Genomic DNA, 115343 nt, shown 5'->3' on the forward strand with positions numbered 1-115343 from the left:
TAGACGAGTACTTCCAGTTGGCGTAGGTTTTCGGAAGCGCTTGTTCTTTTCTTGTGCGATGAAGCCTCCTCCCCACCGCTTCGCCTAGGGCCCGCTTAGCGACTCCCCCCGGGAAGTAGCGTGGTTGGTAGGCTCCGTTGGAACTTCGTCACGCTGATTTCCCGAAGTGGTTTCAAGATTCGGCACGAAATAGGGCGCCCACCCTCTATGCTTGCCCCTTCGAGGAGATTGGTCGAATCTTCTCAGGCTTGGCGACCGTAACCGAACTCATATGGCGGGTGGACGTCGTAGGAGCAAGGTGAAGCGGACTCTGCGAGTCTACGGATTTCCGCTTGAGTTCTGTGCTTTGGGACTCATCACCGGTTCCCTTGGAGCGTTTTTGGTTGCAGTAATCATCGCCCTCTTTGTCGCCATGTTAGTCAAGGCTGGCTGGTACCGAGATGAATTAGAACCAGAGAGTTCCTGAACCTCTTGGTCTATGCGCAATAATATTCCGATGGCTCTTTCCGCTGGAACCAAGGCTCCTCTTTTCACCCTTCGACAGAAGACCGCTGATGGCATGAGGGATGTGAGTTTGGCCGACCATGCGGGCCAAGATGTTGTCGTTCTCCTTTTCGTGCCGGGGGCGTTTACGCATGTTTGCACGGGCCAATTTTGCGACCTCAGCAAGGGTGTGACGGCAATTCCGGGGGCGGTGACCTATGGCGTGTCGGTCGACTCTGCCTATTGCCAAGAAGCCTGGGGCAAGATGGATGGCATTACGCTTCCGATGATCAGCGACTTTACGCACCAAGTAACGAAGGACTACGATGTGGTTTTGGAGTCGTTGAGTGGCATGGGACCAGCCTCTAAGCGGGCGGCGTTTGTCATCGACCGTGATGGCATGATCGTCTATTCTGAGGAGACCCCTACCACGCTGGACATGGTCAACTATGAAGCCATCAACGCGGCGGTATCGGCCGCGAAATAAAATTAATTCGTAAGATTGGCACCAAAATTGACTTGGTCATGACTACCTCGGCTTAGACTGTAATGGTGAGCGAGCGATGGATATGAGAAATCGACCTCTTTTTTGGATTTTAGCTTTGGGGATTTCGGTGGCGGCAAACGCCCAGACGAAATTCAATTTTCAGACGATCGACGTCCTGCAGGACGCGAGGGTCGTGGCAGTCAACAATAAGGGCGCGATTCTCTGTCACTTTGTTGACCCGAGATATCAGATTTGGACTCCGCAAGGCGGACTATCCCACGTCACTTATAAGCCGTTCGACAATTACCGACCAGCAATCAGTGATTCGGGCAAGCTGTATGGCGAGTCGCGGGGAAGCATCATCCAGTTCGATATGGCGAGGGGGCAGAGCGTGCTCTTCTCACGAAGCGCCTATACCTATGCGATCGTGGATGCGAGCGAAGACAACCTTCTGATTAGCGCGAAACGTGGTTCGCAGACTCGATACTATACGGTCAAGTCGGGTGTGAAAGCGGGCCCACTTTCGATGCCTAGCGGATTTGTACCGGTAAGCATCGGCGGTGACGGAGTCATTCGAGGAACCGAAACTGCGGACGGTGGTACCTTCGCCTCTCAGGTCCGTAGAATTGTTCGCCTCAACAGCAACGGAACGACATCTCAAGACCCTTTGGCCGTTGACCAAGTCAGTTCATACGATGGATACAATTCCTCTTGGAACACGCAGACGATCCAATCCATGAGTGACGGCACGGTTGTTGTTCGACAGAGTTCCAATACTAGCGGCTACCACTCATCTGGAGGAACCGTGTGGGTCGATACCTATTTTCCTTCCGGCAAACACCTTCAAACCATTGCTGGCTATAGTCAGTCATTTGAGGGATCCGGCTACTATGGGTCGCTGTTTGGGTTGGCGTTGTCCGATGAACGCATCCTCATCCGTCCGATGACCAGTCCATTCGACTTTGTTCTCACCGATTGGGTGCTGCCAAATTACGTGGCAGATAGTCAAAGCTCGCTTCCCATCAGCGATCCAAGCATTCTTGAAAGCGGATCCGTGATTCCAGACCGCCTTGCGGCTGGTTCTCATGGTGGAGTGTTGGTTGGCGTGAACTACGGTAGTCATTGGACGATTTCGGTTTCAATACCGCCCAGTACGCCCGCGTCACGGCTTCTTAAGATTCTGCCTTAATCGCACGGTTTCATGACTTTCTGGTTCCGGCTTGGTTAAACTCAAGCCGGAATGAAGATTGGTTTGTTCATCGCTCTCTTTGGAGACAAGTCGCTCGATGATGCGCTCGACACCTGTGTTGCGGAGGGCATTCAAGCCGTTGAGATTGGCTGTGGCGCGTACCCGGGGGCGGCTCACCTCGACGTCGACGCTCTGCTGGAATCTAAGTCCAAGCGCGACGAACTAATGAAGAAGATCGAGAGCCGAGGGCTGATGCTTTCGGCGCTTTCGTGCCACGGCAATCCGATCCACCCGGTCAAGTCGATCGCCGAAGACCATCACAAGGCGTTTGTGAACGGCGTGAAGCTGGCGTCGGCGCTAGGTATTCCGGTCGTGAACGGCTTTAGCGGGTGTCCGGGCGATGGCCCCGAGGCGAAGAATCCGAACTGGGTGACCTGCGCGTGGCCGGACGAGTTCCGCGATATTTTAGAGTGGCAATGGAATTCAGTCGTGATTCCTTATTGGAAGGAGCAGGCGTCGTTCCTGAAGGCGCACAACGTGAAGTTTGCGATCGAGATGCACCCCGGTTTTGTGTGCTATTCGAACGATACGCTTTTGAAGCTGCGCGACGGTATTGGCGCGGACGGCGATGCGGTAGGTGCGAACTTTGACCCATCGCACCTTTGGTGGCAGGGTATCGACCCGATTGCGGCGGTTCGCCAGTTAGGTCAGGAAGGCGCTTTGTACCATGTGCATGCGAAGGACACGAAGATCAATCCGTATACGTCGTCGTTGAACGGCAATCTGGATGCGAAGTCGTACGGCAACATCGCGGGTCGGTCATGGGTGTTCCGCTCGGTTGGATACGGGCATGGTGTGGAGTGGTGGAAGGACTTCTGTTCAACCCTGCGCACGGTTGGCTACGACTATGTGCTGAGCATCGAGCATGAGGATGGCCTGATGAGCCCGATGGAAGGTCTGCGCAAGGCGCTGGACGTTCTGAAGCAGAGCGTGATCCAGGAGAGCGCGGGCGAGATGTTCTGGGCGCGCGACTAGGTTAGCTTTTAGTTGAGAGTTGGCCCCGATACATCGGGGTCTCCGCTTCGTTGCAGCAGTTGGCGGGAGTTTTTCACCGATCCCAGCAAAAGTGAGGGAGAATAAGTTGGGGTGGAACTCTTGGACGCTGGCGCGCCGGAGGACGGCGGATGATTTTGGCCCTCGTTGCCTTGCGGGTGGTGACGGCCTACGAATTCTTTTCGGCGCCGAACGTGACGTACGATAAGGAGCAGTCGAGAATCCTCACTGAGAGGAACTTCCGTCAGGTCGATTTTTACACGGTCAACTGGCCCTACAAGCGCGTCTTGGTGGGTGCTGAACAGGAGTTGAGCGACGACCAATGGACGAAAGTCGATCACTCGGTTGCGGGTGTCGATTCACTCTTCTTCGACAAAGGAGATTGGGAAATCTCGTACTACAAGCCGGAGAACGCGCCGTTGGCGAAGCTGAGCGTCTATCCGAGTACGCCTTGGGGGCGGGCGATGGCGGATGCGAGGCTGGAGTTTGTTTCGTGGCTGGAGGATCATGCTAGGGAGAACGGATTTCGGGTTCTCGGTCTCGATAAGGACGATAACACGATCCTCTTTCCGTTCGGAGTGTCGGACACGCTGTTCTACATCGGCGGCGGTCACGTGGCGCCGTTTCGGCTGTACCGGTTCGACAAAGGGCATTCGGAGCCGACTTGGTCAGTCGATTTGGGACCTTACAAGGGCGGAAAGAAGTCGGAATTGGTGGGTACCTTGCGTCGGTACTTGGCAAATGCGAACGGGGCGCACAATACGGGGCGAAAAGAGATGATCGTCTCGCCGGTTTCGGCGACGGCGAAGCGGGATTTGGATTCATCGTTTCGGTTGGTGCACGTGTATCACCACCACATGGGAGACACGATTCAGGGTGGTTACATCGAGCCGAATGGACTGGCGCACTACATCAATTTCTGGGTTGTAGGGCGGGAATATCAGTCGCCTTGGGAAGAAGAGAAGAAGTACGGGGGGCAGTAGGGTTCACAATCTTCCCCCCTCCGCTTCGCCTAAGGTCTGCTCAGCGACTTCCCGTGGGGCGTAGCGTGGCTGTCCGGCTCGGTCGTCATGTTGGACTTAGCCTTTTTAGGCAGATGGGCCTTGGATTTGTAAAGAAGTGTCAGCGCGACTGAACGGCATTGGGCAGGTTCCGTTCTTCCACACAACATGATTCTTGTTTCCCTCATCGCAACTACTCTTCTTCGCGCCGATGCGTCCGGTTTGAACCTGGACAAAGCGGCGCAATACGCTCAAGAGCATACGAGCCAGGCCTTGGTGGTAGCCCAGAATGGCAAGATCGTGTACGAACAGTATTGGGGTCGTGGGGCGGCGGATTCGCCGCACATGTTGGCGAGCGGATCGAAGACGTTTGTTGGTTTGGGGGCAGTGGCAGCGGCGGAGGACGGTCTTTTGAAGATCGACGATCTGGCGTGCAAGTACCTGACGGAGTGGAAGAACGATCCGGTGAAGTCGACGATCACGGTTCGCGAGCTGTTGACGATGAGCAGTGGCATCGATGCCGGGAAGTTCTTGGAGAACGGCAAGGGGCAGCCAGGGTGGGATGAGCTTTTGAATAAGCGAATGGAGGCCAAACCGAACACGCTGTACCATTACGGGCCGGTGCACATGAACCTGGGGGCGTACGTGGTCGAGCGGGCCCTACATGGCGAGAGCTTTGAGAAGTACCTCGATCGGCGGATTTTGCGGCCGCTGGGAATCACGGTTCGGTGGGAGATGCGGTACCAGGACGGGCATCCTCAAGTGGCGGGCGGCGCGTTTATGACGGCTCGGGACTGGCTCCAGTTGGGCGAGATGCTTCGGCAGAAGGGCGTTTACAAGGGTAAGCGGATTCTGCAGGAGCGATCGGTGGATGCGTTGGTCCAGCCGAGCAAGACGAACGCGAACTATGGTCTCACGTGTTGGCTCGTGCCGGATGGAGAGGGCGTGATGAAGAATACGGACACGCGGGCGTTGCCGGATTGGATGCCGAAGGATTTCTTCATGGCGGCGGGAATGGGCAAGCAGCGGTTGTACATTATTCCGTCGCAGGGGATCGTGGCGGTTCGGTTTGGGGCGGGTTTGTCGCGGGATTATCGCGATGTGGGGGTGTTGGAGCCGTTGTTACGGCGGTAGGCGGATTTGTTGAGCGAGGCGCTCACCGCTCCCAGTGGAGTCATCAGCTAAACTTTTCCTAATGAGAGCTATTGTTCAGCGGGTCCTTTCGGCTTCGGTTGCAGTGGAGGGAGAAACGATTGGGCAGTGTGGGCGAGGGCTTCTCTTGCTTGTCGGGGTGCACAAGGGCGACACGGAGGCGGAGGCGAAGAAGCTGGCCGATAAAATTGCCGGTTTACGCATTTTCAACGATCCCGAAGGGAAGATGAATCTCAGCCTTCAGGACTTCGATCCGAACCTCGAAATTCTGGCGATCTCCAACTTTACGGTCTATGGCGATGTGCGAAAACAACGCCGTCCGAGCTTCATGGACTCTGCCTCATTTGAACTTGGAAACGAGCTTTTTCACCGCTTCGTGGATGAAATGAAGGCGTTAGGAATTAAAATTGAAACGGGAGAGTTCGGCGCCGACATGCAGGTATCCCTTGTCAACGATGGACCGGTCACGCTCGTCGTAGATATCGAAGCCCCGAAAAACTCATGAGTTGCGAGTAACGCGGAGGCGGATTGTTCGTCCTATTTTCAGAGTCGACTGAACGGGACAGAACGAGGATGGTACGTGGATTAACGATGAGTTTGAAAGCAACGGTTGCGGCCAGATTGGACTTGGATTCCGATGAGTCTCTGGTGCGCCGTGCTCGCGAAGGCGATTTTGCCGCCTTTGAGGTGCTTTTCGACCGGCATCGGCTATTGGTGTACCGGTTTGCCTACCAAATGGTTCAGCGTCGAGACGATGCTGAAGACATGGTTCAGGAGGCTTTCGTCCGCGCGTATCAGAACCTGCACCGATACCGCGACGAAGCGAAATTTACGACTTGGCTGTTGAGGATCGTTTCGAACCTCTGCACCGACCAGGCGAGGATGTCTCAGCGACGTTCGAACCTGGAACAAAAGGAAGCGGTTGGCGCGCTCGACTGGATGACCATCGGCAATTTTGAGAATCCTATCGATAATCTCGAAGAGGATCGCCGAAGATTAGCATTGAGGAAAGCCATCGCCGCGTTGCCGGAGCATCACCGGCAAATGATTGTAATGAGAGACATCGAAGAAAGGGAATATAGCGAAATCGCCGAAGTGCTCGGTTGCACGATCGGCGGCGCAAAACTCCGCGTTCTTCGAGCCCGGCGCGCTCTGCGCGACCGTATTGCTCCGCTGTTAGGAGATGAAGCGAATGTTTGACAAGAAGGAAGATAAGTTGTTCGATTACGCCTTTGGCGAATTGGATGCGCACGATGCGCAGTTGTTTGAAGCCGACCTCCTGAACGATAAGGGTTTGAAGTCGGAAGTCGATTTTCTCAAGACGATGAAAGAGGATCTGGCTTCGTTCCGCGACGTGCCCGAAATGCAGTTTTCCAAGGAGCGTTTGCGCTCGGCCATCCTCGAGCAGGGATTGAAGCCCAAGAAGCCGGTTTCGTGGTTGAACTGGGTGCTGGCTCCGTCAGCGCTCGCGGGCGTTTTTGCGCTTGGCTTTGTGCTGATGAACGGGGTGAACCACCCTGAACCGAAGTTTATTTCTGGTCCTGAAACGCTGGCGACGAAGATCGATCCGCAGTTCGACATCAAGAATCCGAACCAGGTGGATACGAGTCTGCCGAAGAAGGAAGTGAAAACGACTCCTTCGAACCCGGCTCCGACGGTGGCCATGAAGAAGGCTGATCGGTCGGCTTCGTTTGGCGAAACTCACCCGATTATTCGATCTCATCGCTCCGATAGCGAGGGACATGGCCGACGCACGTTTGGCGGTGGAGGCAGATCGGCTCCGGCACCTACGACGAACGACGGCGGAGGCGTGGTTGTGGCTTCGGTCAACAGCGACGTGAAGCATGATGCAGAGGCTTTCAAGGCGACGATCCAAGATGCCGCCCAGATCGACAAGAACATCATGGCGCTCACTTCTGGTGAGATGAATAACGACGCGGTCCGGGTTGCTTTTGGCGATTCGCGACCGATGTTGGACAGCGAAACGGGCACGAAGTTGATCGTGATCGATAAGGAACAGGACTCAGGTGTTGGCGCACCGGTGGCAACCGAGGTAAATAATACGGCAAATGTTGTTATTGGCGGCTAGTTTAGTATTGGCGGGCGCGCAGAGCGGCGTCAAGTCGCTTCCTCCTTCGGAGTCGGCGCTTTGGGCGCGACTGCGGCCCTCTCTAGCGGTGATCTCACAGAACGGTCAAGCGTTAGGACCAGCCGTCTTTATCTCTCAGGACGGGTATGCCGTGGCCAACTCGCTGGTGGTCCAGCGGGGGGCGGAGGACATTATCACCTCCAACGGCCTCACCTACAAGTTTAAGGTCGAAGCGAACGACGGAGCTTCTCAGCTCTGCCTCGTGAAGACGACAACCCTACCGGCGGGTATTACAACGGTGAGTCCGGCGGATGCTTCAGATGGAGTATCGGGGCCTATCATCGCGGTCATGCCGTCAGGCGTGCTTCGGGCAGAGTTGACGGGCGGCGAGAAGATCGGCGTCGACCAGCAGACGAAGCGAACGTTTCCGATTTCCGAAGTTCGGGTCGAGCAATCGGCCCTGCAAATGGGCGGCGCGTTGCTGTTCAGTCAGAACGGACACCTGATCGGCGCTCTGTTTGCAGCTTTGGCGCAAGGCAACGCTCAGAAAGACGGTCCGAGCGCGCAGGGGCAGGTTTACCAAAACAATTCGCGAGGTCAGCAATTTCCCGTTACCAATCAAGCGGCCAACCGTAACGTCTTGGGCCCCCAGAGCATGGTGGTGGCCTATACGCCAACCTGGGAAGTGACGAGCAAGGCGATTTCGGGCTTTTTGAGTCCGGAGAAGAAGCCGCACTACGGCGTGCTGGGCGTGTTCGTTGTAGACAGCAAAACGACGGGTGTGGAGATTACGTCCGTTCAGAAGGGAACTGGCGCGGATGCCGCGGGCCTACAAGTGGGCGACGTGATCATCGGAATCGACGGGACACCGATCCGCAACCAGATCGACTTTTCGCGAGCCATCTATCGGCTCCAGCCGGGAAGCGTGGTGATCGTTTCGATCCAGCGCCAGGGATTGACGCAAACCAAGACGGTTACAGTAGGAGCTCAGCTTGCTGAAGAGGTCTTACGTCAGCAATCCGCCATTGGATCGTCCGATTCCCCTGATATTCATTGATCTGAGGCTCGAACACGAGGTCGGTCTTGGCACCTTGCTGGAGACCGCTGAACGTGTCGTACATGCCAAAGGCAACGCCGCGATAGGTTCGTTTGGAATCGGTCAGCAAGGTGAGGTTGGCATGGCTGCCATCTCCCATCGCGCGAACTGAATTGAGCGTGACCCCAGAAGCGTAGAACACCGGCTTTGGGTTGGCCATGCCGAATGGCTGAAGCTTTTCCAACTCTTCGAGGATGCCGAAGTCGATTTCTTCGTTGTCCACATCAGCGGTGAGCTCGATGGCGGGCACGAAATCTTCCGGCTTGAGGAGTTGAGCTACGTACTGATTGAAGGCCTGGCTGATGACATCGACATTGTTAAGGTCGAAGGCGATCCCTGCGGCCATGGCGTGGCCTCCACCGGAGACGATCGCCGGGTAGTTTTGGATCATCGCCGCGAGGTTGAGACCGGGAATAGAGCGGCCGGAGGCTTTGCCTTTGCCTGATTCGGGTTCGATGCAACCGACGAAGGCGGGGCGATTGAACTTCTCTTTGAGTTTGCCGGCGACTATGCCTACGACGCCGGGGTGCCAATCCTCCTTGAAGATGAGCAGGGCGTTGGGAAGGGAAGGCAGGGATTCGACGAGGGCGACGGCCTCTTCGATCATCTGGTCCTGGACCATTCGGCGATCGGTGTTGTGGCGGTCGAGTTCGAGGGCCAGATCGCGGGCGACTTTGTCGTCTTCGGCGAGGAGAAGCTGGAGGGCGAGGGCGGCGTCGTCGATTCGACCGGCGGCATTGAGGCGCGGGCCGAGCTTGAAGCCAACATCGTAGGATGCCACGCGCCCCTTGATCTCGGAAACCTCTTTGAGCGCCATGAGCCCTTTCTTTTTGGATTCGGATAGCCGTTCAAGGCCGAACTTGGCAATGATGCGGTTGTCGCCGATGAGAGGCATGACGTCGGCGATGGTGCCGAGGGCGGCGAGATCAAGATAGTTTCGGCGGTAGCTGTCCACCGACTTGGGGTCGAGTTCCCGCGCAATGCCCTCGCAGAGTCGGAAGACGACGCCGGCGCCGCTGAGGTCGCTGAAAGGATAGCGCGAATCGGATCGGTGGGGGTTGACGACGGCTTGAGCGTTGGGGAGGGTTTCTTTGAGTTCGTGGTGGTCGGTGACGACAACCCGCATGCCGTGGGCAAGGGCGGCTTCGACCTGGTCGTGGGCACCGATACCGCAGTCACACGTGAGGAAGACCTTCGCGCCGCGCTCTTTGGCTTCGTGGACCAGCGCCATGTTGATGCCGTAGCCTTCTTTGGTGCGGTGGGGGACGTGGGTGTGGGCATTGCAACCGATCTTCTTGAGGAATCGGTCGAATATGGCGGCGGAGGTGACCCCATCGACGTCGTAGTCGCCGTGGACGAAGATCAGATCGCCGGATTCCTTGGCGCGGAGGATTTCATCGACGGCCTTGCGGTAGTCGGGAAGGAGTTCGGGTTCGCCGAGGTCGTCGAGGGACGGATTCAGGAATCGCTCGGCCTGGGCGGGACTCGTGTAGCCACGCTGAACCAAGACTTTGGCGGTGAGGCGATGGATTCCGAGGTCCTTCACCAACTTTTCGACGGCAACCGGATCGATATCCGGGAGAACCCATCTTTTGCCAGTGGAGGAAGTCAACATTCAAATATGGAGTCTCCCTCGATGGCGAGGGAGACGAAACTAAAGTTTTTCGACTTGGTCGAAGTCGAGTTCGACGGGGGTGTCGCGTCCGAAGATGTTGATGAGAACCTTCAGCTTCTCCTTTTCGGTGCTGACTTCTTCGATCTTGCCGCTGAAATCGCTGAACGGTCCCGCTACGACGCGAATATTCTCGCCCTTGTTCCACGCAACCTTCGGCGCCTCTTGGCTGGCCTCAAGGTTGGACATGATGCGGGTGACTTCGTAGTTCTCCAGCGGGATCGGCTTGTTGCCGGACTGGACGAACCCAGTGACGCCGCTGGTAGATTTGACCAGCTTGAAAGCGTCGTCGGTGAGCATCATGTTGACGAGGATGTAGCCGGGGAAGACCTTTCGATCCTTTTCGACTCGCTTTCCGTTTCTCGTGTGAAGTTCCTTTTCCGTGGGGATCAGGATTTCGAAAATGTCATAGTCCCACAGCCCTTCGACCTGAGCTCGTCGCGTCAGAACGTCGCGAACCTTATTCTCATGTCCGGCAATGGTGTGAACTGCGTACCAAGATTTTGGCATGGTTATTTGCCCCCGGTTTTGATGATAAGGCCGATCAAGGTATCAAAGACGTAACCGAGTCCGGTCATCATCACGATAAGCAGAAGACAAACCACAACGACGACGCCAAACAGACGGTTGGTTTCCTGGTAGGTAGGCCACGTTACCTTCCGCATTTCGCGCTTGACACCCTCGAAAAAGGATTTCACGCCCCGCTTCGCCTTTGGAATGGGTAACGACCTAGAAGTTTGTTCCGACATATACAGTTTTGCCCGCTTCTTTTTAGGGGGAATTGATAGATTACCTTTAGTAGGACGCCAAAGGCTAGCGGGTTATCGCGTGGATTTTGAACTTCTTGATGCCGTCAGGAGCTTCGAAGCTGACGGTTTCGCCCGGTTGGCCGCCAAAGAGGGCAGTTCCCATGGGCGATTCGGAGCTGAGATAGTCCTTATCGGGGTCGGCTTCGATCGACGAAACGACCCGTACCTCGAAGGTGTCGCCATATTCGAGGTCTTCGATTTTGACGACGGATCCGATTCCGACGTGGTCGACGGGGATGTTATCCGGCACCAGTTCAGCCGCGTGGCTGAGAATGGACTTCAACTCCGCGATCCGATTTTCGACGAAAGCCTGCTCGGTCTTGACTTGGTCCAGCTCGGAGTTGTCCTCGCTGAACTCGCCGTGCTGCTGACTTTCTCGGATGCGCTCGGCAATTTCGGCTCGGGTCTCACCGGTCAAACGTGCTAGCTCCGTGCGCAAGGAGGCGTATCCTTCTGAGGTTAGAAAGATCGTTGAACCCTGGTCTAGAATTAGTTCCGCTTCACTCATATGTTTGTGTTCCGCACCCCGAGGGCGAGAGTATAGCCCAAATGCAGTTATGGTCTATACGAATTCTTTGTATCAGACGTTCAAAACTTGAGGAAAATTCCACCTTTTTCCCAAAGTAGTGTCATCATGACAGGAGTCTCTACGTAACTTCACGATGAAAAGACTCCAAATTATGAAGAAGATTGTGGCGGCCATGTTGGGTCTTTTTGCCTGCATCGCCTTTGGCCAACCGAAAGGACCCTCCAACTTCTTCAAAACCCTCAAAATCGAAGCGACCATCGTGGTGAAAAAGCACCCGATGGGATCCGACCTTGTCGAGCTGACGATCTTAGGGACGAAATTTCCAGCGGAAGGCGTGCAGGAGAAACTGGACGCACTGGCCAAGGAATTGGGAGACCAGCCGCGCGGGGTGCAGACCTCGATCGTGGACGGTCAATTCGTGAAGTCTTCGTTCGCGATCAACGGAATCATTCAGACGAACCCTTTGAGGTTCAACTTGGTGGCGTTGGCGCGGGCAATGGCGTTTGGGCAATATCCGATCAAATCCTTTAGCGTTCTCTTCGACGGTTGCAGCCCGGGCGGCAAGACGGTTGCGGCGTTCGACCCGGTCGATGGGTCGTGGAAATTCGAAGGGGTAGCGACGCGGAGTCCCCTAGCGATCGAGTACCGAGTGCAGGTCAATGCCGACAAGCCAGAGGCGATCACGCTACCGGATGAGAACACCCGGCCAAAGGCACCGGCCCCCGAACAGAAAAATCCTGCACAATTCTATATCTGGGCGGGGATTATTGTGGGTGCGTTGGCTATTGGGCTGTTGGTATACTCCGCGCTATTGCGACCACGCCCACGGGGCCGCTGATTTCGGGTAATTTTTTCGAGGAAAGGTTCACTAAATGTTTGACGCAAATTCTCTCACGCTAGTACAGCTCTGCGAAATGGGCTTCGAAAAGGGCTCATCGGACGTTATGGTTAAGGGCGAACGAAAACCAGCTATGAAGCTTCATAGCTCGGTCTACGAACTTCACCCTGATCTACCAGCTATCGACCCGGTTAATGCGAAGAGAATGATCTATGACGTGATGAACGAGCGTCAGAAGAAGATTTTCGAAGAATGCTTTGAAATGGACCTCGCGTTCGAAGTTCCGGGCAAGTGCCGCGTTCGCTGCAATATCTATATGGCGAAGGGTTGTCCGGCCGTCGTTATGCGAACGATTCCGTTTAAGATCCGAAGTCTCGAAGAATTGGGCATGCCGAGCGTTCTCGGCGAACTGACCCGCCACAAGATGGGCCTGATTCTCGTTACGGGTCCTACGGGTTCCGGTAAGACAACGACGCTGGCGGCGATGTTGGACATCGTCAACCGCGAGCGACCCTGCCACCTGGTCACCATCGAAGACCCGCTCGAGTACGTCCACTTCGACAAGCAGGCGTACGTCAGCCAGCGCGAAGTCGGCATCGATACCATGGACTTCCAGCCGGCGCTTCGTGCCGCTCTTCGTGAAGCTCCCGACGTCATCCTCGTTGGTGAAATGCGCGATACCACGACCATGGGCGCGGCCCTCCAGGCCGGTGAAACGGGCCACTTGGTTTTCTCCACGGTTCACACGTCCAGCGCCTATGAGACGATGGACCGAATCATCAACATGTTCCCGCCGCACGAAAAGCAGCACCTCTGCCAACGAATGGCGAACTCCCTCCGCGCAATCATTGCCCAGAAGCTGGTTCCGACGGCCGATGGAAACGGACGCGTTTGCGCGGCTGAAATTCTGATTTGTACTCCGACGGTTACGAAGGCTATTGAAGACGGCCACTTCAGCGACCTGTATCAGCACATGAACGAAGGCACCTATTGGGGCATGCAGACCATGAACCAAAGCCTTCTGAAGTATGTGCGTGCGGGCATCATTACTGAAGAAGTTGCTATCCATAATGCCGGTGTTGCTTCTGAATTGAAGCAAATGCTTCGAAGATAACTAGTAAGGTTGGGACATTGGTGTTATGCTAATTTCACCTGTCCCATGAGGAGGAATTTTGGCGTTACCCATCGATGATCTGTTGCGCGATCTGGTCGAGAAGGATGCTTCGGATCTGCATCTGAAGGCGGGGGCAGCCCCGTACATGCGGATACGAGGCAATCTCGTCCGTTTGGACGTGCCTCCGGTCAGCGCCGAAGAACATAATAACCGCCTCTACAGCATCCTTAATGAGGAACGACGGCACCGCCTTGAGACCATTAAGGAAGTTGATCTCAGCTACAACGTTCCGGGGCTGGCTCGGTTCCGCGTCAACATGTTTTGGCAGCGGGGCAACATCGGCGCGGTCTTCCGCGTGATCCCGTTCAACATTCGCACCATCGATGAGTTGGGTCTGCCGCAGATTTGTAAGCAGATCGCGCTCCTCCAACGCGGCTTGGTGTTGGTGACGGGCCCAACCGGCTCGGGTAAATCGACTTCTTTGGCGGCGATGATCAACCATGTGAACCACGCAAAGCGGTGCCACATCATGACCATCGAGGACCCAATCGAGTATGTCCACAAGGACAATATTTCGATCATCAACCAGCGAGAACTCTCAACCGACACCCATTCGTTCTCGCACGCGCTGAAGCACGTTTTGCGGCAGAATCCGGACATCATCCTCGTTGGTGAAATGCGCGATCTGGAGACGATTCAACTCGCAATTACGGCGGCGGAGACCGGTCACCTTGTGCTTTCAACACTCCACACGGTGGACGCGGCGCAGACCATCGACCGAATTGTGGATGTGTTTGAGCCGGACCAACAGTCCCAGGTACGCACTCAGCTTTCGGTTACACTTCAGGCGGTGATCTCGCAGACGCTGATACCGCATAAGAAGGGCGCGGGGCGGGTTGCCGCTTTCGAGGTGATGATCGCAACGCCATCGATCCGAAATATGATTCGGGACGGAAAGACACACCAGCTTCCGACCGATATTCAGACGGGCACACAATACGGGATGCAGTCCCTTGACGGGCACCTTCTCAAGCTTGTCGAACAAGGCGAAATCGAATATGAAGATGCGTTGGCGAAGTCTTCCAACGTCTTCGAATTCCAACATCGCGCCCAACAACACGGCTTGATCGGAGGTGGCTCGCTTGCAGTCCGTTGAGTTTTACTTACGGCGATGCGTCGAGATCGGCGGGTCCGACGTCCATTTCAAGACCGACTCCGGGCACGTTTACATTCGCGTGAACGGCGACTTGCAGTTGGTTGAAGCAGACCCTTTTCATAACCGCGAGTTTCGGAGCGAGCTTTTCAAGCTCCTGAAGCCGGAGCAGCGAGAGCTTTACGAAAACGATCTGGAGCTTGACTTTGCGATCGAGGTGGAAGGGGTTTCTCGCTTCCGCGGCAACGTGTACCAACAACGTGGTTATACGCAGGCGGCGTTCCGAGTGATTCCTTACGAAATCCAGACGATGGAGGACTTGCGACTGCCAGGGGCGGCGTACGACTTTATCGAACGGCCGCGAGGTCTGGTGTTGATGACGGGACCGGCGGGTTCGGGTAAATCGACTTCGTTGGCGGCGATGATCGACAAGATCAACCGTACTCACCAGCTTCACATCGTAACCGTCGAGGACCCGATCGAATTTGTCCACTCCGATATTCAGGCGCTCGTAAACCAGCGCGAACTGGGCAACGATACGAATTCGTTTGCGAATGCGCTGAAATACGTTCTGCGTCAGGACCCGGACGTGATCCTCGTTGGTGAGATGCGCGACCTTGAGACGATCCACCTGGCGATTACGGCGGCGGAAACCGGACACTTGGTGTTCGGCACCCTGCATACGGTCGATGCGGTTCAAACCGTCGATCGAATCGTCGATGTGTTCCCGACGCACCAGCAACAGCAGGTGCGAATGCAGCTTTCGGTCAACTTGGTCGGCGTGATTTCGCAGACGCTCTTGCGGCGGTCGGATGGCCGAGGCCGCGTGGCGGCGTTTGAGACGCTGGTGGCGACCGGTGCGGTGCGAAACCTTATCCGCGAAAACAAGACTTTCCAAATCAGCTCGCTGATCCAAACCGGTGGGCGAGCCAAAATGCAGTCGCTGGACCAGAACATGGCGAAGCTGGTCGAAATGGGCATCGTCACGTACGAAGAAGCGAAGTCCCGAGCGAAGGACCCAGCCGAGTTTGAGCGACTGGTGAACCTGGCGACCCCGGCAGGGCCGAGCACGACCCCAGCCAATAAAGATTCGCAACAAGTCAAGGCGCCGCCCGCGCCGCCCGGAGTCCGAGGCGCACAATTTCGGCCAGGTTATCAATCTAAATGATTGATCCAGCCCTCTTCCAAGAAAACGAACGTACCGCCCCATCCGCCGACGAAAGGATGTTTGCCGATGTTGGTGCGTTGGACTGCGAGTGCGGCCAACGCCTGGAGTCGGTGACCGTTGCCTACGAGACGTGGGGAAGCCTTAATGCCGACCGAAGCAATGCGGTGCTGATCTGCCACGCCTTGAGCGGGGACGCGCACGCGATCGGGTGGTGGGATCGGCTCATCGGGCCCGGGAAGGCGTTTGACACAGATCGGTATTTCGTCATAGGTACCAATGCGCTCGGCGGCTGCCAGGGCACGACCGGTCCGGCTTCATTGGCTCCCGACGGAAAGCCGTACGGCTCGCGATTTCCCATGATCACCATTGGCGACATGGTGGACGTGCAGGCGCGGCTCATGGACCAACTCGGCATTTCGCAACTGCTGTGTGTGGCGGGCGGGTCGATGGGTGGCATGCAGGCGCTGGAGTGGACGGTGCGCTATCCTGAGCGGGTTCGAAAGGCCTTTGTGACGGCGTCGTGTGCACGGCATTCGCCGATGCAGATCGCCATCAACGAGGTTGGGCGGCAGGCGATCCTGCGTGATCCTCACTATCGAGGCGGGGATTATTACGACGGAGAGCCTCCAGCGAATGGCCTGAGCGTGGCGCGGATGATCGGGCACATTTCGTTTTTAAGCAACGCGGCGTTCGAGTCCAAGTTTTCTCGGCGACTGCAGGACAAGGCGGCGTTCGACATGACGTTTGGTGTCGAGTTTCAGGTGGAGAGCTACCTCAGCTATCAGGGCGACAAGTTTACGAAGCGGTTCGACCCAAATTCACTCCTGCACCTGACGCGGGCGATCGATTATTACGACTGGACGGGTGTGGATCGGGCGAAGGCGGAGTTCCTGTTCGTTTCGTACACGTCGGACTGGTTGTATACACCGGAACAGTCGAGCGAACTGTATCGCATGACGAGGGGGGCGGGCAAGCGGGCTTCGTACTATGACATTGACCTTCCTTACGGGCATGATGCTTTCCTCTTGGACGGTGAGCTTCAAGCGGCGCACCTGCGGGAATTTCTGGCGAGCTAAGGGGTGTTTTCCATGCGATGCGGCTTGGGGGTGTAGTTCCGGCTTTCGAGAGCATCGATCACTCGGTCGACGATGGGGCTGATCCAATCGATGTGCGAGAGTGGGCGCAGGATGAGGATGACAAGGGAGACCAGCACAGTTGCGCCGAGAACGGTGCCAAGTCCGGTCCAGAGTCCGGCCGTCATGCGGCTTCGGAAAGAACTTTGATTTTTGAGGAAGGCGGCCAACAGTTGGTTTTGGCGTTCGATCCTTTCGCTCAGTGTGTCTAGCGATTTGATGAGGCTCTTTTCCTGTTCGTCGGTCACATTGGTGTTGACGGTCCCGAAGCCATATTCGGTTGCGCAAATCGTGATAGGATGCAGTTATGGCTGGAAAATCTATTGCTCCATATCTCGTCGTCGACGATGCCAATGCGGCCATTGCCTGGTACGAGAAAGCTCTCGGCGCGACGAAAATCGACGTATCGTATGTTCCCGACAGCGAGAAAGTTATGAACGCCCAACTCATGTTGGGTTCGACTTTGTTCATGCTCAATGATGAATTTCCTGACTACGGTTCGGTTGGGCCGAAGAAGATGGGTGGTTCTTGTGTGACCATGCACATCAATTCCGACGACGTGGACGTGGATTGGAATCGAATTGTCGATGCGGGCGGGGAAGTCGTGATGCCGCTGGACGACATGTTTTGGGGCATGCGCTACGGCATGTTCAAGGACCCGTTCGGACACAAATGGTCCATCGGCCAGCAAACATCGAATCCGACCAAAGAAGAGATGGTGGCAGCTATGAAGTCGATGTAGCGAGATCGATGAGGGCTTGTCCGGTGACACGTTGGACGGTCCATTCGTCCAACGGCACGGCTCCGATTTTTCGATAGAAGGCGATGGATGGTTCGTTCCAATCGAGGACGGACCATTCGAACCGGCCGCAGCCGCGGTCGAGAGCCAACTGGGCGAGGTGGCTCAGCATGACCTTTCCATAGCCGCGGTTGCGGTGCTCGGGCTTAATGTAAAGGTCCTCGAGGTATAGGCCGGGCTTGCCGAGGAAGGTCGAGAAGTTGTGGAAGAAGAGACAGAAGCCGACGGGGACGCCATCGGCGAACGCGAGAAGTGTTTCGGCGTAGGGGCGAGGACCGAAGAGCGCTTCGTCCAAAAGCTCCTCGGTGATGACGCACTCGTGGGCGAGCTTTTCGTATTCGGCCAGTTCGCGAATGAAGCCGGCGACGAGGTGAAGTTCGGCTTGGGTTGGTGAGCGAAGCTCAAGACTCATACTTTATTAGCCTCTCTTCCAAGCCAGCTTTGACGGCGGGCCACTCTTCTCGCAAGATGCCGTAATAGGCGGTGTCGCGCATCTCGCCGAATTGATTGAGACGGTGCTTGCGGAGGGTGCCTTCGTACACGGCGCCAAGCTTCTGTATCGCGGCTTTGGAGTGCTCGTTACGGTTGTCGCACTTGATCGTGACTTTGGCGCAACCCAACTGCTCGAAAGCGTAGCCCAGGAGCAAGAGTTTGCATTCGGGATTGACGAACGTGCCCCGCCATTCGGGGGCGTACCAGGTCATTCCGATTTCGACATGGTCGTCTTCGGGACGAATGTCGAGGTAGCAGGAGGAGCCGACGACTTGGCCGGTTTCGAGGAGTTCGCAAGCGAAGCCCAGCGTAATGGGCGAATTGAGCATGAACCCGACGAAGGGTTCGAACCCGGCTTCCGACTGTTCGGTCGGGATGGAAGTCACGTAGTAGCGAAACGTCTCGATCGGAGTGATCGACGCGAAGGTAGCGGCGTCCGACGCAACGACGGGTCGGAGCCGAACGTGCTTACCGATGAGCGTGGGCGGATTCGACTTGGGGTGCGCGATCATTTCAGGTCGTAGATCGCCGAGAATTTCTCGGTTGCATAGTTGAGCCACGGCTGGGCGTTCATCGGCTCGCCGACAACGTGTTCGATGAGTTCCTTCGGACGCATCATGCGCCCATAGCCGTAGACTCGTTCCACGAGCCAATCGAGAATGGCGCGGTACGAGCCGGATTGAATCTGCTGGTCAACATCGGGAATGTCTTCGCGCAGGCGGTTCCAGATTTGCACGCCAATCAGGTTGCCATAGCTGTAGGTTGGGAAGTAGCCAACCGAGCCGCGGCTCCAGTGGACGTCTTGCAGACACCCTTCGGCGTCGGTGGCGGGGCGAACGCCGATGTACTCTTCGTACTTGGAGTTCCAGGCCTCGGGGAGGTCTTTGACGTCCAACTGCTTGGTGACGAGGGCGACCTCCAACTCGAACCGGATGAGGATATGAAGGTTATAGTGCAGTTCGTCGGAGCCAACGCGGATGAGGCCGGGTTCGACCTTGTTGTAGGCACGCCAGAACTGGTCGGTGTCGACCTCCTTGAAGAACGCAAACTGTTCTCGGAACCAAATCCAGAAGAAGTCCCAAAATTCGCGGCTGCGGCCGACGACGTTCTCCCACGTTCGGCTTTGGGATTCATGAACGGCAAGGCTGACGCCGCCGCGAAGGGACGTGAATTCCCAGTCTGGACGTTGGTTCTGTTCATATAGGCCGTGCCCCATCTCGTGCAGAGTGGACGAGACGACACCTCGGAAGTGCTCGCTGGGCCGGGTGGTCATACGCACGTCGCGCGACGAAAGGTTGGTGCAAAAGGCGTTGGCGGCGATGTCCAGGCGGCCGCAGTCGAGGCTGAAGCCGATCTGGTTGATGATCCGCTCCATCGCCATACGGAGCTTGGTCTGATCCCAATCGCGGATGAGGAAGCTATCGTCGATGGGGCGGCCCTCTTCGCGGATGCGTCGAACGAGGTCGATGGTGGGAGCTTTCAGCGCTCCTAGCGTCTTGACAGCTTCGGCGTGGGTAGAGCCTTCCTCATAGATGTCGATGAGGGCGTCGTAGATGTGATCCTTGTATCCGAGCAGCGTGGCGGTTTCGCGGGCAATATCGAACAGCTCCCGGTAGTGAGGGATCATGGAGGGGAAGTCGTTGGCTTCCCGGCTCTTGCGCCACTGCTGGTAGGCGGCGCTGCTGGCCATGGCTTTGCGCTGGACGAGGGAGGTCGGCAGCTTTTTGGCCTTGGCGATGTCGTTTCGGAGTACCCGCAATTGAACGGCTTCGAAGTCCGATGCCTCGGTGAGGGCCTTCTCGACGAGTTCGGACAGGCGGTCTGAGGTCAGAATCTGGTGTTCGAGCTTTGTGAGGCGAAGGAGATGGTTGCCGCGGGCTCGCTGGCCGCCCGTCGGCATCAACACTTGTTGGTCCCAGTTGAGGAGGCTTAATGCCGCGCGAATGGACCTCGTGTCCTGATAGAGGCTCGCCACCTCGTCGTAAGACCGCATCCGGCTAGTTTATCCGACTGAGCTTAGATGTTAAAGCCCAAGTTGTCGAGGATTGTGCGGGTTGTGATCTGTTCCGTCTGCTCTTCGACGATATCGCTCGACTTGAGGGCGTCCAGACTGCAGTTGGTGGTTCGCTCGCGAACTCGACAGTCTTCGCATTCGGTTCGGTGTCGCTCAAGGAATTCGGTTTCCTCAACGGTTAGGTCTCGGTCTCGCTTCTCGCGAACGAGGTTCCCAAATACGTAGCAACGAAGTCTTAACATTCTAAACCTACCTCCTGTATCCAGACCTTTCGGAAGCGCTCTCGCGCAAAGTGTAACCTTGATCGTACCGTACCTACAGGGATTTTGAGCATATCCGCTATCTCGTTATAGTCAAAATCATGTATTTCTCTCAGGAGAAGAATGGTCCGCATCTGGGGATTTAGCATCTCCAGCGCCTTTTCGACACAAATCTTCGAATCGACATCGACGGGCAATTGGGCCTCTTCGCGAATCTCTGACACTAGGCATGACCGTCTTTTTCGTAACCGATCGAGGCACTGGCGCGTCGCTATCCTGTAGAGGTAGTTCTTGAAGGAACAATCAGATCGAATGTGATGTATTCTCTGGTAAGCGCGCAAAAATGAATCTTGAACGACATCTTCGGCCTCATTGCTATCGCGGAGGATGGTTGTCGCAACCGAAATGATGCCTGCTCGGTGGATTTCAATCAACCTGGACAGCGCCTCGACGTCACCTTTTTGGACTCGCTCGACAAGAGCGCTTTCGGTGGCTCGTAAATCTAGGGCTGGATTGACTACCGACATTTATCTCCTTTATACGCCATTGCCTGGAAGAATTACTAAAATTTTGGCAACATCTGCCTAGAAACTTATGCCTTTTCCTCTCTATATTCTGCCAGACCTCAGTCGATCGGGCTTGATGCATCAGGGGACACCTGGCGACGACCTGGTCATCGTGAACAGGGAGGCAGAGGCGGACCAGAAGGGCGGATACATCATCTATCGGGGTGGAGTGGAAGCCACTTACGGCGTGACGAAGTTGACGACGGACACTCTGATCGTTCGCCGTGGCAACAAGGGAGATCCCCCGATTGAAGTCAAAGATGGCGATAAGACCTATACATTACGCCCAATGGAGGCGGTGGCGGTCGGAAAGGTTTTGCTGGTGGACCCGGCAGGGACAATTCAGGCGAAGAACCTTTGGTTCACGTGGGATCCCGATCGTCGCGCGGCGATGGACGAGGTCGTGGGGCAGGGCGATTCGGTCGATGTCCACATCGCTAACTTCTCGATTCGGGCCGATAAAATGTCGCAATCGCTGAAGGGCATCGACTTCAGTCATGTGCAGGTTTCCACCAGCGGTTGGAAGCATCCTTATTTCAAATTCGATGCGAGATCGGTTTTCATCGAGCCCGGTAAAAGGGGGACAGCACGGTCGGTGCGACTCTCTCTGCTCGGGGCGACGCTGCCAGCGATTCCACTGTTCCGATTTACCCTCGACCCGAGAGCGAACGGCTCTCAGATTCCGCGGGTTGGATTGCGTCAGGGTTCGGGGATCGGTATGTCGTGGGGCGGGGACTTTGTCACCAGCGACTCGACCGATATTTCCACCGCGGTCAACGCGTATCCGAAGGTCCAGCCGACGTATCTGCTTTCGTACGGGAAGTCATTCGTTCCCGCCGAGCGCGCGGCGGAAAATCAATTTAGAGTGTACGATCCGTTCGGTGAGCGCTCCGACTACTCGTTCTTCGGAAACATCTACACGAATAGCATCGAGCGCGCGTACGAGGGATTACGGACAGAGAAGGACCTCTTCTCGGTCGGCACGTTCTACAACTACCACACACTAGGACGGCAGAGCGACGATAAGATCAGCTACTCGCGGCCGATCGAGATTGGTTATTCGCGAGGTGGCCCTTCCGGCGCTTGGGGCTATATGGTGCAGGCCAAGGCGATGCGCGTGCTGGAAGAAGGCGCTCATGCCGGCAATCGGCTTTCTTTGCAAGGAAACTTCTTTACCCCGCTGATGCGCAAGGGCAAACTCGTCGGAGGGGCACGGATCGACGGTCAGGCTCGGCTAGACGCCAGTTCGTCCGGGTATTTAGGCGGGGAGGGTGGCTTCACCTATGAAGCCTCGAAAGACTTCAATCTCAGTGCCGGTGCTTACGGTTATCGCAACTTTGGAACCCCGCTTTACGTGGGTGACCACTTCCTGACGGATCAAGGCTTTGTCGTTCGCGGCGACATTTTTGGGAATTCCACTAACTTCTCGATCATGTTCCGCTACGACCCGACGCAGGGGTGGTTTGATCGCGAGTATCGATTCTCGCAGGTGGTCGGCCCCATCGAGCCCGTCATCGTATACCGTGCGTCGCCGCACCAGTACCAACTCGGATTCCGCTTTAGGACGCAAGATCTTGCACGAATGCTCGAACGAAGGAAGCTGGAACGTGATAAAACTTCGAAGAGCGATCAAACGTCCGGCGGAGGATCCGAATGAGCTACACCTTTTCGAAAGAGAACTGTCGAAACTTCGAAGCGTCGAGCAGCCAAGAATGGCTGCTGACCAATGGCATCGGCGGTTTTGCCATGGGCACGATCTCCGGGGCGAATACGCGTCGGTACCACGGCCTGCTGGTCGCGGCTCTGAACCCTCCCACGGGACGGACCATGATCTTTGCCGCCTGCGATGCATTTGCAGTTTCGGGCAAGAAGAAGATTCCCTTGAGTTCGAACCAATATCCTGGAGCGATTTATCCGGGCGGATTCCAGCAGATGACTTCGGCCGAAGTGGACCAAGAGGTCCGGTGGACCTTTGCCGGAGAGGGCATGGAGGTGGAAAAGGTCATTTCGATCGAGCCCGGGCACAACCTGGTCCGGCTGGAGTTTCGGAACCTGGGCAAGAAAGGCGTGGTGATTCAACTTCAGCCGCTGATCTGCTTCCGCGACTTCCATGCGAACTTTTCCGAGCGAGACGACTTTCCGACTCAGGTGGAGTATCACGCCGAAGAGACGGTGATTGACGAAGGTGGGCACACGATCGTCTTGCAACACAAGGACGCTTTGCGGCGACCGGTTCACGGTTGGTACTACCGATTCGAACATGAGCGGGAAGTCGATCGGGGATTGGACCCTCGCGACGACCTTTACTGTCCCTGCGATCTGGAGTTCCAGGTTGCGCCGGGTGCATCGTGTTTTCTGACGGCCTACGTGGACACTACAGATGCGGTTGACTTTGGGCCTCGAACAGGAGACGCGGCCACGTTGGTTCAGAGGCTGGAGGAAGCGGCGGAAAAGTTCCTGGTTCAAACCAAGACGCGGTCATCGATTTTGGCTGGTTACCCGTGGTTTAGTGACTGGGGCCGCGACACGATGATTTCGATTCCGGGCGTGTGCCTCGCCACCGGGAAAGCGGACATAGCGCGGCAAATCTTGCGGGACTATGCTTCGCAGATGGAACACGGTCTGATTCCGAACCGGTTTGTGGAGCGCGGCGAGAAGGCGGACTACAACACAGTCGATGCGACCCTCTGGTTTGCCAACTGCGTGTATCTCACTCTCGATCAGGCATGGGACAAGGGTTTTGCCGAGGAGATGTACGCCAAGATTCAAGAGTCGATTCGGTACCACCGGCACGGCACGCTCTTCGGAATTCACGTTGACCCGGCCGACGGCCTTCTGGCGCAAGGCGAGCCGGGCGTTCAGCTCACGTGGATGGATGCCAAAATTGGCGACTGGGTGGTAACGCCCCGCCATGGTAAGCCGGTGGAGATCAATGGATTGTGGATCAACATGCTCCACGTCGCGGCTTGGCTTGCGGAGAAGCTCGGCGACGACACCAGCCAGTTTCTGACCCTCGCCAAGCTCGCCAAGAAGAACTTTGAGGAAAAGTTTTGGCATGACGGCGTGAAGTACTACCTCGACACGGTGGAACCGAACGACGCGTCGCTTCGCCCGAATCAGGTCATCGCGATGAGCCTGCCGTTCACGCCTTGCGATCCCAAACATATCAAGACGGCCCTGAAGGCGGTCGAACGAGAATTGCTGACGCCGGTTGGCTTGCGGACGCTTTCGCCAGAGGATCCTAGTTACCACGGCAAGTTCAAGGGGCCGATGCGGCAGTTGGATGAGGCGTACCACCAGGGCACGGTTTGGCCCTGGCTGTTTGGGCCCTACATCCGCGCCTTCGTGAAGGCGGGCGGGAGCGCGGCGGCGGCCAAGAAGCGGCTTGCCAATGTAACTCACATGTTGACGGAATACGGAATCGGCGGCATCGCAGAATGCTATGATGGAGATGCCCCCCACGCTCCGGGCGGGTGTCCTTGGCAGGCGTGGTCGGTAGCCGAAATCCTTTGGGTTCTCAAGAACGTCGCCCGCTGACAACCCGAAAAACGGCGATGCTAATGCGGGCGTAGAACCGTCTGTTCCTTGCCCCACAACTATGTCTAAGAACTTTGTCCATTTGCACAACCACACCGAGTATTCGCTACTCGACGGGGCGAATCGCATCTCGGACATGGTGAAGCGAGCCAAAGAGCTTGAGATGCCCGCGATGGCGATCTCTGATCATGGCGTCATGTTTGGCGTGATGGAGTTCTACATGGAGGCCAAGAAGGCGGGCATTAAGCCGGTCTTGGGCGTCGAAGCGTACGTGGCTCCGCGCGGCATCGATAAGCGCGACGGCCGGTCGGATCGTGAGAATTTCCATCTTCTGCTCTTGGCTAAGGACCTTGAAGGCTACCGAAACCTCTGTAAGCTATCGTCGGTCGCGGCGCTGAAAGGCTTTTACGGCAAGCCGCGGGTCGACCACGAACTGCTGAGGAAATACAGCAAGGGCATCATCGGCACGTCGGCGTGCTTAGGTTCGGAAGTGTGCCAGGAGCTGATGAAGGGCAATTACGACCAGGCCCAATACATTGCGGGTATGTACGCCGAAATCTTTGGCAAAGAGAACTATTTCATCGAGCTTCAGGACCACGGTCTGCAGGAGCAGAGGGCGATCTACGAGCCGCTCCTGAAGATTGCCAAGGACATCGGGGTGGATACGATCGTGACGAACGACGCCCACTACCTTTGCAAGGGCGACTCGCGCCCACACGACGTGCTGCTGTGCATCCAGACGGGCGAAATGGTGGCGAACACCAAGCGCATGAAGTTTGAAACTGAGGAGTTCTATGTGAAGTCCGCGGAGGAGATGGCGGCGCTGTTCCCCGACAACACGGATGCCTTGGAGAACACGTTCAAGATCGCAGAGATGTGCAACGTCGAACTCGATAAGTCTCGTGCACCGATGCCAAAGCCAGACGTACCGGACGGCAAGACGAGCTACGAGTACCTTCGCGAATTAGCTTTTGCGGGGTTACAAGACCGATCGAAGGATGCAGAAGAGAAGATCGAGCGGCTGGAATACGAGTTGGGTGTTATCCAGCAGACGGGATTTTCCGACTACTTCCTGCTGGTGCGCGAGTTTGCAGCGGAGACCCGAAACCGAAACATCTTCTTTGGCGTGCGCGGCTCGGCGGCAGGTTCGTTGGTTTCGTATACGGTTGGGATCACAGACGTAGACCCGGTCGATTACGATCTGACGTTTGAACGCTTCCTTAACCCCGAGCGAATCTCGATGCCCGATATCGACATGGACTTTGAGGACGCCCGACGGGATGAGATCATCCAATGGGTGACCGAGCGGTTCGGCCAGGACCATGTGGCGCAGATCGTGACGTTTGGAACGCTGGGTGCGAAGGCGGCCATCAAGGACTGCGGGCGGGTGCTGGGCTACACGCCGCAAGAGACCGACAAGATCACGAAGCTGATTCCGGGCGTTCCGGGCATGACGCTAGACAAGGCGTACTCGGAAGTGACCGAATTTCGGCAACTGATCGAAGGCGATGCGCGAATCAAGGACCTTTTCGACAATGCGAAATCGGTCGAGGGAATGTCGCGCAACTGCGGCGTCCATGCGGCGGGAATCGTCATCTCGAAGGACCCGTTGGTGGACTATGTGCCGCTGTACCGCGGTAACGACGGCCAGGCGGTCACGGCGTACGAAATGGGCATTCTGGAGAAGATCGGCCTGCTCAAGATGGACTTCCTTGGCCTTTCGAACCTGACGGTTTTGGCGAAGGCAGTCGAGCACATCAAGCGAACGACCGGCAAGACGATCGAGCCTCGCGACGCCCCAGAGGAAGACCAGAAGACGTGGGACATGCTGGCTCGGGGCGAGACGACAGGCGTCTTCCAGGTCGAAGGCGGCGGCATGACGCGCTGGCTGGTGCAACTGAAGCCGCAAAACGTACGGGAATTGGCGGCCATGATCGCGCTGTATCGGCCAGGACCGATGGGCGAAATTCCTGGCTTCATCGATACCAAGTTCGGCAAGAAACAGCCCAGCTATCTCGATGATCGGATGATCCCAATCCTCCAAGAAACGTATGGGGTTATCGTCTACCAGGACCAGGTTTTGAAGCTGGTGCAGGCGCTGGCGGGGTTCACGCTTGGCAAAGCGGACATCCTACGCCGTGCCATGGGTAAGAAGGACGCTAAGGCGATGGCCGACATGAAAGTCGAGTTCATTGCCGGAACCAACGCCAACAGCATTCCCGAATCGTCGGCGGAGAAGATTTGGGAGTTGCTTCTGCCGTTCGCAGGCTATGCCTTCAACAAAGCGCATGCGATTTGCTATGCGATTCTCAGCCACCAAACGGCGTGGCTGAAGGCCAATTACCCGGTCGAATACATGGCGGCGCTCCTCGCCGTGTACCGAACCAAGGAAGACCGCGTGACGGCGTTCATCGAGGAGTGCCGGCGCATGAAGATTCCGGTTCTGCCGCCAGACGTGAACAAGTCGGAAGCCGACTTCAGCATCGAGAAGAACGCAAAAGGCGACATGGCGATCCGGTTCGGTTTGGGTGCGATCAAGGGTGTGGGCGACGGCATCGTCCAAGCGATCATGACCGAGCGGGCCGAGAATGGGCCGTTTATTCACCTTTACGAGTTCTGCGAGCGGATTCGCCCGTCTGGCCTCAATAAGACGGCGACGGAAGCCCTGATCAAGTCCGGTGCATTAGACAGCATCGACGACAACCGCGCGACAAGCCTGGAGTTCATGGAAGCCGCCCTCATGTTTGCCAGCGATATGACGCGCGACAAGGCGATGGGGCAGGATTCGCTGTTTGGCGGCGACGACGATAGCTCGGTCGCGGTCTCGTATCCTTCCTTGCCCGCGGCGACGCCGCTTGAGCGGTCGGACAAGTTGGCGATGGAACGGGAAGTGATGGGCATTTACGTGTCCGATCACCCTCTGCGCGGCTTGGAGCGAGTGCTGGCCAAGCAGGCGTCGCACCAGTGTGGCGACCTCGCCGAGATGGACGAGGCGCAGTCGGTGAAGCTGGCGGGCGTTATCGCCTCGACGCGGTCGATCCTCACCAAATCTGGCAATCGAATGCTCTCGATGACACTGGAAGACTTCACTGGCATTGCGCCCTGCATCGTGTTTGCGTCGTCGTACGAAAAGTACCGCGACATTCTGGTGAAGGACAAGCTCGTCGTCATCAAAGGCGAGACGATGGTCAATGAGCGTCGAGGCGAGAAGCTGACCGAAATTCGAGTCTTCGAGGCGAAGGAGTTGGACGGCGTGCTGGACATGTCCAGCGACGAGTCGCCGCAGAGTGGCTCGATCATCGTGCGAATCTTGAAGGCGACGCAGACGGAATTGAACCGCCTGATGTTGCTCCTGAGGGACCACCCAGGCGACCACGAGGTCTTTATCCAGATCGAACCGAAGACCGAATATCCGCCGATGCCTCTGCAGATCATGTCGAAGGCGGGCGAGATACTGGAGAGGGAAGTGAATAGGCTTTTTGGTCCGGGATCGTTCCAGATCATGCCTCATAAGGAATTTCCCAACACGTTTTAGCGTTTCGAGTATCTTAAGGTTAGTGATGCGAATATTTATGATCGTTCCGATGCTTTGCCTTTCGATGGCGGCGCTTGCTGCGGATAGCTTCGATCTGCAGGTGGCCAATATCGAGTTGCTGCAGGATAAGAACATCCAAAAGGAAGTCAAAATCACGACAGCCCAGCACAGCAAACTGGAATCGCTGGCTCAGGCATACAACAACAAAACCAAGGCGAAAGTTGAGGAGTACCAGAAGGCTAAGAAGGGTATCGACGGCGACTTTCAGCGGTTTATGCTCCAACAGCACGATGAGCTTCGAACCAATGTTTTGAAGGAGCTTTCGGCCGCCCAGTTGAAGCGGTTGCGAGAGATCACTCTTCAGGCCGTCGGTCCGCGCGCCCTGCTTGATAAGGCGGTGGCGAAGAAGGTCGGCATGAGCGACGCGGAGTTTACGAAGTTCCGAGCCGCCATCGTCGAAGGCGATCAGAAGATCGCCAAGATCAAGAAGCAGGTTTCGGACAAAATTCGACCCAAGTACGCCAATGTGCAGAAGCCGAAGACCAAGGAAGAGGCCGAAAAGCTTCAGGCGAGCCTGAACAAAGATTTGGAAAGCGAGATGCACAAGCACGACGCCGAGATGAAGACGATCATCGCCGAGTCGGAAAAGAAGACGGCGGCGATTGTGAAGAAGGAGTATCTCCAGCGTCTGAAGGACTTGATGGGTACGCCGTTCCTGCCGCCGAAGTCGTCTGCTTTTGCTCCGAAGGGAAACGGTAAGGGTTGACGATCCACGATAAGTTTTCCGAGTTGCGCCAGAGGGGCGAGAAAGCCCTGGTGTGCTTCTTCACCGCTGGCGACCAGCCGCTTGAAGACCTACCGGCGATTGTCGCACTGCTGGAGTCCAGTGGGGCCGACGTGATCGAGATTGGCATTCCTTTTAGCGACCCTTTTGGCGAGGGGCCGACGATTCAGGCCTCGAGCCAGCGAGCGCTCGACCAAGGTGTGACGCTGACCGGAATTCTTGAGGCGATTGCGAAGTGCAATGCGAGCATTCCGCTCGTGACGATGGGCTACTACAATCCAATCCTTCGGTTCGGGTTAGACGATTTCGCCAAGAAGTCGAAGGAAGTCGGGAGCACGGGAACCATCGTGTCCGACTTGGTGCCGGACGAGGCGGGCGAATGGGATAAGGCGTGCGCCGCTAACGGCATTGAGACGATCTATCTCGTTGCGCCGACTTCGACCGATGAGCGCATCAACCAGGTTGCGGGTCAATCGACCGGCTTTGTTTACGTTGTGTCGCGAACGGGCGTGACGGGAGCCGAGTCGGCGGTTCCTCCGGAGATCAGCCAGCTAGTGCGGAAAGTCAAGGCTTTGACCGATAAGCCAGCCTGCGTCGGGTTCGGCATTTCGACACCGGACCATGTTCGGCTCGTGTGTCAGGAAGCGGACGGCGCGGTGGTTGGATCGGCGGTTGTCGCCAAACTTCATCAGCATTGGGGGCATCCCGACGAACGGTCGAAGATTGCGGAGTATATTCGCTCCCTGAAAGACGCAACCGCTTAGGCGACGTTCTTAAGGTTCGTGATGGCCTCGTCGAGGAGGCTGGCAACGCGCTTGGCGCGCATTCCCATTGCCTGAATGAGGGCGATCTGTTCGATGCGATCGGTCTTCACGATGTAGGGCCACGGTTCAAGGCTGACGGCCGCACTCTGGGCCGCCATGGTCGCGACCTCGGTCGCGCCGATGATGAGCTTTTCTTCTTTGGTTAAATCGAAGTCTTTCGGACCTTGGAGAGCGATGGTGAGCTCCCGCGTGAGGTTCCACGCCTTGGCGAGCTTGCCGGCGTCTTCGCGAATTGTCCGTCCGACGACGTTCTTATAGGCATCGGAAATGGGGACCTGTCGGAACTGCGCTACGGACGCCGCATTTTCAAACTCTTCCGAGTATTGGCGGGCGACTAGGCTGTAGGCGAGGGTCGAAAAGAGCGCAAATGCCGATGCGCGCACCTGCATTTCGGAGTTGACCGAAGTGAAATCCTGTTCGAGGGCCGAAGGCGTGAGAACGGCGATGACCATACTGCCCAGCGACATGTGGTTTGCCGAAACCGTTTTCGACTTAACTCGTGAACCCGAAATCCAAAGGTCGCAAGCAATGGCAAGCTGGGTGAGGGACCGAGCGCCGCACTGCTGAACGATGTGAATGAGCTGGCCTTCGAAGCCAATCATCTCGCAAACCATGCCAACGGTTTTAGTGACCAAAAGGTCGGACGCGAGCACCGTGAGGGTCGAGCGTGAATCCTGAATACCGCTGCTCTGCACGAGCAGAGTTGCCGCAGTCGGTGGCAGCGGGGCAACATTAGCTGTAGTCATTTGGTTTAGATTCCCTCAATCCTGTTATTGTTGTCGGGTATTCGGAACCGATTCTAAAGGGAGATTGTTTCAGGTATAATCTTCCCTCGCTGGAGCAACAATGAAAGAAGGCCTACATCCGACCCTTTATCCGATTTTGTACGTTGACGGAGAACACAAATTTACGGGCGTCTCGACCATGAAGTCGAATGCCACCGAAGTCGTGAATGGAGTTGAGCACTACGTGGTCAACTTGGAAATCAGTGCCTTCAGCCATCCGTTTTACACTGGTCAGAAGAAATTGGTCGACACCGCCGGACGCGTCGAGAAGTTTATGCGACGATACGGCCAGCAGACGGGCAACAAGTCGTAAGCGCGTTCGCCCAACTGTTGCTTTAGTACGACCCCACAGTCAGTTTTGGTACTATGCGCCTCTCCAAAACCGTTGGTGTAGCCCTAGCCGTTATTGCGGTAGGGTTACTTTTGTACGGGGTCGAAGCCGTCCGCGTGCGTGGTGAGGCGGGCGGACTATCCAAGTCGATCTCTCCAGCTTATTGGCTCGACCGCGCCGCTGGTCGCGACCTTTTTGATCCTGACAAGCGAATTTTCTATAAGGGTGTGCGCGAGCGCAACGAAGTGTGCATCACCTTCGACGACGGTCCCCACCCGCTTTCCTGTCTCTCCATTCTCTCCACTCTGAAGGAGAAAAAAGTCACGGCGACCTTTTTTGTGGTGGGTCGTCAGGTGGATGGCAACCCCGATTTGGTCAAGCTGATCGCCCAGGAAGGGCATGAGATTGGGAATCACACATACGACCATGTGCGGTTGGACAAGTTGACGCGCGAGCAGGTTTACGACCAGATCGACGAATGCGACAAGGCGGTCGAGCGCGCTACTGGCCTTCGGATGGTGCTTTTCCGTCCGCCCGGCATGCGCTACAGCGATACGGTTCTCTCGGTCGTCCACCAGAAGCAGGACTTGATGGTTCACTGGGTCATCGGTGCGAAGGACTTTATCGGCACGGTTCCGTCCGAGGAACTCACGTCTGAGCAACAAAAGATGCCGGACATCACGCCGGAGAAGATTATTCAGTACGTGGAGAAGCAGTTGCGCCCAGGCGCGATCATTCTTCTGCACGACAATCCGGTCACCGCGGCGGCTCTGCCAAAGCTGATAGACATGGTGCGCTCCAAGGGCTACGAGTTCAAGTCGTGCCAGGAAATGATGAGCGAGCTGCCCCAGCACGTGGTTTTCGATCCGAACCCACCGGCCAACGCCACCGCGACCGTCGTAAGCCATAATTAGGGAATGGCTTCGGCTCACCCTCATCGAGTTCCTCTTCAAGAAAGCGACCCAACGATCTTCAATCTGATCGAGCAGGAAGAGGCTCGGCAAGAGCGTAACCTCGAACTCATTGCCTCGGAAAACATTGCGTCGCTAGCTGTGCGCCAGGCGATGGGGAGCGTGCTGACGGATAAGTACGCCGAGGGGCTTCCCGGTAAGCGGTACTACGGCGGATGCGAGATTGTGGACCAGGTCGAGCAGTTGGCGATCGACCGGGTGAAAGAGCTTTATGGGGCGGAGCACGCTAATGTTCAGCCGCACTCTGGCGCATCGGCCAACATGGCCGTGTATTTGGCCATGCTGAAGCCTGGCGACACGCTGATGGGCATGAACCTGTCGCAAGGCGGCCACCTCACGCATGGCTCGCCGGTGACGTTCAGCGGGCAGTATTACAACATCGTGGCATACGGCGTATCGCCCGAGACCGAGCAGATCGACTACGACGAGTTCCGCAAGGCGGCGCTGGAGCACAAGCCAAAGTTGATCGTCAGCGGAGCGTCGGCGTACTCGCGAAAATTCGACTTCAAGCGCATTCGCGAGATTGCCGACGAGGTTGGAGCCCTCCACATGTGTGACATGGCCCACTATTCCGGCCTGATCGCCGCCGGTGAGTATCCAAACCCGGTTCCGTACGCCGACTTCGTCACCTCGACCACGCACAAGTCGATCCGTGGTCCGCGCGGCGGCATCATTCTGTGCCGCGAGCAGTACGCCAAGGATATCGATAAGTCGGTGTTTCCCGGCATTCAAGGTGGTCCGTTGATGCATGTGATCGCGGCGAAAGCGGTGGCGTTTGGCGAGGCTCTCCGACCGGAATTCAAGACGTATCAGCGACAGATTCGCCTCAATGCGGCGGCCCTTGCCGAGGCGCTGATTGAGAACGGATTCCGTATCGTGAGCGGCGGCACGGATTCGCACCTGATGCTGGTTGACCTTCGACCGTACGGCGTGACGGGCAAAACGGCGCAGATCGCGCTAGATGAAGCAGGCATCACCACCAACAAGAACTCGATTCCGTTCGACCCCGAGAAGATGTTCGTGACGAGCGGCATTCGGTTGGGCACACCAGCAGTAACCACGCGCGGCATGAAGGAGCCAGAGATGAAGGAAATCGCTGGCTTCATTGCAGCGGCGCTGAAGGTTCACGACCAGCCCGAAAAGCTTCACGAGGTCAAGCAACAGGTGATCGGGCTGACCAAGCGGTTCCCGATTCACATCTTCTAGTCGCTAGGGCACGAACTCGTAGATTCGCGCGTGGTCGTCTTCGTATCGGAGCTTCACGTGCGGGTCTTGCTTGAGTTCGGTTTGGATGGCTTCGCCCCAGTGTCGGCCGACGATCATCCATTTGGTTTTGAGGTCGCGCGGCCAGACGGTCGAAATCGGCTCTTCCTTGTCGGGCACGATCAGCGGATTGTATTTGCTGGTCTTGCCGAGATCGCGGCCCGAGGCGTTGATGGTCATCATCCAGTAGGTTTCAGGGCTGTAAGTGTATTGGAAAATCGGGTCGAAACCGCCAAAGAATCGGTTGTGTTTGTCCCAATAGAACAAGGGGCCGAAGTCGGACCAGACCGCTTGCCCGACCAATTCGCCGGGTTGGGTATGGTCGATCAGCCAGTTAGCAGCCCCGCGAAAGTCGGTGGCGTTCTTGGGATGAGTCCGCTCGGCGTTCTGCCAGCCCATCATGATCAGCACGTAGGTGAAATGGATGCCAAAGATAACGGCGGTGAACTTGCGGAGATCGGGGCAGAGGTGGAAGAGCAGCAGGGCAGTGAGGATCGTGAACGGCGCAAACTGGTCGATCCCCCGACGGGTGATGGCGAACGAGAGAACGAGGGCGGCGAGGACAACTCCGAAGGCGGCCCACATGGCGGCCGGGCTCTTTTCTTTGCTCCGGAATCGCAGAGCCGTCGCGGCTCCAACGGCAAGCACGATCAGCGGGCTCATGTAGGCGCGCAGGAAGTAGGGCCAATTGGTGCGGTCGAGCTCAACGCCGAAATTCTTGACCTCACCGGCTCGACGAACCTGCATGAGATCGAGAAGCTGAACCTTCATGAGATGAAGACCGTCGGGAATGCCGGGACGGATAATGGCGACGGACAGGGCGACGATTAGGCAGGAGAGTTCGGTCCAGAGGTTCCACTCTTTCTTGACAAAGCCTCGGTGCAGGAATGTGATTCCGCCGACCATGATGACCATGTAGCAGAGGGTCGGATGGAAGAGCCCCAGGAAGAAGGATGCGCCGACCGCGAGCCAGGGTGCTTCGGAAATGATAGCGGCGAAGACGAGCACCAGTAGGGCGGCGGAGAGGACCTGCGGGCGCACGGTTTCCATGCGCGTAAAGTAGCCTAGCGAGGCGGGAAGCATGACGAGGCCATACCAGTGGCTCATGCCAAGGCGAATCACCGCCCAGCGGCTGATGAGCAGGTTCAACAGCATCAGGTAGCCAGGCCCGGCTATGAGGATGAGCACTTTGTCGCCCAAGGCCGTCAGGGGCGCAAGGAGGACGTGGAAGCCCCACCAAAGATCGGAGTTGTACTGGCTAGCGACACTGTAGTGGACCCACGGAAATGGTCGGAAAAAGATGCCGTGGTTCCAGTAGACCGAGGCGTGGGCCAGGTGGTAGAAATTGTCTCCGTCGTAGACGAATTGGCAGTACCAGCAGGTCGCCACGACTAGTAGCAACGCTGCTCCGAGGTAGGAGAGAAAGGCCCTCAACTCACGCCCTTAACATTCCTGAGGAGAATGGCACCAAGACCAAAACAGATTGCGCAGAAGACAAAGATGAAGGTGTAGCCGAGGGGAAAATAGTGAACGATCGGCTCTCCGTGGGGATTGGGAGTTATTTTTGAGCCGGGCCATGCCAGCAGAACGCCAGCGATTGGTGCCGCGATCGTTTGCGGCAAGGTCATTGCGATATGCCATACCGCCATATCTTTGCCAGCCTTTTCCTTGTCGGGAAGGACGTCCGTACCAAGAGCGTAGTCCACACTGATGTAGGCCCCATAGCCCAATCCAAAGATGGCGGCCACTGCAAGCACGAGAGGTATTCCGTTGCACAGAACAAAGAATGGCGTCACGATCGAAATAATCGCATTCGAAATGTAAACGACTCGTTTCTTACCGATGCGGTCCGACAAGACGCCGCCGTAGATCCCAGTTATGCTCGAAACGACAAGGATGAGCCCGAAGACTTTTGGCACAACACCTCCTACGTCGTCGGGCGAGACGCCAACAATATCCACAAGGTATAAGCTGACATAGCCTAAAATTGCGTAAAAGCCGAGCATCACCAGGAAGCGGGTAATCCAAACCCAGGCGAAGTTAGGATATTTCTTCGGGCTTATCCAAAGTGAGCGAACGTAATTGGCGAAGTCGAATGGAGGCTTGGTCGTAATTGGGGTTTCTCGAATACAGAAGTATGAAATTCCTGCAAACAAGAGCAAGACGACCCCAATGACAGCGTATCGAGCCACTTCGAGATGCGGACGAATCACGATTCCGATCGTAACCATTCCAAAGAGGGTCCCTAATTGGGACATCAGAGCCATAAACCCCGACGCTTTCCCATGTTCGGACTTAGGTACCACATCAGGAATCACGCCCATGTAGGCACCCGAAGCGATGTTATTGCCAATCTGGACAACGGCGTAGCCGACCAAGTAAGCGTATACCGATTTGATCGACGTGGCAGCCACAGCCATAAAGAGAAGGCCAATGAAATTGATGATCGCCCCGACCGCGATGTATGGCTTTCGTCGTCCGGCTTTGCTGGTACATCGATCCGAAACTGGACCTGAGATCAACGGGACGATGAGGGCAGGCAGCGCCCCGAGGCCAATGACGATTCCTGTCAGGGTGGAGAGATTGCTTCCCGCCAACCGACGCATGTCTTCGGGTATGAGGATCGCGAGAATCGCCCCCCACTGGAAGTTCGTTGCAAACCAGAACCCCGAAATGATCAAATGCTCAAGAACGGTCAGAGGTCGATTTCCGTAAGGAGACGAATAATCTGAGCTTTCTGAGGGAGAGGAGTTCGAGTTGACTTCCAACGACGATTCCATAGATTGTTGAATGCCAGTTTACTTATTCCGCAGAGCGTATTCGTAGTCATTGATGTCGTCGATATCGTAGGCGAATTCGGCCGGACCGCCTCGGACCACGCCGACGCGGCATCCGAGAATGGTTTCGACCTTGCGAACGATGTCGTCGGTGGTCACGCTCCGGGTCAGCACCTTCCACAGGAAGCCAAAACCGAAGAGCTTCGCCATCGAGAAAATCTTCTTGCGGTTGGCGACGACCTTTTCGACCTCGGGAATGATCTTGAGGAAGACGTCGGGCTTGATGAGATAGATGCAGCCGAGGGTCCATTCGCCGTCGCGGAGCTTGGCAAAGGTGCCGGACGCGCTCGGGAAGCGATCAATGTACTCCTCCTTTGAAATAAGGGGCACACAGATATCGGCATCGTCGCGGCAAGCGTCGAGAAAAGCCTGGATATTCTTGCCCTCGACGTACGGTAGGTCGGTGGTGAGAATCACGACGCGCGAACTGCAGTCGCCCGAGTTCTTGAGCTCCCGAACAGCCATCGTGATGTTCTTGGTGAGGTCGCCCGAATCGTTGAGCTTGTTGGGAATGCGGATGCCGAAAGCATCCTGAACCTCTTTAGGTGCGACCAGGACGATTTTGTTCAAGCGGCCCGAGTCAATGATGGCTTCGAGGACCTTAAAGCCCACCATGTAGTCTTGGACTTTGATGAGCGACTTGTAGGGCGTTAGCGCAACGCGCGCGAAATGGTCGTCGATTTTTCCGCCCGATGGCAGCACTACGTCGTATTTTTCCAAGTTGTACAACCCGCCTTACCGGGTCGTACAACCCGGTAGCTATGACTTAAAGACGGTGACGCGGGTGATTTGGCTCCACAAATAGGTGTCAATTAGGCTGCCTTTTGTGAATTCGATCGTGTCGTCGTCGTATCCGGAAACGTCGGAGAGCTTGTACTCCATCGTGCCGAGTTGGATCGTGGCCTGGCGAGCGTTAACTGGCTGCTGAATGTGACCTTCCGTGTCGATCCATCCTCTCTTTAAGAAAACATCTTTCCAAGTATTGAGTGAATTGAGTGTCATCGTAACCCTACGAAAAATGATCGGCACCCAGGAAGGTCAACCTATAGGTAAAAGTGCGAAAGTTATGCACACGTCATGAATATCAGGTATTCGCCTAGTTGTTGATCAGTTGCCGATGACGCTCAATCTCTTCCATGCAGGCCTGAATGGCGCGGAACATCTCGTCGATGGTTTCGATGGGGGGAGTTGTGAAGGGCCAAATGAACGCTTCGCGGGTCAGGTAGGCGGCCTTGTTGTACTTGGTGATCATGGTAAACAGGCGTGGCGGAACGTCGGCGCTGGTCTTGAATTGACAGGCGATTCGACCCTGGCGAGCGTCAAGTTTTTCGATGCCGAGCGAGTGTCCGGTGATGCGTAGGGCCATGATGGCAAAGGCGTTACTGACGGTTTGCGGCGCGCGTCCGTACCGATCCTCGATCTCCTTTTGAACCTCGCCGAGCTTGCCGTGGTCGCGGGCCGACATCATTTGCTGGTAGTAGTACAGCCGTTGAGAATGGTTCTTGATATAGGTGTCAGGCAGGAGCGCGATGACCGGCACTTCGAACGGCGGGAGCGGCGTGAGGGATTCGAGCGGATCCTTCGAGGTTTCGGCCGTGACCGGCTCGCCATCGACCGAGTTCTTCAGCGCCGAGACGGCTTCGTTGATGAGTTGGGTGTACAGTTCGTAGCCGACCTGCACCATCGTGCCGCTTTGCTTTGCGCCGAGCAATTCGCCCGCGCCGCGAATCTGAAGGTCCCTGAAGGCGAGCGAATAGCCCGAGCCGAGCGAGGAGAACTCCTGCAGGGCGCGGAGACGGGCCAGCGCATTCTCGGACATCGTCTTTTTCTTCTTCTTGAGGCCGTAGGCTTCTTCCTGAACTTCCTTGCTCGATTTCACGGTTTCGTCGATGGCACGGTTGTAGAGGAAGAGGGCGTACGCCTGTCGGTCGGAACGTCCGACGCGACCACGAAGCTGGTAGAGCTGGGCCAGACCCAGGCGGTCGGCATTTTCGATGATGATCGTGTTGGCGTTGGGGATGTCCAGGCCGCTTTCGACGATGGTGGTGCATAGGAGGATGTCGATCTCGCCTTTGATGAAGCCGACCATGATCGGCTCCAGTTCTCGCTCGTTCATCTGGCCGTGACCGATGCCGATTCGGGCGGTGGGGACGAGCTTGCGCAACTTCTCGTAAACGTGGTTGATTGAGTCCACGCGGTTGTACACGTAAAAGACTTGACCGCCTCTTGCGAGCTCTCGGAGGATGGCTTCGCGGACGACTTCACCGGCGTAAGGGCGAACGAAAGTTCGAACGGGCAAGCGCCCGGGAGGCGGGTCGTTGATGAGCGACATCTGGCGGATGTCCATCAGGGCCATGCTGAGGGTTCGGGGGATCGGGGTGGCGGAAAGGGTCAGCACGTCCACTTCGGAGCGAAGCTGCTTGAGCATCTCCTTCTGCTTCACGCCGAACTTCTGCTCTTCGTCGATGATGACCAAGCCCAGGTGTCGGAATTCGATGCCGGTGCCGAGGAGGGCATGGGTGCCGATGACGATTTCGACATCGCCGTCCTTCAGTCCGTCGAGGATTTCGCGCCGATTGGAGGCGTGCGTGTAGCGGTTGATCAGCGCCAGTTTGGTACCAAACGAGCCAAGGCGCTCGTCGAAGTTGCGGAAGTGCTGTTCGCTGAGGATGGTGGTGGGGCAGAGCACTGCCACTTGTCGTCCGGATTGGATGGCCTTGAACGCCACGCGGATGGCGACTTCCGTCTTGCCAAAGCCGACGTCGCCGCAGACCAGGCGGTCCATCGGGTAGGGAAGTTCAAGGTCAGCTTTCGACTCCTGGATCGCCCTCAGTTGGCTCGGGGTCTCCACCCACGGGAACGTCTGCTCCATTTCCGACTGGAAAGGTGTGTCCTGGCCGTAGGGGGTTCGCTCCACCTTCTTCCGCACTGCGTAGAGCTTCACGAGGTCCCGAGCGAAGGCTCGGGCCTCTTCCTTGGCTTTTCCCAAGGTCCTCTGCCATTCACCTCCCGTAAGACGATTCAGTTTTGGAGGGACATCGCCCGGATTGAGGTATTTCTGGATTCGATCAAGCTGATCGGCTGGCACATAGAGCTTGTCCGGCGCTTGATATTCGACGTAGAGGAATTCCTTTTCCACGCCCTCGACTTCCTTCTTGATCAGGCCGCGAAAGATGCCGATGCCGAAGTTGATGTGGACCACGTAGTCGCCAGGCTTCAGGTCGAGGACGGTGGTGATCGGCGCGCCCTCTTGGAACCTTCTTTGCGGCAGTTTGAGGCGGGCGACGCCGAACAGTTCGGCGTCGGAGATGAAAGCGATCTTTTGATGGGGCAGAACGAATCCGCCGCCGATGTTGCCAAGGGAGAGGAAGTCGCGGTCGTCGCCGTCCTCGACCGGGTGGATGTCGATCTGACTGAGAACCGTCTTGGCGCGGTTGGGCTGGTCGGTGGTGAAGACGAGGGTGAAGCCTTGCTCGCGCCAGGTTTTGAGGGTTTGGGTGAAGGCGTCGGCGCGGCCACGGTAGGGTTCCAGCGAAGCGCCGCCGAGGTCGGACGTGGATTGCGCGGTGAGCCAACGTGGCAGGTCGTTCATTGAGGTCAGCGAGAGCTTATTTGGCGTGGAATCCAGGTGTTCGACCGGGAGGAAGAAGTCGTTGGCGGTGCTGTGGAGGATTTCTCCGCGCTTGACGCGGGCTTCGAGGGCTTGGCTGAGCTCGCTTTCGGCCCGATTGCCGATGGCCTCGATTTCGAGCGGTTCGTCGAGGACGAGCAGTCCGTTGTCGCCGACGAAGTCCACTGCGCATTCCGAGTCGGGGAAAAGCAGCGGGCGGTACAGCTCCAGGCGATCGAAGAATTGATGATGGGCGAGGGCTTGAGCGTCGCCTTCGATGATCTCCCGCAGGTTGGCGGCGACGTCGTCGTCCAGTTGGGCTTCTTCGCGGGCTAGGGTTTGCAGGATCATCTGCTGAAGTTCCTCCTCTTGCCCGGTGAAGAGCACCTCTCGACTGGGCGAAAGGCCGAGGGCGGGGATGACGCCGGTGGAACGTTGGGTGTTGCTATCGAAGGTGCGGATAGATTCGATTTCGGTGTCGAACCACTCGATGCGGATGGGCTGTTCGTAGCCGCTGGGCCAAACGTCGACGATGCCGCCGCGCTGGCTGTAGCCGCCGGGCTGACGCACCGGCTCTTGCTCCTCGTAGCCGAGTCGCTTCAGGCTCTCGGTGACCTTGAGCGGGTCGGCGGTCTCGTTGGGCTTTAGGGTGAGGAAGGATTCGAGCAGGAGGTCGCGCGGAAGGGTTCGCTCCAGCGCGGCTTGGGGGGAGGCGATGACGATCTTGGGACCTTCTTCGGCGAGGGCACGCAGGGCACCGAGGCGGTCAGAAAGGGCGGTGTGCTCCGGCGTCGCGTCCTCAAACAGGGCCGACGAACCGCTGGGAAGCTGGAAGATTTCGCCGTGGGGGACGCCGCACAGTTCGAGCTTGGCTTGCCAGGCGAGGGCGCGGTCGTAACTGCCGGTCACGACGAGCATCTTTTGCTTGAATTGCAGGTAGGCTGACGCGACGAACACCGCTCGAGCTTCGGGCGGAAGACTGCTCCAACAAGCGGCTCCAGACTGATTCTCGAACGGTTCGGGATTAAGTTCTGTTAGACGGCGAGCCCATTCGGCAACGCGCATTGGTTATAGAGTACCAGCCTTCTGTATTCAGCCTTCAGCCTTCTGCTTTCGCGAACTATCCAACGAACACGACTTTTCGCCGTTGAGCTTATTTATGAGCCCGGTCAACATTTTGGCTACCGTCTGAAGGTCTTCGATTGGCGCATCAGTTCGTCGCAAGAACGAAAGGCGAATAGCCACCTCAAGGATGGACTCCATTTCACGAACCGACCCAAGGGCCATGTAGAGGAATCGGCTGAAGTCGGCGTCCGTGCTTCTTCCATGCCCTTCGGCGATGTTGGAAGTTACGGAGATGGCGGCGCGCCGTAATTGTAGCGTCATGCCAAACTTCTCCCCACTGGGAAACTGATCGGTGACTCGGTAGATCAATACGCCCACCTCAGCGGCTTTTTCCCATACCTGTAAGTCGCGAAAGTCGGATCGTCTCACCCGTCGAGAATTCTACAGGAAAACTAGCATTTATAGCTGTAAGCGGCTGTTTGGTGACGAGTAACTAGTTCAAAGTTTTTGAGAAGAGTAGAAGACGTGGCGGGGCTCCCGCAGAAGGCTGAAGGCAGAAGACTGACAGCAAAAGGCAATCGTGGTACCATTTTCTTAACTTTGGGGAAACCGGCAGAGTGAAAGAAAAGGTGCTTACGGATAGAGCGGTCATCGAGGGGCGACCCTCCCACTTCACAGGCGCATACGAGGATTACACGACCGCCGACATTGTTTGGGTTGTCGAGCAATTCCAAGTTCAGGGCGATATTGAGGTCGCTCCCTTCCCCGGTCGAGGCAACATCAACCTTCACACTTACGAGGTGGTTGCCGGTGGCCGTGAGTACCTGCTTCAGAAGGTCAACACCGACGTTTTTGCCCTGCCATACCGCGTGATGGATGGCATGTCGGCGAGTATCCAGGCTCAGCGCGAGTCGCTCGATAAGGTTCGAATCGACGGATGGGTGCCGATCGACCTCGTGCCGACACACCACGGTAAGACTTTCCTCGACCTGACCGACGAGCACGGATGGTCGGTGTGGCGGATGATGGACCGCATTCCCGACTCCATCACTTACAAGAGCCTCAGCGAGGTCGATTGCCGCGAGGAACAGCTTCGACTGGCCTCCGAGGTCGGTCGCGGACTGGCGATCTACTCCGATCTGACGTCGTGCATCAAGCCGCACTCCATCGAAGGATCGTTGCCCGGCTACCGCGACACCGGACTTTACTATCGACAATTTCATTCCGTCATTGCGGGCAATCGCTCGCTGGGAGATGCCGCTGCGCTCCTTCCCGACGATCCGATTCTGCGGACCTCGATGGGCCCGCACTTCTTGGTCGCGATTCCCGAAGAGGAGTATCAGGCTCGCCTGAACGACCCCGAACTCGCGCCATACATCGCGCTGGTGCAAGAGCAGGAGCCGTTTGCGATGGCCCTATGGACTGCGGTCGCGCAAGGGCGAATCCGCCATACGCTGATCCATGGCGACACCAAGATCGAGAACTTCTTGTTCGACTCGAACACCGGCAACGTGAAGGCGCTGGTCGACCTCGATACCATCATGCCTTTCACGTGGCTGGCGGATTGGGGCGACATGCTTCGCTCGCTGGTGAATGTGGCGGGCGAAAAGGAGACCGACCTGAGCAAAGTGAAGGTCGACGAAGACGTGTACAAGGCCGTGGCCGAAGGATTCCTTTTGGCGGCGACCGAGATCACCGACCAGGAGGTTTCGATGATGGTTCCGGCGGTTCAGGCAATCGCGCTTGAGCTTGGCCTTCGCTTCCTGACGGACTATCTGAAGGGCGACACGTACTTCAAGCTGGGCGACGGCGATCCGAAGACCCTGAACAAGACCCGCGCGATGGTGCAGTTGACGCTGTACCGGCGGCTGGTGGAGTTTGGTCCCGAGGCGGAAGGCTTCATTCGCTCCCTTCGGTAAAATGAGTGGTCTCTACCGCGAAAGGTAGTAATATTACCTTGTGGACAAACATCCGCTAGAGCCATCCCTAAACAAAATTCAAGAGGGCTTAGCAGCTAAACTTTTAGAAAGTAAGTCTGTAGAGAAGCTTCTAGCAAAACTTGCACAGAAAACGCCAGGGCTTCGCTTCAACTCTCAAGTCTACGTAGAGAGAGCGATGCAACTGCACGCCAAATTTAAGAACATTATATCACCGGATAACCCGCTGGATATAAGGCGTCAATACGTCCCAATACAATTTGAAATCCGGTCCCGAGATAAGCGACATAATGTCGACCCTCAAACTGTGGCATTTTTCGACGGAAAGCTTATCTTAAAAGGGACTGGAGGCTGCGGCAAGACGACGCAATTAAAATGGCTGTATTTCAAGTATATAGAGGAAGGGGAACGCATGCCAATCCTCATTTACTTGAAGAGTTGGAGCCTTTCCGAGTTTCCGCAGCAGTCTAACTCTATTCTTGAGATGGTTCGAAAGGATCTAGCATTGAACGGCAGAGACGTAAGTATCTCGTTCGCCGAACTCGTTCTTCGCTCCTCTTGCGCATTGCTTTTAGACGGGTTTGATGAGCTGCCTACTTCTATCCAAAACCAAGTTATCAACGAAATTCGAGACATTTCCATCCGTTTTCCTTATTTACATATTGTCCTTACTTCGAGGCCTGAGAGTATCCTCTCAGGATTAGAAAAATTCTGCACATTGTACCCCGTAAAACTTCAACTTAAGCAAATAAGCAATATTCTGAGTAGGTTAGTACCCGAGACTGATCAAGAGCGCGTAACATCATTCATAGATTACGTTAGAAGGCATAGGTCTGTTGCGGTTTCAAGTTTTACATCAACACCGCTTCTTGGAATAATGTGTTTTATGGTTTACGTGTCTCAAGGAATGATTGAATCTGCGTATACCTCATTCTATAATCAGGTAGTTTATACTCTTTGGCTAACTCATGATCAAACAAAAGGCTTCGTAAGAAATCGGCCAAATGGTTGTGACTTTGCGACTATTACGTTAATTCTCGAATATGTTTGTCAGAAGCTTTATAGAACATCGAAACTTACATACGATTCATATCATGGCTATACCCGTAGTCAAGTATTGGAATTAATTGAGGAAGCCCTAAGGGGCTTTGGTCTGTCAGATGTGAAAGCTGATGATGTGTTTCACGTGATAACATCTTCAATGTGCATAATGCACACTGAAGGCAATTTAGTTGAGTATAGCCATCGAACTTTCGAGGAGTATTTTGTTGGGTTGTATGTGTCGAAAGTGCAACAGGATAGTGCTAAATGGAGCAAGTGGGTTGATGTACTTAGAGATCGTGCGTCGGACTCGATATTCCACGCTGTTGTATTTGAGTTGTGTCGTATTAAGTATATTCATGATTTACTTTTGCCGGAAATTGACGAGTTGCTTAGAAGATACAATAAAGCTGCAATGTCTCGGGATCAAAGTATTAAGTTAGCATTGAAAAACTGCCGAATAGCTCTGGTGGCAACGGATGCGATTAGAATAACCTATATTGATGGCGGAGATGATGATAGGACCCTGCGCTCAATATTTACCCATGTTGTTAACGGTGGACGTCTTGATCAGATCATGTTAGAGGTCAATGCCCTCAGTGAAATAACGATTCCTCAGTTCGTTCAGGAAATCATCGGATCTGACGTTGAGGAAGATTGTAGGATCTTTGGACAAGTTGAAGGACCGCTATCTTACTACGATAAGATTTTTCATTACTACATAAAGATATATTTTCCTGAGTCCCTTATCTTGGCGATTATGAACAAGATAAGCGAACGCACTGATAAAATTCTGGAGGAGTCAAACGATTCCTTGAGCTGGAGTCGGGCCATTGAAGCCTGCGCGTTTGGATTCTTTGGGGAGCTTCATGGATGGCTTGAGTCCCGCAAGAAAGAATACTTAGTTGTAATTGAAGAATTTGCGGATAGTGGCATGGCAACAGATAGCTTCTAGCTGCTTGTACCTATTGCTTTGACGTCTGAGGGATAGTCTGTGTTGAGTCACTACTGTTTTTGGTTGGTTGTTAGGTAACTTCATAGTCAATGGAAAGGCGGCAATTCGGCGAAACCGACATGCAGGTTTCGGTCCTCGGCTTTGGAGGATCGGAGATTGGATTTGGCGGCACAGCGCAAAGCGACGTCGAGGTGATCCTCAACGAAGCCCTCGACAACGGCATGAATGTGATTGACACCGGCGAGTGCTACGCCGACAGCGAAGAGAAGATCGGGAAGGCGGTGGGGCATCGCCGCGATGACTATTGGCTGTTCACCAAATGCGGACACACGTCGGGCCTGCCGGGCGAGGATTGGGAGCCGGACATGCTTCGAAAGTCCATCGATCGCAGTCTTCAGCGCCTTCAGACGGACCGTCTAGACTTGATCCAGCTTCACACTTGTAGCATCGAGGTTCTCGACCGGGGTGAGGCTATTCAGGTGATCCAGGAAGCCAAGGCGGCGGGCAAGGCGCGCTACATCGGGTACAGCGGCGATGGTCAGACGATGAAGCATGCGCTCGGTCTTGGCGTGTTCGACGCCATCCAGACAAGCGTGAACTTTGCCGATCAGGAGTGCATCGACCTGACGCTGCCGCTGGCCAAGGCGCAGGGTTTGGGCGTCATCGCCAAGCGCCCGGTGGCCAATGTCGCCTGGCGGCACAAAACCGGCGAGGAGGCGGGTTACGGACGAGTTTATTGGGAGCGACTGCAGGAGCTCAAGTACTTGTATCCCGAGATGTTCGACGCGTGTCTGCGGTTCACGATCTCGCAGGATATCCACGTCGCCATCGTTGGGGCGTCGAAGCCAGAGCGGTTTGCTGAGAATGAGGCGATCGTCTCCAAGGGGGCGCTCGACACCATGACATTGAATTGGATTCGCAATCGGTGGAAGGAAGTGGCGAAGCCGGATTGGGTGGGACAGACGTAGGGAGAGCTTCTAGCTTGGGGGCTTACGGAAAATTGTAAAGTCTCCGGTTTCGATCCTTAAGGATCGTAGAAGGTAGCCAGGTGGTCGAGCGAAGCGAAGACCCCTGGATAGACCGAAAGTTGCCGAGTCCGAGGTGTGCCGAGAATCGGTACGACCCGGTCGTTACGACCGCCTCTCATCGTCGCGGGGCCGTCAGCGATTCGCTGTAGCTAAATCTTCTGCGGCTGGCCCCCAGTTGGGAAATTCGAACGTAAAACCCGCCTCCAACAATCGAGTCGGGATGACGCGACGGCTCTTGAGCACCAATTCGCTTTCGGTTTGTCGAAGCCAGGTCCCGATTTCGACCATCCATTCGGTGGCGGGCAAGCCGAACGGCACATGCCACACCGCACGCAATAGGGAAGCGAACTCGGCTTGCGGCAAGGGATTTGGCGAGCAAAGATTGACGGCTCCATCCAAGTTCTCACGGTCGATGAGGAAGGAAACCGCGCGAGCAAAGTCGGTCTGATGAATCCAGGAAACGTACTGGCGGCCGTTGCCCAGCCTTCCGCCCAGGCCGAGGCGAGTCAGGTGAGATAGAACATCGAAGACACTCCCTGAATCCGGCGACATGGTCATCGCGCTTCGCATCAGCACCTTGCGGGTACTTGGCGTCTCAATTGCTAGCGTCTCGGCTTCCCAAGCCTTGGCGATAGCAATGCTGGCGTTCCAGGTGCGGGGTGCCCCGGGCTCATCGCCTCCCAGGATTCCTGTTGCCTCGTCGTTCGGCGCATCGTACCGATGAGCATAGATCGTGGCGGTGCTGGCCTGCAGCCACACGCGTGGAGGATTTTTGGCGGCGGCGATCGCTTGTCCAACGGCCCGAACCGAGCGCACGCGGCTATTCATCATCGCGTCGAGGTTGGCTTGGCGATACCGGCAGTTCACACTTCGACCCGCGAGGTTGACGACTACCTCGGTTCCATCGACGGTGCTTGCCCAATCACCAACCGTTTCGCCATCCCACGTTAAGACCGCCACGCCTGGAAGTTCGAAGGAATGGCGAGAGAGCACCGTCACCTCGTGCCCCTGAGCCAGAAAGTGTCGGATCAGAACCGCGCCCACGTGTCCAGAACCGCCGGGAATGAGTATTTTCACAAAATTCTGAAATCTCCGACATAATTATAGCGTAAGGTTGAAATATGGATGCCGCGATAGAGAAGAGATTTCGGGAATACGAGTCAGCGCCGCTCTCGTGGGACCCAACGACGGGTGGAAAGCGCGCGTTCGTCTGCTTCGAAGACTCCATCTGCGAAACGGTAGTCGAGCATGCCCAGCCGGGCCAATTCGAGCAGGCGGCACGCCAAATGCTGGCGGGCGACTACTATCCCACCGACGCCGTACAGTTTTTTGGTCGATTCCGCGACGAGAAGCGAAACCTGATGAAGGGCGAGCGGGTGCTTCAGCGAGCACGGTTTTTTCCGTTCTATGCCGGCCTCTATCTCTGGTCGATGGTCGAAATCTACGTCGCCGAGCAAACCGAGAACACCTGTCGCATTGGCTACGTGACGACCCAAAAGCACCACGGCCGAGGCATTTGGACGGCGACGCTGGAGCAAAAGGACGGCAAGCTGACGCTCACGGTTGAGAGCACCGCGTGCCCCAACAGTTGGGCGTTCTGGCTCGGCTTGCCAATCGCAAGATTTCTTCAGCTCCGCGCCCGAAGACGCGGAATCGAGAATATCAGAAGCCAGTTAAGCCGTTCGGAGAGCCCACGCCCGTCAGGAAGTCCCAACCCGTCGTAGCGGAAAGCGCACCCGACTTGCCAGCCTTCACGTCAAACAGCGCACCGGTCGTGATCTGGTTGTAGAGATTGGTATTGAACGCCTGACTGCTGGTCCAGTTGTTATCGGCGGCGTTGACGATGGCGGCGATGATCGGACAAGCAACGCTAGTTCCGCCAAAGGTAATCCACCCGCTAAGGCCGCCGTCAGGCGTGCTGTCGTAAACGGAAACGCCAGTTGCCGGATCGCCCACGGCCGAGACGTCGGCCGCCCCACGGTAGCGCTGAACGAAGTCTACGACGACGTTCTGGAACGTCGGTCGAGGCTCTAGGGTACTGAGTCCGCCACCCGTCTTAGTCCAAGCCGTTTCGGCCAAACGCGCATCGCCGGTGGTGAGGGTTAACCTTGTTCCGCCGACGGCGACGCAGTTCTTCGAGAGGCTGGGGAAGTCGAGTTCGCCGCTAGTGTCGCCCGCTGCGGCAAAGAAGGTGACGCCGGACTTGGTGAGGTTGGCGTTGTAGTGCACGTACAGACAACCGTCTTCGGTCGCGCCGAAGCTCATCGAAACTTGCTTGACCCCCACGATGTTCTTTGCCACATTGACGGCGGCCATCAGGTCGGCCAGCGAGTTCGAAGCCGCCTCCACAAGGTAGATCTTGGCGTGCGGCGCCATGGCGTGGGCCCATTGGGTGTCGATAGCGGACTCCTGAGACCAACTGGTATCGACGGTTGGCTGCGACCCCGAGGCGTACACGACTTGGAATACGGCATTCGAAGTGCCGTTTGGATCGGATGACGACTCGGTGGGAAGGCCGAACTCGGTGGAGAAGACGTTAAAGTCGTTAAGGGCGCTAGGGTAGTGGTACGCATCGACGATGGCGATAGCGCCGGAACCAAGATCAGCCGGGATGCTGTAAGCCGTTCGAAGCTGGTCTGGCGTTAAGCCCGTGGGACCCGTGCCACGTCCTACCGAACTGGCGTTGATCAGGTGGTTGGTGTGGGCTCGATAACCGATATCGGCAGCTCGGGCGACGGTCGAAGATGGGACGATCACGCCTGGTTCGGCCAAAAGGGAGGCGTTATCGCCTTGCGGTCGGGCAATAACATTGCTTGAACAGGTTGGGTCGTTGGCGGGGTCGATGATAGATGAGCCGCTGTTTCCGCCGCCTCCGCATCCAGCCAACAAAAACAACGCGACGAGTGAAAGAGTTGAAGTCCGAAGCATTTTGTTCCCTAACAAAATGAAGCCCAAGCATTCGGAGGAAAGCCGAAAGCTCTTTCTATAGTGAACTAAAAAGCCGCTCTTTGGTTCACCAAAAAGCGGCTATTGAAGTTAATTTAGGGGATTTAAGCCTTTCGCTTTCGTCGCAGAGCAATCAAACCGATGCTGAGCGCGGCAAATGCGGCTGGCTCAGGAACCACAGCGATATGGCCCGTGTTGCCCGTGGTGCCAGGGAACGTACCGTTGATGCGAACGTCGAAGCCGAGTTCATCGACCGTGCTTGTGTCGAGCGAGTCGTATACAAACGTGTAGGACTGACCAGGGGTCAAGCCAGAGTTCGGGTTCGTCTTCCAGCCTGCGATTCCGCCAGTACCTGAGTTCTTGATGTTGGCCGTCCAAACGCCTTGGTTGGAGGCTGTCGCGTTTACATCAACATCGTTCGAAAGGGCATAAAAGCCGATCAGATCGGTGATGGTGTAAACGACGCTATTATAGGTAAAGGTCGGGTTGGCACCCAAGACCACTTGGTAGGAAAGACCGTCTCCAAGCGAATTCACCGTAATGTCAGACACACCGTCGACATCCAGGAACGAGCCTCGAGTTTGAGAAAACGCCACTGCGGATAAGAAGGCCGACGCCACAAAAGCAAGAGCCTTCATTTTATTTGAAACCAGCATAAATCACCATGACTCGAATTTGCCCTCGAGCCAACACCAATAAGTCTAACACCGTTTGTGAGGGTTTCAGGCTAAAAGGCTGATGATTCCCGGTAATCCTACCGGGCAAGAACCGGCAGAAATACCTGGTGCACCGCCCGGGGTCCAAGTAGGACCACCGGGCGGAGACGGCTAGCCGATCGTGACGCCGAGCTTCTGAAGGGCGTCTTGTAGCCGGGTATCGCCCTGCTGGAATCCAGAGAACGCGGCGGCGACTTTGCCGTCCTTGTCGATGACGTACGTGGTCGGAAGATCCGTCACCTTATACAGTCCCTTGGCGATGTTCATATCGTCCTTGGGCGAAGGGTCCATACCGAACATCAGCGTGGGGTAGGCCGATATGTTGGCGTTCATGTAGGTCTCGTAACTGCTCTTGTCGTCCCAGGTGTCCACTTGGACGAAGTCGACGCCTTGCTCTTTGGTCGACTTGGCGAGTTTCTCGGTGTCGGCAAGACCGGTCGAGCTGGCAGGAACCGTGGTCGACCAGAAGGTCAACACGACGATCTTGCCCTTCGACGACGACAGTTTGATGTCGCCACCCGCCCATTTGCTGACGGTGAAGTCGGGGGCGTCGGTGCCAACGGTGAGGAGGGCTGCGGTTTGGGCCTTCTGATCCTGGATCTGTCCTTGTTTTTGACCTTGGATCGCTGGCATTAGTGGCGAGATGTTGGGGGTTTGCAGGCTGGTGATAAGCAGCCCCGCATAGACTGACAACATGTTCTGGTTTTCTCCTTTCAAACGAATGCGTAAAACCCCGGAACCGCACTGTCATTGTAGGAGGCAACCTGAGCCAGTTCGCTAAGGACCTGTTAAAATTGCTGGGAATTGGGCCGTTCGGCTAAGTTCGATGGCTCCAACCCAGTCGGTCGGAGCCATCAATGCGGCTACATCTTCACGCCGAGCTTCTTCAGCGCGTCTTCGAGGCGATGGTCGCCTTCGTCGTAGCCGACGATCGCGTCAGCCACGTTGCCGTTCTTGTCGATGATATAGGTGGTCGGAATGCCGGAGACATTGAAAAGCGAAGAAGCGATGCTCTTCGTTGTGTTGTCGGCGGCGGGGTCGAACGCAAACGGGAACGTGTACTTGCTCTGGTTCTGCGGAACCCACTTCTCGTAAGCGGCCTTGGTGTCCCAAACGCACAGGCCGAGGACGGCGACGTCTTGGCCCTTGATGGCTTCGTACACCGACTCAAGATGCGGCATCGACTTTTGGCATGGGCCGCACCAGGTGGCCCAGAAATCGAGGATCACGATCTTGCCCTTCAGGTTGGAGAGGTTGACGTCTCCGCCACCCCACATCTCAGCCGTGAACTGCGGCGCGGGCGTGCCTGGCTTCAGAAGAGGCTTGGACTCGGCGCGCTTGGGAGCCAGATCCAGCACCGGCTTGGTGGTGGACTTCACCGAAATGCTCGATCCGTCGGCGCTAATCTTCGCCTCATAGGCTTTATCCCCCATCGAGAAAGGAGCGCGGACGTCGAGCATGCCGCTGGCGTACTTTCCGTCGTCGTTGAGGTCGATCAGCATCCACACCGGTCGGGTCTTGGTGGCGTCTTCGACCTTGTCGACCGGCTTGTCGAACAGTCCGTTGGCATCGTTTTCGACGAGCAGAACCTTATGCTTTTTGCCGTCGAGGGTGACGTTGCCGGTTCGAGCCGACTCGCGATAGGAAAACACGGGGTTATTGCCCTCGCGGACGAATCGATAAAGTCCGATGGTGTATTCGGCCGAAGACTTCTCGCGCTTCGCGTCACCGTACGAAGCACGAAGCGTGACGTCCATAACGCCGTACATCGGTCGATCGCCGGTTCGCTTGGTGTTCCAAGCGCCATCGCCGTCGTCGGTCAGATCGCCGTTGTGGTTCTTATCGATGTAAATCTTGAAATCGGCGTCGGACGGCTCGTCGAGCGCAAATGCAAATTCACTCTTGGGGCCATCACCAACTTTGATGATGCCGTACTTGGGCGTGGCTCGGTAGGTCGGCTCCTTCTTGATAGAGGCAGGCTTCTGGTCAGAAACCTGGATCGGAACCGGATAGTAGCCGAGTTTCGCGGCAACCGCTCCCTTGGGGTCGATGGTGAGTTTGTCCGCCTTTTGGCCGGCCATGGCCATGGACGAAGCGAGAATAAGTGGGGTTAGCATGATGGCGTCTCCTTCTTAACAGCATTGTACTTCCCCGCATATTTGCGGAGGGGGTAAAAAAATTCCAACGGAAGGCAGCGACCTTGCGTGTTAGTTGTCAGAGGTTTGGCAACCCGCCAACGAGAAGCCATGACAGACGAAAATCAAGAACAAAACTCTTCGAATCGAACGCCCCGCGCCGGAGTCATCCGGGATATGGGGGTCGTCGATTTGCGATTCGCAAAGAGTCCCGAAGACCTGAACGATATCCAGATGATCCGCGACGTGGGAGTCGTGTTGATCCCCGAATGTGCCGCTGCTGCCCTCAACCGAATTCAGGTTTCGGACGTGGGTTCGATGGTGATTCTTCCGTCGAACGTGCCGGTCAATTGTATGACTGGTCAACTCAAGCTTGCCGGAGAAGCGCTGGCGGCTGGCGACCCCGACACCATTCTCGTGATCGTCGGGCAGTGCTTCGTCACGAGCACGGTGCCGAGCGTGGGCTACAAGGAAGTCCGGGTGGTTGGTCAGATATTAGTTCCTCGCGACAGTCAAGCGGCCTTCTCGTCGAAGCTCTCGCAGATCACTGGGCAAATTTTGTACGTGCCGGGCGGGTGCCGAACGGTGATGGGCAAAGAGACGATCGACCGTGAGTTCCTGGAATATCTGAAAGAGCCGGTGCCGCTCGTGATCATGGGCAAGGTGACGTTCGCGTCGGACGTCCCGAAGGAGCTTCTGCAGGCAAAGATTTCCGAAATCGTCCTGATGGGCAAAATTACGGCTCCGAAGGAGTTGATCTCGCTCCTCAACGTGATCACCTCGGAGAAGCTGGGCTCTATTGGAACCGACGATTGATCTTGCGGCGCGGCAAAGAGCCGATCATTTCGATCGGCTCTTTGCTGAGCACCAAAAGGTCCTTTTTTCGTACCTGCTTGGTCAATGCGGCCGACGAGACGAGGCCGAAGACCTGCTTCAACAGGTCTTTGTCCGTGTCTGGCGGCACATTGGTGAGGCGATCGAAAAGCCAGAAACGGCAATGCGACCATGGCTCTTTGCGATTGCATCGAACTTGGTGGTGGACCATCGTCGACGGAAGAGAACGAGAAAGGACCTGGAGTACGCCATGCCGTTCGAAGTGGTGGACGGTGCGTGTGGGCCGGACAAGGTGGTGGAAATGAACGATTCCATGCGACGACTGGATGAGGCCATTGGGCGACTGCCCGAAGAGTGGCGAACATCGTTTACAATGAACATAGTAGGCGGCATGAGCAGCGAAGAGATCGGGAAAGCTTTGGGAAAGCCGGCGGGCACCATTCGATACCACGTTTCGGAAGCCCGCCAACGTCTGGCGAAGGAGATGGAGCGATGAACGAACTCGATGTTCTGCTTTCTGCTTGGGCCAATGAAGTGCAGCCGAACCAGACTCGCCTGGACGAAATTCGCTTGGCCGCCCGTCTGGACGATTCCGATCTTGATGCCGAGTGGTGGCAGATGGTTCTGTCCATCCCTAAGACCGCATTCCTAACTTGGGCCGCTTAAGTCGGCTTGAGGATGACCAGCGTCGTGGGCCAACCGTAGGCTCTCGATTTGGCGGTGGCCAAGATTTCGCCCTTGGCGCTCACGCCGAGGGCACTGATGATCTCCAGGTTGGCATCGGCGGGAATCAGGTCGTTGAGGTCGTAGGCAATGCCCGCTCGCCACAGGAAGCCATGGACGACATTGGCGATGCCATTGGGAATTTTCTGTTGCCAGTCGCACCAGCCGACGCACTCGTTTCGGTCGTTGATTCCAACCACCTGACCAGTGGAGGAGTTGCCTGCAGGTACGGGCAGAGCGCGGAAGTAACCGTCGGCCCAGTCGAAGGGAAGCGACAAGACGCTTCCGGGCGTGGTGAACGTCCCGCCCACGCGGTGGGCACGGCTGATGCAGGTGGGAACCGCCTGTTGTTGGGCCGTCCCGATCGGCCTTTCTTTCACCCCTGCAACCCACAGCCATCCGAGTGGCCGATCGTGCAAGCGGAACTGCAGGCCGTAGCCATGCGTTCCGGCGATGCTTCCGTCCGGCGCGACCGCGCCGGGGCGGGGACGAACTTCGAACGAGTGAGCAACAGGGTTGGTCCTTGGCCAAACCGAAATGTTGTACATGCCTTCCGATCCGGTCGAGACGATTTCGGTGATTTGGCCGTCGTCGCTTATTCCGGCTGGTTGCCCGACCGTATCGCCCGGTGAATGCAAAGTGACAATTCCGTTATTCCAGAGACCGTAGCCCTTGTCGGACTGCACCGCCATTTGGCCACTGGCGTTGATCGCATAAATTTCCCGGATGGTTGGCAGCTTGGTCAGCTTGCCGTGCCTCCAAACGAAGGCTTCGGCCGAGCCCCGGTCGGCGGAATACATCTTCCCGGCGATGATTCCGGTTTCGCTCATGATGGCGGATTGAGCGGCAAAGTGCAGATCGGTGACCGTGTAGCTGGGAGCCAGAAGCGGAATCACAAGTACTTAGACGGATGAGCCCCAGGAAAGCAACAGCGAATGCTAAGTCGGAGTAGGGAAGCGATATGGAGCGAGAGGAGATGCTGCGGGAGTTGTACCGTCGATTCAACGATCGGGATATTGATGGCGTGCTTTCTGGGATGACAGAAAACGTCGATTGGCCGAACGGGTGGGAGGGCGGTCAGGTCCACGGTAAAACTGCCGTTCGCGAGTATTGGGAGCGCCAGTGGGAGGTCATCGATCCCACCGTGAAACCAATTGGCATGATCGAGCTTGGCGATGGCCGAGTGCAGGTGAGCGTTCACCAGGTCGTTCGAAACACGACCGGGGCAGTCATGGCCGACGCCGTCGTCGTGCACACCTACACGTTTGACGGCAGTCTCGTGTCGCGGATGGACATCGAAAGCTAGTTGTCCTGAGTCATGGAGGCAGAAGGGCCAAGGTACGACGCGACCTTTTTCATGTAGAGGTGCCAACCAAAGCAAAGAATGGATGCACCCAAGAGAGTCAGAACAAGTCGTCCACGCCACATTCCGAACCGCATTCCGAACCGCGGACCGTTCTCATATCCACGCTGAAGCGAGTCACGTTTGAGCCAAAGGACCCTCCTCGGGACGAGAAACATGGCCATCAGAATGGTGGCCGCCGTGAAGATATAGGCAAAGGTAAGCGGAACGTCTTGGAACACTTAATTCAAGCTACAGGACTCGCCACCAAAAGGTTTCACGATGCGCGGTGATAATGGCACTTGAAGACCGGCTCCCACTTACCGTCGCCCGCTTCGACCTCCCAAAGCCATTCGAAAGAGTCTTTCTTGACGTCTTGGTAGATCATTCGGTGGTGCTTGGCCCCTTGGGGCGGCTGGTCGTATAGCACCATCTTGTCGTCCTCCCATTTGCCGTTGAGCACGATGTAGCCCGAGCTGTTATCAACCCAGGTTTGACGCCAAGACTTGGTGGCCGGGCTGTACACCGACCAGCTTTTGCCGGTGAGGGCGCCGCCGGAAAAGTTTTCCTGGACCACTTTGCCGTCGAGGATTTTTTCGATGACATTCTTTCCTTTGGTCTTGGTCCACTCCTTGACGGAGGGATCGCGGCGGGTTTCGATGTCGAGGTTCCAAGTGCCGACCCAAAAATCGAACTGAGTTTCGGGCGGCGCCTGCACGGCACACAGGCATGCAAAAACGGGAATAAAGCTCATTCTGTCCTTAAGGACGAATTTAAGCTCTCAAGAAATGCACTTAGTGCGATCGCTCGTCGGTGAACTTGGCCATGAGACCCAGCGTTCCTTCGCCGACGTGATGTTCGATGCCTTCGGCCTCGATCTCGGCTGTGATCGGGTCGACGCCCAGGGCCAGCAGGAAAGCGACTACCGTTTGGTGGCGTTGGCGGCACCGCTTGGCCAGTTCCTCGCCCTCGTCCGTTAGCTTCAGGGCTCGGTACGGTTTGAGAACGACGAGACCTTCTTGCTCCAGCTTTTTCAGGGCTTTGGAAACCGTGGGATGCGCGACCCCGAGCCGCTTGGCGATATCCACCAGGCGAGCCTCGCCGTGTTCGTCGCTCAGGTCGAGAATGACTTCGACGTAGTCCTCGGCCAGCTCCGTGCGGTGCGCCTCTCGCGTCTGCGCAAAGTTCTGCGCGAGTTCGTTCTGCGGTTTCTCGATCGTCATTGTGAGCCCAGCCAACAAATTGTAGCATAGGCTTGACATTTTAGAGGAAACTAAGGCTATACTTTACAAATGTAGCCAAGGCTACATTTTGGAGAAGCGGTGGCGAACGAGTTAGAGGGCCGGTCCCTCCCCGAAGTAAACGAGACCGTCGAAGTTCCGAAAGGGGGCTCGTGGGTTCGTCGTTTCCTTGCGTTCGCGGGACCAGGATTCCTCGTCAGCGTAGGCTATATGGACCCCGGCAACTGGGGTACCGATCTCGCGGGGGGCTCTAAGTACGGCTACGCCCTGCTGTGGGTGATCTTCCTTTCGAACCTGATGGCCCAGTTCCTGCAGATTCTCTGCGCCCGCATGGGATTGGTAACGGGAAAAGACTTGGCGATGGCCTGCCGCGATTACTACAAGAGGCCGGCTGCGGTGGCGATGTGGATTCTCTGCGAGATCGCCATCATCGCTTGCGACCTGGCCGAAGTGATCGGCTCGGCTGTTGCCCTCAACCTCCTGTTCCATATCCCGCTCGAACTTGGCGTCGTGATTACGGGATTCGACGTCTTGCTCCTGCTGGGATTCATGAAATTTGGCTTCCGCAAGGTGGAAGCCATCGTCTTAACCCTGGTCGCGACGATCTTCCTCTGCTTCCTGTATGAGGTCGTCATGTCTCAGCCCGCTTGGGGCCAAGCATTACGGGGCACCTTCGTTCCCACCGTGCCCGACCGCGATGCCTTGCTGATTTCGCTTGGCATCCTCGGCGCGACGGTGATGCCTCACAACCTTTACCTGCACTCTAGCATCGTTCAGACGCGAAAGCGCGGAAAGGAGGCGGGCGATCTCGATCAGGCGATCAAGTACAACACGATCGACACGATCGTTGCCCTCAGTTTTGCCTTCTTCGTCAACGCCGCCATTCTCATTCTGGCTGCTGCCGTTTTTGGCAAAGCCGGAACCGTGGTCGAAGAGCTTCAGCAGGGTCACGGCCTGCTTCACGGCGCACTTGGGGCCGCCTCGGCGACCATCTTTGCGGTGGCGCTCCTGGCTTCAGGTCAATCATCCACGATCACGGGCACGCTAGCTGGCCAAATCGTGATGGAGGGCTTCATGAAGTGGAAGGTCGCTCCGTGGTTGCGGCGGCTGATCACCCGCCTGCTCGCCATCGTCCCTGCCATCATCCTCATCCACCTCAGTGGCGGCAAGGACACAGTTCAACTTCTTGTGATCTCGCAGGTCGTACTTTCGATGCAGTTGCCCTTTGCGATCTTCCCGCTGTTGATGGTCACAAGCGATCGGGCAAAGATGGGTAACTATGCCAATGCGCCATGGGCACAGGTAGTCGGCTACGTGGTGGTCGCCGCCATTACCGCGCTTAACGTGTACCTGTTATACGACACAATTGGCCCGATGTGGTTGGGAGCGGCTTTGGCGGCGGTGGTCGCGTTCATTCTTTACGTCCAGTACGTCTACCAGCCCGAAATCGCCGCCGAAAACAAGTAATTTGACGCGGCTTTTGAGCCTGGTCCTTGCTCTGTTGCCACGCCCTTGGTTCGGTCCTGAGAAAAAATCTCGGGTATACTTAAATCTCGTCGAGTCCGGACAACGTTCGGAACGGGGGACCCAGACTTTTGGGGTGAATCCAATCTTGGAAGAGCATCTTTCGGCTCTAACCCGGCAGCTAACCTCGTAGACACGTCGAAAGAGATAGTCGATCAGACGTCTCGTGGCCGTTCCTCAAAGGAGGTGTCATTTGCGGAACACATCGTCGCATCCGAGTTGGTGCGGCAAACGGGTTTTATCCTTGACCAAACAAGGTTTTAACGAGAACATATCGAGAAAGGGAAGCCAAGGGCGGATATTGAGCCCTGCCACCCACTTGTTCACACCGCTTCGATTTACGTCGGCAACGCCGAGGCACAATGCTGTGCCTCGGCCCAACTACCAAAAGGAGATCAAATGAACCAAATCATCACACTTGAAAAGCGCCTCGCCGAAACTTGGAAAAGCAATCTTGACCCGAAAGCCAAAGCAGAGACTCTGCTGAAGCTTCAATTGGGAATTCAGGCTTATACCGGTCGATGTCGAGAAAAGCTTTCCTCGTTGGGGTCGGAGAAAAAGTGGGAGCGCGGCTTCTTGAATCGGTCGATCGATCACCTCGAACACCTCGCGGCGGATTGCCGTCTCCTGCAGACGTGCCTGACGCAAGACCGGGGTGAATGATCTAGGTGAGTAGGCATATCGATGGCTCGGTGCCGGTCGTAGACCAGCCGCACATTCGCCTGGAATTTCAGCACGGAAATCCGAAAGAAGTGGGAATCAACGGCTGTACGATCGAAGAAGTGATCGATGTCCTTGTCGACAAATTGGCGGAGTTTCAGAAAAGAGGTTTGGCTTGCAAAGAGAACTCCGTCGCCCTATGGCATTTAACATCTGCTCGTGATGTCCTCATCCTTCGTGCGAAGGTTCGAGAGGCGCAAGGGGTTCGTGGTGAAGATATTCCCCACGAAAGCCCCCATTTGATTGCGGAACTTCCTCCGAAATTTTCTGAGGAAGGAACGCTGATTGAGGCCTAACTTCTGGGTCAGGGCCGCCTGGGACAGGTACCCGGGCGGCCTTTTTTCGTCAGGTCCTATGCGTTTTTGCCCACCCTGGTGCAAACTTGGAACATGTCGCCAACCGAGCTCACCGAAAACGGTCCTCTCTACAGTTATTACCACGACCATCCCGAGGTCAAAAATGTCAACGAAGTCCATGATTCCAAGATGACGGTTGGCCAAAAAGTTGCCGACCGGGTCGCGTCCCTCGTTGGCAGCTGGCCTTTCATCATCACGCAGTCGGTTGTTTTGTTTTTCTGGATCGTCGCCAACGTCTATTTCGCAATCCATCCCGGCGCACTCAAGGCGTTCGATCCCTATCCCTTCATCCTCCTGAATCTCGCCCTCAGCTTCCAGGCGGCGTACACCGGCCCGATCGTCATGATGAGCCAGAATCGGCAGTCGGAAAAGGACCGACTGGTGGCGCAGAGCGACTATCAGTGCAACCAGACGGCCGAAACTGAGATTCGCCTCCTGATGGACCACCTGATGCACCAGGACAAGATCATGGACTATATGATCGAGAAGATCGACAAGCTGGAGGCTCGGCTCTCGGAAGCCAAGTCCGGTCAGCCGTGAATTGTTAAGAAAGTGTTAATTCCCCCAACCCGAGCGATCGTGTTAAAGTAGCTCTTATTGAGATGGAAGCCAATTCTGCTCTCCGAAAGCGACTGGAGGAGTACAGCCTTGACGATCCCAACGCCAGTTTTCCGTTCTCGGCAAAGCTGGCCAAAGAGAATGGCTGGTCTGCGGCGTTTGCGCAGCGAGCCATCGACGAATACAAACGATTCTGCTTTCTGGCGATCGCGTCCGGGCATCCGGTTTCGCCCAGCGAGGTGGTGGACGAAGTCTGGCACCTTCACCTGACCTACTCCTTCGACTATTGGCAGAACTTCTGCCCGAACGTGCTCGGCAAGCCGTTCCACCACTATCCGTCCACCGGTGGGCCGGACGAGAGGGCCAAATTCGACGACTGGTTCGCCAAGACCCTCGCCAGCTACCGTGAGGCGTTTGGCGAAGAGCCCCCGGCCGATATCTGGGGTCCCGCGCCTAAGAAACAGAAGACTCCCAGTTACATCGTCCCAAAGGCCCTGGTGCGCGACCTCCTGCAAGGCGTCGGTTTGGTAGGGGCGCTGCTGGTGATTGCTGGATGTGCCGAGAATGCCGTCGGCAATCCCCTCGATTTTCGCGGACCCGACTTCCTACGCTTCTACGTTGTTATTTGGGTCGCCCTCTTCTCCGTCGCGCTCACTGCGAGGTGGTTGTTGAGTGTTCCGGCCACCGGTCGGATCGACCAATCGAACTACCCGAGCCCGTATGCCATCGCCTACCTGAACGGTGGCCCGGTCCTCGCCTTTAATGCGGCCCTCACTCACCTTTTGAATATTGGCGCGCTTGAGCTTGACCTTCGGCATATGGATGTCAAACGCACCGACATGCCGTACACCACGAATGATCGGTTGGAGAATGCGATCCTGGCGAGCGTGTACGGCGGTGAACCTCGAAAAGTTTTGTCCATCCGAAGGGCATGCGAGACGGCAACGTATGATCTGCTGGGAGACCTCGTGCGGGCCGGACTGGTGATGCGTCCTGACCAAGCAAGGGTAGCTTCGCTGGTTGCGTTCGCCATTTCGCTTGCCGCACCGATCTACGGCGCGATGAAAATCAGCGTTGGCATCAGTCGAGATAAGCCGGTGATGATTCTAGTTATTCTGTGTTGTCTGTCGCTGGCCGCCAGCATCTTACTAGTCTTCAAGCCGCCGGTGCGAAGCCGGAAGGGGCAAACGTTCCTCAGTTCGATCCGGCAGACGCACTCTTCGCTTCAGTCTCAGAACCACTATTCGGCAGCAGATCAGGCGGTGCTGGCCTGCGCCCTCTTCGGTTCGCTGACGATGTACGGCGCGTATCGAGAGCCGACCTACACCAACTCAAGTTCCAACTCGTACTACAACAATTGCAGCAGCAGTTCGAGTTGCGGCGGTGGGGGAGGTTGTGGTGGCGGAGGCGGATGCGGAGGGTGCGGCGGCTAAAGCCACCATGCCCGAAGGAAACCGTTCTTTTTCACCAAGAGCCCGCCGTTGGAAGGGCGTTTTGCTGTTGTTGGCCGGAATTCTTTCGGCGATCATCCCGATGGTCATCGCTTTTCCTTTCCGCGACACGCTTCGTTATTCGGGAGGGGATCCGAACAATCCACTTAGTCGATATACGTTCGGTACGAAATTCGGCCACTTTCATTGGTTCCTTTTCGGTGCGCTACTTTGCTATTCGTTTGTCGTGATCCTTGAGATTGGCCGAAAGCCTCTTTGGCGAACCTTTCCGTCAGCGATCGTCGCTTTTGTCCTGGGCGGCCTTGCCACGATGTCGGCCGATGCCCTTGGAGACCTGTCGGGTGTCCACGCCGAGAACATTTTGCATTTTCCGTCAACATTTGCTGATCAGATGGTTTGCAGTTTGGTTGCCACGTTAGGCATGTCGTTTGCCATCTCGATTGGGCTGGGAAGGCGTTCGACGTTTAGGTGGCGTCCAACCTATTGGGTGGTTGTTGGCTTGGTGACCGGGTTTGCCGTCGATATGATTGGGGCTTTGTTTAGCAGTATTTACACAACATGGTTTGACTACACCCATCGTCAGGCGACCTCAAACCTAGTGGATGCACACTTCTACAGGAACGCGCCTCGGTGGACGGTTTACGACATTGTCATCGGCATTGCCATGGCCCTCGCGATGTACGAAGAGTTCTTCGAACCGCGCAATCTTCGCGAAGACTTCGAGCGTCCTAGTAAAATTGAGGGCACGCGCCAAGAATTGAAATGACATGTCGTATCGGCTGAAGTATTTCCTGTTGCCCATCATGGGAGCCGTGGCGGCATTCTTGTCGTTCTTCTTCGCCCACCCGTACGAGAAGACGCTGATTCGTCCTTGGCTCAAGCCCAGCGATCCCGAATACCATTTCACGTTTGGGACTCTATGGACCAACGTTCAGCACGCGACCTTCGGGGCGATCTTGTGCGGATCGTTCTGCTTCATTCTAGAAATTGGTCGCCGAACGCCGAGACGGGTGCTTTTCTCGACGATCCTCGGCACGGTTTTGGGGGCGATTCTCAATAGCTGCGCCGACTCTGGTTCGGATTACATCGGTATCTTGGCTATGCGCGCCAGTGGTCCCTCGGGACAGTTTTTGGGTGAGATGGCGTGGTTTGTCCTCGTGCCCGCCTCTATGTCCTTGACCATTGCGCTTGCCGTCGGACCGACGCGCCAACGCATGGCTCGGGCCATCTTTTCGACCATCGTCGCTGCCATTTTTACTTTCATCGGGAGGGCTGTGGCCGATTTGATCGCGGCGGCCCGGATGATGACGTCGCTCGATGTCACCAAGTTGGCTCAGAGCGATTCGTACATGTTGGCATCAATTTCAATCTGGATGACGGAAGCGGTCGTCGTCGGTGTAGCCCTCGGCTTGACGGTTCTAATTGCTGACGTAACCTCGCGCCGCGCTTCGCTGCGCTTGGTGCACGGTCGCAACGAGTTCCGAGATTGGAGCCTAGACTATCAGGCCAACCGAATTGGCTCGGGCGAAGTCGAGATTCCCATTCGGGGTTACAAAGGCGTCGAGCCGGTCCACGCTTGCATCTTTCGGCAAGGCAACCAGTTCATTCTCGACTGCCAACATTTTCCTGGCTTGCTGAATGGCCAGCCCGTCACCCAAGCGTCACTCGGTCCCGGCGATACGATTCAAATCGGCGAGGCCACGCTGGTCTTCCACAGTGGTGGAGCGGTACGACCCGCCCGGCAAATGATGCCCCAGTACCCCCAGGGATACCCGCAATCTGGCTATCCGCACCCAGGCATTCCCCAACCCGGAATGCCTGCCGGCGCTTTTCCCCAGCCAGGTCCGCCCCAACCGGTAGCCACCGGCCCTGATCCGATGATGCAAAGTCAGCCCGTGCCCGCCGCGAGTCTAACCGCCGTCGTCGCACCCGAGCCAATCGCCGCCTACGCTCTGGTCGACCTCAGCGGGAAGCCGTATCCGCTGTCACCAGGCGTCAACACAGTCGGGCGAGACGCGGGGAATACCGTGTTTCTTCCTTCCAACACCACCGTCTCCCGGCGTCACGCCACCGTGACAGTCGAGAACGACCAGGTCGTCGTAGCCGATACCGGTAGCGCCAACGGAACAAGGGTCAATCGCCTGCCGATGACCGCCCCAACCGCCCTCAATCCCGGCGACGAAGTCGCCTTCGGAAGCGCGGTTTTTACTCTCCAAAAGCAAAGCTAAATCATGGCTTGTTAAAAAAATCGCAATTAACCTCACAATGCGGCCATTTGTGTGTTATAAAATTAACACCAACTATGAGAGGTCGAAAGAACTACTTGAGCAAGCGCGAACAGGAGATCATGGAATCCCTGTTCAGCCACGGGCCGATGACCGCGAACGAACTGATGTTGAAACTCGCGGGCAGCCCCAGCAATTCGTCGGTTCGCACCCAGCTTCGAATCCTGGAGCAGAAAGGTGTGGTCTCCCACGACGTCGTCGACGGAGCATTCGTCTTTCGCCCAACCGAGGCGAGAGAGCAGGCGGCGGAGTCGGCCTTATCGAACGTGGTCAAAACCTTCTTCCAAGGTTCCATCTCGCAAACGGTCGCATCGCTGATTTCCCAAAACGAGTCGTCGTTGACCGACGACGAACTGGCCGAAATCGAAGCCCTGATCGCCAAAGCCAAAGAGGAAGGGCGATGAACCTTTTCAATTTTTACCAAGTGATGATCCTGCCCGCGTTCCTATTGCTCGGGCTTGGCTGTCTGCTGGTGATGCTCGCTTGGCGAGCCTCGGCCGAGCGCAAGCAGTTCATCGCTTCGGCCAGCCTTTTGTTGGTGGTTCTGCTCAGTGCCGCGTCGTTCATCCCTCAGTCGGCGCGGCCAGACTTTCACGGGGCCACAATCCCCCGACTAGTGGTGTATTCAAACCCGACGCCGGCCATTGAGGTTGGATTCTCACCACAATCACCATTGAAGGCCGTCAGTTCGGATAGACGACCGAGTATCGGACAAGCAAATGCCGTGGCGAACATTTTTACGGGTCTATTGTCTGTAGTTTCGGGACTTCTGCTCCTGAGACTTGGCATAAGCTTCCTTTCCGTCGCTTTCTTGCGTCGGCGCGCGAAATTTGCCTCCACTCGCCTCTTGCAATCGAGTACACGATCCATTCGGGTCGTCGAAGGTCTGACATCGCCGATCGCGCTGGGTGGGTTCCGTCCATCGATCTTTCTCCCAGCCTCGGCCGAATCGTGGTCGGATGACGACCTCCGCTCAGTGATCGCTCACGAAGAAGCTCACCTTGAGAACGGCGACCCAAACTGGCAGATCGTCGCCGAAGTCGCATGCATCCTGTTCTGGTTCATCCCGTTCGCCTGGATTCTGCGCTCAGTGATGCGACAAGCCGCCGAGCGAGCCGCCGATAATGCTGTTCTGCGGCGGGGCGTCCAACCCAGTCGCTATGCCGAATACCTGATGGACTTCGCCAAACAGCAGGGCAAAGTGCGCCAGTCGCCCGTCTGGACGACCTTCGCCCGACGCTCCGGGATGAAGGAGCGCATCCGGTCGATTCTCAACAGCCGAACGGCGCGGAAGCCGATCGGACGGCCGATCAAAATCGTCGCCGTCGCGACGATCTCCGTGATGGCGTATCTCTCCTCGGCCTACATTCAGACCGGCAAAGCCGTTCCGACCTCGCATTACGACGACGTTCGGCGCGGGCTGTCTACTCCGGCGAGCGCCAGCAATGGTTATGTTGGAAAACTGATGGATGGTCGCCAAGTGGAAGTCCTGCAAATCAGCCGCCAGCTTGAAAATGGTCACATTGTCGCATGGAAACCGGATGGAACTCCCTTGGACGATGCGCATCGTCTGAAGCACCAATATCATCCTTTAACCGTTTTGGACAACCATATACGCTACATAGTGTTGCAATTTCCAGAAAACAGCGCAACCAAAATGGAGCCAAATGCGGGGCTTGGGAGCGCGAGTGAACGATCTTCAACACCGGGCCCAAGTGAAATGGAATTCGCGGGCGGTGGCATCCTCTCTCACAAAAGCGGCTACTACACCATCGTCAGCTACGTCGGTCTGCCAAAAGAAGACTGCGAAAAATTCCAAGTCGGATTTGGAATCTCTGATGGATACTTCGACGAACTCGGCACCCTGAGCCAGACAGACTCAAGTCTCCCGCGAGCGACCGTCAAGGAAGTGCCCCTGCCGCTGAAGGGTGACCTCGAAAAGAGTCCATGGTGGCCGCGCCACCCGGAACCTTACACGCTCGTTGAGTTCGATATCGCTAATCGTGGCATCGTTGGAGATCTTGATGTGGTACCTGTGTTCAAAGATTCCTCAAGGGTCTTCAGTGAGGATGATCGATTCGGTTCATTTGGCCAATACGTGAATAAAGGACCCGGCGAGCCAAATGATGCCCTACGGTGCCGTTACTACTTCGCGTACCGCCTTGCCGATGTCACTGGATACAAAGTCATGATTCGTTCGGCCCTCCAATGTGACGTGGATGACCTCGCGGCGAACCCGCGGTCCCATCCGTAGGACAATGCTCTTAAAGCAGGACCAACCGCCCTCGACCCGCGGACGGTCTTGCTTTAGGATTCGGTTCGCCAATGAGCCCAAATGTTCGGTTCTTCCCACTCTTCCGGCATGTCATCCCCATTGAGCCTAAGGGCCGCCATGATCGCCCCGACGTGCCATCCCTCGTGCCACATCATGTGTTGGAGATACAACACGGGGTGGTCATAGAAGCCCACCGGCTTGCCCTCATCGAGGAGTTCGTTCATCGCCGTTCGAATCTGCCTTGCGCTGATGGGAAGCTGTTCCTTGATCTTGTCGATATCCGTGCTCGGCGACCAACCGTCCGCCGCGACCTTTTCAATCCCGTCCATATGGTTCGGCGCGATGTTGCTAAGGAAGAACGAACGGACCTGGTGGATGTGGCCGAGATGGTTCACAATAGAAAGCTCACCATCAGCGATTTTGAAGCCGAGCCAATCCGGTTCGATCAGATTGACAACGTTCGTGAGAATGGCGTTCTGGCGATCCCAGGAATCCAGCAGGGCGTTCTTCAATTCAGACATGGCACCGAGAGTTTACGGCATCGCCAGGCAACCCGCTAGAACTTCAGTTCCATTTCGAACTGAGAAATCGGGTGATGTTCGAAGCCGAGGGCGGCGAAGAATTCGGGAAAGTGGTCGTCGGGCAATGCGACCGGCGTCATCAGTGAGGCACCAGGGCTGCGCCCGGCGATCGCCTCGACGATCGTGCGTCCGAGGCCCGCTCGTCGATGATCCCGCCGGGCAAAGACACTCCACAACACGACCCTCTCCGGCGTTTCGGTGATCAGAGCGTAGGCTTGATCAACAAGCGATATCCCGACCGTATTGGTCTTGAGCGTCAGCGTCTCCGGCCGAAAATCCCACGGCAAATCGGTTGAGCATTCGACCGACTGCAAGCGAACAACATCGGCCGGATCCATTTCTCGAAGATCGAACGGCGAGCCGCTTTGAGCCCCACGTCGATATCCGACCAACCGACGGGTTTTAGCAAATCCCACGCTTTCATAAAGGCCGATGGCGGGCGGATTCTGTTCGATCACTTCGAGGACCAAGCGCCGATCTTTCCGGTCCTTCGCCTCCTGAATCACCCTCTGCATCAGTCGTTTGCCCACGCCCTGCGAGCGGAAGTCAGGCGCGATCGCCATCGCTGCTACTCGTGAAGTCCAACCTTGCCGAGCGATCAGGCAGACCCCGGTCGGAGCGTCGCCGTCGAATAACAGAATGCTTGCCTGCGAGTCCAATCCCTCCGGTCGAAATCGCCGCTCAAAGGTCGGTGCATCAAGCCGAAAAGGCATGATATATCCCTCAAAGCACCGTGTCACGACGTCGGCCATGTCGGCCGCATTCAGTTCGATCGCACGTCTTTCCGTCAGCGAATCTGTCACGAAAGGAGAGTACTGTGAAAGGAACCCGCGCAGTTTCCAAAAGAAATAGAAAATGATCCGAACCAAACGAGGGCGAGATGGCGCAATGGATTCGTCTCCGGACAGAAGAGAAGGAATGAACGACGCAACCCTGGTGGAGAAGGTTCGGCAAGGAGATCGCGAAGCGGCGCGAGAGATGATTCGGCGGTATTACCCGTCGGTCCTGCGCTTCCTTAGCACCCTCTGCGCCAATCCCGCCGATGCCGAAGAATTGACGCAAGAAGCCTTTGTGAAAGCGATGGGCTCCCTGCGCCGATTCCGAGGTGAAAGCGGTCTCCGCACTTGGCTTCATCGCATCGCTTTTTACGAGTACACCCATCGACGCCGACGAGAGCGCCCGACGCTCCCGTTGCCAGAGGAGGCGACCTCTCAGCTTTTTGAAGCAAACAGCCTGCTGGCGATCGACCTAGAGCGCGCGCTGAGGTGCGTGCCCGAGGATCAGCGAGCCGCGTTCGTGCTGTGCGATATCCAAGAACTCACGATGGAAGAGGCGGCCGATGTGCTGTCGATTCCGGTGGGAACCGTCAAGTCTCGTCTTCACGCCGCCCGAAAGCGGCTCCAAGCCCTCCTCGAATCGGAGCAAGAGGTGAATGAATATGTTGCAAAATCCAAATGAACGGCTGAACCAGGCGGTGATGGAGGCTCATAGAGCATCCATCAGTCGGGAGGCCCTCGACCGCGGCGAAGACGCGATTCTATCGCGCGTGGCGCTCAACCGGAGCCGGTCCCGATGGCGACTAGCGTGGGGTGTTGGTGCCAGTGCGACCGCGGTTGTCGCCCTTGGTCTTCTCCTTGGCGCCCCTTCGAAGGCGTCGGCGTCCGACCTGATGCGCATCGCTGAGAATGGCGACCGCGTACTTCGGCACGTTCGTAACTACACCGTCCAACCCGACGGCACGCTGAAGATGTACTTTGAGGTTTTTGCCGAGGGCCAAGACGCCAAGTACGTCGACCAATATGGCGGCACCTATCTGTTTAAGAACGGGCGGCTGACCAGCCTGCCAAAGGATGGAAACGCCACCATCGTATCCCAGGGCCAGTCGAAGGAAGTCGCTTGGGCGGCTTCGGCAAGGACCATCTTGGAGACAAATACCAAGGGGCACGACTACCAGGTGTCAGTGAAGCGCGGCATCGAATGGCAAGGCCTGAGGGCCGACCGCTACCAAGTCGACGAGGACTTCGTCGATGGGCAAGGCAAGACGCTCCATCTCAAGATGGAGATCATGGCCGATCCTGGAACTCAGCGACCACTCCAAGTTCAATCCGACGTGACCGGCTCGCCGCGAACGATTTCGAAGTGGGACTATCCGTCGTCGGATAGCGGCATCTTCGAACTCGACATGCCTCCGGGCACGCAGGTGTACGACATTGACGCCTCGCGCGATTTGGTGAAGAAGGCGATCGAAGGCGGCGGACCGGTTCAGATCGTCGATGGCGTCTCGGTAGAACTGTATCAGGTCTGGGCGGATGATCGAGGAAGCGTGACGGCGGTGGCCGGCGCAACCTATGCCTATCCGTGTAACTACGGAGTGCACATCAATGGTCGCCAGATCGGGACCTTTGAGGAAGGCGAGCCGTTCTCCGGGCGGTACGCCATCGTTCAGCCGTGGACCTACGGCCACAAGGTCGGGCAGTTCTTTACGGGTTATGTCGGGCCAAAGGACGGTTCGCCGGTGCCCGACCGAATCACGATCGAGATTCCCGTCTTCAAGGATAAGGCGCTGGTCGGCTATGCCAAGTTCGCCGACGTTCGGGTGAACCGAACGCAGGACGTCATGAGGCTGCTTGAACCCGAAAACGTGCCGTTCTGGTACCCGGCCCGAACTCAAATGAACCCGACCAAAGCCGTCAAAGCCGACGACTCGAACTAGGTTCGAAAAGTGGCGCCCAACCGTGTTCCTTGGGCGCCACTAGACGCTTATCGATATTGGCGAGCCTACCGACGCCACGGCATTGACCGACTTCTTCGACCGAGAATCCTTCGCCGTGACGACCGCCGATTTGACATCCAAACTCCCTTCGATCATCGAAACCGTCACCTTTCCGCCCTTGACCGAAATCGTCCCGAACCCGCTCGCGGCGCTGAAGAACGTCCTCATCGGCTTGCTCGCGTCGATCCGCAATTCGCCCGTCACCGCCGAATACCAGAAGCCGGTCACGGCCTGAAGCAACGCATAGCTCGCCATTGCCCGCGCGTAGTAACTTCCGCATTCGTATTCGTTGAACGGGTTCCGAACGTGCCCGTCATACCGCCCCCTGGCCGCCTCCACGATGTGCATTCCCTCGTCGATCAGCCCTTCGCACAGGCAGTGCGAAGCAACCTGATACTCGATGCCGGTCCAAACCTCGTCCGAATACACGAACGGAAGCGTCGGCTTGCCACCCCGCGGCCACGTGCACAGCAACAACCCGCTCTCGTGCCCAAGAGCATAGCCGGGCCGCTGGAGGCAGGCGTGCTCGAACAGATCCTTCTTGAAGTTGAATCGGAAGATGCTGGAAAGGTGATGACGCACATTCTTCTGACTCAAGGGCGTCTCTACGCCGTACAGCCGAGCCATCCAAGCGCCGATAACCCCGTCTGAAAGGCATCCCGTACCGTACTGGTACTTCGGGCCTTCCTTTTTCAACAACCGATCCACGTCGTCGTCGGTGTCGTTGGGGATCTTTGCAAGTAGTTCGGAAAACGAGCTATCTCGTAAATTCTCCCACTGAACGTGGTGCTCGTAATAATCCCCGTTAAACAAGTTCGAATCGAGGTACTTCGCTCCTTTCTCGGCGATAGCATGGTATTCGGATGACGAACCATCTCCCGCCGCTTCGCCCATCTCCGCCATCGCACAAAGAGCGCCGATATAGATGCTGGAGCACATGCCGTCGGGCCCCCAAAACTCGATGTCATACGTGTTGTGGTGTGGCTCGAAAAGCGCGCCCTGGTGATCCGGGTCCCACGTCTCGATGCAATAGTCAAGGCTCCGCTTCGCCAGCGGATACAGCTTCTTCATCCACTCGGTATCGCCCGAAATATGCCAGTCGCGGTACAGCTTGAGGATGCCGCCCAACTGCCCGTCCGAGGCAGCGTGGAAGTCGTGGCTGGTGGGGTTGTCCGGCAAGGCGCTACGGAAGTTGATGTGCCCCTTTGGGTCCATCGAGCGGATATATTCCTGCTCACGCAGGGTGCGCTCGAGGGCAGGGAAGAGGTGCGGAAACGCCTGTGCGTAGTTCCAAACATGGGTGCAACTGCCATGGCAACAGCCGCTATTGACGAAACATCCCTCCCACGCCCACATATTGCCGCTCGACTGCCGAAGCACTGTCGGCGACTTCACAATGGCAAGATTGGAAGCAATGGCATCGGTGACGATCTTGGGCAGAGTCGAGCCATGGATCGCGTCGGCAAACGCTTCGGTGCGACTCCGTAGGCTCTCCAGGTGGTCCAGCACATAGATGGAAACATCTGCGGCGTCCTTCCACTGCGTCGCGTACCACGGGTGCCACGTCATCTTGACGTTGTTGGCAATCCCCACACTGTACGGTACGTTCGGAAAGTACCAGGTCAACACGACCGAAAAAGTCTGCTTCTCACCTGGCTTAAGTGAAACTGGAACCAGAAGAGAACCGCCATTGCGCCCGCCCTGTCCCTTGTCGCTCGCCGAGCCGTTATTCTCGCGAAAATCGCCCGACGAAACCTCGCGGTGGAGCGCTGAAATCGAATCGAACCAGCCACCCCGGAACCACATACCCTTCAGGCGAACGTCATGGGCCGAAACCGCAACCGCCGCACTGCCGAACGTCTCGTGGTTTGGCTCCTCGGTGTTGTAAAACTCGACGCCTTGATGGTTAGAAAGGAGCCGATTTCGAGTTCCTTCTTCGCCTTTGCTGCCCTGAGCCGGATGCGCCAAATGGTACGAAAACTCAAGCTCGACCGCCGACTTCGATGTGTTCTCGAAGGTGTATGTGAGGATCGCGGCGGGGATTCCCGAGACCTTCTCGTCGTTGGGCACAAATGGGCTCCAGCCTCGAATTTCGACCTTCACCGGAATTTTGGGGTCGGCCAAACGCACGATACCAAACGGATAGTGATTCTCAAATTCGCAAGACTCAAAGCGCGGTATGCCCTCATGTCCACCGCCCCGGTACCCCTGCCCCTGAAGCCCCTGATTGTAAAGCTTTTCTGGCGGAATCGGACCTTCGATGAGACGAGTGACCGACCCGCTCCCCTTTACGTGGAGCATCGCAAAGGCGGCATCGCGGAAGCCGTGACCATCGGCCTGAGCGCTCGTCGCGGGTTTATTGTAAATCGAGAAATCTTGGAGGCCGCCGTACCCGTTGAGGCACACACACCCGGCCCCGATCCCTCCCATCGGCATCGAAATTTGGAGCAACTTTGCTCCCTTGTAAACCATACTCGCTCATATTTACCTGGTCTTGGCCCGGCTGGGCGGATCGGAAGCGTATTTGTTACACTGAATTGGGATGGCGGCACCGACCTGGACAATCAAAACCTTCGGTTCCTTCGAAGTTACATCGAAGGATGCCGTTGCGAAGTTCCGAACCAGGAAAACGGCGGGCCTGGTGGCTCTCCTAGTCATCCGCCCCGGCGAGCAATTGAGCCGTGAGTCTTTGGCCGCCCTTTGCTGGCCCGATTCCGATGCTAGTCGCCAAAGCCTCCGAATGGCGATTTCCGATATCCGCTCCGTCCTGGGCGAGGACGCCGTTCTAGCCGACCGCGACCGTGTCGGGCTGAATGCCGGGCGAGTGTCTGTCGATGTCGCCCTATTCGAGAAGTTGACGCGAGAAAAGCGATTCCGAGAAGCCCTCGATTTGGTGCAGGGTTTGTTCCTCCAAGGTCATGAAGAGGACTGGGTGGTGCCGGAGCGCCTTCGCCTCACCGACATGATCGCGACCGCCGCGGTCTCAATGCTGGCCGACGATCCCGGCGAAGAAAATGCGTCGGTGGCCAAGCGAATTCTGACTGTAGTCGGCTGTCGCGAGGACATTCATGTCGCGCTCATGCAGGCCTATGTTCGCCGAGGTCAAACCAGCCTCGCCATCGCCCAGTTCGAGGAGTTGGAGCGTCAGCTCAACGAGTTATGGGGCGAGCCGCCATCGCAAGCCGCCGTCGACGTTCTCGAATCCGCACCGCAACCACGAGCCGCCAGCATCAGCCGTCCCTCGTGGCGACACCAACTCGTGGGTCGAGAAGGGTTGATCGACGATGTGATCGTCACATTAAAGCAGGCTAACCTGGTGACGCTGATCGGCCCTGGAGGCTCGGGCAAAACGTCGCTCGCCCGAGCGGTCATGAACGAGGTCGAGGGGACCACGTGGTTTGTTGACCTGACTCCCGAAACCACCGCAACCGGAGCCGCCCGTGCCATTCAGACCGCCCTCGGCCTGCCTCACGCCGAGCAGAGCGAGGCCGTTCCCGCCATAGGTCGGTTCCTCCGGTCGCACCTGGGTCTGATGGTGCTTGATAACTTCGAGCAGTTGGCCGCCGTCGCAACCCCGATGGTCGAGGCCCTTGCCAAAGACGGTCAAATTCTCGTAACGAGCCGCGTCGAACTAGGGCTCCGAGGCGAAATTCTCAAGCGCGTTGGACCGCTGGACCTGCCGAAGATGGGAGCGAGCTTGGAGGAAGTTCGCCTTTCGCCTGCCGTTTCCGTGTTCGAGCACCGAGCCCGAGCCGCCAACGATTCATTCACCGTTACCGGCGACAATGCACCATCCGTGGTCGAACTTTGCCGCCGCCTCGACGGCCTACCGCTGGCCATCGAGCTTGCCGCCGCGCGGGTCGTGGTTCATTCGCCCGCTCAGATTCTCGCCAGCATTCAGCGTTCGATGAGTGCGATTGATTCCCGCCAAACTAACGGAGTAGATCGCCACAGTAGTCTGGATCGAACCATCGCTTGGAGCTTTGACCTGCTCGACGACGATTCCAAGCGAGCCGCCCTCGCCTCCAGCCTCTTCGCCGGGCTGTTCACCGAGATCGACGTCGCAACCCTCCTGCCCAACACCAATCTTACGAAAGCTCTCGAAACGCTGGTACGATCATCGGTCATCAATGCCGACACGTCGTCGGACGTCGCCCGCTACTCGATGCTTGAGACAATTCGTACCTGCATTCCGAACCTGGTCGAGAATCGAAACGAGTTCCAACCCCGTTTCCTCGTATGCATGGCGCACAAGGCAAGGGAAGTGGAAGAAGGCGATTTGCGCTATGAGGAGCGACTGCGGCGACACCAGAGCCAACTCGCCAATTACTTCGCCGCCCTCGACTTCTTCGTCGAGTCGCGAGCCTCGATCCCAATCGGAATCCGCTTGGCCCTCGACCTCATGCCTGCCGCCGCCGTCTACTCTCTTGGCGACCGACTCGGCGCGGTCTTGACCGCTATCCTGACGTGGCCAAACGACGAAATCGACCCGGCGCTTCGAGCCCAAGTCGTGATGGCTTCGCTGAACCTGTCGGCAAATACCGACGACCTCGATCAGTCCATCGCCCTCACCCAAGCGCAACTTCCCAAGGTCGCCGGAAACCTAAAACTCGAAACTCAGGCCAAGTTGCAATTAGCTTCTCTATACAAGTCGCGCGGTCGTTATAAGGAGGCCATGACGAACTTAGAGTGGTCGATCGGCCACTTCGATGACCTTTCCCACCACGAACGCGCCCGAGCCTTTTATCTCGCCGGCCTCACCGCCTGTTGCATGGGCGAGCACGTCCGCTCGCTCGACTATCATCTGGAAGCCCTCAAGCACGCGCGTAAGGGTGGCGACCGCGCTCAACTCATCCGAATCCTGTTCGATGTCGGCTCCGAATTGGCCCACCAGGGGCGGTCCGAAGAGTCCCTCGAACTCTTCGACGAAGCCGTGGAGCATTGCGAAATCCTCGATAGCAGCAAGCTCGAAGGACTGACCCGTTGGCAACAAGGCGACGCCCTCCTCTACATGAACCGCCCCGAGGACGCGGTGCCGATCCTCCAGAGGAGCATCGAACTCGTCATGGAGGTGGGATTCAAAGCCGCCCTCAAATGGATCTTCCTCAAAATGGGCGAAGCCCTCGCCAAGTGCGGTCAACCCGTAACCGCAGTTCGGCTGTTTGGCAAAGCTGTGGAAACACGCAACGCCGAATCACGCCCGCTGGCCGTGTACGAACAAAACGACCTCGACAAAACCATGGAGATCGTCCGGGGCCAACTTTCCCAAAACGCCATCGACCGCCACTGGTCTGAAGGGGCCCAAACCAGTTGGGAAGAATTGATCGAAGAAGCGTTGTCGGCGGGAGTGCCGACGGCATCGCCGATGTGATAGATTTACCGAATGTCATCCTTCAATGGCCTAGGTTTGCACCTCGGCAACCTCTCACGGCTCTCCGACGCGAAGACGCGCTCGATCAGCCCAGAAAATTTCACCGGCGAAAAAGGGAAGGGAGGGATGTCTACCGACGGCCCGGCCAAGAACTGTGCCAGAGACCTTGGCGTAGGATGGAAACTTTCGCCATTGGTGAGAATCCCCGGCGGGGAAGAGCACGTGGTGGCCGACATTGAGGGTCCCGGTGCCATTCAGCAGATCTGGCTAACCCCAACCGGCAATTGGCGTTACACCATTCTCCGCATCTATTGGGATGACCAGGAGCACCCATCCGTCGAATGCCCGATCGGCGACTTCTTCGCCTGCGGATGGGGCAAATATGCCCAAGTCTCCTCGCTCGCCGTATGCGTCAACCCCGGAAGCGCCTTCAACTGCTACTGGGAGATGCCGTTCCGCAAGCGATGCCGTATCACGGTCACCAACATTGACAGCGAGCAGATGGTGCTGTACTACCAGGTCAACTACACTCTCACCGAAGTGCCCGAGGACTGCGCCTACTTCCACGCCCAGTTCCGCCGCACCAACCCCCTGCCGTACAAGGAGGTCTACACCATTCTCGATGGCGTGCAGGGCAAGGGCCACTACGTCGGGACCTACATGGCGTGGGGCGTCAACAACAACGGTTGGTGGGGCGAAGGCGAAATCAAGTTCTTCATGGATGGCGACGGCGAATTCCCAACCATCTGCGGCACCGGCACCGAGGACTATTTCTGCGGCTCATACAACTTCGATGTCGGCAAGGAAAACGGCGGCTACCGCGAGTTCACTACTCCTTACGCCGGTCTGCCCCAGGTCCTACGGCCCGATGGGCTGTACCAAGCCAACACCCGTTTCGGCCTCTATCGCTGGCACATCATGGATCCCGTTCGGTTCGAGGAGGACCTTCGAGTGACCATCCAAGCTCTCGGCTGGCGAAGCGGGCATCGGTACCTACCGCTCCAGGACGACATCGCGAGCGTCGCGTTCTGGTATCAGACCCTGCCTACCGCCCCATTCCCCAAGCTCCCCGACAAGGATTATTTGGAGATCATCTAGGGTTTCGCCGCCGAAAATCGGATAAAGTCTGGCAATGATTTTTGCATTGACCGGATTGGTCACGCCTGCACCGAAGTTCGAACTCACCATCGAGTCGATCATGCGCGGTTACGCGCTGGTCGGCCACTCGCCGCGCCGCCTGCGATGGTCCGAGGATGGAACCAAGGTCGGCTTTTCGTGGGCGAAGGCCGATGGAACCCAAAACGAGGCGTACAAGAATTACACGGTCGATGCCGACGGATCAAATCTGAAGGAGGATTCGCTGCCGAGGACCGAGCGCAAGCCGTGGGAAGGCGGGAGCAAGCTTGGGTTCGAGGTTGCCTATGAGAAGCTGGGCGACATCTACATCCACAACCTCAACGACGGGTCGGACAAGAATCTGACCGACTCGAAGGAGAGCGAATCTAGCCCGGTCTACGCCCGCGATGGGCAGTCGATCGTCTTCCGCAAGGGCCCAAACTGGTACCGACTCTCGCTGGTCGATAAGAAGACGACCCAACTCACCCAGCCAAAGTCGGACACGAACTCGACCGACGTTCCCGTCACCATCGACCCGCCAAAGGACTTCATGGCCGGTGGCTCGACGGTGTCGCCATCGGGCACCCACGTAGCCGTGTCGCTCTTCGAGCGAGGCGCAGCCGACCAGCCTGCCCAGGTCGCGAGCTTCATCAACTCCAGCTCCTATGTCGAACTAGTCCAAACCTATCCACGCGTCGGCGGGCCGCAGTCACACAGCCAAGTGCGAATCTACAACCTTGCCAACGGCAAATCGTTCGACATCAGCACTCCTCGACCCGGCACGGTTCGGCAGATTCAGTGGTCGCCAGACGGCAAGTACGGCGTGGCGTGGGGCTTCGCCGAAGACCACAAGGACGCGTGGCTGTTCGAGTTCGATACAACCTCCGAGAAAGTCGCGACGATGTACGACGAGCACGATAACGCCTGGGTAGGCGGCGCGTTCGACGGATCGCTCGGCTGGCTCCCAAATAGCTCCAAGTTCTATTTTCTCTCCGAAAATTCCGGCTATGCCAACCTGATGACGATGCGCCCGACCGACGAAAAGGCGACCGACATCACCGATGGGCAGTTCGAAGTTTCGAACGTGCAGATGGACGAGGACCGCGGCCGGTTCGTGTTCGTCTCTAGCGAAGGCAGTCCCTTCGATCGGCACATCGACGCCGTCTCGTTCGATGGTGGTGCCCGCCGCAAGCTCGCCGACTACTCGGCTGGCGACGACTCCGAGTTCGCCATCTCTCCCGACGGAACCAAGATCGCGGTGGTGAAATCCAAGTCCGACCATCCCGCCGAACTATTCCTGAACGGCAAGCAGATCACCGAAACGCCGAGCGCCGAATGGCTCTCGGGCCCGTGGATCGATCCGCCCATCGTCATGGTTCCCGCCCGCGACGGCGTAAAGGTTCCCGCCAAGCTGTACAAGTCGAAGGACTGGCGCAAAGGCGGTCCCGCGGTCGTCTTCGTCCATGGCGCCGGCTATCTGCAAAACGTGTTCAACGGTTGGAGCTACTACTACCGCGAATACATGTTCCACCACCTGCTGATGGACCACGGTTACGCCGTTCTCGACATCGACTATCGCGCCTCCGCTGGTTACGGTAAGGCGTGGCGAACCGCAATCTACCGCCACATGGGCGGCACCGACCTGAACGACGTGGTGGATGGCGCAAAGTACATGGTGGACGAACTCGGCGCTGCGCCCGACCGACTGGGCGTTTACGGTGGAAGCTACGGCGGCTTCATCACCCTCATGGCGATGTTCACTTCACCCGACACTTTCAAGTCCGGCGCGGCCCTGCGCCCCGTCGGCGACTGGGCCAACTACCACCATGGCTACACTTCTCCGATCCTCAACACGCCCCAAGAGGACCCCGAAGCCTACAAGGTCAGCTCGCCGATCAACTTCGTCGACGGCCTGAAAGGGAACCTACTGATCTGCCACGGCATGGTGGACACCAACGTGCAGTTCCAAGACTCCGTCCGTGTCGTCGAGAAGCTGATCGAGCTTGGCAAAAAGAATTGGTCGGTCGCCCCGTATCCGGTCGAAAACCATGCCTTCACCAAACCCGAAAGCTGGACTGACGAATACAACCGCATCTTCGATCTCTTCGAACGAACGATTGGCACGAAGCGCAAAGACTAGCGCTTCGCCATCGCGTCGAGCTCGGACGGCTTGAAGCGAAACGACAAGATGTATGGCTCCTGGCCCTCGGTCCAGTGGCCGTACGTCGTGGCCACCACCGTGCCATCCGGCAGGACCTCGACACCGGGATACCCGCAGTCCCAACTGCTCAAATTGTCCTTCAGGCGTACCCGGTATTGACCGTCGTGACCATTCACCAAGTCGTCCCAGGTGCCGACCCACGCAACAAAGGCGCCCTTCCACGGACCCTCTGGCGGCATGTCTCGGAAGCACACCACCAACCGGCCGTCCTTTGTGTAGCGCGCCGTGTGCCGATCGCCCGTGAGCGTCAGCGGAAGCGCGCGAGGAAGCGACCACGTCTTGCCCTCATCGTGCGAGAAGATGATCTGCGAATGGTACTTTCGGGCGTTCTTCCGGAGCAGAACCGCCAGAGTCTTACCATCCGGCGATCGAACCAAGCCCGGTTCGCAAAGGAGCATGTCGTTCGAAGCGTACACGGATTGCGGATAGTCCCAATGCAGGCCGCCATCGTGCGACAGCGTTTTGTACAGCGTAAACCGACCCGTGGTCTGAGCCGTTTTCTGGAAGAATCGACCGTCGTCGTGAAACATCGCCATATAGTCGCCGTTCCGAAGCCGCTCGACAAAGCCCATGACCACGATGCCGCCCCACTCGCCAACGGGCTCCAACTCGGACCACGTCCGTCCGTCATCCTCGCTATGCGCCAGCCGAGCCGGGTACAAACCCGACCACAGAATCAAATGCTTCTTCTTCGTCCTGAGATCGATGGTCCGGTGGATCGTCGGCGTCTCCAGGCTGGTCTCCCACGACTTCGGCGTGGGCAGTCGTTCACTCCAGGTCTTGCCTCCGTCTTCGCTTCGTTTAAGTTGAACCGCGCCCTTCCCGTGACCCTTTGGGTACACGCAGAGGATCGTCTTACCGTCCTCAAGCAGGACTGTGGAGACATGCCCGAGGTACTGACCTGCCTGCCGATCGACCACGACCTGGCGGGCGGTATCGCCGTCCAAGTCGATTTCCTGAATGGGCTTTTGCAGGGTGGACATGAGAAGACCGAGGATCACGGGCCGATTTTACCAATCCCGTAGCGAAGAACAATATTATCCGGGTAATATTAATTCACCATGACGAACTTCAATCCAAGGCTGGATCGATACACGGCTTTCGAAGGTACGAACATCATCGCCGAGGGAACTCGGCGCGAAGTGCACGAGATGTTGCGCCTGGAAGGCAAAGACAGCGCGATCATCTTCGAAGACTGGACGGGCAAACAGATCGACTTTGACCTCGCCCAACCTTACCAAGACGCGCAAGACGAAATTAAGCCAGTCGGTCCCGGTCGGCCCAAGCTCGGCGTTAAAGCCCGCGAAGTGACGCTTCTCCCCCGCCATTGGGATTGGCTCGACGGCCAGCGTGGCGGAGCTTCTGCCCATCTGAGGCAACTGGTCGAAAAGGCGATGAAGCAGAACCCCGGACGCGAACGCGTGAAGCAGTCTCAAGACGCCTGCTGCCGATTCCTCTCCGCAGTGGCGGGCAACCTGCCCAACTTCGAAGAAGCGACTCGCGCCCTATACCGAAAGGATCGCGACAAGTTCTCTGAAGAGATGGGCGAATGGCCCGAGAGCGTGCGCGGATACGCGATGTTCTTGGCCCACGACTCGTTTTTGGAGCCAGAACCGGCGTAGGCATTGGGTAGCCTGCCCCTTATGGGACGGGTACCTACTTTTCTAATCATTTCGGCTCTATCCATCTCGTTTGCATTCGCCCAAAGTGAGCAAGGCCCAGGTCAGCGAGGACCGGGCCAGGGGCGGTTCCAGCGCAACCAGCAGGAACCGCCTGCCCAAAGCTCTGGCGAGCAGACCAAGAATGCCTCGATCGAGATTCCCACTTCGGTGACGCACCACACCATCAGCCTGCCGAGCGGAAGTCTGAAGTACACCGCGACGGCGGCACAGATTCCGCTTCGAAACGACAGCGGGGAAGTCGAGTGCCGAATGTTCTACGTGGCCTACACCAAGGACGATGAGGACATCTCCAAGCGGCCCGTCACGTTTGCCTTCAACGGCGGACCCGGAAGCGCGACGATGTGGCTCCATATGGGCGCCCTCGGACCCAAGCGCGCTCCCATGCCCGACGATGGCTCGCTTCCCGCCGCTCCCTACACAGCCGTCGACAATCCCGACACATGGCTGGACTTCACCGACGTCGTCGTCATCGACGCCCCCGGCACCGGCTACAGCCGCCTGGCAAACCAATCGTTGGCCTCCAAATACTACGGCGTGCGCCAGGACATCCAAGCCTTCACCGAGTTCGTGCGCGGCTGGCTGAAGGAGCATCACCGATGGACTTCGCCGCTCTTCATCGCCGGCGAGAGTTACGGCGGTATCCGCGGCTCCGGCCTCAGCGCCAGCTTGGTCAATGCCGGAATCGGCGTCAATGGCTTCATCAGCATCTCCGGCACCAGCAGCTACATGACCATCCGCGGCATGCGCGGCAATGACTCGCCCTACATCGGCTTCTTCCCCTCGATGGCGGCGTGCGCCTGGTACCACCACAAGCTCGCCCCGCGATTCAAGACTGTCGATCAGGTCGTGAAAGAAGCACAGCAGTTCGTGGATACCGAGTACGTTTCGGCCCTCGAGCGCGGCGACAGCCTTTCCGACCAGGAGAAGGACCACATCGCGACCAAGATGTCCGAATTCCTCGGCATCAGCAAGGAGTACTGCCTTGGCGCGAATCTTTCCGTTAACGTCGGCGCGTTCTTCAAGGAGCTTCTTCGCAAGGAAGGCTTGATGATCGGCCGCTACGATGGCCGCCTCACCGGACGCGAGGAGACGAAGGTCGGCGACCGTGGTCTGGGCGACCCAAGCGACGACGCCACGACTCCACCGTTCACCAGCACAATCAACGACTATCTCGACCGAGAGTTGGGTATCAAGACCGACCTCACGTACCTCAACTCGGGCCGAGTCCGGCCCTGGTCGGAGGACGAAGGTGTGTACTCCGAGACCGCCACCGACCTGAGCCACCTCCTTCTTCGCGATCCGCACTTCCACGTGATGTATTGTTGCGGTTACTACGACCTCGCCTGCCCGCTCAACGCGACGGTGTATACGGTCAACCACATGGGCTTAGACAAAGAGACGCGCAAGCAGATCTCGTTCCAGTTCTATCCCGCCGGCCACATGATGTACATCGAAAAGTCCTCGCGGCAGAAGCTCCACGACGACGCCAAGGCCTTCGAGAAGATGGTCCTATCCGGCGGCTAGTGACGACCAACCCCTCTTTGGCCGACCGCCGAAGAGGGGTATTCTAGTACTATGGTCGGCTCCCCAGCAGACGACTCGTTACAGTCGCGGGTGATCGTTCACTCGTGACGTTCCTCACCTTTTCCCTGATCGTTTTCGTCATCGCCTTGCTCGCTGGGTTTCTCGGCTCGCTGACCGGCTTGGGCGGTGGAATCGTGGTCACGCCCGCGCTCACGCTGTTCCTCGGCGTCGACATCCGGTACGCCATCGGCGCGAGCCTGATCTCCGTCATCGCCACCTCGTCTGGCGCGGCGGCTGCCTATGTGCGCGATGGCCTCTCGAACATTCGCGTTGGAATGTTCCTGGAGGTCGCCACCACCATTGGGGCGCTCCTCGGTGCCTTTCTCGGCGGCATTTTGCCCACCACCGCCCTCAGCATCATTTTCGGCGTCATTTTGCTCCAAGCCGCCTGGCAGACTAGCCGTCCCAAGCATGAGGAAACCGGTGACTCACCGCCCGATCCGCTTTGCCAAAAGCTGGAGCTTTCCGGGACCTACCAAACGGCCGCCGGACCCGTCGCCTACGACGCCCACGGCGTCAAACAGGGCTTCGCCGTCATGTTCGGTGCGGGCACGATCTCCGGTCTGCTCGGTATCGGTTCGGGTTCGCTAAAGGTTATCGCCATGGACCACTTCATGCGCCTCCCGTTCAAAGTTTCGACCGCAACGAGCAACTTTATGATCGGCGTCACTGCTGCTGCCAGCGCGGGAATCTACCTCAGCAAGGGCTTTGTTCGGCCCGAGATCGTCATGCCCGTCATGGCCGGTGTCCTCGCGGGCTCGACTGTGGGCGCGAAGATTCTCCCCCACGCGCCGGTCAAGACCCTACGCACCGTCTTTTCGGTGGTGGTCGTCATCATCGCTATTCAAATGATCATCAAGGGATCGGGAGGGGGCATCTAGTGCCGCGCGATACCGAAGGTTCGATGCAGAACGTCGTGAGTGTCGTCCTACGCGGGGGCGTCGCCGCCGCCGCCCTGGTGGGTGGAATCGGCTGGATCGGTTTCCTAGCCGCCCATGGCCACGACCCCGAATCCTTTTCGAAATTCAGCCCTTCGCCCGAGCGTTACCGCGCTGTCGGCGAAATCCTCGGCGGAGCCTCGCACTTCGATTTCTTGTCGATCATGCTCGTCGGCGTTCTGCTCCTCGTCCTCACCCCCGTCCTGCGCGTCGCCGTTTCCCTGATCGGCTTCGTCAAGGAAAAGGACCGCCTTTACGTCCTCATCACGTCGATCGTGCTCACGACCCTGCTCGCCAGCCTTATCGGCGGCATGCTCCGCTACCAGTAAGGCAGTTCGCGACAGTACTTCAAGATGTCCTCTGCCACGCTGGGTGGTGGCGTCGAACTCTCGTCCACCCCGTAGCGCAGAACCGCGATTTGCCCTGCATGGTATGAGTCGTGTTGAGTGCAGATGCGCAGGATTTCGAGGGCCGATCGATCCTGTTTCCAATTCGTTGGACGGATTTCGTCAAGCCGGTCGTCATCGAGATCGGCCCAACAATCCAGCCAGTACCGTTGCGCCTCCATCAAAAACTCCACCGCTGGCTCCCAGCTTGGCTCGATCTTGACCGTGTCCTCGTACAGATCGCGCCATCGGTACTCGGCGTTGCGGAAGCAGACGCTCCCGTGGACCTTTTTCATCCCGGCCAGATGGTGAACGATGGCGTGGATGGTGCCGTCGGTATGCAGATAGTCCGGGCCAACGTTGGGCAGAACCGCCCACGCCTGAGCCTCCGTCACACCCTCGATCGACTTCATGACTTCCGCAAACGCGTAGTCCGCATCCGCCCGCAAAACCTCGACGATTCTCATCGGATCACCGGCGGCTCGGTTAGGTGGCCGCCCAGCCAAGTCAGTTCCTGCGGAAAGATGCCTTGAGCTCCCAAAAGCTCGCTAAGTTGCCCGCCGTGGTGGATGTCGTGGGCCAGCATCCGAAAGATCACCCATTGCCGCGAGACCGCGTACACCTTGCCTTGGTAGGCCTGCTCGTAGGTTTCTGGTAAGTCCGCTACCGACCACTTGGTGAGCAGTCCATCCACAATCCGGTAGGTCTCGCCTAGCCAAGCCGCTAACTCCGGTCCGGTTGAAGGCTTGGCCGCTCGCGTGTCCATCTTCGCTCGCAGCTCTTCGGTTAAAGGAGCATGTAGCCGCTCGAACCAAACGATCCGCCCGTCGGCGATGTGCAGCGCCAACTCGCCCACCGGCTGGATCTCCGGGTGAAGCCGAAATGCCAACTGTTGTTCCGTGAGCGGTTCCACCGCGTTCATGAGGCTTCGATTGTAGCCTTCCCATCCGTCGTACACGGACGCCAGCGACTCTGCCATGCCCCGATTATGGGCGAAAGGAGCGCCGACGATGGCATTTTTGTCTCTGTGTCTGTAGAATAGCGACGATGAAGACATTGACAATGGCGATTGCCGTTCTTGGGGTTGTTTCGATGGCCTCTGCGGACTCGCTGAAGAACCAAATTGCCGAAATGAATAAGAAGGTCGGCAAGACGATCGTGAAACAGGACTACAAGGGTTTTGAGAAAATCGTCAAAGCCGGAGTGACCAAAGACTTCAAGTACATCGAAGGTGGCCAAACCATGAATCTCGACCAAATGCTGGCGATGGTGAAGCAAAGCTTTTCGCCGCAAATGAAGGTCTCCAAGGCCGATTCGAAGATCCTCAGCTTCTCTCAGAAAGCAAAGTCCGCCACCGCCACGGTTAAGCACACGATGGTCGGCAAAATGATGGGCCCGGATAAGAAGTGGCACTCAATGACCCAGGAAGGCACCAGCACGGACACCTACACGATGGTAGGCAAAGAATGGAAGATGTCCAGCATGTCGTGGGGCGAGATGAAAATGACAATGGACGGTAAGCCCTTCGACCCGTCCAAAGCTGGCGGCTAGAAAGATCCTGATAGGGATTAGGACAAGGTCCCTCTCCGACTTCTCGCGAAGCGAAAGTGGGGGAGGGTGTCTCCTGACTTGTGTCAGGAGACGGGAGGAGAAAATCCACTCTCAGCCCAGAGGGGCGGCATGTGTGCGAAATACTGATCTTGGGTGGCATGCTCAGCCGAGCTAGATGCCCTTGGGCGCTTTCAAATATGAGCCCCAAAGGGGGCGTCCTACTCTTTGCCTAATCCGAAGAGATGCGAGGCGGCTCGATGGGTTCGATAACGAACCGCACTCTCAAACGAGGGAATATCCTGCGACTCTCGAACCCTTTTAAACGTAGATACTCCTGCCGTAACCGGCAGGAGATTCAACAATGAAACGACACGCAACCGCCGTCTGGAACGGATCCGGAAAAGAAGGATCGGGCCACCTCACCACCCAAAGCACCACCCTCGATCAGACCCAATATTCGTTCAACTCGCGTTTTGCCGAAGGCGTTGGCACCAACCCCGAAGAACTGATCGCTGCCGCTCACGCCGGCTGTTTCACCATGAAGCTCAGTTTCGTGCTTGGTGAAGCTGGTTTCACCCCTGAATCTCTGGAAACCACGTCCTTCGTGACGTTTGAAAATGGCCAAATCACGGAGTCGCATTTGGTGCTGAAGGCCAAAGTCCCCGGCATTGGTCAAGATGTTTTCGATGCCTGCGTGAAGGACGCCGAGCTCAACTGTCCGGTCAGCCAGGTCCTCAAGGCTAAGATTTCCGTCGAAGCGACTCTCGAAGGGTAAAACCTACGATATGGCTTCGTCGCGGGTCGGGGGAGATGTCGACTACTCGGTTCATGGAATCGGCTACGCCGCCCAACGCCAACCCGATCCGCGAATCGCGGCCATGATCCACGAGGCACTCGGTCCGGCCCAAACCGTTCTCAACGTTGGGGCCGGAACCGGCTCATACGAGCCCGAGGACCGGGTCGTCATCGCCGTCGAGCCCTCCGCGACCATGCGAAGCCAGCGTCCGCTCCACCTCGCGCCCGCCATAGACGCCTATGCAGAGAGCCTTCCGCTCGACGACCAATCGGTCGATGCCACTATGGCGTCCGTCACAGTCCACCAGTGGTCCGATCTGGAAAAAGGAATCTCTGAACTGAAGCGCGTCACATGCGGGCCGATTGTAATTCTGACCTTCGACGGTGACCTCCTCGACCGATTTTGGCTGGCTCAGTACGTCCCCGAACTCATGGAAGCCGAGCGCAAGCGCTACCCAAAGATCGCCCACTTGTCTCAACTCCTTGGTGGCAAAGTCTCGGTCCGACCGGTTCCGATCCCCATCGACTGCACTGACGGCTTCACCGAAGCCTTCTACGCCCGCCCCGAGAAATTCCTCGACGAAAACGTCAGGCGTTCGCAGTCGGCTTGGACCTTCGTCGAACCAAAAGCCATCGATCGAGGACTCGCAAAGCTGGCCGATGATCTGCGCACAGGAAGGTGGTCCGAAGTTGTCGGCGAGCTATCCATCCAACCGACTTTCGAAGGATCATTGACGCTGGTCGTCAGCGATCACCGGTCAGGTTCATGAGTTTCGACGCAGTTCTAAAGCACTTACGGAAGGGCGACTTCTCGCTTCTCGATTCGGTCTTCGATGGACCTTCCATCATCGAGTGGCATAAACAAGGCCGTTTCGATGACCACCAAGCAGAGTTGAATGAGGCGCTTTCGTGTGCCTGCTTCAATGGTCGATGCCAAGTAGCGGAGTACCTGCTCCACCATGGCGTCCGACCCGAGGATGGAAACCTGACTGGGATGAACGCCATTCATTGGGCGGCAAATCGCGGGCAACTGGAAGCCGTTCGCCTCTTGATAAGCCGCCATGCCGACCTGGAATCAGTCAATACCTACCTTGGAACAGCATTGAGCTGCGCCGTCTGGTCAGCCATGAACGAGCCAAAACCTAACCATTTAGAGATCGTTCGAACCCTGATCGAGGCAGGTGCGGACCGGTCGACGGTCGAAGTTCCGACTGGTAACCCAGACATTGACAGGTTACTGAGCCCTCACAATAGACCCTAGGTTCGGCTGACCCTTTTAGGCGGTCCTGTTGCTCCAAGGTCGGACCCCGGAGGTGTCCCAGACCTTAGCCTGGAGTGCTTGCACCCCAGGAAAGTCCCGGCACGAGAAAAAGTCCGAGGAGCGGCTTGTCCGCCGAAGCTTTAGCGAAGGTGGAAGCGACCCCTCCGAGCAGAGCGAGGGTGAGTAACGACTGCCGAAAGTGGCTCGAAACAGTTCTCCTTTCAGCTGGAAAACAGAAACGAATGGTCCCCCCTCATCGCAAAACGATCTCGCAATAATCCGTCGGATACATCATCCCTCCGATGGGGTACCCATGGTTCGCCACAAACACCGCACCCTGACGACGGTAAAACTCCTTCGACGGCTCATTCGCCGACAAGACTCCCAACACCAGGCGAGCGGCCCCCGCTTCCCGACCGAAAGCTTTCACTCGATCCAGCAAACCCCGCCCAATCCCGACACCCTGGTACTCGGGCAAAACATACAGCGCAAACAAAAACCACTCGCACTCAAACGGCTTTTCCGGCTTCCAACCATAAACCGCAAAGCCAACGATCGTATCCCCAACCGTGGCGACCAACCGAAAAAACGACGACACGGCGATCCGCTCTTCGGTCCGAATGCCTGCCTCCTCGATGGAAAGCGAGTCCAAAACCGTCTGGTCCACGATCCCAGCATAGGCGTCACGCCAAGTTTGAACCTGAACCGTGGCGATGCCAAGCCCGTCGCCAGGCTTGGCATCGCGAATGACGAAAGAATCCATCGAGAAGGAGAGCTTATCCCTTCTTCTTCTTTTTCTCGGTGGTAACGTCCATCTTGGTATCGACGGTCTTGACCATCACCCATTGCCCGTCAACCTGCTTCCATGTGTCGGTGCCGACCTCGTGAACGACCGTTTTCGGAGTCTTTGGCAATTTGCTCGAGATCTTCGTTGTGAAGTCGAACGACACATCGACCATGCCGTCGTGCGACTTGGAATCGAAGAATTTGATCTTAACCGTCGCCGACTTAGCGTCCGCAAACAGCTTCTCAACTTCGGCAAAGAAGTCCTCGCGGCTCTGGCTCTTGCCCTGAGGGTCCACGCAGACATAATCGCTTGAGAACGACATCTCGAAGGACTTAATGTCGAGCTTGCGAATAGTGCCCTCGAGAGCAGTATAACGGGCCTTAATGACCTTCGGCACGGTGCCCGCCGCGAGTGAGGTGGCAGCCATGAGGCCGAGCGACAAAACGATCAATGGTTTATTCATGATTCCCCAAGAAGACGGTGCGCTCCAAAAGGCGCACAGTCCTTCCGATTCTAACAAAACGCTTCGTTATTTTGGTACCGATTTTTTCGACTTTCCGCGAGAATCTTCGTTTCACCTTTCGTGAACCAAAACCAGCCCTCGTAGGGTGTGTTATTCTAGGATCGTCCCCAACTGGAAATGAAGGAAGTTTTCCGACCCGCGCCAAGGACTTTTGCTCGGTGGATTCTGATCGCCCTTCCCGGGCTCAGTTTCTTCCTGCCCTCGCGCGTCGGGCCCGTTCAGGCCCAAACCCCCGCCCCAACCCCTACCGCCGAGCAGGCTAAGTTCTTCGAGGACAAAGTTCGCCCGATCCTGGTCGAAAACTGCTATTCCTGCCACGGAAAGGACACCCAAACCGCCGGTCTTCGCGTCGATAACCTAGCCAGCCTTCTGAAGGGCGGCTCCTCCGGTCCTGCTCTGGTACCGGGCAATCCCGACAAGAGCCTCCTCATCGACTCCGTACGCCAGGTTGGTCCGGTCAAGATGCCCGCCGGGGGCAAGCTCAAACCCGCCGAAGTTCAGGTCCTCGTCGATTGGGTCAAAATGGGTGCTCCCTGGCCCGAAGACAAAGCACCGACCACCAGCGGCAAAGGACCGCTGTGGTCGCTCCAACCGGTGCGAATGCCGTCAATTCCCAAGGTCAAGAACGCTAAGCTGGTCGCAAATCCAATCGATGCTTTCGTCCTTGCCAAGCTGGAATCCGCGGGAATGACGCTCTCCGCTCCCACTGACAAACGCACGCTGCTCCGCCGCGTAACCTACGACCTCATCGGCCTCCCGCCCTCCGATGCCGAGACTGAGGCCTTCTTGGCCGACAAGTCGCCAACTGCGTACGAGAAAGTTGTGGATCGTCTGCTGGCTTCGCCCCACTACGGCGAGCGATGGGGACGGCTCTGGCTCGATGTCGCCCGCTACGCCGACACCAAAGGCTACGTGTTTGACGAAGACCGCAACTACCCCAACGCCTACACCTACCGCGATTGGGTCATCAACGCCTTCAACCGCGACCTGCCGTACGACCAATTCATCATCGACCAACTCGCCGCCGACCGTCTGCCCGGCATGACTGACGCCGACGATAACCATGACCTCGCCGCCTTAGGATTCCTGCGGGTCGGACGGCGATTCCTCAACAGCCAGCCCGACATCATCGACGACCGAATCGACGTCACCATGCGCGGCTTCCAAGGTTTCACGGTCGAGTGCGCCCGGTGCCACGACCACAAGTTCGACCCAATCCCGACGCAGGACTACTATTCGCTATACGCCGTGTTCTCATCATCGGTCGAGAAAGAAGCCCCGATCGGCGACCGCACCAGTCGAACTGCTTGGAATGCCTACGAGCAGAAAGTCGATGGCCTTCAAGACGAGATGCGCAAGCTGACACTCTCCCAAACCGCCCGCTTGCGTGAGATGCTCAAAACTCCCGACACCGCCGCCAACATCCCCGCCGCCGTCAAGCAAACCCTCCAAGGCATCCGCGAGAACGTCGCGCCCGAGGGCGATAACCTGAAGAAGCTATTCGAGTCCTTCGAGAAGCCCGCCCAGGACAAGTACCGCGAGTTGCAAGGCGATCTGTCCTCGACCGAGAAAGCCCAGCCCAACCGACCTGAATTCGCGATGGCGATGATGGACGGACCGAATCCCCATGATGGCGTCGTGTTCAAGCGCGGCAATCCTGGTAACCACGGCGATGCCGCGCCCCGTCGATTCCTCCTCGCTCTCTCAAAGCCGGGCCAAGAGCGTCCGCACTGGACCGACGGCAGTGGCCGCCTGGACCTGGCTAAAGCCATTGCCAGCAAAGACAATCCGCTGACTGCTCGCGTCTTTGTCAACCGCGTCTGGCAAAACCACTTCGGCAACGGCCTCGTCCGTACCGCGTCGGACTTCGGTAACCAGGGCGACAAACCGACCCACCCTGAACTGTTGGACTTCCTCGCGGAAACGTTCATGAACGACGGATGGTCGATCAAGAAGCTCCAAAAGCTGATCGTCATGTCCGCAACCTACCGGCAAGTCTCCGATGTCACCGCCAAGACCTTCCAAAACGATCCAGATAACCGCTACCTCAGCCACATGAGCCGCCGCCGCCTGGACATGGAGCAGATGCGCGACACCTTCCTGTCCGCCTCCGGCAAAATCGACCTGAAAGACATCGGTGGCAAGTCCGTCGATATTTGGTCGCGGCCCTTCTCGGGCCGTCGCTCCGTCTACGGCTTTATCGAGCGCCAAAACCTGCCCGGCGTCTTCCGCACCTTCGATTTCGCCACGCCCGACGTCAGCAGTCCCAAGCGGTTCGAAACCACTGTCCCCCAACAAGCGCTCTTCTTCATGAACTCGCCGTTCAGCGTCGAGCAAGCCAAACTGGTCAGCACGCGACCGGAAATCGCTGACGCCAAAGACGATGGCCAGCGAGTTCGGCGGCTCTATCTCCTCCTTTTCGACCGCCTTCCAAGTGCCGACGAAGAGGCCATCGGTCGCCAATACCTGAAGCAGGGAAGTCAAGTGCCGATGGAATCCCCCGAAGGAATCTGGCAATACGGCTACGGCTCATTCGATGCCGTACGGGCACGAACCGGCCCGTTCATAAGCCTCAAAGTCTTCGACGACAAGGGGTACCACGTCGGCGATCAATTCCCCGACCCGAACCTCGGCTACATCGACCTCAACCAGTTCGGTGGCCACCCCGGTCGAGACCAACAGCACGCCGTCATCCGGCGATGGGTTGCACCCGATTCGATGACCATTCACATCACCGGCAACATCACCCACCGCCAAGCCCAGGGCGACGGAGTGAGGGGCCGCATCGTCTCCAGCCGCGAAGGTCTTCTCGGCGAATGGACGTCCCACAATAACAGTGTCAACGCCGCCGTCGCGTCCGCGACGGTCCAAAAGGGCGACACCATCGACTTCATCCTCGACCCAATCGGCAACGACGGGTTCGATTCTTTCGAATGGTCGCCGACCATCCTTCGAACCGACGGCGGCTCGAAATGGGCCTCTCGAACCGAGTTCGGCCCGCCCCCGCCCGAGCCGCTTTCCCGCCTGGCCCTCTACGCCCAAGCCCTGATGATGACCAACGAATTCATGTTTATCGACTAGGAGAACCATGTCCCAATACGATCACGATAGCCACGTCCGCGACTACTTTCTCACCCGCCGAGAGCTGATCGGCCGGATGGGAAATGGGTTCGCCGCGCTCGGACTTATGACACTCCTCGGCGAGTCTGCGTTCGCGATGGGAGGAGAAACTGGGACCGCCTACAACCCGCTCGCGCCCAAACTGCCTCCGCTCAAGGCCAGAGCCAAGCGCGTGATTTTCCTGTTCATGAACGGCGGACCGTCGCAAGTGGACACCTTCGACCCCAAGCCGTCGCTCACAAAGTACGCCGGACAAGTGATTCCGCTTCACCTGCCGACCGAGCGCAAAACCGGCGCCGCGTTCGCCTCGCCTTACAGCTTCCAAAAGTACGGTCAGTCCGGCATCGAAGTCAGCGAAATCTTCCCGAACGTCGCCAAGCATGTGGACGACATGTGCGTCATCCGATCCATGCACGCCGACGTGCCTAACCACGAGCCGTCGCTGATGCTGATGAACTGCGGCGACGCCCGCCAGATCCGCCCTTCGATGGGCTCCTGGGTCCTCTACGGCCTCGGCACCGAAAATCAAAACCTCCCTGGCTTCATCTCGATGTGCCCAGGTGGGCTCCCCATTCAAGAAACGCAAAACTGGCAGGCGGGCTTCCTCCCCGGCGTCCTCGCTGGAACCTACATCGACCCGAATCAGACCGACATCGACAAAATCGTCGAGAACATCCGTAACCACTACACCGTCCCGTCTGAACAGCGCGCCCAACTCGACCTGGTCCAAAAACTGAACCACGAGCACCTTGCCCGGCGAGAAAACGACGCCGCTCTCGAAGCACGAGTCCAGTCGTTCGAACTCGCCTACCGCATGCAAAGCGAAGCCACCGACGTCTTCGATGTCGATAAAGAGCCCCAAGCCATCCGCGACATGTACGGCCCAGGGCACTTCGCCCGGCAGTGCCTCATCGCCCGTCGCCTCGCCGAACACGGCGTGCGCTTCATCCAGCTCTACCACGGCGCCGGTCAGCCGTGGGACAGCCACGACGACCTCGAGGTCAACCACCGTCGACTGGCTCACGAAGCCGACCAAGCTATCGGAGCCCTGCTCACCGACCTCAAACAGCGCGGCATGCTCGATGACACGCTCGTCATTTGGGGCGGTGAATTTGGCCGAACTCCGACCGTCGAACTCCCAACACCCGGCTCAAATGCCGGCAAGATCAACGGCCGCGACCACAACCACTACGGCTTCACCTATTGGCTAGCGGGCGGCGGCGTCAAAAAGGGAACCGTCTACGGCGCGACCGACGAATTCGGCTTCCGTGCTCAAGACAACCCGGTCCACGTCCACGACCTCCACGCGACGATCCTATACCTCCTCGGCTTCGACCACACCAAGCTGACCTATCGCCACGCGGGTCGGGACTTCCGGCTGACGGATGTTTATGGCCAAGTGATCGACGGGATCGTAGCGTAAGGTAGGATGAGCGACATGGCCGAAGGTAAAAAGCCTTTCAACAAACTTGTCATCATAGGCATGTGGATGACGCTGGGAGTGATCCTGTTTTGGGCAGGCGGCGAAGCCTTCAAAAAGGTGGAGGCAATCATGCCGTGGATCCTCGCACTCTCCGTTCTGATCCTGGTGCTCGGGCTCCTCATGCAGTACCGAAAGCCGAAGGACGCCAAGCCGACGAGCGAACAGAAATAAAGCCGGTCCTCTGCCTAAAGAAAGGACAGAGGCGGCCAAAGAATCGGTACGAGCCTACGAAGAAAATTCCATAAATGGAACGTCAGTTGACTCACCAGTGATTTTGGCCACGTCGCCATGTCTCCAACTGGGAGCTGCAAAGAACGTTGGTTTCTGCCGCAACGTTAACGGGTGATTTTCCTTGTGGACCAAGTACTTGGCCGTAGCCCACAGGTATCCGACGGCTTTTTCCCGCATGGCGATAAGCGTTTTCAACTTCGCAAAACGGGCTTCGTCGGATCGGTTTTTCTCGGAAAGCCGAATCAGGGCTTCCAGCCGATGTCCGTGCCAGGCCACCATAGCCTGAAGCTCCATGAGCTTCTCGGATACCGGCCTAGCGCTCCTAATGAGCGTACTTGTATCTTTGATGAGAGCAGACTTAAAAGACCGCTCTGCGCGATTCAGTAACTGCATAGAACACCTCCTTATGCAATCGGTCGGGGAGAATGGTGGTACATTCTCTTTCGATGTGTCTACGAGGTTAGCTGCCGGGTTAGAGCCGAAAGTTACTCTTCCTGTGTGGATTAACCCCTAAGTTAGGTGGTTCCCCCGCTCCGGTGTGATCACCGGACTCGACTTACCTAAATTATACCCTATGGACGCCTCCCCCATCCAAAGTGAAATCCTTCAGGCTCCCGAACCTGGTGGTCTTAGCAAGCATCAAGCCCAAATCCGGCGAACGATCGCGACCGGGGCGATGCTCAGTTCCCCGTACTTGATCATGAACGCGCTGGCCACCGTCGTGGCTGCCTACGGTTTGCTCGCCAACAGCACGGCCGTGGTGATCGGCGCGATGATCATTGCGATGCTATTGGGGCCGATCATGGGTCTGGCCTTGGCCCTGGTGGATGGCGACACGCTTCTGCTCAAAAACGCGGTCATTGCCGAGGTCGTCGGCGTCGGAATGGTTCTGATCCTGGGTTACGTTATTGGGCATATCCACGGCGACCTTCCTATTACCGAAGAAATCCTCGCGCGCACGAAGCCGAACTTGCTCGATCTCGCTGTCGCTCTGGCTGGAGGAGCTGCGGGTGCCTATGCGACCGTCTCGCCACGCGTGAGCGTCGGCCTAGTCGGCGTGGCGATTTCCACCGCCCTCGTGCCGCCCCTCGCCGTCTGCGGAATCTGCGTCTCGCGCAGCCTGTACGACCTCGCTGCCGGTGCCTTCATCCTCTTTCTCACCAACCTCGTCGCCATCCAGGTTGCGTCATCGGTCGTGCTGTTCGCCTTCGGATACCACAAAGTCACGCATCGTGACCCCGGCGACACCGGCTTTGTCCGCCGCCTGGTAATCGATGCAGCCTTATTCCTGGGTCTGTCCGTATTCCTTTACGTGCAGTTGGGCAGTACGGTTCGGGAACAGCGATTCGAGGAAGACGTCAAGATTCAGCTTGAACGCGGCTTGGTGTCCATCCCGGGCGCATACCTCGCCGAAACCCGGTTCCGAACCATCGACAAAAAGTCGGTAGTGGTCGCGCTCGTGCGCGCGCCAAACTCGATCACGCCCGAGCAGACCAAGATTTTGCAGGACCTACTGCCAACGGTTGCTGGCCGTCCGACCGAACTCCACGTTCGATCTCAGCTCACCAAGGAAACGACGGTCGAAGGCTATCTCCATGTGATCGAACCGAAGGCAACGCCGATCGAGGACGTCCAATCCACCGCAAGCGACACGACGACTGAGATCACTCCGCTCGTGCCCGACTCCCACGTGCCCCAAACGGACACCAATGCGGCCAACGACGCGAACAACGAGCCTCCGAGCGACAGCAACAACGAGCCGCCCGCGGACGCCAATAACGCGCTCGGAACCGATTCGAACAACGCGGAAGCTGGAGACGGAGCGTCGCCGGAGTGAACCTGTCTTTCGACAACGTCGAGCTCCTACTCTTCATCGCCGCGCTGGTGGCGCTCCTTGCTAAGCGGCTACGTCTGCCATACACGGTCGGACTGGTCTTCGCCGGAAGCATTCTCGCCTCGATGGGCCTTCTTGAGGGCTACCCATTCACCAAGGACCTAATCTTCCGCGCCCTGCTTCCCCCGCTTATCTTTGAGGCCGCCTTCTTCATTCGTTGGTCCGACCTCCGAAAGAACTTTGCTCCGGTGTTGACCCTAGCCACCGTCGGCGTGATCGTGTCGGGCGGAGTCGTCGCCTCGGCGATGGCCTTGCTGGGAGGCTGGCCGTGGCCGGTTGCGTTTGTTTTCGGATCCCTCATCGCTGCGACCGACCCGGTGTCGGTCATCGCCATGTTCAAGGAACTCAAAGTCGAGGGCCGCCTGCGCCTCTTGGTCGAATCCGAAAGTCTGTTCAACGACGGCGCCGCCGCCGTAGTTTTCACCCTCGCTGTCCTAGTCGCCACTGGCACGACCCTCACCCCTAGCCTTGCCGTGAAATCTCTCCTGCAAGAGGTTGGCGGCGGAATCCTTTGCGGCGGACTCGTCGCCGGAGCATCGCTGTTCCTCGCCGGTCGAACTGACGAACACCTGATCGAACTCAGCTTCACCACCGTTTCGGCTTTCGGCTCATTTGTCTTGGCCGAGCATTTCCACTGCTCGGGCGTGTTGGCTGTCCTCGTTTCTGGCCTCATGATCGGCAATCTGGGGAGCATCGGCTCGATCACCGACGCCGGACGAGAAGCCGTCGGAGCCTTTTGGGAGTTCGCCGCCTTCGTGGCCAACTCGATCGTCTTCCTCCTGATAGGGGTGAGGGAACACGCCCTCGGTTCCGATCTCCTCGGCCATGCCGGTCTCATTGGCCTTGGCATCGGCGCGTCGCTCATCGGTCGCGCCATCTCCGTCTACGGTGTTTCTGCCCTCTTCGGAAGGTCCAAGCATCGAATCTCCGGCATGCACCAGCATGTGCTGGTGTGGGGCGGCTTGCGCGGCGCACTCTCGCTGGCGCTCGCCATCGGCCTGCCCGAAACCTTCCCCTTGCGGGAAGAAGTGGCGGCGGTTGCGTTTGGCGTCGTGGCGTTCTCCGTTGTCGTTCAGGGAATCACGATGCCGTTCCTGATCCGGCGTGTCCCGCCCGAACCCGCCGAAACCTAAGCGGCCAGATTCGCGTACCCCGGAATAGAAGCATGCGATATCAGATGCGCCAGAAGCTGTTCTCGTGGGGCGACGATTTCGTTATCCGCGACGAATACGGGCAGGACCGATTCTTCGTTGATGGACGAGTGTTTTCCATCGGGAAGCAGCTCTCGTTTCAAACCATGAACCGGCAGGAGCTAGCGTTCATCCGGCAAGAGCTGCTCAGTTGGGGCCCAAAGTACGACATCTTCCGCAACGGACAACACTTCGCAACCGTGACGAAAAAGCTCTTCACGTTCCTCCACTGCACCTTCTTCATTGACGTTCCCGGGCCGGACGATCTCGTAGCGGAAGGGAACTTCACTGACCACGAATACCGCTTCATTCGCCAAGGTCGCGTAGTCGCCGGAGTCTCGAAAAGCTGGTTCTCGTGGACCGACAGCTACGGCGTCGACATCGCTCCCGGCGAAGACGACGTGCTCATCCTCGCGTGTACTGTCGTGATCGACATGGCCTGTCACCCTGACGGCGAAGACCGCTCTCTTCTCGGCTCGATTCTGGGGTCCTAAAAGCGTCGCCAGGCGACGAACAATGCTTTTCCGCGCAGTCATACTTTTTGAGATTTGTGCGGCTCCACGAGCCCTTGAACATAAGTCATGAAGAATAACTACGCTACTCCACGGGGGGAGTCGCTGAGCGAAGCGAAGCGGTGGGGAGGAGGCAGACGACCAAACGGTGCAAATCTAGTCTCTGGAATATTGACTCCCTTACCCAGCAAATAAATATGAGATAGGGAGTTGGCACGGATGAGCTTCTCTGGGCGTAGCTGAGCGATGCCCATCCGTGTCTTAAGCAGTCAATCCAGTTGTAAGGTAACCACTAATTCCCGATCTTGCTCTTGTCCGGATTCGGCGGTCGGTGGAGAATCGGCCGCTGGTACTTAGCCAGCGCCTTATTGATCTCCTCGATCGCCTTTTCTAGCTGAGCATCTTTTCCTTGCCGCCACAGGTATGGATCGAGTTCGACGTCGAAATCAGGATCGACGCCGTGACCTTCCACGTCCCAACGATTCTCCGCCACGTTGTAGAATGCGCAGTTCGGCGAGTTGATCTCGCCCCCATCGACGGTGGGGAAGCCAAACGCCGCGACAAGGCCGCCCCAGGTGCGTTTGCCAACCAAGGGACCGATCTTCTTATGCTTGAACAGCCACGGGAACATGTCGCCGCCCGAGCCAGAGAACTGGTTGGCGAGCATGACCTTGGGGCCGTAGATCGTCGATCCTGGCGTCGGCCAGTCCTTGCCGTCTCGGGGTGTGAATGCGCCGTCCAACTCTTTCGCCATCTCATAGACCAGGTAGTCGGCGATGAGTCCACCGTGGTTGAACCGCTCGTCCACGACGATTCCGTCCTTGTCCGATTGAGCGTAGTAGTAGCGGATGAACGAGGTCCAACCGCCGCTGCCCGTATCCGGCACGTGGACGTAACCAGCCCGGCCCTTGGTCATCTTCTCAACGTATCGCCGGTTGTCTTCTTCCCAGGCTCGGCTTCGGAGCGCGAATTCGCTTGCCACCGGGACAACCGTCACCTCGCGCGATCCATCCCCGTTCGGGTTGGGCCCGATCTTGACCTTCACTTGCTTTCCGGCCTTGCCCTCCAGCATTTCGTAGATGTCGTTCGAATCCTGCAGATCCTTGCCATCGATGGCCAGCACATATTCACCCGCCTTTGCGTTGACGCCCGGCTGGGCCAGCGGCGCATATAGGCCCGGGTTCCATCGCTCGCCGTCGTAGACGCGTTTGATGCGGTACTTGCCGTCTTCAAACACAAAGTCGGCGCCCAAGAGGCCGCCGGGGGTGCCAGAAACGCCAGGAATGTCACCGCCGCGGGCCCACATATGGCCGATGGAGATTTCGCCGAGCATATCTGTGAACAGGTAGTTCAAGTCGGCTCTCGAAGCCACGTTTTCAACGAACGGAGCATAGCGCGCTCGCATCTGCTCCGCGTTGATTCCATGCAGGTTCGCCGCATAAAACAGGATCGGCTCGTTCGTCCATATCTCATTGAAGATCGATTTCCATTCAGCCTTCGGATCGATTTTCACTTTCATGTCGTCGAGGTCCAAGGTTCCTGCGCCAGGCTGCATCGGAGCTGCCGTGCTGACGATTGATGCGCCGCCGAGCCCCATGACCAGTGCTTTCGAACCGTCTGGGGTCGTTGTCATCGTTCGACCTGACCCAAATGGGGTTGCCTTGCGGTCCGCAAACGACCACTTGGTGATCGTAGAGATCGGACTTCCTGCCTGTGGATTCACATGCGGCGGCGTGGCCAAGGCAAAGAACGAACCGGCCGGTCCTGGTTCTAAGCCTTGGTACTCCATCGTCGGCATCGGGAGCGAGATGATTCGCCGCTCAATGTTGTCGAGATCGATGGTGAACTCCGGTTTGGCTGGCTTTTCATCTTTCTTATCCCCGTCGGCGGGTGGCGGGGGAGTCTTCACGACCTCCTCGTCGCTCTCAGGCTGAAGCGGGTTCGGCAGGTCGTTGCGGAGCACCACGCAGTACATCGAGCTCAGAAGCACTGGGCTGGTCATGCTTGACATGTCCAGCCAACTGGTTCCCGGACCCGCGTTCGTACTGGCAAAGAAGTACAAATGCTTGCCGTCTCGGTCGAAAATCGGGCTCTTTGCCATGCTGAGGCCGTCTGTAATCTGCGTCTTCTTGCCCGAATCGAGACTGAAAACAAACACCGCTTGCATGTGGCTATCGAGGTCTCGCGCCCAGGTGATCCACTTGGAATCGGGCGACCATCGGGCGACCAAATTCACATTCGGGTCGGTATATGTCGTCTGGTCGACGAACGTGCTCTTTCCAGATTCGACATCTAGAATCCAGAGCTTGTTGCGGTTGTCGTAATAGGCGATCTTCTTCGAATCCGGCGACCAGTACGAAGCGCCCGATCCGTAGTAATAAGCCGGCGAATCGCCGAGGTCCACGAGTTTGACCTTTTCCGTTGCCGCATCGTAGAACGCCATCTGCTGGTGGCCGCTCTCATCTGAGATGTAGGAAATCGTCTTGCCGTCCGGCGACCAGGCTGGATCTCGGCGATGAACGCCCTGCTTATCGTCAATCTGGTGGATGTCGCCCTTGCTCGCCGGAACCGTCATCACCCATCCGCGGGCGGCCAACACCGCCCGCTTGCCACTGGGCGAGATGCTTCCGCCCGTCATGTCGCCACGAAGGTCCTTAAATTGAGACCGAACCTCGGGGAAGTCGCCTCGAATGTTGATGTTCAGCCGTGTGGTCTGCTTCGTCTTCAAGTCGAAAAGGTTCAGCGAGCCGAGCTTTTCGTAGACGATCGCGCCGGGACCGGCCGAGGCGGACTTGATATCGAAGCCCTCGCCCGGAATCTCATCCGTGACGCGTTTGCTCTTGAGATCGAAACTGCTGAGGCCCACCGGGCCCTTTGGATCGGTCAGGAAGTACACCTTATCGCCAATCCACATCGGCTGGAAGTCGTTCCACCCCTTGCGCGGAATCTCATACACTTTCGAGTCCGACATTTGGCCGATCCAAATCGAGTATGCCTGGCCGCCTCGGTATCGCTTCCAGGCGTCTTGCCACTTGAAGCCCGGAACGTAGGCCAGTTGCTTGCCGTCTTCCGAGAACGACGCCATCGTCCCCATCGGGAACGGGAGCATTTGGGGCACGCCGCCGTCCTTCGAGATGGTGAAAAGCTGAGGAGCATCGGTGTTCGAAAGCATGTTCGAAGCAAAGATGATTGATTTGCCGTCCGGTGTCCAGCCTTGAACTTGCTCGCCGCCTGGATGATAGGTCAGTCGTTTGGGCACTCCGCCCTCGACCGGGACCGTGAAGACGTCGGTGTTGCCGTTGTACTGGCCCGTAAACGCGATGGTCGAGCCATCCGGCGAGAAGTATGGGTAGGTTTCGATACCTGGAGCGCTCGTAAGCCGTTTGGCGTCGCCGCCAGTTCGTGGCACCGACCACAGGTCGCCCGCAAAGCTGAACACGATGGTTGTCGCATTCATCGTCGGGTGTTGCATCAAGAGTGGGTTGGGTCCCGGGTCAAACGCCGATTGCCGACCTGCCGCCAAAAGGGCGAAGAAGGGAAGTGGAGTCATTAAAGCCTTTTTACCCGAGCCCCCTCGGATCGGTTGCGTGGTGAAATATCACTTCTTCGCTCCCTAACGAAACTTAGGAATACAACCAAGTGGTTAAATAAGAATAGGAACAATGGCCACTGATACTCTGAGCACCGTCTTTTCCGCCCTCGCCGACCCGACCCGTCGCTCGATTCTGGAGCAGTTGACCCACGGGCCGTTGGCCATGGGCGAAATCGCGAAGAAATTCTCGATCAGCGGTCCGGCGATCACGAAGCACCTGAAGGTCTTGGAGCGAGCGGGACTGATCCGTGCGGATAAGCAGGCTCAACTGCGCCCACGAACGCTGGACGCCACCAGATTGAAGGAGGCACAGGAGTATATTGAGTCGTACCGAAAGTTCTGGGACGAGAGCTTCGACCGCCTCGACCAGTTCCTCATCGAGCTTCAGGCGCAAGAAAAGAAAAACAACCCATAACCTCCTGACACATTGAACCTAAGTCTTGTGGACCAGCTCCGCTACTCCCTGGGGGGAGTCGGCAAGCGAAGCGAGCCGGTGGGGAGGAGACAGCCAACCAAAGAGTCCAAAAAGCTATTCGAAGAACCATTGAATCATTTCCGGATACATGCGAGTCAAATGAATGCCAATCAGGGTGCCACGGATAGGCGCAACCGAGTCTTTGTGAACGCCAGTTGAACAGCGCGCCTATCCGTGTAACTACGAACACTCCGTTTTTCGCCGCCTAAGGTCCGAAGGACCGTAGTTTCTAGCGAAGGCTGAGGGCCTGGTAACAGGGTCCAAAAATTCATGCGGCCTGGAGGGCCGCGGCACCTTAACAAGACAATAACCGCCGACACCATCTGGGCGTCAAAACTACATGGGAAAGGTTCTGTCGTTTGCTTGGTTATCGCTGGTTCTCGCCGCGACCTCGTTCGCTCAAGTCCGACCCGTCGTCTCCTCACTCGAATCCAAAGTTGCGCGAGCCGACGCGATTTGCGTTGGCACCATCGAGAGCCTGAGCGAAGAACGGACCGAGTTCGGACAAGGCTACACGAATTTCACCATCACCGTAAAGGTGAGCCACGTTCTAAAGGGCAACCCAGAGTCGTCGATTAGCTTCGTTGGCTATACAACGGAAACGTATGCGAACCTGAAGCAGATTCAAGCCAAGGCGGCACCAGTTTGGGTAGCCCGAATTCTGCCTTATGATCCTCAGTCCCATCCCGACCCTTCATGGGTTATTCACACCGATTGGAACGAACTGACGATGGACTACAAGGTTCTGTCGACCCAAGACGCGATCGTGAAGCGACTGAAAGAATACGTAGCCGCGAATCCCGCGCCGGTCAAAACAAAGTCCATCATGTCGTTCGTACCCATGTTCATCAGTCCGTCGAGAGGGATCGTTGACTTTATCCTCCCCGATTGTCCGGCGCTCGAATCCTTGGCCCATCGCATGATTGACGACCCAAAGACGTTTGTGCCCCCAGCCGACGAGCACGAAAAACAGCGAAAGGGACTCGCCGCCTATGATCAGTCTTGCCAAACCTTTATGCGCTTCGAGGGCCTCAACTTACTCTCAGGATTCAAGTCCGACCAAAACATAAGACTCGTCCAGAAATACCTCAGCGACTCATCCGTGGTCATCACCTATCGCACACCCGACGAAAAGGTCTTGTGGTACATGCTTCGCTCCGCATCTTACCAAATTCTCACCAAGTGGGGAGTGAAAGTAGAGGTCCCGATCGACGAAGCCCCGATCGACTCCGTCAAGTCGACAGATGGTCTTATGATATTTAATAAATTAATCATGAACATTCGATGATTGCAGGTGAAATCATGCGAATCAGGGCAAAGAGGCCCTATTCCTGTGCCAAAACGTGCCATTTTTGAACCTGGCTTGGGGTGAAATAGGGCTAGACCCATGCTCACTTCAGCGCTGATTTTCCTTGCGGCTTCTGTGTCTCGACCTCCAAAGGTTCCCCTCTATCGCGACCCGCAGGCACCTGTCGAAGCGCGAGTCAACGATCTTTTCAGTCGAATGACGCAGGAAGAGAAGATGGACATTCTGACTGGCACCGGGTTCACCACTCGCCCGATTCCTCGCCTCGGCGTCCCACCAATGGCGATGGCCGACGCCGGTCAAGGCGTTCGCGGCGGAATGCCAAGCACCGAGGGACCAGCGACCGCCTTTCCGTCTGGCGTGGCAATGGCCTCTACGTGGGACCCAGAGTTAGTTGGCCGAATCGGCAAGGCTATCGGCGAAGAAGCGCTCAACAAAGGCACTGGCGTCCAGGTCCTCCTCGGACCTGCTATCAACATCCACCGCTCGCCGCTCGGCGGACGCAACGGCGAATACTTCAGCGAAGACCCGTTCCTCGCTTCCCGAATGGCGGTCGGCTACATCGAAGGGATGCAGAGCACTGGCTGTGCCGCTTGCGCCAAGCACTACATCGCCAACAATGAGGAGGTCGATCGCGACTACGTGGACGTTCAAGTCAGCGAACGTGCGCTCCGAGAAATCTACATGCCCGCATTTGAAGCAGCGGTGAAGGAAGCCCATGTTTGGACCGTAATGTCGTCCTACAACATGATCAACGGCTACCACGCCAGTGCCAACAAATATCTCCTCACCGATGTTCTCAAGAAGGGATGGGGTTACGATGGAATGGTCATGTCCGACTGGGGTGGCGTCCACGAGACCGTACGAACCGTCAATGCAGGCAACGACCTCGAAATGCCCGGTCCTGGACTCCTACGCCAAGAGCAGATCGAAAAGGCGATGAAGCGCGGTCTCATCACCCAGGCTCAACTCGACGACAACGTCCGTCGAATTTTGCGAACCATTGTTCGCGTGGGCCTCCTCGATGGAGCGAAGACGCCTGACCACGACGTCGTCAACTCGGCAGCGCATCAGAAACTGACGTTCGAAGCCGCGACCAAAGGAATCGTGCTCCTCAAAAACGAAGGCGGCATTCTGCCCCTTCAGGCCAAGCGAATTAAGTCCATCGCCGTCATTGGTCGTCCCGCAAGTGATGTTCAGGTTGGCGCGAACGGAAGTCCGACGGTGACTCCGTTCTACAAAATTCAGCCTCTGGAAGGCATCAAGAAGTATGCCGACCCAAACACGAAGATCACCTACGTTCCAGCCTCCAACCTCGGCGAGACGATCCCGAGTTCCGCCCTCAAATCGTCCGACGGCCAGCCTGGTCTCCACGCTGAATACTTTTCGAATAAGACCCTGAGCGGAACGCCGGTCGCCACCCGAACGGACCAAACGATCTCCTTCACCTGGGACGGCTCGCCTGCAAACGGGGTAGGCAAGTCCGACTTCAGCGTCCGCTGGACCGGCAAGCTGACCGCCCCGAAGACCGGCACCTATAACTTAGTCCTGAGTTGTGACGACGGATGCCGTCTGTTCCTCGATGGCAGACTTCTTATCGACCACTGGGTAGACAGCGGGGAGACCCCGATTTCGACGAAAGTCGATTTGGTGGCGGGTGAACCACACGATCTGAAGGTCGAATACTACCAGGCAGGCGGTCTGGCGGTAGCCAAACTGAACTGGACGCCACCACAGACCGAGGCCTTCCAAGATGCCGTCGCGGCGGCCAAGCAAGCTGATGTCGCCATCGTCTGCATTGGCACTAACGGTCAAGAGGGCGAAGGCAACGATCGCCCGTCGATGGAGCTTCCTGCCAATCAAGACGAACTGATACAAGCCGTCATGAAGGCTAACAAACGTACGATCGTCGTCATGAACAACGGCACGCCGGTCGACATGTCGCAATGGGTGGACAAGGTTCCCGGACTGGTGGAAACTTGGTTCCCCGGGCAAGAGGGCGGTGCCGCCCTTGGTGCAATCCTTTTTGGCGAAGTGAACCCGTCGGGCAAACTACCAGACACCCTTGCCAAGCGTCGCGAGGACTACCCCGACTTTGGCAACTTCCCGGGAACGAAAGGGACGGTGAACTATGCCGAAGGTATCTACGTTGGCTACCGGCACTTCGACAAGGAAAAGATCGCTCCACTCTTTCCGTTCGGATTCGGCTTGAGCTATACAAGCTTTGGGTACGGCAAAGCAAGCGTCTCGGAGCCCGATGACCTCGGAAACCGAACGGTCAGCCTAAACGTGACCAATACCGGCAAGCGAGCCGGCGCCGAGGTGGTTCAACTTTACATTCACGATCTTGCCCCGAAGATCGACCGCCCGATCCAGGAACTGAAAGCATTCCAAAAAGTGATGCTGGAGCCAGGTGAAACTAAGACCGTGCACCTAACCGTACCGCCTCGGGCTTTTGCCTATTGCGACGTACCCGGCAAGCAATGGAAGGCCGACGCCGGACGCTACGAGCTTGAGATTGGCGCTTCCTCGCGCGATATTCGCCAGCGGGCAACCGTCACTTTAGGTTCAGACTTCACCGAATCGATTCCGTTCATGAGCGAGCAGACCGCCCCGAAGGCCGCTACCGAACCGGACCTGGCCAAAGGGAAGCCGGTGACGGCGTCCAGCACAGAAAATCACATCGATGTAGAAGCGAAGAACGCGGTCGATGGCAACGACCAAACGCGATGGGCCTCAGACTTTGCCGACAATCAGTGGATCGCGGTTGACCTCGGTCAACCAACCTTGATTGACCATGTGACGATCAAGTGGGAGGCCGCTTTCGCATCCGAATACGCAGTTCAGGTCAGTGACGATGGACTGGCTTGGAACGATGTCTTCTCAACAGACGCTGGGTTTGGCGGCATCGACCCCATCTCGTTCAAACCCGTCACCGCCCGCTACGTCCGCCTCTTTGCCAAGAAGCGCGGAACCAAGTACGGGGTTTCGCTCTTCAGCTTCGAGGTGTATGCTCCCAAGAAATGAAGTACACGGCCAAGATTGAGTGTGCCGATCCGGCGTCTTTCCATGTCCTCGACCCGGAAAAGGCAAAGCGGATGAACGCAAAGACGCTCTACATTCCGTCGGTAGCCGATGTGCGCGAAGCCATCAACGCCATTCCTGCCGGAAAGACGAAGACCATCGTCGAGCTAAGGAAGATTCTGGCGGTCAAGGGCAACGCCGACACTGCCTGTCCGGCGAAGGTCAACGGCTATTGGAAATGGATGGCGTTTGCCGCCGAAGAAGAAGGTGGCGAGCCTTTACCGTGGTGGCGAGTCCTGAAAGACGGCAAGTTGAGTCGTCACATGCCTGGTGGCGTTGACGCCCACCGAGCAAGACTCAAGGCCGAAGGCGTTACGCTTCCTTAAAATTCAATCCTTTCTCAGCCATTGCCGTCTTCAGCTTGCCAAGTGCGTTCGGCCCCATGCCATGCAGGGCCTTGATCTCAGGTTCAGTGAAGTTCTGAAGCTGTTCAAGCGTGGTCACTCCCACACTGTTCAAAGCCCGAACTGCCGGTTTAGCAATCTTGGGTAACTCCATCAAACGAATTTTTCGATCCACTTGGCGAAAGAATCCAGGAAGGATGCCAGATACTTCTTCGTTCCTTCATTAGTCAGGTTTCCGTTCTCATCGAAGAGGGTGTCCACCCGCCCGATGCTGACGTTCGGCTGAGGCAAGACAAACATATTGACGTTGGTAAGGGTTTGCCGAAGGTGGTTGTTCGACGAGATACCCCCCAGTGCACCCGGCGACGTACTCACTACGCCAGCCGGAACGCCATCCCACAGGTTCTGACCCGGCGGGCGGGAGCCGATATCCACCGCGTTCTTAAGGGGTGCGGGCATGGAACGGTTGTATTCCGGAGCCATAAAAATGACGGCGTCGAACTCACGTACCCGGTCCCGAAACACAGTCCACGCGACGGGCGGATCGTCTTCGAGGTCTTGGTTAAACAGCGTCAAATCGAGAATTTCGACGATTTCCAGATGGAGGCCCTGCGGAGCCATCGCAATTAGGGCATTGGCGGCCATCCGGCTGTAAGCTCCGCGTCGAAGACTGCCGATGATGACCGCCACCTTGCGAGCCGACACGTCGTCGGGCTCTATTTCAGATAGAGATGCCGGTGCATCGCTCGCGGGAAAGCTCTCCATAAGCGCCTCGTCCAATTTCGATTCCAATTCCATTTCTACCAGTCCCATGCCCATTCTACAAGACGCCGACACTTTTGAGCATCAGACCAAGAACTCTCCGGTGGTGGTCAAACGTCTTATTGAGAAATGATCGCGTCGATCGTCGCAATCGCGTTGTTTCAAGCCCCACCCGATCTCGCTAAGCTGGGCGAGCGGCTGGCCGTCTCCATCGATGTCCGCTCCGCGCCGTTTTCCGATGCGGGCAAGGACTATAAGGTTAATGGCGATCAGGCTACCGATGCCGCGATGGCGAAGTACGTCCCGCTGTTCGTGACCGAGTGGAGTCGCTACACCGCCGATGTGATGCGCAAGGCCAAGGTAACCAAGATCGTCTTCTGCGAGAAGTTGGCTCTTGGCCAACAAATACGAGCCGCGGTTCCGGCCTACGGCCTCGACGCGATGTACTACGATCCGGCCCTGGGCGCCTACTCCCCGAGTTATCAGAAATCGGTCATTCACCACGAATTCTTTCACATGATGGATTACCAAATGGGGAGGTCCGAGGTGGACCGAGAATGGGTCGCAATGAACCCACCCGAATTTCAATACGGTTCTGGTGGAGCGAAAATGCGAACTAGTGGTGTGGGCAATCTAACCAAGGAGATTCCTGGATTCATCACGATGTATGGCACCTCCGCTATGGAAGAAGACAAGGCGGAGCTTTATGCACATCTCATCGTCGATCCCAAATTTGTCCTGGATCAGGCAAAGACCGACGCTGTCCTCGCCTCCAAGATCGCTTTGCTCAAGAAGAGACTTTTTGCCTTTGACAGTTTGTTCGGCCAGAAGTTCTGGCCGAACAGCTAATGGTGATTTTCGACCATCTCGAGGTTGCTGATTCCGATGATGCCACCACCGTGAGGGATCGGCATTCGGACGATGCTGATGGTGGCATGGGTAGCGCTCTTCGAACTCCACTTCATGCTGACTTCCTGGTAGCAAAGTTGACCAGCCGCTTGGGCATCGCTTCGCTCTCCGTTCACGCGAATCTCGTAGGTCGGCACCCATTCCACTCCTGGCGTCAGACTGATGCCCTGGAAGCTCAGCCGATACTGGGTGTTCGGCTTGCATTCGACGGTCGTCGTGAGGATCACCATCGAGTCGGTACCGCCCGCATTGGCAAATAGGGCCTGTTCGTTGCCGGTGGCGCTTTTAGCCGCCGAGAAGGGTGATGCTTGAATCAGACGGTGAAGTTGAGGTGAATTGAAGGCCGGTGCGACCGTGTAGAACATCCCCCACAGGCAGTTGTCGGCCGGAGGCGTGTAAGGCAGAACCGGCGAGGTAAAGCCCTGGTTTCCGAACGCGAAGTCGCCGTTAAATATGAGATTCTTTGAACGGGGATCAGGAAGGTCGCGAATTGGCTGAGGATTGTCGTCGTTATATTTCTGGAGCACGGTTCGGTAATTCTCAGCAATATCGAACGTCCGCTTGATATCAGGATCATCGAGGCTCGGGTACCGCTTTCTGGCTTCCGAAGTCGACCAATCAAGAGCGCTCAGCGCCTGCCCGTACTGCTTGTATTGGCAGGCCGAGGCCATATCGTGGATGGACTGGGCTAACTCGGCAATCGTGTAATTCTTGGCGACCGAGTCGTCTTTGAAGGCGTCGCCTCCCTCGGACGGCAAGATCTTCACCGTTGTTTCTTGCGTTGTCGTGACGGTCTTCTTCGCTTCTAAATCGTAGTAGCTTAGCTTGACCTTGACTGGGACTTCCTGTAACCCGGGTGCTCGTCGAGATGTGAACCCTAACATGACGACTTCGGTTGCGCCGTTGTTGAGGTTGGCCACGTTGACGGTGAGTTGACTTCCGTTGCGCTTGGGCTGGTAGCCGTAAATCTTGGCAAGTTTGAGCCCATTTCCGTAGGTGATTTCAACGCTTGGGTCGGTAGCGACCGGCGAAACAAGACTCTGCATTTCATCCTGAAAGACCTTTCGAACATCCTCGGTATCGGCGACAAAGTGGAAGAGTCCTCGTCCCTGGTGAGAGAGACTTTGCAGGAGGCTGCGATTGATGTCTTCGCCAACTCCGATGGTGGATAGGTCGACGCCACGGTCGTTGTAACCGAGCGATTCGGCGGCCATTTCGTCGGGCGAGGTGATTCCCCGGTTGGCGATGCCGTCGGTGAGGAGAATGACTCGATTGGTGGAATCCTTGCAGTAGTTCTTTAGCACTTCCTCGTAGCCGAGTTTCATTCCGGCTTCGAGGTTTGTGGAGCTTCCGGTTTGGATCGAGTCGATGACCCGCTCAACGTCTTGAGGGTTAGAAACCTTCTGCGCAGGCATGAGGACCGAGGCATTGTCGTCGAAGACCACGATAGAGAGCGTATCGACCGGGCGAAGCTGCGAAACAAAGGTCCTCATCGCGTCCTTCACGCGCGTCATCTTGTTGGCGCTGGACATCGATCCGCTTTTGTCGATGACAACCGACAGATTAAGCGGTCGAAGGTTCTTGCGATCATGAACCAGAGCCGTGCTGAGACCCACCTGCAAGACCGCGGTTTGATCGGATGACACGACATCATTGCCCCACCGAACGTCCAGTCCAACCGCCTGGTTGGCTTTGGGACGGGCAATCTCGTGCCGATGGTAGTTGATGAAATCTTCGACGATGACGTCGCCGGGCGCAGGAATGACTCCTAGTGAACCGAGGTAACGGGTTCGCGCCGCTCCCGCATTGGATACACCTTCCTGGGCAAAGACGGCCTGCGCAGATAAGGTGGCAAGGACGACGAAAAATGTGGCGAATCGGTGTCTGAACCCCATAAAATTCCCTCCGACAACGATAAGACGTGGCGCTTTTGGCCGCGTTACTTCGAAATCAAAACTAAGTAAGCTGTCGGAATGGCCGATCCAGCTAGCCGGTGCGCTTGTGCGCTCGGTGCCACTTGCCGCCCTCCGGAGCCTAGCCGATGATCGTGCTGTTGGCTGTCCTCATCGCGGTGCTGGTGACGCTGGTATTTGCCTTCAGTAACTTTTCCCGAAGCGACTTTTGGACGGCTACGGTTACGCCGCTGGCATCGATCATCGGAAGCGGATTTCTGGTGTGTGCCCCCTTACTCGCCAAAGAGTTTGGCGCGTTCGCCGCTCCGGCGATGGGCGTTCTCCTCGTCATCGCCTATCTGGTTGGTGCCGTCATTCGCTTCAATATCCATCATGTCGAGCCCTGCCTGGAAGATGGTGCGAAGCATGGGCCGGTCGTGGTGCTCGCCCGGATCTCTCAGGGCGTGCTGTCACTGGCCTATGCGGTTTCGGTCGCGTACTACCTCAAGTTGTTAGCGGCGTTTGTACTTCGGGGTGCCGAGAACGAGAGTGTCATTCGTTCGAACATGCTCGTGACGGCGATCATTCTCGTCTGTGTGGCGCTTTCGTTCTCTGGCGGACTGCGGCGAGTGGAGCACCTGGCTCATGCCACGGTGTCCATCAAGTTGGGCGTCATTGCTGGTCTGCTGGCGGCGTTGGCCGTGCACTGGGTCGTGAACATCGGTCGGCCATTTACCGTGCCACCCGGAGTGGTGAGTCCGCGAAACATCTTCATCTTGCTGGGCTTGCTGATCACGGTTCAGGGATTCGAGACCTCCCGGTATTTGGGAGAGGCATATGACCGGGAGACGCGGGTGCGAACAATGCTGTTGGCCCAATGGATTTCGGCAGGCATCTACGCCGTTTTCCTCATTCTTTTGACTCCATATCTGACCGAAGCATCGATGACGCAGGGCGTGGCGGGCATCCTCGACATTATGAAGTCGATCGCCCCATTCTTCGGCGGGATGGTGCTTCTCGGAGCGGTGATGAGCCAGCTTAGTGCGTCGGTTGCCGATTCGATCGGAGCGGCAGGGATTGCGGTGGAGGCGTCCAAGCGAAAGCTTACGATCCCATCGGGGTACGCCATCGGTGCGGCTCTCTCGATTGCAGTGGTGTGGTTGACCGACCCCTTTCAGGTCATCGCTCTTGCATCGCGCGCGTTTGCCCTCTACTATGCCTTCCAATGCGTATTGGCGATTATGGTCGCGAGGCGAACGAAGTCGGCCAGTCTGGCGCGGCAAGTGGGCTTTGCGCTGATTGGTCTGATCTGCTTGGTGGCTGTGATCGCTGGTTCACCGGCTGAGTAATCGGTACGATTCGTCGGCGGTTTGGACAATCTGCCTCGGCTTGAAGATGCCGCTTAAGAATCGAAGGCTCTCGTCCGTGCGGCTTGGGTCGCACGACTCGCGCGTGAATGACACGATGTCTTCGACGGCGCGAACATGTCGATAGTAAGCGAGGGCAAGCGGATCTATCTGGCATTGTCCGTATCCTTCGAAGAACCATCCTTCCACCTCAGGCTCGTGGCCGGTAATTCCGGGACCGCAGAAAAACATCAGATCGCACTCTTTTGGAGCCAACTTTGGCGCGTCCCAGTCGACGAGAAGGGGAGGTCCGTCTTCGCGAACGAGAATGTTTCCGACGTGAATATCCGCATGACAGGGCACAAGGTGCCATTCCTTCGCCCGGCACCGCGCACCCAACTCGACTACTCGCTGAAGGCACGTTTCGACGGCCTCGGAGTAAAGACAAAGGATCTCTTGAGCAGGAGTTTGGATTGCGGTTGCCCGGAATTCATCGATGCCCTCGACGGTAAACGTTTCATTTGGAACCTCTTGGGCTTCTTTGAATTCGTGAACTCGCCGAAGCGTCCGTCCAACCGACCGCCAATGCTCTGGCTCTAACCGCAGCTCAAAACCATTCTTGCCCTCGACGTACGGATAGATGAGCAGAGCACCGTCAGACACGGTAACCCAAGGCTCCCCTGTGACGGATTTTAGCGGTGAGAGCACTTCTGGTATGTCGAGGTCAGCGACCAAGCGAAGACCAGGAGGAAGGTTTTTGCGCCATTTGACGAAGAAGTCTCCGTTCGCCGAAGATCCTCGGAAGGCGACTGCCTGCGCGTCCAAGCCACCTTCAACGGGTTCTAGACGGGTTAGTTCAATGCCAAAGCCACTGCAAACAGCCCCAATGATTTCCCGAGTGTCTGGCGATGCCACCCCGTCAGATTACTTCAGGTCGATGCTAACGCTTCATCCAACCTCCGTATGCTGCTCCGACGAACAGTCCGAGTCCGGTGAATTCGCGGTCACCATAGCTCGGTAGAATGGCCCAACATGCTCGGTCGTTCGACACTTTCATCCTTGCCGCGTCTGCGGTCTTACCGCTCAATGCGCGCGAGCTCATACGAGACCACCGGCGGCAACCGGGACTGGTGGGTCATCCCTTCCGGCGTCGAGACGACGGTCATGGAGTCGGCCCGACCCGGGTGCATCAAACACATTTGGATGACGGTGGGGGAGGACGACGAATACTGCCGCAAAGCCGTGATCCGTATGTATTGGGACGACCAGTCCCACCCCGCCGTCGAGGTTCCATTAGGCGATTTCTTTGGAATCGGACACGGCATCTTCAAGAATTTCGTCAGTGCGCCCCTCCAGATGAGCCCGGAAGACGGGCGTGGGATGAACTGCTGGTGGGCGATGCCGTTCGACAAGGCGCGGGTGACCATCGAATATCAAGGCGAGAAGCCCAAGATTCATTTGTATTTCTATATCGACTACGAAGAGTATGCCCAGCCCCAAGAGCCCGAAGTCGCCCGCTTCTGCGCCTTTTGGAACCGAGAAAACCCGACCGAAGGGTGGCTCAAAGAGAACCTCAATCCTGAGAACTATCTGCGAATTTGGGACGAACATCCTAACCTATCGGACCGAGACAACTATCTGATCTTGGAAGCAGAGGGGAGCGGTATCTTCGTTGGTTGCCATCTCAACATCGACTGCCGAGTACGACTAGGGAACGATTGGTACGGAGAGGGCGACGACATGTTTGTAATTGACGGCGAGCCATGGCCGCCGCGACTGCATGGCACCGGCACAGAAGACTATTTCAACACCGCATTCGGTCCGGCACAGGAGTGTTGCGCGCCCTACCACGGTATCCACCTCAATTCGGGTGACCCAGAATGGCGATGGAGAGGGAAGAACTCGATGTACCGCTACCACATCGAAGACCCGATCCGATTTGAAAAGTCGATTCGCGTCTCGATCGAGCACGGAGAGGCGAACGCGCTCTCCCATGACTTCTCGTCGACGGCTTACTGGTACCAGATTCTGCCGAGCCGCCCCTTGCCCCCGCTTCTTGACGTCCAGGATCGAATGCCGCTGCCCGACGTCGAACGGGAATAAAGTCGTCCTTGGGTGCGCCGAAAGGCGCTCTCAAACCGTCCCAACCGACATCAGATGAAAGATTCTAGCTCTCCACATCTCATCCGACAGATCGGATTGGGAAGCGGCATCGCGGTTGTGGTCGGCAGTACCATCGGTTCGGGAATCTTTCGAAGTCCGTCGGACATCGCCGGCAATTTGCCCGGTCCGGTTCCGATGCTCCTCGCCTGGCTTGTCGGCGGCCTACTTGTGCTATGCGGGGCCCTGACGCTGGCGGAGGTTGGCGGCGCTTACCCCTATTCTGGCGGCCTGTACGTGTACATACGGGAAGCCTTTGGCCGGGTGGTGGCGTTCGTCTTTGGCTGGACGCAACTGGTGCTTCTGCGTCCAGCCAGCATCGGAGCGGTGGCGGTGGTGTTCGGCAATTACGCATTGCGGCTGTTTGGAATCACCGATTCTGACCCGCGTTTCGTAACGTGGTCAGCCGGGCTCGCCATCGTCGCGGTCGTGGTCGTGACGATCGCGAACGTCATCGGGGTTAAGTTCGGGACGGGGATTCAGGACCTTACGACGATCGCCAAAACGGCGGGATTGCTGGTGCTGATCCTCATCGCGTTTGGGGTGGGCATGTCTCACCACGAGGCGCACTTTACGCCCGCGATGCCGGAGGGCAGTTTCTCGGTTTCGCTGTTTGGACTTGCGCTGGTCTCGACGTTGTGGGCTTACGATGGTTGGGCGGACGGCTCGTACGTGGGCGGCGAAATGGTCGATGCCAGGAAGAACCTTCCGAGGGCGATTCTCTTTGGAACGCTGATCATTATCGGCGTCTATATCCTCGCCAACCTCGCCTATCTTTGCGTGTTTTCGGTTCAGGACATTTCGAAGAGTTCAGGTATTGCGGCCGACGCCATGCAGAAGCTGGTCGGCCCGTGGGGCGTCGCGTTCATTTCGGCAACCGTCATGATCTCGACCTTCGGCACGTTAAACGGGTCGGTTCTTACTAGTCCGCGCATTTTCTTTGCCATGTCTGAAGACCGGCTGTTCTTTCCCAAGATTGCCGCCGTCCACCCGACCTATAAAACGCCTTACGTCTCCGTCATTCTCTGTGGGGCGCTCGGTGTTCTGTACATCGTCCTTGCGACGATGATGAGCGGATCGAAGGCGTTTGGCGCTCTGACGGACGCGTTTGTGATCGGCATTGTCCCGTTCTACGCCCTGTCCGTAGCGTCGGTCTTTGTGTTTCGGCGACGCGAGATCAAGCGGAAAGCCGCTATGGACGAGACCGATGATTCGCTCGTCGATCCGGTCGAACCCGGGCATTTAGAGACGCATCCTCACGCCTATAGTCCCGAGGTCCATGTTCCGCTCTATCCGATCGTGCCTGCGTTGTTCATCGCTTCGGCGGTCTACCTGCTGGTGAACTCGCTACTCGACGCGAATTCGCGCATGCCAACTGTCATCACCCTGGGTCTCGTCTTGGCTGGGATTCCGCTTTACTACGGGACTATCGCTCGACGTAAAGCTTAGCCACTGGCATTCCTCGCCAAATCCTGATTAAATACCCGTCATGAGAGGCGTGACGGTCGACAATGTTGACGACTATCTAGAATCGGTTCCCTCGGATGCGGCCCGCTCGGCGCTTGAGGGCCTTCGTTCCGTGATTCGAGCGGAAATTCCCGACGCAGAGGAGGTTATCAGCTACGGAATGCCGATGTACAAGCACCACGGAATGGTGGTCGGCTTTGCCGCGTTCAAGAAGCACTGCTCGCTCTTCCCTGGGCACACCGTGGCTGATTTCTCGAAGCAATTGGAAGGATACAAGCTGTCAAAGGGGACGATTCAATTCGACCCGGCTAGCCCTTTGCCAGAGCCGTTGGTCCGCGCGATTGTCCGCGCTCGCTACGACGAAAACGAGCAGATTGCGCGCGAGAAAGGTAAGAAGAAGAAATGAATCTGGAAGGAATGACGACGCTGATCGAGGTGTTTGACATCGACCGGTCGATTGAGTTCTACCGATCGGCGCTCGGCTTTGAGGTGCATCAGCAAGCTGGAAATGACAAGGGCCTTGGCTGGGCTTGGTTGAAGGGTAACGGGCTTGATCTGATGCTGAACACGATGTACAACCCCGGAGATGCGCCGGAAGCGCCGGACGCGACTCGGATCAAGTGGCATCGCGATTTGACGCTGTACATCGGTTGCTCTGACATTGACGCGGCCTACGGTCATCTGGTGGCTGTCGGCATCAAGGCCAACACTCCCGAAGTGGCTCCGTATGGCATGAAGCAATGCTATTTTTCGGATCCCGATGGGTACGGCATATGCCTTCAGTGGCCCGCCTAGCCGACTACGTCACGCAGTCGAAACGCCCATTTCCATGGCTCGACCGTGTCCTTGTGCCGACAATAGACGAAGCAATCCTTGCCGTTGGCAAGGTGCTTCTTGAGAACCTGCCCCCATACCATCAGTTGCTCGTCGGTGTATTCCAGCCTGCGCAGACGAGCGAAGAAATACGGCGCTGTGTCGAAGGTCTGGGCCTCTTCCTCATCGGTTTCGACCGAGGCAAACGCCGCGCCGCGCGACCTCAGCAGATCGGCGACTTCGGGCGTGTTCCATGACGAGTTTCGGAACTCGACCGCCCACCGGACACCAGTAAATGAATCCAAGAACTTCGAAAGCTTTTCATCGTCTCGCTTGAAGTTTGGTGGAAGCTGGAGGAGGATCGGACCGAGTTTGCCTGCCTTGTCCAGAGGTTTGAGCACATCGATGAACTCCTTTGCGATGTCGATAGCTTCGGGATTGAGGCGCTTGAAGTGGGTGACGTTCTGCACCATCTTGGGCGAAATGGTGAAGGTTGGCGGCGTACTGGTGATCCATTTGGCGACACTCGCCTCGCTCGGCATCCTCTGAAAGGTTCCATTGGCCTCTAGTGAGTTCAGTTGCTCGGCGTAAGCCGACAGGTAGTTCGCCTTCTTAACCGTTGGCGCGTAGAAGAGTCCCTCGCCTTGCCACTCCTTGTAGTCGTAGCCCGAAAGGCCGATGTGCAACTTCGCCATGTCCTGCCTATTGTACGCCTAGGGCTCCGACACGGCTTTCAAGTAATTCGTCGTGAGTGTTCGCGCCCAGTATCGCGGGACACCGAAGGTCTGAAGGTGAGCCACGACATCGTTCGACTTCTTGTCAACTGCGCCAAATTCGTCCAAGACTTGCTTCCAATGAGCCAACGGGTGGCCCGTCTTCTCGACGACTTGGGCGTCATCCACATTCCAATAATCGCTTCTCATGATTCGGCGGTTTACCTCAAGGATTGGATTTTCTGGTTAACAAGTAGCGGATGAGGTGGCCCAGACCAGCGTATCGGTACGAAGGATCGACGTACTTCTCGACAACATAGAACGCATAGTAGTACCACCGGCTCACCGCCCAAAGCGCAATTAGCAACAGTGCGGCATTCTGCCAGGACGGAATTTGGAGAAGGAGAGCACCTCCGGCGAGTACCACAATGACGAGGAACAGCCACCCTTTGACATGAATCCAAAGGGAGCTCCGAAGGTCGGAAAAGAGGCGCATTTACCGTCTAGACGTCGATTGACGCCATGCAGATCGCAGAATTCAGGTCCCATGCGTACTTGCCTGGACTACCTTCGAAGAGCATGACGACCGAATTTCCGCTTTGGTGAAGAGCGGGAAACCACATTGCGCCCCCATCTGGCGCACCTTTGGGGCCGCAACCAAAGACCGGATTCCCAGGATGAAACTCCCAGTCGGTCATATTCTTCGAACGGGCGAGCCCAAAATAGTCCGGCTCGTCGGCCAGGTAGGAACTCCCGCCGTACATCGCATAGATGGTTCCGTCCTCCATTCCTAACCGCACGGTGGCGATGGAGAGGCAATCCCAACTGTTGGCGGTTGGCCGCAAAACCGGGTGGTCGAGGATATCCATAAACGTGTAGCCGTCTTCGCTTTCGGCTAGATAGACCTGATAGTTGCCGTTCGCATCGGCTTTTTGGTAGACCATGCGGAGCTTGCCTTGGTATTCGAGAACGTCCGGGGCTCGACCCGTCATCACTCGACCGAATTTCTCAAAATGGACACCGTCTTCGCTGACCGCGAGACCGACGCTATCCTCTCCCGGACCAATGGCTGAATAGTAGAGAAACACTTTGCCCTGGAAAACCACGCTGGCCGGGTCCAGCGCATCGATACCGTCAAACTCGTCCGGCTCGCCGACGTCGACGACGGGTACGCCGTCGTTGAGGAGCTCGATCTCCAGTCCACTCGGATCGAAGCAACGCACTTCTGCAACCGCGATGCGGTCATGATCACCTTCTCGACCGGGCATCGGTCCATTGCCCCGGTAGTACAGGAGCAGGCGTCCGTTGAAGTTGAGGAAGTCGGGATTAGCGGTCCAAACCGACTGCCATCCGTCGCCGCTGGGCGGCAGAATCGGTTCCTCGCCGTGAGTCCAGGCAAGGCAGTTCTGGCGGTGGTCAGACGAGAAGCGGTTCCAGAGCTCGGCGTACAAAGTCGTCCAAGGATACTTGAATTAGGCCTTCAGCTTGTCCTTGAACCACTGCACTAGGCGCGGGAATCCGCCCAAGAGCGTTTTCGCGTCATGGCCCCCGCCTTCGATGACGATCAGCGTGTGGTCAACACCGACTTTGCCGAGAGCTTCGTCCATCAGTTTGGACTGCTGAATCGGGACCAGGTCGTCCTTGTCGCCATGGATAATCAGCGTTGGCGGGAACTTGGCCGAAACGTATTGGATCGGCGACATCAGCTTGCCAATCGCCATCACCTTGTCTTTTGGCGTGTCCTTGGTTACCCCGAAAGCGGGCATAAAGACCGC

The 115343-nt window shown here is 57.1% G+C and carries 114 protein-coding genes (2 of these 114 cut by a window edge); 69 read left to right on the forward strand and 45 right to left on the reverse strand.

Annotation, left to right across the window (positions count from 1 at the left end; genetic code table 11):
- The 10 genes from carB to GC165_11920 form a co-directional block, all read left to right on the forward strand.
- Positions 1-26, forward strand: the 3' end of a protein-coding gene (carB, locus tag GC165_11875; protein MBI1333562.1) for a carbamoyl-phosphate synthase large subunit. 1645 nt of this gene lie to the left of the window's left edge; only the last 26 of its 1671 coding nucleotides appear in the window; its start codon lies beyond the left edge, outside the window; it ends in the stop codon at positions 24-26.
- Between the two features lie 452 nt (positions 27-478).
- On the forward strand, positions 479-970 hold the full coding sequence (locus GC165_11880) for a redoxin domain-containing protein (protein ID MBI1333563.1): 492 nt from the start codon (positions 479-481) through the stop codon (positions 968-970).
- A gap of 82 nt (positions 971-1052) precedes the next feature.
- Positions 1053-2159, forward strand: coding sequence for a hypothetical protein (locus GC165_11885; protein MBI1333564.1), 1107 nt, complete (start codon positions 1053-1055; stop codon positions 2157-2159).
- Positions 2160-2210: 51 nt separating this feature from the next.
- A complete protein-coding gene (locus GC165_11890; GenBank protein MBI1333565.1) occupies positions 2211-3194 on the forward strand; it encodes a TIM barrel protein in 984 nt (327 codons plus the stop codon).
- 149 nt (positions 3195-3343) lie between these two features.
- A complete protein-coding gene (locus GC165_11895) occupies positions 3344-4195 on the forward strand; it encodes a hypothetical protein (GenBank protein MBI1333566.1) in 852 nt (283 codons plus the stop codon).
- 186 nt (positions 4196-4381) lie between these two features.
- The gene (locus GC165_11900) at positions 4382-5347 is read left to right on the forward strand and encodes a serine hydrolase (protein MBI1333567.1); all 966 of its coding nucleotides are present in this window, start codon (positions 4382-4384) and stop codon (positions 5345-5347) included.
- A gap of 61 nt (positions 5348-5408) precedes the next feature.
- On the forward strand, positions 5409-5870 hold the full coding sequence (locus tag GC165_11905) for a D-tyrosyl-tRNA(Tyr) deacylase (GenBank protein ID MBI1333568.1): 462 nt from the start codon (positions 5409-5411) through the stop codon (positions 5868-5870).
- A 68-nt stretch (positions 5871-5938) separates the two neighbouring features.
- Positions 5939-6565: a sigma-70 family RNA polymerase sigma factor gene (locus GC165_11910; GenBank protein ID MBI1333569.1), complete on the forward strand. Its 627-nt coding sequence runs from the start codon at positions 5939-5941 to the stop codon at positions 6563-6565.
- Entirely contained in the window at positions 6549-7454 is a 906-nt protein-coding gene (locus GC165_11915; GenBank protein ID MBI1333570.1) for a hypothetical protein, read from the forward strand. Before GC165_11910 ends, GC165_11915 begins: the two co-directional genes overlap by 17 nt.
- Positions 7435-8511: a PDZ domain-containing protein gene (locus GC165_11920; protein ID MBI1333571.1), complete on the forward strand. Its 1077-nt coding sequence runs from the start codon at positions 7435-7437 to the stop codon at positions 8509-8511. Before GC165_11915 ends, GC165_11920 begins: the two co-directional genes overlap by 20 nt.
- Here GC165_11920 and recJ read toward each other — a convergent pair.
- The 4 genes from recJ to GC165_11940 form a co-directional block, all read right to left on the reverse strand.
- Positions 8429-10165 carry a single-stranded-DNA-specific exonuclease RecJ gene (recJ, locus tag GC165_11925; protein ID MBI1333572.1) on the reverse strand — a complete coding sequence of 579 codons (1737 nt, stop codon included), beginning with the start codon at positions 10163-10165 and terminating at the stop codon, positions 8429-8431. The genes GC165_11920 and recJ overlap by 83 nt on opposite strands.
- A gap of 39 nt (positions 10166-10204) precedes the next feature.
- Positions 10205-10732: a transcription termination/antitermination factor NusG gene (nusG, locus tag GC165_11930; protein MBI1333573.1), complete on the reverse strand. Its 528-nt coding sequence runs from the start codon at positions 10730-10732 to the stop codon at positions 10205-10207.
- Positions 10733-10734: 2 nt separating this feature from the next.
- On the reverse strand, positions 10735-10971 hold the full coding sequence (gene secE, locus GC165_11935; GenBank protein MBI1333574.1) for a preprotein translocase subunit SecE: 237 nt from the start codon (positions 10969-10971) through the stop codon (positions 10735-10737).
- Positions 10972-11035: 64 nt separating this feature from the next.
- Positions 11036-11539, reverse strand: a complete 504-nt coding sequence (locus tag GC165_11940; GenBank protein MBI1333575.1) for a transcription elongation factor GreA — start codon at positions 11537-11539, stop codon at positions 11036-11038.
- Between the two features lie 172 nt (positions 11540-11711).
- Here GC165_11940 and GC165_11945 point away from each other — a divergent pair, with 172 nt between their 5' ends.
- The 5 genes from GC165_11945 to GC165_11965 are packed head-to-tail and all read left to right on the forward strand — an operon-like array spanning position 11712 to position 16909.
- Positions 11712-12398: a hypothetical protein gene (locus tag GC165_11945; GenBank protein MBI1333576.1), complete on the forward strand. Its 687-nt coding sequence runs from the start codon at positions 11712-11714 to the stop codon at positions 12396-12398.
- A gap of 34 nt (positions 12399-12432) precedes the next feature.
- Positions 12433-13512: a PilT/PilU family type 4a pilus ATPase gene (locus tag GC165_11950; protein MBI1333577.1), complete on the forward strand. Its 1080-nt coding sequence runs from the start codon at positions 12433-12435 to the stop codon at positions 13510-13512.
- Between the two features lie 58 nt (positions 13513-13570).
- On the forward strand, positions 13571-14668 hold the full coding sequence (locus GC165_11955) for a PilT/PilU family type 4a pilus ATPase (protein MBI1333578.1): 1098 nt from the start codon (positions 13571-13573) through the stop codon (positions 14666-14668).
- Positions 14646-15833, forward strand: a complete 1188-nt coding sequence (locus tag GC165_11960) for a PilT/PilU family type 4a pilus ATPase (protein MBI1333579.1) — start codon at positions 14646-14648, stop codon at positions 15831-15833. The genes GC165_11955 and GC165_11960 overlap by 23 nt, the downstream gene beginning before the upstream one ends.
- Positions 15830-16909 (forward strand): homoserine O-acetyltransferase, encoded by a 1080-nt coding sequence (locus GC165_11965; protein ID MBI1333580.1) that lies wholly within the window; start codon positions 15830-15832, stop codon positions 16907-16909. Before GC165_11960 ends, GC165_11965 begins: the two co-directional genes overlap by 4 nt.
- On the opposite strand, the gene GC165_11970 is transcribed toward GC165_11965, so the two are convergent.
- Positions 16906-17214 (reverse strand): hypothetical protein, encoded by a 309-nt coding sequence (locus tag GC165_11970; protein MBI1333581.1) that lies wholly within the window; start codon positions 17212-17214, stop codon positions 16906-16908. The two genes, GC165_11965 and GC165_11970, sit on opposite strands and share 4 nt — an antisense overlap.
- 59 nt (positions 17215-17273) lie before the next feature.
- Between GC165_11970 and GC165_11975 the strand changes: the two genes are divergently transcribed.
- Positions 17274-17708, forward strand: a complete 435-nt coding sequence (locus tag GC165_11975) for a VOC family protein (protein ID MBI1333582.1) — start codon at positions 17274-17276, stop codon at positions 17706-17708.
- Here the strand turns inward: GC165_11975 and GC165_11980 are convergent.
- From GC165_11980 to GC165_12000, 5 genes are read right to left on the reverse strand one after another with little or no spacing between them, the layout of a single operon-like run.
- Positions 17692-18177, reverse strand: coding sequence for a GNAT family N-acetyltransferase (locus GC165_11980; GenBank protein ID MBI1333583.1), 486 nt, complete (start codon positions 18175-18177; stop codon positions 17692-17694). The genes GC165_11975 and GC165_11980 overlap by 17 nt on opposite strands.
- Positions 18167-18769 (reverse strand): GNAT family N-acetyltransferase, encoded by a 603-nt coding sequence (locus GC165_11985; GenBank protein MBI1333584.1) that lies wholly within the window; start codon positions 18767-18769, stop codon positions 18167-18169. Before GC165_11985 ends, GC165_11980 begins: the two co-directional genes overlap by 11 nt.
- Positions 18766-20250: a carboxypeptidase M32 gene (locus tag GC165_11990; protein ID MBI1333585.1), complete on the reverse strand. Its 1485-nt coding sequence runs from the start codon at positions 20248-20250 to the stop codon at positions 18766-18768. The genes GC165_11985 and GC165_11990 overlap by 4 nt, the downstream gene beginning before the upstream one ends.
- Positions 20251-20273: 23 nt before the next feature.
- Positions 20274-20513: a hypothetical protein gene (locus GC165_11995; GenBank protein ID MBI1333586.1), complete on the reverse strand. Its 240-nt coding sequence runs from the start codon at positions 20511-20513 to the stop codon at positions 20274-20276.
- Positions 20507-21058: a sigma-70 family RNA polymerase sigma factor gene (locus GC165_12000; GenBank protein ID MBI1333587.1), complete on the reverse strand. Its 552-nt coding sequence runs from the start codon at positions 21056-21058 to the stop codon at positions 20507-20509. The genes GC165_11995 and GC165_12000 overlap by 7 nt, the downstream gene beginning before the upstream one ends.
- Positions 21059-21125: 67 nt before the next feature.
- Between GC165_12000 and GC165_12005 the strand changes: the two genes are divergently transcribed.
- From GC165_12005 to GC165_12025, 5 genes are all read left to right on the forward strand, one after another.
- Positions 21126-22754 (forward strand): hypothetical protein, encoded by a 1629-nt coding sequence (locus GC165_12005; GenBank protein ID MBI1333588.1) that lies wholly within the window; start codon positions 21126-21128, stop codon positions 22752-22754.
- Positions 22751-24634, forward strand: a complete 1884-nt coding sequence (locus GC165_12010; protein MBI1333589.1) for a hypothetical protein — start codon at positions 22751-22753, stop codon at positions 24632-24634. Before GC165_12005 ends, GC165_12010 begins: the two co-directional genes overlap by 4 nt.
- Positions 24635-24695: 61 nt before the next feature.
- The gene (locus tag GC165_12015) at positions 24696-28169 is read left to right on the forward strand and encodes a DNA polymerase III subunit alpha (protein MBI1333590.1); all 3474 of its coding nucleotides are present in this window, start codon (positions 24696-24698) and stop codon (positions 28167-28169) included.
- 22 nt (positions 28170-28191) lie between these two features.
- Positions 28192-28935, forward strand: a complete 744-nt coding sequence (locus tag GC165_12020) for a hypothetical protein (protein MBI1333591.1) — start codon at positions 28192-28194, stop codon at positions 28933-28935.
- Positions 28932-29717 carry a tryptophan synthase subunit alpha gene (locus GC165_12025; GenBank protein MBI1333592.1) on the forward strand — a complete coding sequence of 262 codons (786 nt, stop codon included), beginning with the start codon at positions 28932-28934 and terminating at the stop codon, positions 29715-29717. Before GC165_12020 ends, GC165_12025 begins: the two co-directional genes overlap by 4 nt.
- Here GC165_12025 and GC165_12030 read toward each other — a convergent pair.
- Complete coding sequence (locus GC165_12030; protein MBI1333593.1) at positions 29714-30523, reverse strand: hypothetical protein; 810 nt, start codon at positions 30521-30523, stop codon at positions 29714-29716. The genes GC165_12025 and GC165_12030 overlap by 4 nt on opposite strands.
- A gap of 100 nt (positions 30524-30623) precedes the next feature.
- Between GC165_12030 and rpmE the strand changes: the two genes are divergently transcribed.
- The 3 genes from rpmE to GC165_12045 are packed head-to-tail and all read left to right on the forward strand — an operon-like array spanning position 30624 to position 33070.
- Positions 30624-30875, forward strand: a complete 252-nt coding sequence (gene rpmE, locus GC165_12035) for a 50S ribosomal protein L31 (protein ID MBI1333594.1) — start codon at positions 30624-30626, stop codon at positions 30873-30875.
- A 53-nt stretch (positions 30876-30928) separates the two neighbouring features.
- A complete protein-coding gene (locus tag GC165_12040) occupies positions 30929-31807 on the forward strand; it encodes a polysaccharide deacetylase family protein (GenBank protein MBI1333595.1) in 879 nt (292 codons plus the stop codon).
- Between the two features lie 3 nt (positions 31808-31810).
- The gene (locus GC165_12045; protein MBI1333596.1) at positions 31811-33070 is read left to right on the forward strand and encodes an aminotransferase class I/II-fold pyridoxal phosphate-dependent enzyme; all 1260 of its coding nucleotides are present in this window, start codon (positions 31811-31813) and stop codon (positions 33068-33070) included.
- Positions 33071-33073: 3 nt separating this feature from the next.
- Here GC165_12045 and GC165_12050 read toward each other — a convergent pair whose 3' ends face one another.
- The 6 genes from GC165_12050 to GC165_12075 form a co-directional block, all read right to left on the reverse strand.
- The gene (locus GC165_12050) at positions 33074-34561 is read right to left on the reverse strand and encodes a hypothetical protein (protein MBI1333597.1); all 1488 of its coding nucleotides are present in this window, start codon (positions 34559-34561) and stop codon (positions 33074-33076) included.
- A complete protein-coding gene (locus GC165_12055; GenBank protein ID MBI1333598.1) occupies positions 34558-35907 on the reverse strand; it encodes an MFS transporter in 1350 nt (449 codons plus the stop codon). Before GC165_12055 ends, GC165_12050 begins: the two co-directional genes overlap by 4 nt.
- An 18-nt stretch (positions 35908-35925) precedes the next feature.
- Positions 35926-36666: a hypothetical protein gene (locus tag GC165_12060; protein ID MBI1333599.1), complete on the reverse strand. Its 741-nt coding sequence runs from the start codon at positions 36664-36666 to the stop codon at positions 35926-35928.
- 57 nt (positions 36667-36723) lie between these two features.
- On the reverse strand, positions 36724-36966 hold the full coding sequence (locus tag GC165_12065) for a hypothetical protein (protein ID MBI1333600.1): 243 nt from the start codon (positions 36964-36966) through the stop codon (positions 36724-36726).
- Between the two features lie 94 nt (positions 36967-37060).
- Positions 37061-40639, reverse strand: a complete 3579-nt coding sequence (locus GC165_12070) for a DEAD/DEAH box helicase (protein ID MBI1333601.1) — start codon at positions 40637-40639, stop codon at positions 37061-37063.
- Positions 40640-40666: 27 nt separating this feature from the next.
- Positions 40667-41068 carry a four helix bundle protein gene (locus GC165_12075; protein ID MBI1333602.1) on the reverse strand — a complete coding sequence of 134 codons (402 nt, stop codon included), beginning with the start codon at positions 41066-41068 and terminating at the stop codon, positions 40667-40669.
- Positions 41069-41256: 188 nt separating this feature from the next.
- Between GC165_12075 and GC165_12080 the strand changes: the two genes are divergently transcribed.
- From GC165_12080 to GC165_12090, 3 genes are all read left to right on the forward strand, one after another.
- Positions 41257-42558, forward strand: coding sequence for a phosphotransferase (locus tag GC165_12080; GenBank protein MBI1333603.1), 1302 nt, complete (start codon positions 41257-41259; stop codon positions 42556-42558).
- Positions 42559-42598: 40 nt separating this feature from the next.
- Positions 42599-44572, forward strand: a complete 1974-nt coding sequence (locus GC165_12085; protein ID MBI1333604.1) for an NACHT domain-containing protein — start codon at positions 42599-42601, stop codon at positions 44570-44572.
- An 89-nt stretch (positions 44573-44661) separates the two neighbouring features.
- Complete coding sequence (locus GC165_12090) at positions 44662-45540, forward strand: aldo/keto reductase (protein MBI1333605.1); 879 nt, start codon at positions 44662-44664, stop codon at positions 45538-45540.
- Between the two features lie 192 nt (positions 45541-45732).
- Here the strand turns inward: GC165_12090 and GC165_12095 are convergent, their stop codons facing one another.
- Positions 45733-46677: a TIGR01777 family protein gene (locus GC165_12095; protein MBI1333606.1), complete on the reverse strand. Its 945-nt coding sequence runs from the start codon at positions 46675-46677 to the stop codon at positions 45733-45735.
- Positions 46678-46721: 44 nt separating this feature from the next.
- Between GC165_12095 and GC165_12100 the strand changes: the two genes are divergently transcribed.
- Positions 46722-47324, forward strand: coding sequence for a DUF1990 family protein (locus GC165_12100; GenBank protein MBI1333607.1), 603 nt, complete (start codon positions 46722-46724; stop codon positions 47322-47324).
- On the opposite strand, the gene GC165_12105 is transcribed toward GC165_12100, so the two are convergent.
- The 4 genes from GC165_12105 to GC165_12120 form a co-directional block, all read right to left on the reverse strand.
- Positions 47263-48528 carry a S8 family serine peptidase gene (locus tag GC165_12105; GenBank protein MBI1333608.1) on the reverse strand — a complete coding sequence of 422 codons (1266 nt, stop codon included), beginning with the start codon at positions 48526-48528 and terminating at the stop codon, positions 47263-47265. The genes GC165_12100 and GC165_12105 overlap by 62 nt on opposite strands.
- A gap of 122 nt (positions 48529-48650) precedes the next feature.
- Positions 48651-49202 (reverse strand): PEP-CTERM sorting domain-containing protein, encoded by a 552-nt coding sequence (locus GC165_12110; protein ID MBI1333609.1) that lies wholly within the window; start codon positions 49200-49202, stop codon positions 48651-48653.
- A 171-nt stretch (positions 49203-49373) separates the two neighbouring features.
- Positions 49374-49958 (reverse strand): redoxin domain-containing protein, encoded by a 585-nt coding sequence (locus GC165_12115; GenBank protein MBI1333610.1) that lies wholly within the window; start codon positions 49956-49958, stop codon positions 49374-49376.
- A gap of 167 nt (positions 49959-50125) precedes the next feature.
- Entirely contained in the window at positions 50126-51379 is a 1254-nt protein-coding gene (locus GC165_12120; GenBank protein MBI1333611.1) for a redoxin domain-containing protein, read from the reverse strand.
- 129 nt (positions 51380-51508) lie between these two features.
- Here GC165_12120 and GC165_12125 point away from each other — a divergent pair, with 129 nt between their 5' ends.
- Complete coding sequence (locus GC165_12125; protein MBI1333612.1) at positions 51509-52213, forward strand: hypothetical protein; 705 nt, start codon at positions 51509-51511, stop codon at positions 52211-52213.
- Complete coding sequence (locus tag GC165_12130; protein MBI1333613.1) at positions 52197-52727, forward strand: sigma-70 family RNA polymerase sigma factor; 531 nt, start codon at positions 52197-52199, stop codon at positions 52725-52727. Before GC165_12125 ends, GC165_12130 begins: the two co-directional genes overlap by 17 nt.
- A 166-nt stretch (positions 52728-52893) precedes the next feature.
- Here the strand turns inward: GC165_12130 and GC165_12135 are convergent, their stop codons facing one another.
- Positions 52894-53850 carry a hypothetical protein gene (locus GC165_12135; protein MBI1333614.1) on the reverse strand — a complete coding sequence of 319 codons (957 nt, stop codon included), beginning with the start codon at positions 53848-53850 and terminating at the stop codon, positions 52894-52896.
- A 65-nt stretch (positions 53851-53915) separates the two neighbouring features.
- Here GC165_12135 and GC165_12140 point away from each other — a divergent pair, with 65 nt between their 5' ends.
- On the forward strand, positions 53916-54260 hold the full coding sequence (locus tag GC165_12140) for a ketosteroid isomerase (protein MBI1333615.1): 345 nt from the start codon (positions 53916-53918) through the stop codon (positions 54258-54260).
- Here the strand turns inward: GC165_12140 and GC165_12145 are convergent.
- The 3 genes from GC165_12145 to mntR are packed head-to-tail and all read right to left on the reverse strand — an operon-like array spanning position 54257 to position 55519.
- A complete protein-coding gene (locus GC165_12145) occupies positions 54257-54538 on the reverse strand; it encodes a hypothetical protein (protein ID MBI1333616.1) in 282 nt (93 codons plus the stop codon). The genes GC165_12140 and GC165_12145 overlap by 4 nt on opposite strands.
- A gap of 35 nt (positions 54539-54573) precedes the next feature.
- On the reverse strand, positions 54574-55050 hold the full coding sequence (locus GC165_12150) for a DUF1579 domain-containing protein (protein MBI1333617.1): 477 nt from the start codon (positions 55048-55050) through the stop codon (positions 54574-54576).
- Positions 55051-55090: 40 nt separating this feature from the next.
- Positions 55091-55519: a manganese-binding transcriptional regulator MntR gene (gene mntR / locus GC165_12155; GenBank protein MBI1333618.1), complete on the reverse strand. Its 429-nt coding sequence runs from the start codon at positions 55517-55519 to the stop codon at positions 55091-55093.
- A 99-nt stretch (positions 55520-55618) separates the two neighbouring features.
- On the opposite strand from mntR, the gene mntH reads away from it, so the two are divergent.
- The 9 genes from mntH to GC165_12200 all read left to right on the forward strand — a co-directional run bounded on the left by mntH (position 55619) and on the right by GC165_12200 (position 64685).
- A complete protein-coding gene (gene mntH, locus GC165_12160; protein ID MBI1333619.1) occupies positions 55619-57004 on the forward strand; it encodes an Mn(2+) uptake NRAMP transporter MntH in 1386 nt (461 codons plus the stop codon).
- A gap of 456 nt (positions 57005-57460) precedes the next feature.
- Positions 57461-57724 carry a hypothetical protein gene (locus GC165_12165; protein MBI1333620.1) on the forward strand — a complete coding sequence of 88 codons (264 nt, stop codon included), beginning with the start codon at positions 57461-57463 and terminating at the stop codon, positions 57722-57724.
- A 29-nt stretch (positions 57725-57753) separates the two neighbouring features.
- Positions 57754-58077 (forward strand): hypothetical protein, encoded by a 324-nt coding sequence (locus tag GC165_12170; GenBank protein MBI1333621.1) that lies wholly within the window; start codon positions 57754-57756, stop codon positions 58075-58077.
- 93 nt (positions 58078-58170) lie between these two features.
- Complete coding sequence (locus tag GC165_12175) at positions 58171-58677, forward strand: DUF1003 domain-containing protein (protein ID MBI1333622.1); 507 nt, start codon at positions 58171-58173, stop codon at positions 58675-58677.
- A gap of 62 nt (positions 58678-58739) precedes the next feature.
- Positions 58740-60128, forward strand: a complete 1389-nt coding sequence (locus tag GC165_12180; protein ID MBI1333623.1) for a TIGR04222 domain-containing membrane protein — start codon at positions 58740-58742, stop codon at positions 60126-60128.
- Positions 60094-60912 carry a hypothetical protein gene (locus GC165_12185; GenBank protein ID MBI1333624.1) on the forward strand — a complete coding sequence of 273 codons (819 nt, stop codon included), beginning with the start codon at positions 60094-60096 and terminating at the stop codon, positions 60910-60912. Before GC165_12180 ends, GC165_12185 begins: the two co-directional genes overlap by 35 nt.
- Before the next feature lies 1 nt (position 60913).
- Positions 60914-62374, forward strand: coding sequence for an FHA domain-containing protein (locus GC165_12190; GenBank protein MBI1333625.1), 1461 nt, complete (start codon positions 60914-60916; stop codon positions 62372-62374).
- Between the two features lie 74 nt (positions 62375-62448).
- Positions 62449-62835 (forward strand): ArsR family transcriptional regulator, encoded by a 387-nt coding sequence (locus GC165_12195; protein ID MBI1333626.1) that lies wholly within the window; start codon positions 62449-62451, stop codon positions 62833-62835.
- Entirely contained in the window at positions 62832-64685 is a 1854-nt protein-coding gene (locus GC165_12200; protein MBI1333627.1) for a hypothetical protein, read from the forward strand. The genes GC165_12195 and GC165_12200 overlap by 4 nt, the downstream gene beginning before the upstream one ends.
- 53 nt (positions 64686-64738) lie before the next feature.
- Here the strand turns inward: GC165_12200 and GC165_12205 are convergent, their stop codons facing one another.
- Both GC165_12205 and GC165_12210 read right to left on the reverse strand, forming a co-directional pair.
- Positions 64739-65227 (reverse strand): hypothetical protein, encoded by a 489-nt coding sequence (locus GC165_12205; protein MBI1333628.1) that lies wholly within the window; start codon positions 65225-65227, stop codon positions 64739-64741.
- 35 nt (positions 65228-65262) lie between these two features.
- Positions 65263-66090, reverse strand: a complete 828-nt coding sequence (locus GC165_12210; protein ID MBI1333629.1) for a GNAT family N-acetyltransferase — start codon at positions 66088-66090, stop codon at positions 65263-65265.
- 52 nt (positions 66091-66142) lie between these two features.
- On the opposite strand from GC165_12210, the gene GC165_12215 reads away from it, so the two are divergent.
- Together GC165_12215 and GC165_12220 are read left to right on the forward strand one after the other, a co-directional pair.
- Positions 66143-66745 (forward strand): sigma-70 family RNA polymerase sigma factor, encoded by a 603-nt coding sequence (locus tag GC165_12215; protein ID MBI1333630.1) that lies wholly within the window; start codon positions 66143-66145, stop codon positions 66743-66745.
- Positions 66726-68000, forward strand: a complete 1275-nt coding sequence (locus GC165_12220) for a hypothetical protein (GenBank protein ID MBI1333631.1) — start codon at positions 66726-66728, stop codon at positions 67998-68000. The genes GC165_12215 and GC165_12220 overlap by 20 nt, the downstream gene beginning before the upstream one ends.
- A gap of 39 nt (positions 68001-68039) precedes the next feature.
- On the opposite strand, the gene GC165_12225 is transcribed toward GC165_12220, so the two are convergent.
- The gene (locus GC165_12225; protein ID MBI1333632.1) at positions 68040-70532 is read right to left on the reverse strand and encodes a hypothetical protein; all 2493 of its coding nucleotides are present in this window, start codon (positions 70530-70532) and stop codon (positions 68040-68042) included.
- A 70-nt stretch (positions 70533-70602) separates the two neighbouring features.
- Here GC165_12225 and GC165_12230 point away from each other — a divergent pair, with 70 nt between their 5' ends.
- Genes GC165_12230 through GC165_12240 form a run of 3 tightly spaced genes read left to right on the forward strand, consistent with a single transcriptional unit; the run spans position 70603 to position 76687 of the window.
- Positions 70603-73431: a tetratricopeptide repeat protein gene (locus tag GC165_12230; GenBank protein ID MBI1333633.1), complete on the forward strand. Its 2829-nt coding sequence runs from the start codon at positions 70603-70605 to the stop codon at positions 73429-73431.
- Between the two features lie 12 nt (positions 73432-73443).
- Positions 73444-74529 carry a DUF2961 domain-containing protein gene (locus GC165_12235; protein MBI1333634.1) on the forward strand — a complete coding sequence of 362 codons (1086 nt, stop codon included), beginning with the start codon at positions 73444-73446 and terminating at the stop codon, positions 74527-74529.
- A 34-nt stretch (positions 74530-74563) separates the two neighbouring features.
- Positions 74564-76687 (forward strand): prolyl oligopeptidase family serine peptidase, encoded by a 2124-nt coding sequence (locus GC165_12240; GenBank protein MBI1333635.1) that lies wholly within the window; start codon positions 74564-74566, stop codon positions 76685-76687.
- Here the strand turns inward: GC165_12240 and GC165_12245 are convergent.
- Positions 76684-77751, reverse strand: coding sequence for an exo-alpha-sialidase (locus GC165_12245; GenBank protein ID MBI1333636.1), 1068 nt, complete (start codon positions 77749-77751; stop codon positions 76684-76686). The two genes, GC165_12240 and GC165_12245, sit on opposite strands and share 4 nt — an antisense overlap.
- A gap of 78 nt (positions 77752-77829) precedes the next feature.
- Between GC165_12245 and GC165_12250 the strand changes: the two genes are divergently transcribed.
- The 4 genes from GC165_12250 (at position 77830) to GC165_12265 (ending at position 81301) form a co-directional block, all read left to right on the forward strand.
- Entirely contained in the window at positions 77830-78390 is a 561-nt protein-coding gene (locus GC165_12250) for a DUF2239 family protein (GenBank protein MBI1333637.1), read from the forward strand.
- Between the two features lie 21 nt (positions 78391-78411).
- Positions 78412-79974: a peptidase S10 gene (locus GC165_12255; GenBank protein MBI1333638.1), complete on the forward strand. Its 1563-nt coding sequence runs from the start codon at positions 78412-78414 to the stop codon at positions 79972-79974.
- Positions 79975-80078: 104 nt separating this feature from the next.
- On the forward strand, positions 80079-80915 hold the full coding sequence (locus GC165_12260; GenBank protein ID MBI1333639.1) for a TSUP family transporter: 837 nt from the start codon (positions 80079-80081) through the stop codon (positions 80913-80915).
- Positions 80915-81301, forward strand: a complete 387-nt coding sequence (locus tag GC165_12265; GenBank protein ID MBI1333640.1) for a DUF1634 domain-containing protein — start codon at positions 80915-80917, stop codon at positions 81299-81301. Before GC165_12260 ends, GC165_12265 begins: the two co-directional genes overlap by 1 nt.
- On the opposite strand, the gene GC165_12270 is transcribed toward GC165_12265, so the two are convergent.
- Complete coding sequence (locus tag GC165_12270; protein MBI1333641.1) at positions 81292-81825, reverse strand: hypothetical protein; 534 nt, start codon at positions 81823-81825, stop codon at positions 81292-81294. The two genes, GC165_12265 and GC165_12270, sit on opposite strands and share 10 nt — an antisense overlap.
- Positions 81822-82415, reverse strand: a complete 594-nt coding sequence (locus GC165_12275; GenBank protein MBI1333642.1) for a DUF664 domain-containing protein — start codon at positions 82413-82415, stop codon at positions 81822-81824. Before GC165_12275 ends, GC165_12270 begins: the two co-directional genes overlap by 4 nt.
- Between GC165_12275 and GC165_12280 the strand changes: the two genes are divergently transcribed.
- The 4 genes from GC165_12280 to GC165_12295 all read left to right on the forward strand — a co-directional run bounded on the left by GC165_12280 (position 82406) and on the right by GC165_12295 (position 84965).
- Complete coding sequence (locus GC165_12280) at positions 82406-82909, forward strand: hypothetical protein (protein MBI1333643.1); 504 nt, start codon at positions 82406-82408, stop codon at positions 82907-82909. The two genes, GC165_12275 and GC165_12280, sit on opposite strands and share 10 nt — an antisense overlap.
- A 361-nt stretch (positions 82910-83270) precedes the next feature.
- Positions 83271-83684, forward strand: a complete 414-nt coding sequence (locus GC165_12285; protein ID MBI1333644.1) for an OsmC family peroxiredoxin — start codon at positions 83271-83273, stop codon at positions 83682-83684.
- A gap of 10 nt (positions 83685-83694) precedes the next feature.
- On the forward strand, positions 83695-84474 hold the full coding sequence (locus GC165_12290) for a methyltransferase domain-containing protein (GenBank protein MBI1333645.1): 780 nt from the start codon (positions 83695-83697) through the stop codon (positions 84472-84474).
- The gene (locus tag GC165_12295; protein ID MBI1333646.1) at positions 84471-84965 is read left to right on the forward strand and encodes a hypothetical protein; all 495 of its coding nucleotides are present in this window, start codon (positions 84471-84473) and stop codon (positions 84963-84965) included. Before GC165_12290 ends, GC165_12295 begins: the two co-directional genes overlap by 4 nt.
- A gap of 253 nt (positions 84966-85218) precedes the next feature.
- Here the strand turns inward: GC165_12295 and GC165_12300 are convergent, their stop codons facing one another.
- Positions 85219-85728: a GNAT family N-acetyltransferase gene (locus GC165_12300; protein ID MBI1333647.1), complete on the reverse strand. Its 510-nt coding sequence runs from the start codon at positions 85726-85728 to the stop codon at positions 85219-85221.
- Between the two features lie 13 nt (positions 85729-85741).
- The gene (locus GC165_12305; protein ID MBI1333648.1) at positions 85742-86215 is read right to left on the reverse strand and encodes a DUF4440 domain-containing protein; all 474 of its coding nucleotides are present in this window, start codon (positions 86213-86215) and stop codon (positions 85742-85744) included.
- Positions 86216-86392: 177 nt separating this feature from the next.
- Between GC165_12305 and GC165_12310 the strand changes: the two genes are divergently transcribed.
- The 3 genes from GC165_12310 to GC165_12320 are packed head-to-tail and all read left to right on the forward strand — an operon-like array spanning position 86393 to position 91049.
- Positions 86393-89356 (forward strand): DUF1553 domain-containing protein, encoded by a 2964-nt coding sequence (locus GC165_12310; protein ID MBI1333649.1) that lies wholly within the window; start codon positions 86393-86395, stop codon positions 89354-89356.
- Positions 89357-89363: 7 nt separating this feature from the next.
- Entirely contained in the window at positions 89364-90818 is a 1455-nt protein-coding gene (locus tag GC165_12315) for a DUF1501 domain-containing protein (protein ID MBI1333650.1), read from the forward strand.
- 6 nt (positions 90819-90824) lie between these two features.
- A complete protein-coding gene (locus GC165_12320) occupies positions 90825-91049 on the forward strand; it encodes a hypothetical protein (protein MBI1333651.1) in 225 nt (74 codons plus the stop codon).
- A 54-nt stretch (positions 91050-91103) separates the two neighbouring features.
- On the opposite strand, the gene GC165_12325 is transcribed toward GC165_12320, so the two are convergent.
- On the reverse strand, positions 91104-91403 hold the full coding sequence (locus GC165_12325) for a hypothetical protein (protein MBI1333652.1): 300 nt from the start codon (positions 91401-91403) through the stop codon (positions 91104-91106).
- 280 nt (positions 91404-91683) lie between these two features.
- Here GC165_12325 and GC165_12330 point away from each other — a divergent pair, with 280 nt between their 5' ends.
- Genes GC165_12330 through GC165_12340 form a run of 3 tightly spaced genes read left to right on the forward strand, consistent with a single transcriptional unit; the run spans position 91684 to position 94687 of the window.
- A complete protein-coding gene (locus GC165_12330; GenBank protein ID MBI1333653.1) occupies positions 91684-92946 on the forward strand; it encodes a TIGR00341 family protein in 1263 nt (420 codons plus the stop codon).
- A complete protein-coding gene (locus GC165_12335; GenBank protein ID MBI1333654.1) occupies positions 92943-94136 on the forward strand; it encodes a sodium:proton antiporter in 1194 nt (397 codons plus the stop codon). Before GC165_12330 ends, GC165_12335 begins: the two co-directional genes overlap by 4 nt.
- 32 nt (positions 94137-94168) lie before the next feature.
- A complete protein-coding gene (locus tag GC165_12340; protein ID MBI1333655.1) occupies positions 94169-94687 on the forward strand; it encodes a hypothetical protein in 519 nt (172 codons plus the stop codon).
- Between the two features lie 310 nt (positions 94688-94997).
- Here the strand turns inward: GC165_12340 and GC165_12345 are convergent, their stop codons facing one another.
- Positions 94998-98255 (reverse strand): protease, encoded by a 3258-nt coding sequence (locus GC165_12345; protein ID MBI1333656.1) that lies wholly within the window; start codon positions 98253-98255, stop codon positions 94998-95000.
- 112 nt (positions 98256-98367) lie between these two features.
- Here GC165_12345 and GC165_12350 point away from each other — a divergent pair, with 112 nt between their 5' ends.
- The 4 genes from GC165_12350 (at position 98368) to GC165_12365 (ending at position 103488) form a co-directional block, all read left to right on the forward strand.
- Positions 98368-98712 (forward strand): metalloregulator ArsR/SmtB family transcription factor, encoded by a 345-nt coding sequence (locus GC165_12350; GenBank protein MBI1333657.1) that lies wholly within the window; start codon positions 98368-98370, stop codon positions 98710-98712.
- A 400-nt stretch (positions 98713-99112) separates the two neighbouring features.
- The gene (locus GC165_12355; GenBank protein ID MBI1333658.1) at positions 99113-100060 is read left to right on the forward strand and encodes a hypothetical protein; all 948 of its coding nucleotides are present in this window, start codon (positions 99113-99115) and stop codon (positions 100058-100060) included.
- 99 nt (positions 100061-100159) lie between these two features.
- On the forward strand, positions 100160-103105 hold the full coding sequence (locus tag GC165_12360) for a beta-glucosidase (protein MBI1333659.1): 2946 nt from the start codon (positions 100160-100162) through the stop codon (positions 103103-103105).
- Positions 103102-103488 carry a hypothetical protein gene (locus tag GC165_12365; GenBank protein MBI1333660.1) on the forward strand — a complete coding sequence of 129 codons (387 nt, stop codon included), beginning with the start codon at positions 103102-103104 and terminating at the stop codon, positions 103486-103488. Before GC165_12360 ends, GC165_12365 begins: the two co-directional genes overlap by 4 nt.
- Here the strand turns inward: GC165_12365 and GC165_12370 are convergent.
- Positions 103475-103660 (reverse strand): DNA-binding protein, encoded by a 186-nt coding sequence (locus GC165_12370; GenBank protein MBI1333661.1) that lies wholly within the window; start codon positions 103658-103660, stop codon positions 103475-103477. The genes GC165_12365 and GC165_12370 overlap by 14 nt on opposite strands.
- On the reverse strand, positions 103660-104271 hold the full coding sequence (locus tag GC165_12375) for an ACP phosphodiesterase (GenBank protein MBI1333662.1): 612 nt from the start codon (positions 104269-104271) through the stop codon (positions 103660-103662). The genes GC165_12370 and GC165_12375 overlap by 1 nt, the downstream gene beginning before the upstream one ends.
- Before the next feature lie 126 nt (positions 104272-104397).
- Between GC165_12375 and GC165_12380 the strand changes: the two genes are divergently transcribed.
- Positions 104398-105117 (forward strand): hypothetical protein, encoded by a 720-nt coding sequence (locus GC165_12380; GenBank protein ID MBI1333663.1) that lies wholly within the window; start codon positions 104398-104400, stop codon positions 105115-105117.
- Here GC165_12380 and GC165_12385 read toward each other — a convergent pair.
- Positions 105114-107072 carry a VWA domain-containing protein gene (locus tag GC165_12385; GenBank protein MBI1333664.1) on the reverse strand — a complete coding sequence of 653 codons (1959 nt, stop codon included), beginning with the start codon at positions 107070-107072 and terminating at the stop codon, positions 105114-105116. The two genes, GC165_12380 and GC165_12385, sit on opposite strands and share 4 nt — an antisense overlap.
- Positions 107073-107218: 146 nt before the next feature.
- On the opposite strand from GC165_12385, the gene GC165_12390 reads away from it, so the two are divergent.
- A complete protein-coding gene (locus tag GC165_12390) occupies positions 107219-108418 on the forward strand; it encodes a hypothetical protein (protein MBI1333665.1) in 1200 nt (399 codons plus the stop codon).
- Here GC165_12390 and GC165_12395 read toward each other — a convergent pair.
- Entirely contained in the window at positions 108404-109330 is a 927-nt protein-coding gene (locus tag GC165_12395; protein MBI1333666.1) for a phosphotransferase, read from the reverse strand. The two genes, GC165_12390 and GC165_12395, sit on opposite strands and share 15 nt — an antisense overlap.
- 117 nt (positions 109331-109447) lie before the next feature.
- Here GC165_12395 and GC165_12400 point away from each other — a divergent pair, with 117 nt between their 5' ends.
- Genes GC165_12400 through GC165_12415 form a run of 4 tightly spaced genes read left to right on the forward strand, consistent with a single transcriptional unit; the run spans position 109448 to position 112837 of the window.
- Entirely contained in the window at positions 109448-110518 is a 1071-nt protein-coding gene (locus GC165_12400) for a DUF2961 domain-containing protein (GenBank protein MBI1333667.1), read from the forward strand.
- Positions 110519-110530: 12 nt separating this feature from the next.
- Positions 110531-112024: an amino acid permease gene (locus tag GC165_12405; GenBank protein MBI1333668.1), complete on the forward strand. Its 1494-nt coding sequence runs from the start codon at positions 110531-110533 to the stop codon at positions 112022-112024.
- Between the two features lie 40 nt (positions 112025-112064).
- Positions 112065-112448, forward strand: coding sequence for a hypothetical protein (locus GC165_12410; GenBank protein MBI1333669.1), 384 nt, complete (start codon positions 112065-112067; stop codon positions 112446-112448).
- Positions 112445-112837, forward strand: coding sequence for a VOC family protein (locus tag GC165_12415; GenBank protein ID MBI1333670.1), 393 nt, complete (start codon positions 112445-112447; stop codon positions 112835-112837). Before GC165_12410 ends, GC165_12415 begins: the two co-directional genes overlap by 4 nt.
- On the opposite strand, the gene GC165_12420 is transcribed toward GC165_12415, so the two are convergent.
- The 5 genes in view from GC165_12420 to GC165_12440 are tightly spaced (at most 21 nt apart) and all read right to left on the reverse strand, a layout consistent with a single transcriptional unit that may run on beyond the window.
- Positions 112834-113550: a DUF72 domain-containing protein gene (locus GC165_12420; GenBank protein MBI1333671.1), complete on the reverse strand. Its 717-nt coding sequence runs from the start codon at positions 113548-113550 to the stop codon at positions 112834-112836. The genes GC165_12415 and GC165_12420 overlap by 4 nt on opposite strands.
- Positions 113551-113568: 18 nt before the next feature.
- The gene (locus GC165_12425; protein MBI1333672.1) at positions 113569-113778 is read right to left on the reverse strand and encodes a hypothetical protein; all 210 of its coding nucleotides are present in this window, start codon (positions 113776-113778) and stop codon (positions 113569-113571) included.
- A 16-nt stretch (positions 113779-113794) separates the two neighbouring features.
- Positions 113795-114064: a hypothetical protein gene (locus tag GC165_12430; GenBank protein MBI1333673.1), complete on the reverse strand. Its 270-nt coding sequence runs from the start codon at positions 114062-114064 to the stop codon at positions 113795-113797.
- 7 nt (positions 114065-114071) lie between these two features.
- Positions 114072-115019, reverse strand: coding sequence for a hypothetical protein (locus GC165_12435; GenBank protein ID MBI1333674.1), 948 nt, complete (start codon positions 115017-115019; stop codon positions 114072-114074).
- Positions 115020-115040: 21 nt separating this feature from the next.
- Positions 115041-115343 carry the end of an alpha/beta hydrolase fold domain-containing protein gene (locus tag GC165_12440; protein MBI1333675.1) on the reverse strand. The gene runs 561 nt beyond the window's last position, so only the last 303 of its 864 coding nucleotides appear in the window; its start codon lies off the right edge, out of view — the gene reads right to left on this strand; the stop codon is at positions 115041-115043.

The organism is Armatimonadota bacterium, assembly GCA_016125185.1.
GTDB lineage: Bacteria > Armatimonadota > Fimbriimonadia > Fimbriimonadales > Fimbriimonadaceae > Fimbriimonas.

Bases quoted from the DNA above. Each gene is read 5' to 3' on its own strand.
- GC165_11880 (MBI1333563.1), top strand. From the start codon at position 479: ATGCGCAATAATATTCCGATGGCTCTTTCCGCTGGAACCAAGGCTCCT.
- GC165_11885 (MBI1333564.1), top strand. From the start codon at position 1,053: ATGAGAAATCGACCTCTTTTTTGGATTTTAGCTTTGGGGATTTCGGTG.
- GC165_11890 (MBI1333565.1), top strand. From the start codon at position 2,211: ATGAAGATTGGTTTGTTCATCGCTCTCTTTGGAGACAAGTCGCTCGAT.
- GC165_11895 (MBI1333566.1), top strand. From the start codon at position 3,344: ATGATTTTGGCCCTCGTTGCCTTGCGGGTGGTGACGGCCTACGAATTC.
- GC165_11900 (MBI1333567.1), top strand. From the start codon at position 4,382: ATGATTCTTGTTTCCCTCATCGCAACTACTCTTCTTCGCGCCGATGCG.
- GC165_11905 (MBI1333568.1), top strand. From the start codon at position 5,409: ATGAGAGCTATTGTTCAGCGGGTCCTTTCGGCTTCGGTTGCAGTGGAG.
- GC165_11910 (MBI1333569.1), top strand. From the start codon at position 5,939: ATGGTACGTGGATTAACGATGAGTTTGAAAGCAACGGTTGCGGCCAGA.
- GC165_11915 (MBI1333570.1), top strand. From the start codon at position 6,549: ATGAAGCGAATGTTTGACAAGAAGGAAGATAAGTTGTTCGATTACGCC.
- GC165_11920 (MBI1333571.1), top strand. From the start codon at position 7,435: ATGTTGTTATTGGCGGCTAGTTTAGTATTGGCGGGCGCGCAGAGCGGC.
- recJ (MBI1333572.1), bottom strand. From the start codon at position 10,165: ATGTTGACTTCCTCCACTGGCAAAAGATGGGTTCTCCCGGATATCGAT.
- nusG (MBI1333573.1), bottom strand. From the start codon at position 10,732: ATGCCAAAATCTTGGTACGCAGTTCACACCATTGCCGGACATGAGAAT.
- secE (MBI1333574.1), bottom strand. From the start codon at position 10,971: ATGTCGGAACAAACTTCTAGGTCGTTACCCATTCCAAAGGCGAAGCGG.
- GC165_11940 (MBI1333575.1), bottom strand. From the start codon at position 11,539: ATGAGTGAAGCGGAACTAATTCTAGACCAGGGTTCAACGATCTTTCTA.
- GC165_11945 (MBI1333576.1), top strand. From the start codon at position 11,712: ATGAAGAAGATTGTGGCGGCCATGTTGGGTCTTTTTGCCTGCATCGCC.
- GC165_11950 (MBI1333577.1), top strand. From the start codon at position 12,433: ATGTTTGACGCAAATTCTCTCACGCTAGTACAGCTCTGCGAAATGGGC.
- GC165_11965 (MBI1333580.1), top strand. From the start codon at position 15,830: ATGATTGATCCAGCCCTCTTCCAAGAAAACGAACGTACCGCCCCATCC.
- GC165_11975 (MBI1333582.1), top strand. From the start codon at position 17,274: ATGGCTGGAAAATCTATTGCTCCATATCTCGTCGTCGACGATGCCAAT.
- GC165_11980 (MBI1333583.1), bottom strand. From the start codon at position 18,177: ATGAGTCTTGAGCTTCGCTCACCAACCCAAGCCGAACTTCACCTCGTC.
- GC165_11985 (MBI1333584.1), bottom strand. From the start codon at position 18,769: ATGATCGCGCACCCCAAGTCGAATCCGCCCACGCTCATCGGTAAGCAC.
- GC165_11990 (MBI1333585.1), bottom strand. From the start codon at position 20,250: ATGCGGTCTTACGACGAGGTGGCGAGCCTCTATCAGGACACGAGGTCC.
- GC165_11995 (MBI1333586.1), bottom strand. From the start codon at position 20,513: ATGTTAAGACTTCGTTGCTACGTATTTGGGAACCTCGTTCGCGAGAAG.
- GC165_12000 (MBI1333587.1), bottom strand. From the start codon at position 21,058: ATGTCGGTAGTCAATCCAGCCCTAGATTTACGAGCCACCGAAAGCGCT.
- GC165_12005 (MBI1333588.1), top strand. From the start codon at position 21,126: ATGCCTTTTCCTCTCTATATTCTGCCAGACCTCAGTCGATCGGGCTTG.
- GC165_12010 (MBI1333589.1), top strand. From the start codon at position 22,751: ATGAGCTACACCTTTTCGAAAGAGAACTGTCGAAACTTCGAAGCGTCG.
- GC165_12015 (MBI1333590.1), top strand. From the start codon at position 24,696: ATGTCTAAGAACTTTGTCCATTTGCACAACCACACCGAGTATTCGCTA.
- GC165_12030 (MBI1333593.1), bottom strand. From the start codon at position 30,523: ATGACTACAGCTAATGTTGCCCCGCTGCCACCGACTGCGGCAACTCTG.
- rpmE (MBI1333594.1), top strand. From the start codon at position 30,624: ATGAAAGAAGGCCTACATCCGACCCTTTATCCGATTTTGTACGTTGAC.
- GC165_12040 (MBI1333595.1), top strand. From the start codon at position 30,929: ATGCGCCTCTCCAAAACCGTTGGTGTAGCCCTAGCCGTTATTGCGGTA.
- GC165_12045 (MBI1333596.1), top strand. From the start codon at position 31,811: ATGGCTTCGGCTCACCCTCATCGAGTTCCTCTTCAAGAAAGCGACCCA.
- GC165_12055 (MBI1333598.1), bottom strand. From the start codon at position 35,907: ATGGAATCGTCGTTGGAAGTCAACTCGAACTCCTCTCCCTCAGAAAGC.
- GC165_12065 (MBI1333600.1), bottom strand. From the start codon at position 36,966: ATGACACTCAATTCACTCAATACTTGGAAAGATGTTTTCTTAAAGAGA.
- GC165_12070 (MBI1333601.1), bottom strand. From the start codon at position 40,639: ATGCGCGTTGCCGAATGGGCTCGCCGTCTAACAGAACTTAATCCCGAA.
- GC165_12090 (MBI1333605.1), top strand. From the start codon at position 44,662: ATGGAAAGGCGGCAATTCGGCGAAACCGACATGCAGGTTTCGGTCCTC.
- GC165_12100 (MBI1333607.1), top strand. From the start codon at position 46,722: ATGGATGCCGCGATAGAGAAGAGATTTCGGGAATACGAGTCAGCGCCG.
- GC165_12105 (MBI1333608.1), bottom strand. From the start codon at position 48,528: ATGCTTCGGACTTCAACTCTTTCACTCGTCGCGTTGTTTTTGTTGGCT.
- GC165_12110 (MBI1333609.1), bottom strand. From the start codon at position 49,202: ATGCTGGTTTCAAATAAAATGAAGGCTCTTGCTTTTGTGGCGTCGGCC.
- GC165_12115 (MBI1333610.1), bottom strand. From the start codon at position 49,958: ATGTTGTCAGTCTATGCGGGGCTGCTTATCACCAGCCTGCAAACCCCC.
- GC165_12120 (MBI1333611.1), bottom strand. From the start codon at position 51,379: ATGCTAACCCCACTTATTCTCGCTTCGTCCATGGCCATGGCCGGCCAA.
- GC165_12125 (MBI1333612.1), top strand. From the start codon at position 51,509: ATGACAGACGAAAATCAAGAACAAAACTCTTCGAATCGAACGCCCCGC.
- GC165_12140 (MBI1333615.1), top strand. From the start codon at position 53,916: ATGGAGCGAGAGGAGATGCTGCGGGAGTTGTACCGTCGATTCAACGAT.
- GC165_12150 (MBI1333617.1), bottom strand. From the start codon at position 55,050: ATGAGCTTTATTCCCGTTTTTGCATGCCTGTGTGCCGTGCAGGCGCCG.
- mntR (MBI1333618.1), bottom strand. From the start codon at position 55,519: ATGACGATCGAGAAACCGCAGAACGAACTCGCGCAGAACTTTGCGCAG.
- GC165_12165 (MBI1333620.1), top strand. From the start codon at position 57,461: ATGAACCAAATCATCACACTTGAAAAGCGCCTCGCCGAAACTTGGAAA.
- GC165_12175 (MBI1333622.1), top strand. From the start codon at position 58,171: ATGTCGCCAACCGAGCTCACCGAAAACGGTCCTCTCTACAGTTATTAC.
- GC165_12180 (MBI1333623.1), top strand. From the start codon at position 58,740: ATGGAAGCCAATTCTGCTCTCCGAAAGCGACTGGAGGAGTACAGCCTT.
- GC165_12190 (MBI1333625.1), top strand. From the start codon at position 60,914: ATGTCGTATCGGCTGAAGTATTTCCTGTTGCCCATCATGGGAGCCGTG.
- GC165_12195 (MBI1333626.1), top strand. From the start codon at position 62,449: ATGAGAGGTCGAAAGAACTACTTGAGCAAGCGCGAACAGGAGATCATG.
- GC165_12200 (MBI1333627.1), top strand. From the start codon at position 62,832: ATGAACCTTTTCAATTTTTACCAAGTGATGATCCTGCCCGCGTTCCTA.
- GC165_12205 (MBI1333628.1), bottom strand. From the start codon at position 65,227: ATGTCTGAATTGAAGAACGCCCTGCTGGATTCCTGGGATCGCCAGAAC.
- GC165_12215 (MBI1333630.1), top strand. From the start codon at position 66,143: ATGATCCGAACCAAACGAGGGCGAGATGGCGCAATGGATTCGTCTCCG.
- GC165_12220 (MBI1333631.1), top strand. From the start codon at position 66,726: ATGTTGCAAAATCCAAATGAACGGCTGAACCAGGCGGTGATGGAGGCT.
- GC165_12225 (MBI1333632.1), bottom strand. From the start codon at position 70,532: ATGGTTTACAAGGGAGCAAAGTTGCTCCAAATTTCGATGCCGATGGGA.
- GC165_12230 (MBI1333633.1), top strand. From the start codon at position 70,603: ATGGCGGCACCGACCTGGACAATCAAAACCTTCGGTTCCTTCGAAGTT.
- GC165_12235 (MBI1333634.1), top strand. From the start codon at position 73,444: ATGTCATCCTTCAATGGCCTAGGTTTGCACCTCGGCAACCTCTCACGG.
- GC165_12240 (MBI1333635.1), top strand. From the start codon at position 74,564: ATGATTTTTGCATTGACCGGATTGGTCACGCCTGCACCGAAGTTCGAA.
- GC165_12245 (MBI1333636.1), bottom strand. From the start codon at position 77,751: ATGTCCACCCTGCAAAAGCCCATTCAGGAAATCGACTTGGACGGCGAT.
- GC165_12250 (MBI1333637.1), top strand. From the start codon at position 77,830: ATGACGAACTTCAATCCAAGGCTGGATCGATACACGGCTTTCGAAGGT.
- GC165_12255 (MBI1333638.1), top strand. From the start codon at position 78,412: ATGGGACGGGTACCTACTTTTCTAATCATTTCGGCTCTATCCATCTCG.
- GC165_12270 (MBI1333641.1), bottom strand. From the start codon at position 81,825: ATGAGAATCGTCGAGGTTTTGCGGGCGGATGCGGACTACGCGTTTGCG.
- GC165_12280 (MBI1333643.1), top strand. From the start codon at position 82,406: ATGAAGACATTGACAATGGCGATTGCCGTTCTTGGGGTTGTTTCGATG.
- GC165_12275 (MBI1333642.1), bottom strand. From the start codon at position 82,415: ATGTCTTCATCGTCGCTATTCTACAGACACAGAGACAAAAATGCCATC.
- GC165_12285 (MBI1333644.1), top strand. From the start codon at position 83,271: ATGAAACGACACGCAACCGCCGTCTGGAACGGATCCGGAAAAGAAGGA.
- GC165_12290 (MBI1333645.1), top strand. From the start codon at position 83,695: ATGGCTTCGTCGCGGGTCGGGGGAGATGTCGACTACTCGGTTCATGGA.
- GC165_12295 (MBI1333646.1), top strand. From the start codon at position 84,471: ATGAGTTTCGACGCAGTTCTAAAGCACTTACGGAAGGGCGACTTCTCG.
- GC165_12300 (MBI1333647.1), bottom strand. From the start codon at position 85,728: ATGGATTCTTTCGTCATTCGCGATGCCAAGCCTGGCGACGGGCTTGGC.
- GC165_12305 (MBI1333648.1), bottom strand. From the start codon at position 86,215: ATGAATAAACCATTGATCGTTTTGTCGCTCGGCCTCATGGCTGCCACC.
- GC165_12310 (MBI1333649.1), top strand. From the start codon at position 86,393: ATGAAGGAAGTTTTCCGACCCGCGCCAAGGACTTTTGCTCGGTGGATT.
- GC165_12315 (MBI1333650.1), top strand. From the start codon at position 89,364: ATGTCCCAATACGATCACGATAGCCACGTCCGCGACTACTTTCTCACC.
- GC165_12320 (MBI1333651.1), top strand. From the start codon at position 90,825: ATGAGCGACATGGCCGAAGGTAAAAAGCCTTTCAACAAACTTGTCATC.
- GC165_12325 (MBI1333652.1), bottom strand. From the start codon at position 91,403: ATGGAGCTTCAGGCTATGGTGGCCTGGCACGGACATCGGCTGGAAGCC.
- GC165_12330 (MBI1333653.1), top strand. From the start codon at position 91,684: ATGGACGCCTCCCCCATCCAAAGTGAAATCCTTCAGGCTCCCGAACCT.
- GC165_12340 (MBI1333655.1), top strand. From the start codon at position 94,169: ATGCGATATCAGATGCGCCAGAAGCTGTTCTCGTGGGGCGACGATTTC.
- GC165_12345 (MBI1333656.1), bottom strand. From the start codon at position 98,255: ATGACTCCACTTCCCTTCTTCGCCCTTTTGGCGGCAGGTCGGCAATCG.
- GC165_12350 (MBI1333657.1), top strand. From the start codon at position 98,368: ATGGCCACTGATACTCTGAGCACCGTCTTTTCCGCCCTCGCCGACCCG.
- GC165_12355 (MBI1333658.1), top strand. From the start codon at position 99,113: ATGGGAAAGGTTCTGTCGTTTGCTTGGTTATCGCTGGTTCTCGCCGCG.
- GC165_12360 (MBI1333659.1), top strand. From the start codon at position 100,160: ATGCTCACTTCAGCGCTGATTTTCCTTGCGGCTTCTGTGTCTCGACCT.
- GC165_12365 (MBI1333660.1), top strand. From the start codon at position 103,102: ATGAAGTACACGGCCAAGATTGAGTGTGCCGATCCGGCGTCTTTCCAT.
- GC165_12370 (MBI1333661.1), bottom strand. From the start codon at position 103,660: ATGGAGTTACCCAAGATTGCTAAACCGGCAGTTCGGGCTTTGAACAGT.
- GC165_12375 (MBI1333662.1), bottom strand. From the start codon at position 104,271: ATGGAGAGCTTTCCCGCGAGCGATGCACCGGCATCTCTATCTGAAATA.
- GC165_12380 (MBI1333663.1), top strand. From the start codon at position 104,398: ATGATCGCGTCGATCGTCGCAATCGCGTTGTTTCAAGCCCCACCCGAT.
- GC165_12385 (MBI1333664.1), bottom strand. From the start codon at position 107,072: ATGGGGTTCAGACACCGATTCGCCACATTTTTCGTCGTCCTTGCCACC.
- GC165_12390 (MBI1333665.1), top strand. From the start codon at position 107,219: ATGATCGTGCTGTTGGCTGTCCTCATCGCGGTGCTGGTGACGCTGGTA.
- GC165_12400 (MBI1333667.1), top strand. From the start codon at position 109,448: ATGCTCGGTCGTTCGACACTTTCATCCTTGCCGCGTCTGCGGTCTTAC.
- GC165_12410 (MBI1333669.1), top strand. From the start codon at position 112,065: ATGAGAGGCGTGACGGTCGACAATGTTGACGACTATCTAGAATCGGTT.
- GC165_12415 (MBI1333670.1), top strand. From the start codon at position 112,445: ATGAATCTGGAAGGAATGACGACGCTGATCGAGGTGTTTGACATCGAC.
- GC165_12420 (MBI1333671.1), bottom strand. From the start codon at position 113,550: ATGGCGAAGTTGCACATCGGCCTTTCGGGCTACGACTACAAGGAGTGG.
- GC165_12425 (MBI1333672.1), bottom strand. From the start codon at position 113,778: ATGAGAAGCGATTATTGGAATGTGGATGACGCCCAAGTCGTCGAGAAG.
- GC165_12430 (MBI1333673.1), bottom strand. From the start codon at position 114,064: ATGCGCCTCTTTTCCGACCTTCGGAGCTCCCTTTGGATTCATGTCAAA.